116 protein-coding genes, 2 tRNA genes and 1 riboswitch (2 of these 119 running past the window's edge) are annotated in these 111848 nt (G+C 67.7%); of the genes, 57 read left to right on the top strand and 61 right to left on the bottom strand.

Annotated elements, in window-relative coordinates:
• From BMW51_RS12115 to BMW51_RS12100, 4 genes are all read right to left on the bottom strand, one after another.
• Positions 1-457, bottom strand: partial view of a TorF family putative porin gene (locus BMW51_RS12115; RefSeq protein WP_093006701.1) — the 5' portion only. The gene continues 389 nt to the left of window position 1, outside the view; only the first 457 of its 846 coding nucleotides appear in the window; it begins with the start codon at positions 455-457; its stop codon lies off the left edge, out of view.
• 145 nt (positions 458-602) lie between these two features.
• Positions 603-2147, bottom strand: coding sequence for a SulP family inorganic anion transporter (locus tag BMW51_RS12110; RefSeq protein WP_093006699.1), 1545 nt, complete (start codon positions 2145-2147; stop codon positions 603-605).
• A gap of 123 nt (positions 2148-2270) precedes the next feature.
• A complete protein-coding gene (locus BMW51_RS12105) occupies positions 2271-3602 on the bottom strand; it encodes an ATP-binding protein (protein WP_093006697.1) in 1332 nt (443 codons plus the stop codon).
• A gap of 4 nt (positions 3603-3606) precedes the next feature.
• Complete coding sequence (locus tag BMW51_RS12100; RefSeq protein ID WP_019515425.1) at positions 3607-4317, bottom strand: response regulator; 711 nt, start codon at positions 4315-4317, stop codon at positions 3607-3609.
• A gap of 192 nt (positions 4318-4509) precedes the next feature.
• Here BMW51_RS12100 and BMW51_RS12095 point away from each other — a divergent pair.
• Positions 4510-4584: transfer RNA gene (locus BMW51_RS12095), tRNA-Gly, on the top strand.
• A 547-nt stretch (positions 4585-5131) separates the two neighbouring features.
• A complete protein-coding gene (locus BMW51_RS12090; RefSeq protein ID WP_093006694.1) occupies positions 5132-5413 on the top strand; it encodes a DUF3892 domain-containing protein in 282 nt (93 codons plus the stop codon).
• 47 nt (positions 5414-5460) lie between these two features.
• Here the strand turns inward: BMW51_RS12090 and thiC are convergent, their stop codons facing one another.
• The 6 genes from thiC to BMW51_RS12060 form a co-directional block, all read right to left on the bottom strand.
• The gene (thiC, locus tag BMW51_RS12085; RefSeq protein WP_093006692.1) at positions 5461-7305 is read right to left on the bottom strand and encodes a phosphomethylpyrimidine synthase ThiC; all 1845 of its coding nucleotides are present in this window, start codon (positions 7303-7305) and stop codon (positions 5461-5463) included.
• A gap of 39 nt (positions 7306-7344) precedes the next feature.
• Positions 7345-7455: riboswitch (TPP riboswitch) on the bottom strand.
• A 171-nt stretch (positions 7456-7626) separates the two neighbouring features.
• Positions 7627-8721 (bottom strand): ferritin-like domain-containing protein, encoded by a 1095-nt coding sequence (locus tag BMW51_RS12080; RefSeq protein WP_093006897.1) that lies wholly within the window; start codon positions 8719-8721, stop codon positions 7627-7629.
• Between the two features lie 66 nt (positions 8722-8787).
• On the bottom strand, positions 8788-9837 hold the full coding sequence (locus BMW51_RS12075) for a ferritin-like domain-containing protein (RefSeq protein WP_177171644.1): 1050 nt from the start codon (positions 9835-9837) through the stop codon (positions 8788-8790).
• A 143-nt stretch (positions 9838-9980) separates the two neighbouring features.
• On the bottom strand, positions 9981-10868 hold the full coding sequence (locus BMW51_RS12070) for a MipA/OmpV family protein (protein ID WP_245708469.1): 888 nt from the start codon (positions 10866-10868) through the stop codon (positions 9981-9983).
• A 64-nt stretch (positions 10869-10932) separates the two neighbouring features.
• Positions 10933-11343, bottom strand: a complete 411-nt coding sequence (locus BMW51_RS12065; RefSeq protein ID WP_093006893.1) for a DUF2141 domain-containing protein — start codon at positions 11341-11343, stop codon at positions 10933-10935.
• On the bottom strand, positions 11288-12103 hold the full coding sequence (locus tag BMW51_RS12060) for a sterol desaturase family protein (RefSeq protein ID WP_177171660.1): 816 nt from the start codon (positions 12101-12103) through the stop codon (positions 11288-11290). The genes BMW51_RS12065 and BMW51_RS12060 overlap by 56 nt, the downstream gene beginning before the upstream one ends.
• A gap of 73 nt (positions 12104-12176) precedes the next feature.
• Between BMW51_RS12060 and BMW51_RS12055 the strand changes: the two genes are divergently transcribed.
• Positions 12177-12470 carry a hypothetical protein gene (locus BMW51_RS12055; protein WP_143051856.1) on the top strand — a complete coding sequence of 98 codons (294 nt, stop codon included), beginning with the start codon at positions 12177-12179 and terminating at the stop codon, positions 12468-12470.
• A gap of 138 nt (positions 12471-12608) precedes the next feature.
• On the opposite strand, the gene rplT is transcribed toward BMW51_RS12055, so the two are convergent.
• Both rplT and rpmI read right to left on the bottom strand, forming a co-directional pair.
• Positions 12609-12983 carry a 50S ribosomal protein L20 gene (gene rplT, locus BMW51_RS12050; RefSeq protein ID WP_093006686.1) on the bottom strand — a complete coding sequence of 125 codons (375 nt, stop codon included), beginning with the start codon at positions 12981-12983 and terminating at the stop codon, positions 12609-12611.
• A gap of 18 nt (positions 12984-13001) precedes the next feature.
• Positions 13002-13205, bottom strand: a complete 204-nt coding sequence (gene rpmI / locus BMW51_RS12045; protein ID WP_019515415.1) for a 50S ribosomal protein L35 — start codon at positions 13203-13205, stop codon at positions 13002-13004.
• Positions 13206-13375: 170 nt separating this feature from the next.
• Here rpmI and BMW51_RS12040 point away from each other — a divergent pair, with 170 nt between their 5' ends.
• Together BMW51_RS12040 and BMW51_RS12035 are read left to right on the top strand one after the other, a co-directional pair.
• Entirely contained in the window at positions 13376-15466 is a 2091-nt protein-coding gene (locus BMW51_RS12040) for an AsmA family protein (protein ID WP_093006684.1), read from the top strand.
• 27 nt (positions 15467-15493) lie between these two features.
• Positions 15494-16015, top strand: coding sequence for a hypothetical protein (locus BMW51_RS12035; protein WP_093006682.1), 522 nt, complete (start codon positions 15494-15496; stop codon positions 16013-16015).
• Positions 16016-16018: 3 nt separating this feature from the next.
• Here BMW51_RS12035 and BMW51_RS12030 read toward each other — a convergent pair whose 3' ends face one another.
• Positions 16019-16900 (bottom strand): polysaccharide deacetylase family protein, encoded by an 882-nt coding sequence (locus BMW51_RS12030; protein ID WP_093006680.1) that lies wholly within the window; start codon positions 16898-16900, stop codon positions 16019-16021.
• Positions 16901-16942: 42 nt separating this feature from the next.
• A complete protein-coding gene (locus BMW51_RS12025) occupies positions 16943-17767 on the bottom strand; it encodes an inositol monophosphatase family protein (RefSeq protein ID WP_093006679.1) in 825 nt (274 codons plus the stop codon).
• 64 nt (positions 17768-17831) lie between these two features.
• Here BMW51_RS12025 and BMW51_RS12020 point away from each other — a divergent pair, with 64 nt between their 5' ends.
• The 3 genes from BMW51_RS12020 (at position 17832) to BMW51_RS12010 (ending at position 20424) form a co-directional block, all read left to right on the top strand.
• On the top strand, positions 17832-18371 hold the full coding sequence (locus BMW51_RS12020) for a peroxiredoxin (RefSeq protein ID WP_093006889.1): 540 nt from the start codon (positions 17832-17834) through the stop codon (positions 18369-18371).
• Positions 18372-18516: 145 nt separating this feature from the next.
• Positions 18517-19566, top strand: coding sequence for a GGDEF domain-containing protein (locus BMW51_RS12015; protein WP_093006677.1), 1050 nt, complete (start codon positions 18517-18519; stop codon positions 19564-19566).
• Positions 19567-19992: 426 nt separating this feature from the next.
• Positions 19993-20424, top strand: coding sequence for a DUF1810 domain-containing protein (locus tag BMW51_RS12010; RefSeq protein WP_093006675.1), 432 nt, complete (start codon positions 19993-19995; stop codon positions 20422-20424).
• Positions 20425-20453: 29 nt separating this feature from the next.
• Here BMW51_RS12010 and BMW51_RS12005 read toward each other — a convergent pair whose 3' ends face one another.
• The gene (locus BMW51_RS12005) at positions 20454-20804 is read right to left on the bottom strand and encodes a hypothetical protein (RefSeq protein ID WP_093006673.1); all 351 of its coding nucleotides are present in this window, start codon (positions 20802-20804) and stop codon (positions 20454-20456) included.
• Between the two features lie 167 nt (positions 20805-20971).
• Between BMW51_RS12005 and BMW51_RS12000 the strand changes: the two genes are divergently transcribed.
• From BMW51_RS12000 to BMW51_RS11960, 9 genes are all read left to right on the top strand, one after another.
• Positions 20972-22417, top strand: a complete 1446-nt coding sequence (locus BMW51_RS12000) for a S41 family peptidase (RefSeq protein ID WP_177171643.1) — start codon at positions 20972-20974, stop codon at positions 22415-22417.
• Between the two features lie 99 nt (positions 22418-22516).
• Positions 22517-23365 carry a zinc ribbon domain-containing protein gene (locus BMW51_RS11995; protein WP_093006671.1) on the top strand — a complete coding sequence of 283 codons (849 nt, stop codon included), beginning with the start codon at positions 22517-22519 and terminating at the stop codon, positions 23363-23365.
• A 40-nt stretch (positions 23366-23405) separates the two neighbouring features.
• Positions 23406-24755: a glutamate--tRNA ligase gene (locus tag BMW51_RS11990; RefSeq protein ID WP_093006669.1), complete on the top strand. Its 1350-nt coding sequence runs from the start codon at positions 23406-23408 to the stop codon at positions 24753-24755.
• Positions 24746-25141: a hypothetical protein gene (locus BMW51_RS11985; RefSeq protein ID WP_245708468.1), complete on the top strand. Its 396-nt coding sequence runs from the start codon at positions 24746-24748 to the stop codon at positions 25139-25141. The genes BMW51_RS11990 and BMW51_RS11985 overlap by 10 nt, the downstream gene beginning before the upstream one ends.
• Positions 25142-25181: 40 nt before the next feature.
• Positions 25182-26117, top strand: coding sequence for a bifunctional diaminohydroxyphosphoribosylaminopyrimidine deaminase/5-amino-6-(5-phosphoribosylamino)uracil reductase RibD (gene ribD, locus BMW51_RS11980; protein WP_093006885.1), 936 nt, complete (start codon positions 25182-25184; stop codon positions 26115-26117).
• Between the two features lie 2 nt (positions 26118-26119).
• Entirely contained in the window at positions 26120-26737 is a 618-nt protein-coding gene (locus BMW51_RS11975) for a riboflavin synthase (RefSeq protein ID WP_093006665.1), read from the top strand.
• The gene (gene ribB / locus BMW51_RS11970; protein WP_093006663.1) at positions 26727-27857 is read left to right on the top strand and encodes a 3,4-dihydroxy-2-butanone-4-phosphate synthase; all 1131 of its coding nucleotides are present in this window, start codon (positions 26727-26729) and stop codon (positions 27855-27857) included. Before BMW51_RS11975 ends, ribB begins: the two co-directional genes overlap by 11 nt.
• Positions 27858-27873: 16 nt before the next feature.
• The gene (gene ribH / locus BMW51_RS11965; protein WP_093006661.1) at positions 27874-28293 is read left to right on the top strand and encodes a 6,7-dimethyl-8-ribityllumazine synthase; all 420 of its coding nucleotides are present in this window, start codon (positions 27874-27876) and stop codon (positions 28291-28293) included.
• 12 nt (positions 28294-28305) lie between these two features.
• Positions 28306-28809 carry a hypothetical protein gene (locus BMW51_RS11960; RefSeq protein WP_143051855.1) on the top strand — a complete coding sequence of 168 codons (504 nt, stop codon included), beginning with the start codon at positions 28306-28308 and terminating at the stop codon, positions 28807-28809.
• Between the two features lie 34 nt (positions 28810-28843).
• Here BMW51_RS11960 and BMW51_RS11955 read toward each other — a convergent pair whose 3' ends face one another.
• Positions 28844-29926: an alkene reductase gene (locus BMW51_RS11955; protein WP_093006657.1), complete on the bottom strand. Its 1083-nt coding sequence runs from the start codon at positions 29924-29926 to the stop codon at positions 28844-28846.
• Positions 29927-29989: 63 nt separating this feature from the next.
• Here BMW51_RS11955 and BMW51_RS11950 point away from each other — a divergent pair, with 63 nt between their 5' ends.
• The 6 genes from BMW51_RS11950 (at position 29990) to BMW51_RS11925 (ending at position 36088) form a co-directional block, all read left to right on the top strand.
• Positions 29990-31051, top strand: coding sequence for a DMT family transporter (locus tag BMW51_RS11950; RefSeq protein WP_245708466.1), 1062 nt, complete (start codon positions 29990-29992; stop codon positions 31049-31051).
• Positions 31051-31740, top strand: a complete 690-nt coding sequence (locus tag BMW51_RS11945) for a COQ9 family protein (protein ID WP_245708464.1) — start codon at positions 31051-31053, stop codon at positions 31738-31740. Before BMW51_RS11950 ends, BMW51_RS11945 begins: the two co-directional genes overlap by 1 nt.
• A 51-nt stretch (positions 31741-31791) precedes the next feature.
• Positions 31792-32055 (top strand): FeoA family protein, encoded by a 264-nt coding sequence (locus BMW51_RS11940; RefSeq protein WP_093006655.1) that lies wholly within the window; start codon positions 31792-31794, stop codon positions 32053-32055.
• Positions 32056-32085: 30 nt separating this feature from the next.
• On the top strand, positions 32086-33939 hold the full coding sequence (feoB, locus tag BMW51_RS11935; RefSeq protein ID WP_093006653.1) for a ferrous iron transporter B: 1854 nt from the start codon (positions 32086-32088) through the stop codon (positions 33937-33939).
• Positions 33940-33949: 10 nt separating this feature from the next.
• Positions 33950-34504, top strand: coding sequence for a single-stranded DNA-binding protein (ssb, locus tag BMW51_RS11930; protein ID WP_093006651.1), 555 nt, complete (start codon positions 33950-33952; stop codon positions 34502-34504).
• Positions 34505-34606: 102 nt separating this feature from the next.
• A complete protein-coding gene (locus BMW51_RS11925) occupies positions 34607-36088 on the top strand; it encodes a PAS domain-containing protein (RefSeq protein WP_177171659.1) in 1482 nt (493 codons plus the stop codon).
• On the opposite strand, the gene BMW51_RS11920 is transcribed toward BMW51_RS11925, so the two are convergent.
• The 3 genes from BMW51_RS11920 to metX are packed head-to-tail and all read right to left on the bottom strand — an operon-like array spanning position 36066 to position 38235.
• The gene (locus BMW51_RS11920; RefSeq protein ID WP_093006649.1) at positions 36066-36464 is read right to left on the bottom strand and encodes a response regulator; all 399 of its coding nucleotides are present in this window, start codon (positions 36462-36464) and stop codon (positions 36066-36068) included. The genes BMW51_RS11925 and BMW51_RS11920 overlap by 23 nt on opposite strands.
• Before the next feature lie 29 nt (positions 36465-36493).
• Positions 36494-37117, bottom strand: a complete 624-nt coding sequence (gene metW / locus BMW51_RS11915; protein WP_093006647.1) for a methionine biosynthesis protein MetW — start codon at positions 37115-37117, stop codon at positions 36494-36496.
• Complete coding sequence (gene metX / locus BMW51_RS11910; protein ID WP_093006878.1) at positions 37114-38235, bottom strand: homoserine O-acetyltransferase MetX; 1122 nt, start codon at positions 38233-38235, stop codon at positions 37114-37116. Before metX ends, metW begins: the two co-directional genes overlap by 4 nt.
• Before the next feature lie 193 nt (positions 38236-38428).
• On the opposite strand from metX, the gene hisC reads away from it, so the two are divergent.
• Together hisC and BMW51_RS11900 are read left to right on the top strand one after the other, a co-directional pair.
• Positions 38429-39595 carry a histidinol-phosphate transaminase gene (hisC, locus tag BMW51_RS11905; RefSeq protein ID WP_093006645.1) on the top strand — a complete coding sequence of 389 codons (1167 nt, stop codon included), beginning with the start codon at positions 38429-38431 and terminating at the stop codon, positions 39593-39595.
• On the top strand, positions 39595-40503 hold the full coding sequence (locus tag BMW51_RS11900) for a prephenate/arogenate dehydrogenase family protein (protein ID WP_093006643.1): 909 nt from the start codon (positions 39595-39597) through the stop codon (positions 40501-40503). The genes hisC and BMW51_RS11900 overlap by 1 nt, the downstream gene beginning before the upstream one ends.
• 107 nt (positions 40504-40610) lie before the next feature.
• Here the strand turns inward: BMW51_RS11900 and BMW51_RS11895 are convergent, their stop codons facing one another.
• The 4 genes from BMW51_RS11895 to ftsE are packed head-to-tail and all read right to left on the bottom strand — an operon-like array spanning position 40611 to position 43416.
• Positions 40611-41300, bottom strand: coding sequence for a lysophospholipid acyltransferase family protein (locus tag BMW51_RS11895; protein WP_093006641.1), 690 nt, complete (start codon positions 41298-41300; stop codon positions 40611-40613).
• Positions 41293-41829, bottom strand: coding sequence for a YdcF family protein (locus BMW51_RS11890; RefSeq protein WP_093006640.1), 537 nt, complete (start codon positions 41827-41829; stop codon positions 41293-41295). The genes BMW51_RS11895 and BMW51_RS11890 overlap by 8 nt, the downstream gene beginning before the upstream one ends.
• The gene (locus tag BMW51_RS11885; RefSeq protein WP_093006638.1) at positions 41826-42692 is read right to left on the bottom strand and encodes a cell division protein FtsX; all 867 of its coding nucleotides are present in this window, start codon (positions 42690-42692) and stop codon (positions 41826-41828) included. Before BMW51_RS11885 ends, BMW51_RS11890 begins: the two co-directional genes overlap by 4 nt.
• A gap of 19 nt (positions 42693-42711) precedes the next feature.
• Positions 42712-43416, bottom strand: coding sequence for a cell division ATP-binding protein FtsE (ftsE, locus tag BMW51_RS11880; protein WP_093006876.1), 705 nt, complete (start codon positions 43414-43416; stop codon positions 42712-42714).
• A 171-nt stretch (positions 43417-43587) separates the two neighbouring features.
• Between ftsE and BMW51_RS11875 the strand changes: the two genes are divergently transcribed.
• The 7 genes from BMW51_RS11875 (at position 43588) to BMW51_RS11850 (ending at position 50826) form a co-directional block, all read left to right on the top strand.
• Entirely contained in the window at positions 43588-44304 is a 717-nt protein-coding gene (locus BMW51_RS11875) for a zinc-ribbon domain-containing protein (protein WP_093006636.1), read from the top strand.
• A gap of 108 nt (positions 44305-44412) precedes the next feature.
• Positions 44413-44499, top strand: a tRNA-Leu gene (locus tag BMW51_RS11870).
• Positions 44500-45055: 556 nt separating this feature from the next.
• Positions 45056-45514 (top strand): hypothetical protein, encoded by a 459-nt coding sequence (locus BMW51_RS15895; RefSeq protein WP_143051854.1) that lies wholly within the window; start codon positions 45056-45058, stop codon positions 45512-45514.
• 191 nt (positions 45515-45705) lie between these two features.
• Entirely contained in the window at positions 45706-46788 is a 1083-nt protein-coding gene (locus tag BMW51_RS11865; RefSeq protein ID WP_425440991.1) for a type III polyketide synthase, read from the top strand.
• A gap of 35 nt (positions 46789-46823) precedes the next feature.
• Complete coding sequence (locus tag BMW51_RS11860) at positions 46824-47471, top strand: methyltransferase domain-containing protein (RefSeq protein ID WP_093006872.1); 648 nt, start codon at positions 46824-46826, stop codon at positions 47469-47471.
• Positions 47453-48565, top strand: coding sequence for an NAD(P)/FAD-dependent oxidoreductase (locus BMW51_RS11855; protein WP_093006634.1), 1113 nt, complete (start codon positions 47453-47455; stop codon positions 48563-48565). Before BMW51_RS11860 ends, BMW51_RS11855 begins: the two co-directional genes overlap by 19 nt.
• Before the next feature lie 92 nt (positions 48566-48657).
• Positions 48658-50826, top strand: coding sequence for a transglycosylase domain-containing protein (locus tag BMW51_RS11850; RefSeq protein WP_093006632.1), 2169 nt, complete (start codon positions 48658-48660; stop codon positions 50824-50826).
• Here BMW51_RS11850 and BMW51_RS11845 read toward each other — a convergent pair.
• From BMW51_RS11845 to BMW51_RS11835, 3 genes are read right to left on the bottom strand one after another with little or no spacing between them, the layout of a single operon-like run.
• Positions 50796-51476 (bottom strand): M48 family metallopeptidase, encoded by a 681-nt coding sequence (locus BMW51_RS11845; protein WP_093006630.1) that lies wholly within the window; start codon positions 51474-51476, stop codon positions 50796-50798. The two genes, BMW51_RS11850 and BMW51_RS11845, sit on opposite strands and share 31 nt — an antisense overlap.
• 24 nt (positions 51477-51500) lie before the next feature.
• Positions 51501-51944: a YcgN family cysteine cluster protein gene (locus BMW51_RS11840; protein WP_093006628.1), complete on the bottom strand. Its 444-nt coding sequence runs from the start codon at positions 51942-51944 to the stop codon at positions 51501-51503.
• The gene (locus BMW51_RS11835; RefSeq protein ID WP_425440994.1) at positions 51932-52522 is read right to left on the bottom strand and encodes an SCO family protein; all 591 of its coding nucleotides are present in this window, start codon (positions 52520-52522) and stop codon (positions 51932-51934) included. The genes BMW51_RS11840 and BMW51_RS11835 overlap by 13 nt, the downstream gene beginning before the upstream one ends.
• A 100-nt stretch (positions 52523-52622) precedes the next feature.
• Between BMW51_RS11835 and BMW51_RS11830 the strand changes: the two genes are divergently transcribed.
• Positions 52623-53219: an ankyrin repeat domain-containing protein gene (locus BMW51_RS11830; RefSeq protein ID WP_093006870.1), complete on the top strand. Its 597-nt coding sequence runs from the start codon at positions 52623-52625 to the stop codon at positions 53217-53219.
• 1 nt (position 53220) lies between these two features.
• Here BMW51_RS11830 and BMW51_RS11825 read toward each other — a convergent pair whose 3' ends face one another.
• From BMW51_RS11825 to BMW51_RS11775, 11 genes are all read right to left on the bottom strand, one after another.
• Positions 53221-53715, bottom strand: a complete 495-nt coding sequence (locus tag BMW51_RS11825; RefSeq protein WP_093006624.1) for an MmcB family DNA repair protein — start codon at positions 53713-53715, stop codon at positions 53221-53223.
• A 53-nt stretch (positions 53716-53768) separates the two neighbouring features.
• Positions 53769-54422 (bottom strand): cell wall hydrolase, encoded by a 654-nt coding sequence (locus BMW51_RS11820; RefSeq protein WP_093006622.1) that lies wholly within the window; start codon positions 54420-54422, stop codon positions 53769-53771.
• Between the two features lie 165 nt (positions 54423-54587).
• The gene (locus BMW51_RS11815) at positions 54588-54923 is read right to left on the bottom strand and encodes a DUF1491 family protein (RefSeq protein WP_093006620.1); all 336 of its coding nucleotides are present in this window, start codon (positions 54921-54923) and stop codon (positions 54588-54590) included.
• A complete protein-coding gene (locus BMW51_RS11810; protein WP_093006618.1) occupies positions 54920-55378 on the bottom strand; it encodes a PaaI family thioesterase in 459 nt (152 codons plus the stop codon). The genes BMW51_RS11815 and BMW51_RS11810 overlap by 4 nt, the downstream gene beginning before the upstream one ends.
• On the bottom strand, positions 55365-55829 hold the full coding sequence (locus BMW51_RS11805; protein WP_093006616.1) for a PTS sugar transporter subunit IIA: 465 nt from the start codon (positions 55827-55829) through the stop codon (positions 55365-55367). Before BMW51_RS11805 ends, BMW51_RS11810 begins: the two co-directional genes overlap by 14 nt.
• A gap of 15 nt (positions 55830-55844) precedes the next feature.
• Entirely contained in the window at positions 55845-56435 is a 591-nt protein-coding gene (hpf, locus tag BMW51_RS11800; protein ID WP_093006868.1) for a ribosome hibernation-promoting factor, HPF/YfiA family, read from the bottom strand.
• Between the two features lie 70 nt (positions 56436-56505).
• Positions 56506-57198, bottom strand: coding sequence for a DNA polymerase III subunit epsilon (gene dnaQ, locus BMW51_RS11795; protein ID WP_093006614.1), 693 nt, complete (start codon positions 57196-57198; stop codon positions 56506-56508).
• A 10-nt stretch (positions 57199-57208) separates the two neighbouring features.
• On the bottom strand, positions 57209-57811 hold the full coding sequence (coaE, locus tag BMW51_RS11790) for a dephospho-CoA kinase (RefSeq protein ID WP_093006612.1): 603 nt from the start codon (positions 57809-57811) through the stop codon (positions 57209-57211).
• Entirely contained in the window at positions 57808-58617 is an 810-nt protein-coding gene (locus tag BMW51_RS11785) for a shikimate dehydrogenase family protein (RefSeq protein ID WP_093006610.1), read from the bottom strand. The genes coaE and BMW51_RS11785 overlap by 4 nt, the downstream gene beginning before the upstream one ends.
• Before the next feature lie 34 nt (positions 58618-58651).
• The gene (locus tag BMW51_RS11780) at positions 58652-59242 is read right to left on the bottom strand and encodes a Maf family protein (protein WP_093006608.1); all 591 of its coding nucleotides are present in this window, start codon (positions 59240-59242) and stop codon (positions 58652-58654) included.
• A 27-nt stretch (positions 59243-59269) separates the two neighbouring features.
• Positions 59270-60100 (bottom strand): pyruvate, water dikinase regulatory protein, encoded by an 831-nt coding sequence (locus BMW51_RS11775; RefSeq protein WP_093006606.1) that lies wholly within the window; start codon positions 60098-60100, stop codon positions 59270-59272.
• A gap of 307 nt (positions 60101-60407) precedes the next feature.
• Between BMW51_RS11775 and hemE the strand changes: the two genes are divergently transcribed.
• The 8 genes from hemE to BMW51_RS11735 all read left to right on the top strand — a co-directional run bounded on the left by hemE (position 60408) and on the right by BMW51_RS11735 (position 67631).
• The gene (hemE, locus tag BMW51_RS11770) at positions 60408-61430 is read left to right on the top strand and encodes a uroporphyrinogen decarboxylase (RefSeq protein ID WP_093006604.1); all 1023 of its coding nucleotides are present in this window, start codon (positions 60408-60410) and stop codon (positions 61428-61430) included.
• A gap of 3 nt (positions 61431-61433) precedes the next feature.
• A complete protein-coding gene (locus BMW51_RS11765) occupies positions 61434-61892 on the top strand; it encodes a CopD family protein (RefSeq protein ID WP_093006602.1) in 459 nt (152 codons plus the stop codon).
• A gap of 175 nt (positions 61893-62067) precedes the next feature.
• Complete coding sequence (gene rho / locus BMW51_RS11760) at positions 62068-63324, top strand: transcription termination factor Rho (RefSeq protein WP_093006600.1); 1257 nt, start codon at positions 62068-62070, stop codon at positions 63322-63324.
• A 230-nt stretch (positions 63325-63554) separates the two neighbouring features.
• A complete protein-coding gene (locus BMW51_RS11755) occupies positions 63555-64262 on the top strand; it encodes a YjbE family putative metal transport protein (RefSeq protein ID WP_093006598.1) in 708 nt (235 codons plus the stop codon).
• A 106-nt stretch (positions 64263-64368) separates the two neighbouring features.
• Positions 64369-64974 carry a LolA family protein gene (locus BMW51_RS11750; RefSeq protein ID WP_093006596.1) on the top strand — a complete coding sequence of 202 codons (606 nt, stop codon included), beginning with the start codon at positions 64369-64371 and terminating at the stop codon, positions 64972-64974.
• 338 nt (positions 64975-65312) lie between these two features.
• Entirely contained in the window at positions 65313-66095 is a 783-nt protein-coding gene (locus BMW51_RS11745; RefSeq protein WP_093006593.1) for an exodeoxyribonuclease III, read from the top strand.
• The gene (gene ribA, locus BMW51_RS11740; protein WP_093006591.1) at positions 66092-67147 is read left to right on the top strand and encodes a GTP cyclohydrolase II; all 1056 of its coding nucleotides are present in this window, start codon (positions 66092-66094) and stop codon (positions 67145-67147) included. Before BMW51_RS11745 ends, ribA begins: the two co-directional genes overlap by 4 nt.
• The gene (locus tag BMW51_RS11735; RefSeq protein WP_177171642.1) at positions 67122-67631 is read left to right on the top strand and encodes a YdcF family protein; all 510 of its coding nucleotides are present in this window, start codon (positions 67122-67124) and stop codon (positions 67629-67631) included. Before ribA ends, BMW51_RS11735 begins: the two co-directional genes overlap by 26 nt.
• On the opposite strand, the gene BMW51_RS11730 is transcribed toward BMW51_RS11735, so the two are convergent.
• Together BMW51_RS11730 and BMW51_RS11725 are read right to left on the bottom strand one after the other, a co-directional pair.
• Positions 67621-68283, bottom strand: a complete 663-nt coding sequence (locus tag BMW51_RS11730; protein ID WP_093006587.1) for an HAD family hydrolase — start codon at positions 68281-68283, stop codon at positions 67621-67623. The two genes, BMW51_RS11735 and BMW51_RS11730, sit on opposite strands and share 11 nt — an antisense overlap.
• The gene (locus BMW51_RS11725; RefSeq protein WP_093006585.1) at positions 68280-68996 is read right to left on the bottom strand and encodes a YggS family pyridoxal phosphate-dependent enzyme; all 717 of its coding nucleotides are present in this window, start codon (positions 68994-68996) and stop codon (positions 68280-68282) included. The genes BMW51_RS11730 and BMW51_RS11725 overlap by 4 nt, the downstream gene beginning before the upstream one ends.
• Positions 68997-69069: 73 nt before the next feature.
• Between BMW51_RS11725 and BMW51_RS11720 the strand changes: the two genes are divergently transcribed.
• A complete protein-coding gene (locus tag BMW51_RS11720) occupies positions 69070-69567 on the top strand; it encodes a thiamine phosphate synthase (protein WP_342723978.1) in 498 nt (165 codons plus the stop codon).
• Between the two features lie 29 nt (positions 69568-69596).
• Here BMW51_RS11720 and BMW51_RS11715 read toward each other — a convergent pair whose 3' ends face one another.
• Complete coding sequence (locus BMW51_RS11715; RefSeq protein ID WP_342723976.1) at positions 69597-70313, bottom strand: hypothetical protein; 717 nt, start codon at positions 70311-70313, stop codon at positions 69597-69599.
• A gap of 214 nt (positions 70314-70527) precedes the next feature.
• On the opposite strand from BMW51_RS11715, the gene BMW51_RS11710 reads away from it, so the two are divergent.
• Genes BMW51_RS11710 through holA form a run of 4 tightly spaced genes read left to right on the top strand, consistent with a single transcriptional unit; the run spans position 70528 to position 75023 of the window.
• On the top strand, positions 70528-70962 hold the full coding sequence (locus BMW51_RS11710) for a DUF3576 domain-containing protein (RefSeq protein ID WP_093006866.1): 435 nt from the start codon (positions 70528-70530) through the stop codon (positions 70960-70962).
• Positions 70963-70975: 13 nt separating this feature from the next.
• Positions 70976-73519, top strand: a complete 2544-nt coding sequence (leuS, locus tag BMW51_RS11705; protein ID WP_093006579.1) for a leucine--tRNA ligase — start codon at positions 70976-70978, stop codon at positions 73517-73519.
• Positions 73516-74019: an LPS assembly lipoprotein LptE gene (gene lptE, locus BMW51_RS11700; RefSeq protein WP_093006577.1), complete on the top strand. Its 504-nt coding sequence runs from the start codon at positions 73516-73518 to the stop codon at positions 74017-74019. Before leuS ends, lptE begins: the two co-directional genes overlap by 4 nt.
• Entirely contained in the window at positions 74016-75023 is a 1008-nt protein-coding gene (gene holA, locus BMW51_RS11695; protein WP_093006575.1) for a DNA polymerase III subunit delta, read from the top strand. The genes lptE and holA overlap by 4 nt, the downstream gene beginning before the upstream one ends.
• A gap of 15 nt (positions 75024-75038) precedes the next feature.
• On the opposite strand, the gene BMW51_RS11690 is transcribed toward holA, so the two are convergent.
• Genes BMW51_RS11690 through BMW51_RS11665 form a run of 6 tightly spaced genes read right to left on the bottom strand, consistent with a single transcriptional unit; the run spans position 75039 to position 80587 of the window.
• Positions 75039-75953 (bottom strand): ParB/RepB/Spo0J family partition protein, encoded by a 915-nt coding sequence (locus BMW51_RS11690; protein ID WP_093006573.1) that lies wholly within the window; start codon positions 75951-75953, stop codon positions 75039-75041.
• Positions 75950-76735, bottom strand: coding sequence for a ParA family protein (locus BMW51_RS11685; RefSeq protein WP_093006571.1), 786 nt, complete (start codon positions 76733-76735; stop codon positions 75950-75952). The genes BMW51_RS11690 and BMW51_RS11685 overlap by 4 nt, the downstream gene beginning before the upstream one ends.
• Positions 76717-77343, bottom strand: a complete 627-nt coding sequence (gene rsmG / locus BMW51_RS11680) for a 16S rRNA (guanine(527)-N(7))-methyltransferase RsmG (RefSeq protein WP_093006569.1) — start codon at positions 77341-77343, stop codon at positions 76717-76719. Before rsmG ends, BMW51_RS11685 begins: the two co-directional genes overlap by 19 nt.
• Positions 77340-79064: a tRNA uridine-5-carboxymethylaminomethyl(34) synthesis enzyme MnmG gene (mnmG, locus tag BMW51_RS11675; protein WP_093006864.1), complete on the bottom strand. Its 1725-nt coding sequence runs from the start codon at positions 79062-79064 to the stop codon at positions 77340-77342. The genes rsmG and mnmG overlap by 4 nt, the downstream gene beginning before the upstream one ends.
• Before the next feature lie 9 nt (positions 79065-79073).
• Positions 79074-80354, bottom strand: a complete 1281-nt coding sequence (gene mnmE, locus BMW51_RS11670) for a tRNA uridine-5-carboxymethylaminomethyl(34) synthesis GTPase MnmE (RefSeq protein WP_093006567.1) — start codon at positions 80352-80354, stop codon at positions 79074-79076.
• Positions 80351-80587 (bottom strand): DUF6489 family protein, encoded by a 237-nt coding sequence (locus BMW51_RS11665; protein WP_093006565.1) that lies wholly within the window; start codon positions 80585-80587, stop codon positions 80351-80353. The genes mnmE and BMW51_RS11665 overlap by 4 nt, the downstream gene beginning before the upstream one ends.
• A gap of 152 nt (positions 80588-80739) precedes the next feature.
• Between BMW51_RS11665 and BMW51_RS11660 the strand changes: the two genes are divergently transcribed.
• Entirely contained in the window at positions 80740-81435 is a 696-nt protein-coding gene (locus BMW51_RS11660) for a dienelactone hydrolase family protein (protein WP_425440993.1), read from the top strand.
• 35 nt (positions 81436-81470) lie between these two features.
• Here BMW51_RS11660 and BMW51_RS11655 read toward each other — a convergent pair whose 3' ends face one another.
• Positions 81471-83786: an FtsK/SpoIIIE family DNA translocase gene (locus BMW51_RS11655; protein ID WP_093006561.1), complete on the bottom strand. Its 2316-nt coding sequence runs from the start codon at positions 83784-83786 to the stop codon at positions 81471-81473.
• A 108-nt stretch (positions 83787-83894) separates the two neighbouring features.
• Between BMW51_RS11655 and BMW51_RS11650 the strand changes: the two genes are divergently transcribed.
• Positions 83895-85124, top strand: coding sequence for a UbiH/UbiF/VisC/COQ6 family ubiquinone biosynthesis hydroxylase (locus tag BMW51_RS11650; protein WP_093006559.1), 1230 nt, complete (start codon positions 83895-83897; stop codon positions 85122-85124).
• Here BMW51_RS11650 and pdeM read toward each other — a convergent pair.
• From pdeM to BMW51_RS11625, 5 genes are all read right to left on the bottom strand, one after another.
• Positions 85121-85783 carry a ligase-associated DNA damage response endonuclease PdeM gene (pdeM, locus tag BMW51_RS11645; RefSeq protein WP_093006557.1) on the bottom strand — a complete coding sequence of 221 codons (663 nt, stop codon included), beginning with the start codon at positions 85781-85783 and terminating at the stop codon, positions 85121-85123. The two genes, BMW51_RS11650 and pdeM, sit on opposite strands and share 4 nt — an antisense overlap.
• A 55-nt stretch (positions 85784-85838) precedes the next feature.
• Positions 85839-87242 carry a M20/M25/M40 family metallo-hydrolase gene (locus BMW51_RS11640; RefSeq protein ID WP_093006862.1) on the bottom strand — a complete coding sequence of 468 codons (1404 nt, stop codon included), beginning with the start codon at positions 87240-87242 and terminating at the stop codon, positions 85839-85841.
• A 64-nt stretch (positions 87243-87306) separates the two neighbouring features.
• Positions 87307-88236, bottom strand: a complete 930-nt coding sequence (locus tag BMW51_RS11635) for a retroviral-like aspartic protease family protein (protein ID WP_093006555.1) — start codon at positions 88234-88236, stop codon at positions 87307-87309.
• 44 nt (positions 88237-88280) lie between these two features.
• Positions 88281-90701 (bottom strand): ligase-associated DNA damage response DEXH box helicase, encoded by a 2421-nt coding sequence (locus BMW51_RS11630; RefSeq protein ID WP_425440990.1) that lies wholly within the window; start codon positions 90699-90701, stop codon positions 88281-88283.
• Between the two features lie 41 nt (positions 90702-90742).
• A complete protein-coding gene (locus BMW51_RS11625) occupies positions 90743-90922 on the bottom strand; it encodes a hypothetical protein (RefSeq protein ID WP_093006553.1) in 180 nt (59 codons plus the stop codon).
• 90 nt (positions 90923-91012) lie between these two features.
• Here BMW51_RS11625 and BMW51_RS11620 point away from each other — a divergent pair, with 90 nt between their 5' ends.
• Complete coding sequence (locus tag BMW51_RS11620; RefSeq protein ID WP_093006551.1) at positions 91013-92020, top strand: ligase-associated DNA damage response exonuclease; 1008 nt, start codon at positions 91013-91015, stop codon at positions 92018-92020.
• A gap of 4 nt (positions 92021-92024) precedes the next feature.
• Here the strand turns inward: BMW51_RS11620 and BMW51_RS11615 are convergent, their stop codons facing one another.
• The 3 genes from BMW51_RS11615 to BMW51_RS11605 all read right to left on the bottom strand — a co-directional run bounded on the left by BMW51_RS11615 (position 92025) and on the right by BMW51_RS11605 (position 94274).
• Positions 92025-92474, bottom strand: a complete 450-nt coding sequence (locus BMW51_RS11615; protein WP_093006549.1) for a c-type cytochrome — start codon at positions 92472-92474, stop codon at positions 92025-92027.
• Positions 92449-92913 carry a DUF983 domain-containing protein gene (locus BMW51_RS11610; RefSeq protein WP_093006547.1) on the bottom strand — a complete coding sequence of 155 codons (465 nt, stop codon included), beginning with the start codon at positions 92911-92913 and terminating at the stop codon, positions 92449-92451. The genes BMW51_RS11615 and BMW51_RS11610 overlap by 26 nt, the downstream gene beginning before the upstream one ends.
• A gap of 80 nt (positions 92914-92993) precedes the next feature.
• Positions 92994-94274: a Xaa-Pro dipeptidase gene (locus BMW51_RS11605; RefSeq protein WP_093006545.1), complete on the bottom strand. Its 1281-nt coding sequence runs from the start codon at positions 94272-94274 to the stop codon at positions 92994-92996.
• A 123-nt stretch (positions 94275-94397) separates the two neighbouring features.
• Here BMW51_RS11605 and BMW51_RS11600 point away from each other — a divergent pair, with 123 nt between their 5' ends.
• Both BMW51_RS11600 and BMW51_RS11595 read left to right on the top strand, forming a co-directional pair.
• Entirely contained in the window at positions 94398-96056 is a 1659-nt protein-coding gene (locus tag BMW51_RS11600; protein WP_425440989.1) for a S10 family peptidase, read from the top strand.
• A gap of 22 nt (positions 96057-96078) precedes the next feature.
• Entirely contained in the window at positions 96079-97911 is a 1833-nt protein-coding gene (locus BMW51_RS11595; RefSeq protein ID WP_093006543.1) for a DUF885 domain-containing protein, read from the top strand.
• Positions 97912-97988: 77 nt separating this feature from the next.
• Here BMW51_RS11595 and rpoN read toward each other — a convergent pair whose 3' ends face one another.
• A complete protein-coding gene (rpoN, locus tag BMW51_RS11590; protein WP_093006541.1) occupies positions 97989-99461 on the bottom strand; it encodes an RNA polymerase factor sigma-54 in 1473 nt (490 codons plus the stop codon).
• 40 nt (positions 99462-99501) lie between these two features.
• Positions 99502-100284 carry an LPS export ABC transporter ATP-binding protein gene (lptB, locus tag BMW51_RS11585; protein WP_177171641.1) on the bottom strand — a complete coding sequence of 261 codons (783 nt, stop codon included), beginning with the start codon at positions 100282-100284 and terminating at the stop codon, positions 99502-99504.
• A gap of 216 nt (positions 100285-100500) precedes the next feature.
• On the opposite strand from lptB, the gene gntA reads away from it, so the two are divergent.
• Both gntA and BMW51_RS11575 read left to right on the top strand, forming a co-directional pair.
• Complete coding sequence (gntA, locus tag BMW51_RS11580) at positions 100501-101211, top strand: guanitoxin biosynthesis heme-dependent pre-guanitoxin N-hydroxylase GntA (RefSeq protein ID WP_093006539.1); 711 nt, start codon at positions 100501-100503, stop codon at positions 101209-101211.
• A gap of 2 nt (positions 101212-101213) precedes the next feature.
• Positions 101214-101798 (top strand): DUF1989 domain-containing protein, encoded by a 585-nt coding sequence (locus tag BMW51_RS11575; protein ID WP_177171640.1) that lies wholly within the window; start codon positions 101214-101216, stop codon positions 101796-101798.
• Here BMW51_RS11575 and BMW51_RS11570 read toward each other — a convergent pair.
• A complete protein-coding gene (locus BMW51_RS11570; protein WP_093006535.1) occupies positions 101770-101949 on the bottom strand; it encodes a hypothetical protein in 180 nt (59 codons plus the stop codon). The two genes, BMW51_RS11575 and BMW51_RS11570, sit on opposite strands and share 29 nt — an antisense overlap.
• Before the next feature lie 165 nt (positions 101950-102114).
• Here BMW51_RS11570 and fdhD point away from each other — a divergent pair, with 165 nt between their 5' ends.
• The 3 genes from fdhD to BMW51_RS11555 all read left to right on the top strand — a co-directional run bounded on the left by fdhD (position 102115) and on the right by BMW51_RS11555 (position 108209).
• Positions 102115-102912: a formate dehydrogenase accessory sulfurtransferase FdhD gene (gene fdhD, locus BMW51_RS11565; RefSeq protein ID WP_245708458.1), complete on the top strand. Its 798-nt coding sequence runs from the start codon at positions 102115-102117 to the stop codon at positions 102910-102912.
• 12 nt (positions 102913-102924) lie between these two features.
• A complete protein-coding gene (locus BMW51_RS11560; RefSeq protein WP_093006531.1) occupies positions 102925-105201 on the top strand; it encodes an FdhF/YdeP family oxidoreductase in 2277 nt (758 codons plus the stop codon).
• A 155-nt stretch (positions 105202-105356) separates the two neighbouring features.
• Positions 105357-108209: a TonB-dependent receptor gene (locus BMW51_RS11555; protein ID WP_093006529.1), complete on the top strand. Its 2853-nt coding sequence runs from the start codon at positions 105357-105359 to the stop codon at positions 108207-108209.
• Here BMW51_RS11555 and BMW51_RS11550 read toward each other — a convergent pair.
• The gene (locus tag BMW51_RS11550) at positions 108206-109735 is read right to left on the bottom strand and encodes an ABC transporter permease/substrate-binding protein (RefSeq protein WP_093006527.1); all 1530 of its coding nucleotides are present in this window, start codon (positions 109733-109735) and stop codon (positions 108206-108208) included. The genes BMW51_RS11555 and BMW51_RS11550 overlap by 4 nt on opposite strands.
• Positions 109732-110508, bottom strand: coding sequence for an ATP-binding cassette domain-containing protein (locus BMW51_RS11545; RefSeq protein ID WP_093006525.1), 777 nt, complete (start codon positions 110506-110508; stop codon positions 109732-109734). The genes BMW51_RS11550 and BMW51_RS11545 overlap by 4 nt, the downstream gene beginning before the upstream one ends.
• A gap of 50 nt (positions 110509-110558) precedes the next feature.
• On the opposite strand from BMW51_RS11545, the gene BMW51_RS11540 reads away from it, so the two are divergent.
• Entirely contained in the window at positions 110559-111344 is a 786-nt protein-coding gene (locus BMW51_RS11540; RefSeq protein WP_093006523.1) for an SDR family oxidoreductase, read from the top strand.
• On the opposite strand, the gene BMW51_RS11535 is transcribed toward BMW51_RS11540, so the two are convergent.
• Positions 111341-111848, bottom strand: partial view of a hypothetical protein gene (locus BMW51_RS11535; protein ID WP_093006521.1) — the 3' portion only. The gene runs 446 nt beyond the window's last position; only the last 508 of its 954 coding nucleotides appear in the window; the start codon falls outside the window, past its right edge; it ends in the stop codon at positions 111341-111343. The genes BMW51_RS11540 and BMW51_RS11535 overlap by 4 nt on opposite strands.

The raw sequence follows: 111848 nt of genomic DNA, 5'->3' as shown, positions 1-111848 counted from the left end.
CGATCGCTTCCTGCTTGGGCGCGTAGGCGACGCCGACCAGAACCGTCGCCGGGCCGACCGTCCCAGACAATTTGGCGAACGGCTCGGCAAAGTCAGTCTTCGATGCACCGCCGGGATACATGTACCACGTCAGACCGACGTCGAGCGCCGCGCCGCCGCCGATCGGCACCTTATAACCGCCGATCAGGTCGAGCTCCATGTTGGAGCCACCGAACGTGCCCCAACCTGCGAGGTTCGACGCCCAAGCGCCGCCGTACAGTCCGCTCTCGTGCGTGATGGTGATCCCGCCCTGGATCGCGCCTTCCTTGTCGGTCTGCGACACGCCGCGCAGGCGGTAATCGGTCAGCAAGGCGACGCTGCCCGACACGGTGACGGGCTTGGGCGGGGCGGTTTCCTGCGCCAGCGCAGGGGTTGCGACGGCGGAAAGCGCCAGCGCGGATAACAGAACGTACTTCATCGGAACCTCCTTGTTGTAGAGGCTCCTCCTGCTTGCCGGTACGCGTCGCTCTCACCCGTGGATTATCATCGATCGGGCGGGCAGTGCTGCACCTGCGAAGGGGAAGCTATCGGGCGTTCCCCTTCACATCAAGCGGCAATGTGGATCAGTGCGCCGTCGCCGCGGTGAGCGTGGCAATCCGGCCACTCGCACCCGTCACGTCGACGCTGCCGCCCGCCTGACGGCGCCGCTGCAACCAGTCGCGCAGCATCTCCGCGCTGGTGTGGTCGACCGCGCGCAGCCCCGATACGTCGAGTGCGACCGGCGTCCCCGCGGGTGCGCGGTCGAGCGTGTCGGACAGCTTCGGCAGCGTCAGGAACGTCGCGGTGCCATTCAGCGCGATTGCGTGACGATCCGCATCGCCGCCCTCCACCACGCGCAGCCGCAGGCGGCTGAGGTGCGGGACCAGCTCCAGCGTGGTGAGCGCGATGCCGACCAGCACGCCGGTCAACAGGTCGGTGGTGACGACGGTGATCAGCGTCGCCGCCCAGATCAGCACCGGCAGCAGGCCGTGGTCGCGTGCGAGGTGACGCGCGTGGTCGAGGCTGACGAGACGAAAACCGGTGACGACCAGGATCGCGCCCAGTGCCGCCATCGGGATCTCGCGCAGCAGCCACGGCAACAGCGCCACGAAGCCTAGGATCCAGGCGCCGTGCAGGATCGCCGACGCGCGCGTCGCAGCACCTGCCTGCACGTTGGCGGAGGAGCGCACGATCACGCCCGTCATCGGCAGCGATCCGGCAAGGCCGCACAGCATGTTGCCGACGCCCTGCGCGCGCAGCTCCTTGTTATAGTCGGTGCGCACGCCGTCGTGCATCTTGTCGACCGCGGCCGCCGACAGCAGCGTCTCGGCCGAGGCGATGAACGCGATCGCGAGCGCGGCGGTCAGGATCGCGGGGTCGAGCCACTGCGACCAGAAGCCGGCGGCGGGAGGCGCGATCGCGGCGGTGATCGACGCCGGCACCTGCACCCGCGCCACGTCGAGCCCGAGCACGACCGCCAGCAGCGTGCCGGTCAGCACGCCGACAAGCGCGCCGGGCAGCAGCCGCAGCGAGGCGGGACGGAACTTCTCCCACGCCAGCATGGCCGCGATCGTGGCGAGGCCGATGCCGAACGCGATCTCGGTCGCCTGCAGATCGAACGGCGACAGGCCGAACAGCCGCGCGGGCGCGGCCGACAGGTTCTGCAATCCGCTCGGCAACGGCTTGGCATCGAACAGGACGTGGAACTGCCCGGCGACGATCAGCACGCCGATCCCCGCAAGCATGCCGTGCACCACCGCCGGAGAGATCGCGCGGAACCAGCCGCCGAGGCGGAAGATGCCCGCCGCCAGCTGGATCGCGCCGGCGAGCAGCAGGATCGGCCCGAGCGCGCTCAGCCCCTGATCGCGCACCAGTTCGTAGACGATGACCGCGAGGCCCGCGGCGGGGCCGCTGACCTGGAGCGGCGAGCCCGCGAGCATGCCGACGACGATGCCGCCGATGATGCCGGTGATCAGCCCCTTTTCCGGCGACACGCCCGAGGCGACCGCGATCCCCATGCACAGCGGCATCGCGACCAGGAAGACGACGATCGACGCGGTCAGGTCACGCGCGAAGAACTGGCGGGAGGGGACCGACACGCCGGGCCGGGCGATCACTTCGTGTTTCATCGCGCCGCCCCCTGGACGACACCGGCACTGCGAGCACGACCACAAGCCACCAGCGACTCTCCCCATCCTTTTCGAATGTGAACGAGTATCAACCGGGCGTTGCTGCCGCTCGGCGCACCTGTGTTATTGTGTGTCGCTGTGTCGTTGTGTGTCCGGCAGGCTGATGCATGCTTCCAGCCCGCCTTCCGCTCGGTTCGACAGCGTCAGCGTGCCGCCCTCGTCCGCCACTGCCTTTGCGACGATCGAAAGGCCGAGCCCGAAACCGACCGTGTCGCGCCCGCGCGCGGGGTCGAGCCGGACAAAGGGTTCGAGCACCTCGCGCAGCTTGTCCTCGGGGATGCCGGGGCCGTCGTCGACGACGCGGATCACCACGCCCGTCCCCTCGCGCGCGAGCGTCAGCGTGACGCTGTTGCCGTAGTGGAGCGCATTCTCGACCAGGTTGGTCATCGCGCGCTTGATCGACAACCGGCGGACACGAAGCTCGAGGTGGTCCGGCCCTTCGTACACCGCGTCGGCCCCGCGATCGGCGGCGTCGTCGATCACCGTCTCGCACAAGACCGCCAGGTCGACCATCGACGGCGCCTCGGGCTCGGCTCCGCCCAGGAACGCGAGCAGCGAGGTGATCATCGCCTCCATCTCGGCGACGTCGTGGAGGATCGCCTCGCGCGTGTCGTCGCGCGGCAATGCTTCGGTGCGCAGATGAAGCCGTGCGAGCGGCGTGCGCAGGTCGTGGCCGACCGCGGCGAGCGCCTGCGTCCGCCCCGCAATCAGCGCGCGGATGCGTTCCTGCATGTCGTTGAACGCGCTGATGACGCGGCGCACCTCGCCGGGACCGTCGACCTCGACCGGCTCGACCGCGCCGTGCCCGACTCGGTCGGCGGCGGCGGCGAGCATGCGAAGCGGGCGGAAACTGCGCCGGAGTGCGACCCCCGCCAGCACCATCAGCGCAATCGCCGGGATCAGCGCCAGTGCGATCCGTTCGGCGGCGAAGCTGATCCCGCCGATCGGCGCCAGGGTGCGGAAATAGACCCAGCTGCCGTCCGCCAGCTGCATGCCCCCCGTCACCACCGAGCGGCGCCCGGGCGACAGCAGCCGCAATTGCAGATTGGCGTTCTGCAGGCTCGGCTCCCATTCGAGCACCTGGCGCTGCATCTCGTCGAGCGCGGGAGCGATCCGCGGCGTCGGGTGCGGCGTCGGCGACCAGGTAAGCGCGTAGCGGTCGGTGGTCAGCTCGGCCGCCATCGTGCTGCGCCCCTGCGGCGGACGCTCGGCGAGCAGGCGGCGGCTGATCACCAGATGCTCGGCCAGCCGATTGGCCTCGTCGTCGCGCACCGCGAACCCGCTGGCGCGCTCGTACAGGATCGTGCTCGCGCCGAACTCGATCAGCAGCGTGATGAGCAGGATCGCGACGACCTGCCCGAGCAGCCCGAAGGCCGGGCGCCGGAGCAGCCGCAAGCGCTTACTGGCGCTCGACCGCGACGTTCAGCATGTAGCCGACGCCGCGCACGGTGACAATCGGAGCGGGGGTCCCTGCGCTGCCCAGCTTGCGGCGCAGCCGGCTGACCAGCACGTCGATCGAGCGGTCGGAACTGTCGCCCAGCCGTGTGCGCGACAATTCGATCAGCCGCTCGCGCGCGATCACGCGCTGCGCGTGGTCGGCGAGCACCACCAGCAGGTCGAACTCCGCGCCGGTCAGGTCGACGATCGCGCCCGTGGGGCTGGTCAGCTCACGCCTGGGCAGGTTGATGGTCCACCCGTCGAAGGTCAGCACGCCCTGCTCGGCGTTGCCCGCCAGCCGGTCCATCGGCGGGCGGCGCAGCACCGCGCGGACGCGCGCGACGAGCTCGCGCGTGCCGAACGGCTTGGCGATGTAATCGTCCGCGCCCAGCTCCAGCCCGACGACGCGGTCGGTCTCGCTCGCGCGCGCCGACATGAAGATGATCGGCACATCGCTTTTCTGCCTGAGCGTACGGCACAGGTCGATGCCGCTGGTGCCCGGCAGCATGATGTCGAGCAGCACGAGGTCGACGGGGCCGTTTTCCAGCGCGAGCCACATCTCGGGCGCGGCGGAGGCGGGACGGACGAGGAAGCCGTTCTCCTGCAACGCACGCGCGGTCAGCATGCGAAGCGACGGATCGTCCTCGACGAGCAGGATGGTCGGGGCGGTCATGGCTACAGGCGGGTATCGGTCAGGTTGATCGCGGTCAATCGAGGTGAGCCGATCAGTTGCCCGCCGCGGCCCCTTCCCGCGCAAAAAGTGGCGAGCGCGCGAAATTGGCTATTGCCGACCCCCGGGGGCGATGCTAGTGGCGCCGCTCCCCGATCGGAACGGCTTCTCGCCGACCGATCCGAAGACGCCAGAGCGGGCGTAGCTCAGGGGTAGAGCACAACCTTGCCAAGGTTGGGGTCGAGGGTTCGAATCCCTTCGCCCGCTCCAGCGTGTTGCCGCGAAATAGCGGCGCTATTTCGCTACCAGCAACACGCCCGGCCAGCGACGCGAAGCGTCGACTTACCCTTCTCTCAAGCCTGCCTCACTCCTACCAGCCAGAAAGCGTAAGCTGCCGGCTACGCGTTCACGTCGATTTCGGAACAGAAAGGTTCAATCGGGTATTTATCGTAACGTATTAGATATAGTGGTAGAGGGTGGGTTTCTAGGGAGGGTTGCCAAGTAGTCATGCCTGATTTACTAGTTAGGAACCACTCAGACTCGCCCGGTTCCGCCGGGATAGCCCCGTATTCGATAAAGTGGGCGAGGGTGGAAAGGAAACTCCCCCGGCTCAGCGGGGATGGCTGACGCTAGGCGCAGCGATGTGTCTAACGTCAGCCCAAACGAAATTAGGGCCGCTGCTTTGAGCAGCGACCCTAATCGGAGGAGGCAGGTGCCCACCCCCTCAAGTGCTTTGGTCAGCGCTCGGGACTTAGTGGACCTCCGCTCTTGGATCAACCGTCGCAGGCACCTGCGCGCGGATCGTTGGAGTGTGGACATGACGCAAACAGCTCAGATCGAGTGCATCAATAAGACGAACCGATATAGCGCGCACGAGCGCATCTCCCATGTCGGCGGACGATCACCAACACCGTGGACGCTCACGCAACAGCAGGCGATCGACGCGATCGAGCGCGGCACATGGCGTTTCTACGTCTATGCGGGCGGGCAGAGCGTCTGGGTAATCGTCGCGCGCAGCGCGGCCGGCAACAAGTACCTCAAGACCCAGAACGATGGCGAGCAGCCGAACAATCTGCTCAGTCTGCCTGAGTGCCCGTAAGCGTGTAATGCAGCAGCCCCGCGCACCTGCACGGGGCCGCTCACCCTTTACTCCGCCGGCAGGTACACCTCCCCACCCTTCTCGCGGAAACGCTCGCTCATTTCAGCCATGCCGGCTTCCGCGTCGCCCGCCGCGACGAACGTCTCGACAGGCGCGTTCTGCTTCGCCGCGAAGTCGCGCACCTCCTGGGTGATCTTCATCGAACAGAATTTCGGCCCGCACATCGAGCAGAAGTGCGCGGTCTTGGCGCCTTCGGCGGGCAGCGTCTGGTCGTGATATTGCTCGGCCGTCTCCGGGTCCAACGAAAGGTTGAACTGGTCGCGCCAGCGGAACTCGAAGCGGGCGCGGGACAGCGCGTCGTCGCGCATCTTGGCGGCCGGGTGCCCCTTCGCCAGATCGGCGGCGTGGGCGGCGAGCTTGTAGGTGACGACGCCGACCTTGACGTCGTCGCGGTCGGGCAGGCCCAAATGCTCCTTGGGCGTGACGTAGCAGAGCATCGCGGTGCCGTACCAACCGATCATCGCGGCACCGATGCCGCTGGTGATGTGGTCGTAACCGGGCGCGATGTCGGTGGTCAGCGGCCCGAGCGTGTAGAAGGGCGCCTCGCCGCACGCCTCCAGCTGTTTTTCCATGTTCTGCTTGATCTTGTGCATGGGTACGTGACCGGGGCCCTCGATCATCACCTGCACGTCCTGCTCCCAGGCGCGCTTGGTGAGTTCGCCGAGCGTATACAGCTCGGCGAACTGCGCCTCGTCGTTGGCATCGGCGATCGCGCCGGGGCGGAGGCCGTCGCCGAGCGAGTAGGCGATGTCATACGCCTTCATGATCTCGGTGATTTCGTCGAAGCGTTCGTAGAGGAAGCTCTCCTTGTGGTGCGCCAGGCACCATTTCGCCATGATCGAGCCGCCGCGGCTGACGATGCCGGTGACGCGCTTCGCCGTGAGCGGCACGTAGGGCAGGCGGACGCCGGCGTGGATGGTGAAATAGTCAACGCCCTGCTCCGCCTGCTCGATCAGCGTGTCGCGGAAGATTTCCCACGTCAGCTCCTCGGCGATGCCGCCGACCTTTTCCAGTGCCTGATAGATCGGCACGGTGCCGATCGGCACGGGCGAGTTGCGGATGATCCACTCGCGCGTGTCGTGGATGTTGCGGCCTGTCGACAGGTCCATCACCGTGTCCGCGCCCCAGCGGATCGCCCAGACGAGCTTGTCGACTTCGCTCGCCACATTCGACGCAACCGCGGAATTGCCAATGTTGGCGTTGATCTTGACCAGAAAATTGCGGCCGATCGCCATCGGCTCGGTTTCGGGGTGGTTGATGTTGTTGGGGATGATCGCGCGGCCGCGCGCCACCTCGTCGCGGACGAACTCGGGCGTTACGTAATCGGGGATGGCGGCGCCGAAGCTCTCGCCGTCGCGAACGTATTCCTTGAGCATCTCGCGGCCGAGATTCTCGCGGGTGGCGACATATTCCATCTCGGGCGTGATGATGCCGCGGCGCGCATAGTGCATCTGGCTGACGTTCGCGCCCGCTTTCGCGCGCAAGGGTCGCTTGTTGACGTTCGGGAACGGCTGCACCCCGCCCGAGCGGTCGGGACCGAGCTGCCCGTTGTCCTCGGGGCGGATTTCGCGCGCGTCATACGCTTCTACGTCACCGCGAGCCATGATCCAGTCGCGGCGCAGCGCGGGCAGGCCCGCCATGATGTCGATCCGCGCGTTCGGGTCGCTGTACGGCCCGGACGTGTCATAGACGTTGAGCGGCGGCTCGCCGCACGAGGGGTCGAGGTCGATCGCGCGCATCGCCACGCCGAGTGGTCCGACGTGGATCTTGCGGGAACCGCGGATCGCGCCGGTGGTGACGCCGATTTCGCTGCGGGCCTGAATATCTGCCATGCGCTTCACTCTCCTTGGACGGGAGAGGATCGGTGGCCTGACTGGTCGCCGCTCCACTCCCTACGCCGGTGTCAGCCGGATCAGGTTCAGCGGGTCGGGGGCTTTGGCGCCCCCCTCTCAACCGCCTCAGCGGTCCCCCGGGGATGGAGCGAGTATAGGCGCGCGAGGCGAGCGAGGGAAAGGGTTATTCGGCGTTAGGAGTGAGGCCGCGCGATGGTCGAGCGCACCGACAGCCATCACGTCGTCAGACGGTGCCGGGCGGCACCGCTGGCCGCCGCAGCGACTCTTGGTCAATCTACGATCGACCAAGGCGCTCGCGCCTCAGTTGCTCTTGGCGCTGGTCTTCAGATTGCCGTTGACCCCCGCGGGGAAGAAGCCGCCGCTCGTCACCGCCGCATTGTTGAGGAACGCGATGTTGAGCACCTGTCCGACTGTCCGGCTGAACGCGATGCCGTTCGCGTCGGCGGGCACGATGTTCGACACGGTCGACGTGCCGGTGATCCCCTGATCGAGGTCGCGGCTGTCGACGCCGGTCGGCAATCCGGTCGCGGTCGAGGTCGGTGTGGGGCTGGGCGTCGGCGTCGGCGTCGGCGTAGCGGTCGGCGCCTGCACGCCGTCGAGCACGTCGCGCGCGTTGGAGATCGCGTCGGCGCTGGTGCGCAAGCTCGGCGTGGCGAGCCCCTTCTGGTAGAGCGTCGTGCGGATCAGGCCGGCGTGATAGGCCTCCGCTGCGAGCAGCCCGGCGGTCACTTCCTGATAGCCCGCGGTGTAGATCAGCGTCGCCGACGCGCCCTTGTACGCGGTGACGCCCACATCCTCGAAAATGAACGCGCCGAGCAGGAAGTTCTCGTCGCTGGCGTAGGGGTCGAACGCCGCGCCCGCGCCGATCAGCCCGGCGGCGCGCGCGGCGGTGCTGAACGCGCCCGACGCGCTGCCGTCGATGTTGATCGCGGGCATCGCCACTGCCGAACTGCCAAGCACCGAGCGCAGGAACGTCACGTGCGCGACCTCGTCCGCCGCGATCTCGCGCGCGTAGGCGGCAACCACCGGATCGGTGAAGGTGACGCGGCGCCCGCCGGTCACGGCCCCCTGCGTCCCCGTGCCCGACAGCAAATTCGCCGGCAGCCCCGCGCCGGTCGCGGCGTAAGCGTAGAATTGCGCCTCGAGATATTCGAGCTGGAGCGCGAAGTTGAGCACGTCGACCTCGGCCGCGATGCTGCTCGCCGACGGTGTCGGTGAGGGCGTCGGTGTCGGCGACGGTGCGGGATTGCTGTCCCCGCCACCGCAGGCGGCGAGCAGCGTCAGCCCGCCCGCCACCGCAACGCCGCCGCTCGCCAGCTTGATGAAGCGGCGACGCTCGGCCCGGCGCTCGGCCGAAGCGGTGAGGATCGTGTTGGCGACTTCGGGATCGGTCATGAGGTCGGTCATGGGATCGGGACACTTTATGCGAGAAGGATCGGACAGGTGCAGACAGGCGCCGCGTCAGGTCGCGGCGGCGCTGGTCTTGATCGCGCCGTTGACGCCGGCGGGGAAGAACCCGCCCGAGGTCACTGCTGCCCGGTTGAGATACAGGATGTTGAGCACGCGGTCGCTCGTCCGGCTGTAGGCAAGGCCGTTGCTGTTGAGCGGGACGATGTTCGACACCGTCTCGCCCGCCGCGTTGGTCGTCGGCGTGATCCCCTGATCGTCGTCGGGGGCGTAGCCGAGCGTCAGGTTCTCGGTCACGCTGCCGTCGAGCGTGTCGCGCGCGTCCGAGATCTTCTGCGCCGCCTCGATCAGGCCGAGCGACGGCGTCTGGATCCCCTTGCGGTACAAGGTCCCACGGATCATCGCGGCATGATAGGCCTCGGTCGCCAGGATACCCTGCGCCGCCTCGCGCAGCGTTGAGGTGAGCAACGCGGTGGTCGATTTGTAGGCGGTGACGCCGACATCCTCGAACAGGAACGAGGCGAGCAGGAAGTTCTCGTCGCTGGAATACGGGTCGAAGGTCGCGCTCCCGCCCACCAGCCCGGCGGCACGCGCCGCGGTGGTGAAGGCGCCGGCCGGGCTCAGGTCGATCGCGGGCTGCGCAACCGTCAGCGCCCCGATGCTGGAGCGCAGGAACGTCACGTGGGCGAGTTCGTCCGCCGCGATCTCGCGCGCATATTGCGCCACGACGGGATCGGTGAAGTTGACCGCGCGTCCGCCGGTCGCCGCGCCCTGCACGCCCGCGGTGACGACGCCGCCTTGCAGCGTCGAGACGATCGCCGCGCCGGTGGTCGCAAAGGCGTAGAAGTTCGCCTCGAGATATTCGAGGTTGAGCGCGAAGTTCAGGTAATCGGACGGGCCCAGGATCGGCGTCGTGGAGGTCGCGGTCGGCGAGGGCGTGGGGGTCGGCGTCGCGGTCTGCGCGCCCGCGCGGCCGGCGGCCAGCATCGCACCACCCAAAGCGGCGGCACCCAGCGCCTGGCCGAAGAACGCGCGCCGCTCCTCGCGCCGCTTCACCCGTGCGTCGAGCGCCCCGATCAGTTCGCTTTCGCCCATCGCCTGCATCCTTCTACCTACGTCCACGCGTCTCTGCCGCAGCGAAGCTTTCGCGCAGATGACTCGCCGCCGTCGATAGGCGCAGGCGCGCGCGGGTGCAAACGAAGGCTCACGCCTGCCCGATCGGCAACGCGGACGGGCAGGCAGTGATCTTAGAAGGTGTAGCCGATGCCGATCGCGCCCAACCACTGGTTGCGCGATCCCGCGATGCTGACGATCGGGGTGTCGCCGAAGTCGTTGAGCATGCGCTTGTAGGTGCCGCCCGCGATCACCTTGAACCCGTGCAGAAGGTCGCCGGTCAGCGCGTAGGTACCGGCGAAGCCGACGACGTAATTCTTCCACCCGCCGCGCGTGCGGAACGCGGGCAGTCCGCTCGCCGCGACATCCTGCGGGCGCACGTCGAAATAGGTGCGGCCATAGGCGCGCTCGACCTTCTCGGCCGAGGCGAAGATGCCCACCGCCGATTTCAGGCTGAGCGGGGTGTAGTAGCTGACCGAGGGCTGGAGCACGCCGCTGTCGTGGATGCCGGTCACGTCGTAGCGATAGCTGACCGCGACCGACAGCTTGTCGTAATCGCTGGTGATCAGCCCCGTGCGGCCGATGCCGAGATAGCCGCCGAGTTCGAGCGCGGTCGACGTCGTCGGCAACGCCTTGACGCGCGGATCGTCGATGCCCTTGCGGCTGGTGCGGTTGAAGTTGACGAGCCCGACCGGCCCGGCCTGGAAGTCCCAGCGCGACGTCGGCGCGTCGGCGATCAGATCCACCGAGGCGCGGTTGCCGAGCACCTGGAACGAGATGCCACCGACCGTGCCGATCGCAGCCGGGCCGGGGGTCAGCGAATAATCATTCGAGCCTTCGTAATCGGGCAGCCACGCGCCTGCGACCGCGACCGTCACCGTGTCGCCGGTGACCAGCGGCGCGGGTGGCCCGTTCGGGTTGATGTCGTTGGTCTGCGCCACGGCGGGCAGCGCGACCAGGCCGGCGAGCGCCACGCAGGCGGAACGAAAAGCCGCGCGGGCGGCGGGACGGACGACGGACACGATATTTTCCCCTTCTAGTTCCCGCGTGAACGAGCATTTACGGGTTTGTGTCCGTTGCCGCGTACTACAGCATGTAGCGCATGCCGATCTGTTGCCGCTGTGCATCACTTTGCACCGTGAAGCGCGCGGCGGCGAAGCGCGGCGCGCCGAAGCGGATCGGCGGATTGCGCGAGAAACCGAACCCCTCGCGCGGGATGCCGGCGAAGGTATCTAGCTTCGCGTTGCTGTTCTCGTCGTGGATCACCGCCACCGCGTAGGTGCCGTACGGCAGTCCGGTAAAGCGCAGCCCGTGCGTGGCCGCCGGCACGTTGCGCGTCACCGCGTCCTTGTCGTCGACGCAGGAGGGAAAATTCTCCGGATCGGCAGTCAGGCAGACGCGCAGCAGGCCTTTGCCCGAGCGGACGTGATCGATCCCGACATCAAGCGACGCGACCGGCGCCGCCCCGATCAGCAGCAATCCCGCTGCCGCCAGCATCGCTGCGCGCACGCGCCCTGGCATGTGCACGCGCGAAGTCGCCGACGCCGTCGTCGGTGCCGCACAGCCGGTCCCAGAACCGGAAATAAAGTCCATAATTGCACCCGTACCGCTCGTGGTGACGCTGATGATGGCTGGCCGTGATCAGCCAGCGCCCCACTATCCCCCGCCACATGAACCGGGGAAAAACCTCCCATCCCATATGGTTGGTCACACCCATAACGGTCATGATCGTCAGCACCAAGCCGAGCGCTGCGACGTGGATCGGAATCGCGAGCACCAGTAGCGGAATTACCACAGCGCCGGTCAGCGCCTCGATCGGGTGGAACGCCATCGCCGCCCAGGCGGTCGGCGGGCGGCTGGCATGGTGCACCGCGTGGGCCAGCTTGAACGGCTCGGGCCGATGCATCCAGCGGTGCGTCCAGTAGAACCAGGTGTCGTGCAGGAACAGGTAGGCGAGCACCGACACCGGCAGATACCACAGCGGATAATCGTGCACGTCGCGGTAGACGCGCGTCCAGCCGTGTCGCTCCCACCCCCAGGCGAGCACGCCCGCGGGGATGCCGTAGATCGCGGCGGATACGAGGCTCCACCAGATCTCGCGCCGGATCTGCGGGTCAAGCCCGGTGTAAAGGCCGGGATGCCTCAACTTCGTCGCCAGCGCGAATCCCGCCGAGGTAACGAGATAGCGCACCCCGACGATCAGCGTCATCGCGAGCGCGGAGAGCGTAACGGCGGCGATGATCGACAGCGCGGACATGAGCGCGGTGTAGCCGATCGCGGATCGTCCGCCCATCCCGCTCGTTAAGCCGCCTGAAAACAAGGAGATGGTGATGACCGAGCCCAATGCCACACCCGAGACGATCGGCACCGACGCGCGCGACGACACGACCGCGGCGCAGGTGCTGCGCGATCAGGACGGGGCCACTCCGGGCGGTGACGCCGGCGGCGGCGGCGGTCTGGGTGGACAGGATGCGGCCGATGCTGCGGCGGCGTCGGCCGCGGCGAGCGAGGGTGGCGCCAATGCGGCCAATCCGATCGATACTGGCCTCGACACTGGAGCGGCCGACGCCGCCACCGAAGCCCGCGCCCGCGCGGTGGAGGACAGCGGGTCACAGGCGCGCTGAGTCGACCTAGGCACCGCTTGCCCCGGAGAGTTGCCCTACCCCCTGGTCCGACTCTCCCGCGCGACAACAGCACCAAAACGAAGAAGGCGCCGGTGGATCGCTCCACCGACGCCTTTTTTCGTCAGCCGTGATGCCCGATCAGGCGGCCTGCTGCTGCTCCGGCAGCGCGGCCTTCGCCTGCGCGATGATCGCGGAGAAGGCTTCGCCCTCGTGCATCGCGATATCGGCCAGGACCTTGCGGTCCAGTTCGATGCCGGCGAGCTTCAGCCCGTGCATGAACTGGCTGTAGCTCAGCCCCTCGGCGCGGACGCCGGCGTTGATGCGCTGGATCCACAAGCCGCGGAAGGTGCGCTTCTTCACCTTGCGGTCGCGGTACGCGTACTGGCCGGCCTTCTCGACCGCCTGCCGCGCGACGCGGATCGTGTTCTTGCGACGGCCGCGGTAACCCTTGGCCTGTTCCAAAATGTTCTTGTGCTTGGCGCGAGTGGTTACGCCCCGCTTGACGCGTGCCATATGCTAATACCTTCCCGCTTACTTGAGGCCGTACGGCGCCCAGGCCTTCACCGTCGCGGTGTCGGCCTTCGACAGCACCTTGGTGCCGCGGTTCTGGCGGATGTACTTGGCGTTATGGCTGATCAGGCGGTGGCGCTTGCCGGCGACGCCGTGCTTAAGCAGTCCGCTGGCAGTGAGCTTGAAGCGCTTCTTCACGCCGCTCTTGGTCTTGAGCTTGGGCATTTTGGTCCTTTCGGTTGGAACGTGACCAGACAGCCGCGGCAGCCCCAGTTGGCCGGGCAGTCCATAGCGTCACGCTCTCGTGAAGCCGCGCGCCTTAGCCGCGTTGCCGGCGGAACGCAACGCCCGTGCACCATGCAACCAAGCCCGCGCCTGACGGTTGCGCTCCCGTTATGACGACCGCGGCAGCCGCAGGTGACGAGAGCCCAGCCGAGGACGCGCGCGGAGCGCCGCCGCGGCGGCGTCACCTCGTCCGCCGCATCCTCCTCGGCCTCGTCGTCGCGATTGTCGCCGTCTGGCTGGTGCTGTTCATCACCAAGGGGCGCTTCCTCAAGCATCCGTTCGAGCGCGTCGTCGGCGGCATGGTCCACCGCCAGGTGAGCGTCGGCGGCGATTTCCAACTGTATTTCGCGCCGTTCCAGATCAAATTCTTTGCCGAGCGGCTGCGCATCTCCAATCCCGACTGGGCGACGAAGGCCGACCTGTTCACCGCCGAGCGAATCGACACGCGCGTCGCGCCGCTGTCGCTGATCTTCGGCCGCCGTCGCCTCTACTGGCTCGACCTTACCAATGGCGCGCTCGACCTCGAATGGAACGCGGCGCACGACACGAACACCTGGACCTTCAGCGAGAAAAAGGGCGGCAAGCCGTTCGAGCTGCCGCGGATCGACCGCGCGACGATTGCCGGGACGGTGGTACGCTACCGCGACCCGCGGATGCGGTTGCTCGCCGACCTGGACGTCGACACGATCCGATCGACCGAGGCGCGGATCGGGCAGGCGGTGGGCGTGCGCGGCGGGGGCACGATCCGCTCGACCCCGTTCACCGTGTCGGCGCGGCTGCTGTCGCCCGACGCGACGGTGAACCGCGGCAAGAACGAACTGGTCGCGACGATGCGTGCGGCGGGCAACACGCTGGACGTGTCGGGCACGCTCCCCAGCCTCGCCGACATAGAAGGCGTACCGCTGTCGGTGCAGGCGCGCGGGCGCGACCTGTCGACGCTGCTTGGTATCATCGACGTGGCGCTGCCGCGCACGCGGGCGTATCGCCTGCGCGGACAACTGGTGAAGTCGGGCGACGAATACCGCTTCACGCGGATCACCGGCGTTGCCGGCGCGACCGACCTCGCCGGGCGACTGACGATCACCAACGGCGCGCGGCTTCACCTCGATTCGCAGCTGGCGACGCGCAGTCTCGACATCGTCGATGCGGCGCCGTTCATCGGGTTCAACCCCGACATCGTCGCGGACAAGGGCGTGACCGCCGCCGCCGCCGCGACGGGCGCGGCGCCGCAGCGGCTGCTCCCCGACGCGGCGCTCCCGGTCGAGACGATGCGGCGCTTCGACGCCGACCTGAAATGGACGATCCGAACGGTCAAGTCGCGTCGCATACCGATCAGCGACGTCGACGTGACGCTCGACCTGACGAACGGCAAGCTGACGCTGTCGCCGCTGACGTTCGCGATGGCCCGCGGCAATGTGTCCGCCGACGCAGTGTTCGACACAAACCCGCGCCCGAGCGACGTGCGCTACGACATCCGCCTGGCACCGACCCCGCTCGGGCGACTGCTCGCCGGCTGGGGCGTGGCGGAAGCGGGGACGAGCGGCACGGTGCGCGGGCGCATCCGGCTGGCCGGGCGCGGCGACACGATCCACGATTCGCTCGCCACTGCGCGCGGGCGGATTGCCTTCGTCCTTCCCGCCGGCACCTTGTGGACGCGCAACGCCGAACTGGCCGAGCTCGACATCGGCACCTTCGTGCAGAAGATGTTCTCGGGTGAGCTCAAGGAGCCGGTCAGGATCAACTGCGGGCTGATCGGCTTCACCGTGCGCGGCGGCGTCGCGGCAGCGGACCCGATCCTTATCGACACGAGCAAGAACGTCGTGCTGGGACGCGGCGGGTTCAGCTTCCGCACCGAGGCGGTCGACCTCGCCTTTCGCGCCGATTCGAAACGGTTCAGCCTGTTCTCGGGCCAGTCGCCGGTCGGGATCGCGGGCACGTTCGCCGACCCGTCGCTGCGCGTCATCACGCCGCAGCTGCTGACGCGCGCGGGCGCGGGACTCGGCCTCGCCGTGCTGGCGACACCCGTCGCGGGGCTGCTCGCCTTCATCGATCCGGGCGACGCGAAGGCCGCGGCGTGCGGCCCCGTGCTCGCGGGCAAGACGGCGGCAGCGCAGCGCACCATCAAAGGTGATCCGCGCAACGATGTCGGTGACGGGCAAGCAGCACCGAAGAAACGCAAGAAGTTCCTCGGCATTTTTTGACAGGCCGGGCAAGTGAGGAAACGAGCGATGAAACAGCTCCCAGCGATTGGCCTGCTTGCCTTGGCGGCTGCGTGCAGCCCTTCGCCGAACGCCAACAACCAGCAGGGCGCGCCCAAGGTGGCTGCGAGCAGCCGCGCCTCGGTCGACCCCGAGCCTGCAACTGCCCGAGCCGATGTACTGTCAGATGGGGCAACGCAGATCGCAGTGAGCGCCCCCTCTCCACGCCCGAGCGCATCGCCGACCGACACCGCCAACCCGCGCTCCACGACGCGCGACTGTTATTTCAAGGTTGATGGTCGCGTGCTCGTATCGGGCCGCTGCAAGGTGTTTCCGATGGGCGATGACCAGTACACGCTCAACACCTGGGACAGCGGCAAGCCCGCGCAGTCGCATTTCGCCGTCGTGACGAAGGACAACGACGCCGACGCGACCGCCACTGCGACGTGGAACGCCGACCCGGGCGACGATCACGCGATGGACCCGCTCGGCACCGTGCGGCGAGACGGCAATTGTTGGGTGAACGAGCGCACGCGTATCTGCGTGCGTTAGGCGTCACACGCCCAGGTCGTGCTCGATCACGTGGTCGGCAATCGCGCCCGCAGTCGTCCACCATATGCGCTGGTCGTCCGCCTCGCGCAGTTGCTCCAGCACGCGCGCGAGCGGCGGCACACGGTGCGCCTGCCCCATCAGGTAGGGGTGCAGCGCAATTCCCAGCACCAGCGGGCGGCGGTCGCACTCCGACAATAGCTGTGCCACCGCATCCTCGATCATCGCCGCGAACTGCACCGCCTCACCGTTGCGTGCCACGATCGCGGGAATGTCGTTGATCTCCTGCGAGTAGGGCACCGACACAATGCGGCCCGACTCGGTCGACAGCCACGTCGGCTGATCATCGTGCGCCCAGTCGAGCAGGTAGCGATAGCCCGCTTGGTGGAGCAGGTCGGGCGTGTCGTGGCTCTCCGATATCCACGGACCCAGCCACCCGGTCGGCCGCTCGCCCAGGCCGGCGAGCGCATCAGTGGTGCGCGCGATCAGCGCGGCTTCCTCGTCGTGCGACTCCTCGCCTTGCGCCTCTGCGTTGCTCTCGCCGTGTGCCGCGATCTCGTATCCGCGCGCGACGCATGCCTCGGCGAGGCCGGGACAGGTCTCGATAACGTCGGCGTTCATCAGCGCGGTCGCGGGCAGCTCGAGCCGATCGAACAGATCGAACAACCGCCATGCGCCGACGCGGTTGCCATAGTCGCGCCAGGCGTAGTTCATCACGTCGGGCTGGTTCTTCGCCGGGGCGAGCTCCGCGCCCATCCCGCTGCCGAACTCGAATACCTCGTAGTTGATGCCGAACCAGACCGCGAGCCGCTTGCCGCCGGGCCAGTCGTAGTCGGGCCGATCGGTGATCGCGCGAAAGGCGTAGCGGGGCGGGGTCGAGACGGTCATGCGCGGCACAACGCGGCACCCGCGCGATCGGCTCAATCCGGCTTAATGGTCATGCGCATGATCATGGTCGTGCGCGACGTTGCGCAGCGCCTCCAGCACATCGTCAGTACGCGCCGGGTCGCCGATCGCGAGCACGTGGCCTGCACTCTGCGCGGTTAGCGGATCGCCGTTCCAGTCGCACATCCGCCCGCCCGCGCCTTCCACCACCGGCACCAGCGCAGCGAAATCGTACAGCTGGAGCCCCGATTCGCACACCAGGTCGAGGTGGCCGGATGCGAGCAGCCCATAGTTGTAGCAATCGCCACCGTAGACCGGCCCTTGCCGCGGTGCATTGCCGCTCACCGCCGCGACGAGCGACAGGTAGTGCGGCACATCGCCGTCGGCGAACAGGTGCGGGCTGGTCGTCGCGATCGTCGCGCCCTCCAGCGCGGCGCAGGCGCGCGTGCGCGCGGGCGCGCCGTTCAGCTCGGTCGCGCGGCCCGCGACGCCGACCCAGCGTTCGCGCTGTACCGGCTGGTCGATGATGCCGAGCACCGGCCAGCCATCCTCGACCAGCGCGATCAACGTGCCGAAGATCGCGCGCCCGGCGGTGAAGCTGCGCGTACCGTCGATCGGATCGAGCACCCACCGGCGCCCGGTCACGCCCGGCTTCTCGCCATATTCCTCGCCGACGATGCCGTCGCCCGATCGCTCCGCGTCTAAGATACGGCGCATCGCCGCTTCCGCCTCGATATCGGCGAGCGTGACGGGCGATTTGTCGTCCTTCAGCCGCACGCCGGCGGCGCTGCGGAAATAGGGCCGGATCACCGCGCCCGCGGCGTCGGCGAGGCGGTGGGCGAGCTGGATGTCGGCGGGGCGTACGGGCATGCGCCGGTGCCTATCGCGGCGCGCAGGCCGGCGCTAGGATGTGCGCGAACAGGAGACCCGACCGATGCGCATTCTCATAACCGCCCTCGCCGCCGCCGCCGCGCTCACCGCACTCCCCGCCGCCGCCACGCTGGCGGTCGGCGCCAAGGCACCCGCGTTCGCCACGCGCGGTGCGATGGCGGGCAAGGTGATATCGGTCGATCTGGCGAAGGAGCTGCGCCGCGGACCGGTCGTGCTCTACTTCTTTCCCGCCGCGTTCACCGGCGGCTGCAACGCGGAAGCGCGCGCCTTTGCGCAAGCCGTGCCGCAGTTCGAGGCCGCGGGCGCACACGTCATCGGCATGTCCGCGGACGATGTCGCGACCTTGCAGAAATTCTCGTCGAGCGAGTGCGCGGGCAAGTTTGCGGTGGCGAGCGCGGGGCCGCGCGTGATCGCGGGCTACGACGTGGCGCTCGGTCAGGCGGTCAAGGGGCGCAACGTCACCAGCCGGACCAGCTACGTGATCGATCGCACCGGTCGCATCGCCTTCGTTCATTCCGACATGAACCCGGCCGAGCATGTCCAGATGACGCTTGCCGCGGTCAAGCAGCTCGGCAATCGCTGACGGCGCCTCCGCACTTCCTTACGTGATCGCAACAAAACGTAAGGATTGACGGCGAAAGCGACACGAGATGTTAGCTCTTCTGTCCTAACCGGACGATCAGAAACAAACGCAGCTGGGGGGTGGCGTGGCATCAAGGGCAAGGAACGTGCGTACGGGCAGCGAGCCTCAAGGCGTATTCGCGGCCGTAGGCGCCTTCCTCGCCGAGCATCGGTTGGGGCCGGAACCCGCCAATTACGCCTTCGCCTACGACGTCGTCTGCAATCCGTTGGGCGTGCGTGCGCGTGAAATGCAGGCGCTGGCGGCGGACGGCGTCCGCCTGCTCGCCGCCGACGTGGCGCGACTGGCCAACGTGCCGATCAGCACCGCCCTCGCACTCGTGCGCGACGGACCGGTCGAGGCGGCAGCCGACTCGGCAACGCCCAGCGACCTTGGCAGCGACACTGGTCCCGACATTGAACTGGTCGCGCGCACGCTGGCGCAAATCGAGGATTTCAGCGACACGCTGCAATCAATCCACAGCGAGACCAACCATTTCGGCCGCGACCTCGCCGCAACCGCCGAGGTGATCCGCAGCTCAGGCCCGGACGCCGGGGTGGAGCGGATCTCGCACCTGACCGCGGCGATGATCGAGCGGGTGCACCAGGCCGAGTCGCGACTCGAACAGGCGAAGAGCGAGACCGCAGAACTGCGCGCCGCATTGCAGGAGGCGCGCACCAGCGCGCAGACCGATCCGCTGACCGAACTGCTCAACCGTCGCGCCTTCGACGAACATTTCGCCGCGCTTCCCCCCGATACTGCGGTCGCACTCGCGATCTGCGACATCGATCATTTCAAGCGGGTCAACGATGGCTTCGGTCACGCGGTCGGCGACCGTGTGCTGAAACTGGTGGCGCAGATGCTCGAACGCGAAGTCGCGTGCACGGTCGCGCGCTACGGCGGCGAGGAGTTCGCGCTTCTGTTCGAGGCCGAGAACGAGGCCGCGGTGCTCGCCCGGATCGAGGCTGCGCGCGACGCGATCGCGGCACGCCATCTGCGCGACCGCGATACCAACCGCCCGATCGGCGAGATCAACTTCTCCGCCGGCGTCGCGGTGGGATATGCAGGGGACACGCTGACACCGCTGATGGAACGCGCCGACCGCGCGCTCTACGCCGCGAAGCAGGCCGGGCGCGGCCAGACGATCGTCGCGCCATAATCTGGCGCATTTCACGCCCCGATGCGGCGCAAACCGCCACTGGCGATCACGCCACCGCGCTAAGTCACTGTTTAGACGTAAAACGTGCAATTGGCACGCGAGCTGCAAGACCCCCTGCATCGATCGGATCGGCCAATCGACCAGCAGGAGTTACCACCATGATCCGCACCTTCGACGCACTCGGTCGCCAGGCTTTCGCGCTCGTCGCCGCCTTCTCGGTCGCCGCGCTGATGATCGGCGCCGCCGTTCCCGTCTCGCCGATCGCATGACGGAACGGAGGTGATCACCCTTCATCGCCTGTCCGCGCATCCGCTCGTCATCGGATCGTTCGGCTTCGTTACGACAGCACTGCTACTCTGGCACTACGCTGGTGCTGCGGTCGCCTGATCGCGGCACCACTCAGGCGGACTCCGCGTTGATGCCGCCATGCAAGATGCTCGCAAAGCCCCCGCTGATCTCGATCGCTTCATCGCCGCGCAAGCGGACAGCTACGGTCGCGCGCTCGCCGAGCTGACCGCGGGCCACAAGCAGAGCCACTGGATGTGGTTCATCTTCCCGCAGATCGCCGGGCTGGGCCACAGCCCTACGGCGATCCGCTACGCCATCCATGACCTGTCCGAGTCGCAGGCCTATCTTGCGCACCCGCTGCTCGGCCCGCGCTACCTCGCCTGCTGCACCGCGCTGCTGCGACATCGGGGACGCGACGCGCGCGACATTATGGGCGAGATCGACGCGGTGAAGCTGCGTTCATCACTGACGCTGTTCGATGCCGCGGGCGCAGCACCGATCGTCGCGCAGACGCTCGCCGCCTTCTTCCCCGAACCGGACCAGGCAACGCTGCGGCTGATCGGGCGCTGAGCGACGCCGCGCCCGACCAACGCCGACGATCAGTTCTGCGTCGTGACCGGGGTGACCAGCGCCGTGTCGCCATTGCGCAGCACGACGGTATATTGCTGCTGCTTGTCGCACGTGACCAGCCACGCCGGCTTGTTGTCGAGCGACTGGGTCGCGGTCGCGCCGGTGATCTCCTGGCACGCCTCGTTGCCGTCGCGGATCGCGCGGAACAGCACCGCGTTGCGCTGCGCCTCGTTGAGCGAGGCGATTGCGTCGGCGGTGTTGGTCGCGCTGGCATCGCTGTTCGACACCGCGGGGTCGGTCGCGTTGACCGTCGCCGTGGTGGGCTGACCGCACGCGGCGAGCAGGATGGGGGCCACGAAGGCGAAGCGGCGGATCGTCATTGTTTTCGAAAACTCCCTTTCCGGCCACCGAACGATCGTTCCCGGCGCACGGATCCAACCAGAATCGGTGCCGAACCGGCAACTTTCGCGAATGACGGCGTCTTTTGAACGCGTTACACGTGCAAAATAATCTCGGGCGAGCTGGCTCGGGCAGGTGGAGCGGGTTGATGCGGTACGGGCGTTTTTCCGGTTTGCTGGCGGGCACGGCGCTGCTCGCCTCCTGTGGCGGCGGTGGCGGCGGATCGGGCGCGGCGACGGGTGCGGCGCCGACCCCAACGCCCACGCCGACCACCGCCGCGGCGGGCTGCTCGCTTCGCGACCGGCAGAACTGGGCCTTCGCGCAGTTGAACGAATGGTACCTGTTCCCCGACACGCTGCCGGCCTCGCTCGACCCGGCACCCTATTCCAGCGTCGACGCCTATATCGACGCGCTGACCGCGACCGCGCGGGCGCAGCGCAAGGATCGCTATTTCACCTATCTGACCTCGATCGCCGAGGAGAATGCCTATTACAATTCGGGCACCACCAGCGGCGGCTTCGGTGTCCGGCTGGGCTATGACACGACCAATCGCCGCGTCGGCATCATCGAGGCGTTCGAGGGCGCGCCGGCGCTCGCCGCCGGGCTCGACCGCGGTACCGAGATCGTGGCGATCGGCACCAGTGCTGACAATCTGCGCACCACCAGCGACATCATCGCCGCCTCGGGAACGCAGGGCGTGGTCGACGCGCTCGGCCCGGACACCGCGGGCACGACGCGCGTGCTGCGCGTCAACGATGCGGCGGGCACGCGGACCGTCACGCTGACCAAGGCCGATTACACGCTGACGCCGGTATCCTCGCGCTACGGTGCCAAGATCATCACCGACAACGGCCAGCGCGTCGGCTACGTCAACCTGCGCACCTTCATCAACACCGCCGATCCCGGGCTGCGCAGCGCGTTTCAGCAGTTCCGCGACGCGGGCATCACCAACGTCATCGTCGACCTGCGCTACAACGGCGGCGGGCTGATCTCGATCGCGGAATTGTTCACCAACCTGCTCGGCGGCGGGCGCTCGACCAGTGACGTGCAGAGCTACACCACCTTTCGTCCGTCGAAGTCGTCGAACAACGAGGTGGCCTATTTCGCGCAGCAGCCGCAGACGATCACCCCGACCAAGATCGCGTTCATCGGCACCGGCGGCACCGCCTCGGCGAGCGAGTACGTCATCAACGCGATGATCCCGTACCTGCACGCCAATGTCGCGCTGGTCGGCAGCAACACCTACGGCAAGCCGGTGGGGCAGATCGCGCTCGACCGGTCGCAGTGCGACGACCGGCTGCGCGTCATCGCCTTCGCGCTGCAGAATGCGGCGAAGCAGGGCGATTATTACGACGGGCTCGCGACCAAGGTGGAGGCGTCGTGCCAGGCGGTGGACGATTCGACCTATCCGCTCGGCGACCCGCGCGAGGCGTCGACGCGCGCCGCGCTCGACTTCATCGAAGGTCGCGGTTGCACGCGGATCGGCGCCACCGCCTCGCTGGAGCGGACCGCAACGCCGTTCGCGCAATCGCGCGAGCTGCTGAGCCCCGCGCGACCCACGACCGCGCAGCGCGAGACGCCCGGATTGTTCTGAGGCGACCTGGCCTGACGCTGCCGGTTTCGACCCGCCCTGTTCCGTTGCGCGCGGCTGGGCTAGGCGCTGGTTGAACGATCGGCACGGAGGAGGCGAGCGATGGCATTCTGTACCCAGTGCGGCGCGCGCCTGCCCGACGCCGCACGCTTCTGCCCGCGCTGCGGATCGCCCGTCCCTCACGCCGATGAGGGCGCGACGCCCGAGCGCGGTGAGCGCGAGCGGGCGACACCGCGTGCATCGCCCCCCGCGCATGACCTGCCGCCAGAAGGGCTGCACTTCGGCCCCGACCCGCGACAGCCTCAGCGCACGATACCCGTGCCGCCGCCGCAGGGTGATCGCGCCACTGACCGGGACGAAGACGAGGACGACGATCACGGCGGCGGCACCGGTACGCGGCTGCTCGTCATCCTCGCGCTCGTCGCGGTCGCGGTGCTCGGCGTCGTGTTCTGGCAGCAGCGCGAGGGCATCCGGCCCGTTGCCGAAGTCGGGATGAACGCCAGCGAGCCCGCCGACGCGCCGAGCGCCGAGCCGACCGAGGTCGCGGCGATCCCCACGCCCGAACCGACGCCTACCCCCACGCCGTCGCCCACGCTCGAACTCGCGCAGACCGGCGACGAGATCGGCTCACCCGCGTCGCTCGACCCGAACGGGGAGGCCGCGATCCCCGCCGCCGCGATCGATGCCGCCTTCAACGACGATCCCGAGCGCGCCTTTGCCGAGTTTCCCGGCCCCGTCACCGTTCGCGGCACCGTGATCGGGCTCCTGTCCGACTCGCCTCCGGCGATCAGCTTGGAGGGGTATCGCCGCGGCGGCATCGTCGTCGCCGATCTGGCGCGCGGACAGGATGACGCGATCGACCTGCTCGCCAGCGGATCGGTGGTGCGGCTGCGGTGCGCGTCGGTCAGGCGGCAGGCGGCGACGACGGTGCTGCTCGGCTGCCGCATCTGACGCGGTTGAGCCTGTTCCCACGCTCGCCTAGGGCGACGCGATGACCGCTGCCTCAACTGTCGTCACCCGCTTCGCACCCTCGCCCACCGGTCGGCTCCACGTCGGCAACGTGCGCGCGGCACTGCACAATTGGATGTGGGCGAGGAAGCACGGCGGCCGCTTCATCCTGCGCATCGACGACACCGACGCCGCGCGCAGCGAGGAGCGCTTCGTCGACGCGATCCGCGCCGATCTCGCCTGGCTCGGGCTCCATCCCGATCACGAGGAGCGGCAGTCGGCGCGCTTCGACCGCTACGAGGCGGTGTTCGAGGAACTGCGCAGCACCGGTCGCATCTATCCGGCGTACGAGAGTGCTCAGGAACTGGACCTGAAGCGCAAGATCGCGCGCGGGCGCGGGCTGCCGCCGATCTACGACCGTGCGGCGCTCTCGCTCACCGAGGCCGATCACGCGCGCTACGCCGAGGAAGGCACGCGCCCGCACTGGCGTTTCCGTCTCGATCACGCCGCACCGATCAAGTGGGACGATCTGATCCGCGGGGCGCAGTCGTTCGATCCGGCGCAGTTGAGCGATCCCGTCATCCGCCGTGCCGACGGATCATGGCTTTACCTGTTGCCGAGTGCGATCGACGACGTCGACATGGGCGTGACCCACGTCGTGCGCGGCGAGGATCACGTGTCGAACACCGCGCTACAGCTGCAGATGTTCGACGCGATGAGGGCAGCGCGTCCGCGCTTCGCGCACGAGGCGTTGCTGACCGGTGCCGAGGGGAAGCTGTCGAAACGGCTCGGCGCGCTCGGCGTGGACGAACTGCGCGAGAGCGGGATCGAGCCGGCCGCGATCGTCTCGCTGCTCGCCCGGCTCGGCACCAGCGATCCCGTGGAGCCGGTGATCGACCCCGCGCCGCTGATCGAGGCGTTCGACTTCGCGCATTTCGGCCGTGCCCCCGCGCGCTTCGACGAAGTCGAGCTTGCACAGGTCAACGCACGCGTCGTTCACCAGCTTCCGTTCGCGGGCGTAGCCGATCGCCTGCCCGCCGGCATGGACGCAGGCGGCTGGGAAGCGGTGCGCCCCAACCTCCACACGGTGGCAGAGGCGGCCGACTGGTGGCACGTCGTTGAGGGGCCGATCGAGGCGGTGCCCGCGGGCGAGGACGCCGACTATCTCGCACAGGCCGCGGCCGTGGCGCACGAGATCGATTGGTCTGGCGATCCCTGGCACACGCTGACCAACCGATTGAAGGCGGAGGCGGGGCGCAAGGGCAAGGCGCTGTTCCTGCCGCTTCGCCGCGCGCTGACCGGGCGCGATCACGGCCCCGACATGGCGGCGCTGCTGCCGCTGATCGGGCAGGCGCGCGCGGTCGAGCGGCTGGAGGCGGCAGCGTGCGGGTAGGACTCGCAGCCGCCGGGCGCACGTCCTATATCAGGGAGATGCAATTCTTCAGCCGCATGTCCCCGGTGCGCGCGTACCGCGATCTCCGCTTCTTCCTCAATCAGCGGCAGCCGTACGAATTGTGGTTCCTCGTGCTCGCGGTGGTGATCACCAGCACGCTGATCTGGGCCTTCGCGCACGACTCGTACTTTGAGAAGGAGTACAAGCCCAACATCATCTACGTGCAGCAATATCGCCTCGATCGCACGGACGCGCAGATCATCGCGCAGCAAAAGATCGATCAGCCGGCGATCGACGCTGCCAGGGCGAAGCAGGCCGCGCGCGAGGAGAAGTTGCGGCAATCGTTCAAGAAGATGGACGACGCGATGAACCGCCTCGGCCTCTGACCGACACGTGACCCGCCCGTCCGCCGACGACGCGCGCTGGATGGGCGCAAGCCTCGCGCTCGCCGAGCGGACGCGCGGGCTGACCGCGCCCAATCCCAATGTCGGCTGCGTGATTGTCGCAGATAACGTGGTGGTCGCGCGAGGCTGGACGCAGGCGGGCGGACGTCCGCATGCCGAGGCGATGGCGCTGGAACAGGCGGGAGCGCGTGCCGCCGGCGCGACCGCGTACGTCACGCTGGAACCATGCGCGCATGTGTCGTCGCGGGGGCCGGCGTGCAGCGATCTGCTCGTCGCCGCCGGTGTCGCGCGCGTGGTCGTCTCGCACCGCGATCCCGATCCGCGCACCAACGGGCAAGGCATCGACCGCCTCCGCGCCGCCGGGATCGTCGTCGACACCGGCGTGCGCGAACATGACGCAGCGCGCGTGATGGCCGGCTTCACCACCCGCCGTTCCCACGCGCGGCCCTTCGTCACGCTCAAGCTCGCGCTGTCGCTCGACGGCGCCGCGGCGATGGCGGATGGTCGCAGCCAGTGGATCACGGGGGCGGAGGCGCGCGCGCACGCGCATATCGAACGCGCGCGGCACGAGGCGATCCTGGTCGGTCGCGGCACGTGGGAGGCGGACCGTCCGCAGCTCGACGTGCGGCTGCCCGGCCTCGAGCAGCGTTCGCCCGAGCGCGTCGTGCTGTCGTCACAGTCGATCGACGGCGTGCGAACGATCGCGCGGCCGGCCGAGATCGCCGGTCTCACCGGTGACCACCTGCTGATCGAGGGGGGCGCGCGCACCGCCGCGGCGTTCCTCGCCGCCGATCTGGTCGACCGGCTGCTGCTCTACCGCGCGCCCGTGATTGTGGGGGGCGGACGCACGCTCCCCGACATCGGGCTCACCGACCTGATGCACGCGCACGGGCGCTGGCGGCTCACCGACGCGCGTGCGCTTGGCAGCGACCGCCTCGAGGTCTACGAGCGCGGTTGATCATGTTTACCGGCATCATCTCCGACATCGGCACGGTCGAGCGCGTGACGCGCGGCGGCGACACGCGCCTGACCATCACCACCGCCTACGACACCGACACCGTCGACCTGGGTGCGTCGATCGCCTGCTCGGGCGTCTGCCTGACCGTGGTCGACAAGGGACAGGACGCGGGCCGCCACTGGTTCGCGGTCGACGTCTCGGGCGAGACGATCAGCCGCACCGCGCAAGGCCAGTGGATCGAGGGCGCGGCGCTCAACCTCGAGCGCGCGATGAAGCTGGGCGACGAACTGGGCGGGCATATCGTCACCGGTCACGTCGACGGCGTCGCCGAGGTGACCGACGTGACGCCCGACGGCGACTCGCGCCGTATCGCCATCCGCGTGCCGGCCGATCTCGCGCCGTTCCTCGCACCCAAGGGATCGGTGACGGTTGACGGCGTCTCGCTGACCGTCAACACGGTCGAGGACGCGAGCGACGGCTCCACCTTCACGATCAACCTGATCCCGCACACGCAGGCGGTGACGACGCTGGGCAAGCTCGCCGCGGGGCAGTCGGTCAACATCGAGATCGACGTCCTCGCCCGCTATCTCCAACGGATGGAGCATTACCGTGGCCGCTAACCCCGAACTCGCCCGCCTGCGGCACGGTTACCTCTCGAGCCCGGAAGAGATCATCGACGAGGCGCGCAACGGGCGCATGTTCATCCTGGTTGACGACGAGGATCGCGAGAACGAGGGCGATCTTGTCATCCCGGCTCAGATGGCGACGCCCGAGAAGATCAACTTCATGGCGCGCCACGGCCGCGGGCTGATCTGCCTCGCCATGACCAAGTCGCGGGTCGAGACGCTCGGGCTCGAACTGATGAGCCGCAACAATGGCACCCGGCACGAGACTGCCTTCACCGTCTCGATCGAGGCGCGCGAGGGCGTGACGACGGGCATCTCGGCCGCCGACCGCGCCTGCACGATCGCAGTCGCGATCGACGCGACCAAGGACAAGACCGACATCGTGACGCCCGGCCACGTCTTTCCGCTGGTCGCGCGTGACGGCGGCGTGCTGGTGCGTGCCGGGCACACCGAGGCCGCGGTCGACGTGTCGCGGCTGGCCGGATTGAACCCCTCGGGCGTGATCTGCGAGATCATGAACGAGGACGGGACGATGGCGCGGATGGACGACCTCGTGTCGTTCGCGCAACTCCACAATCTCAAGATCGGCACGATCCGCGACCTGATCGCCTACCGCCGCCGCCACGACCATCTGGTCGAACTGGCGAGCGAGGCACCGTTCAAGAGCCGCTGGGGCGGCGACTGGACCGTGCGCGCGTACCGCAACAAGGCGACGGGCACCGAGCAGATCGCGCTGGTGAAAGGCCGCGTCGATCCGAAGAAGCCGACGCTGGTGCGGATGCACGCGCTGTCACCCTTCGCCGACATGTTCGGCGAGGACAGCGACCGCGCGCGGCTGCTGTCGCGCTCGATGGAGCTGATCGCGGAGGAAGGTGCCGGCGTCATCATCGTCATCAACCGCCACCGTGCCGACGCCTTCACCACCGCGGTCAAGATGAAGGTCGGCGAGCCGGTCGAGGTCGAGATGGAGGAGTTGCGCGACTACGGCGTCGGCGCGATGATCCTCGCCGAATTGGGCGTCCACGACATGGTGCTGCTCACCAACACGCACCACACGCTGGTCGGGCTTGATGGCTACGGCTTGTCGATCGTCGGCGAGCGCAAGATCGACTGAGCTGGAGGCTGACGGTATGGCGCATTTCCTCATTGTCGAGGCGCGGTTCTACGATCACCTGAACGACATGCTGGTCGCGGGCGCCGAGGCTGCGCTCAAGCAGGCCGGCCACTCATCCGAGGTCGTGACCGTGCCCGGCGCTCTCGAGGTACCCGGCGCGATTGCGATGGCGGCGGAAACGGGACGCTACGACGGGTTCGTCGCACTGGGCGTCGTGATCCGCGGCGAGACCTATCATTTCGAGATCGTCTCGAACGAGAGCGCGCGCGGGATCATGGCGCTGACGATGGACGGGATACCGATCGGCAACGGTATTCTGACGACCGAAAACGAAGCACAGGCGATTACCCGCGCCGATCCGGCACAGCTCGACAAGGGCGGCGGTGCGGCCAAGGCGGCGCTCGCGATGTTCGACCTCAAGTCGCGGCTCGGCTGACGAGCGATGGACATGCCGCCCACCCGCTTCCGCGTCGTGGAGCGTGGGCGGCGGCTGGAAGTGATCGATACTGCGACCGGGCAGCCGATCGGCGGCAGGCCACGCTCCGGGCGCGCCACGTCGTCCCTCAACGTGACGGGTAAAGACGCGCTGCTGATGCTGGATCAGGTTGTCGGCCGAGTGACCAGCCCACGCACCAGCTCAGCACCGAAAGCCGGCGCGTTGCCGCGTGCTACCCGCTTCGACGGCACCGTCAGCGTCACGACCCGCCCCTTCTACGATAACCGCGCGCCGCGCACGGTGACGCTCGATCCGGCGCGCGCGAAGATCGTCCGCGCGGCGGCCTTTGCCGCGCTGGTGCTTCTCATCGTCACACCGGCATTGCTGCTGATGCTCGCCTGGTCGAGCTTTCCGCTGCTGGTCATGCTCGCCGCGGTCGCGTTCAATCCGAAGGTACGCGAGCGCGTGCGCACCGCCGTCACGTCGCTGATCGATCGCTACACCGATCCGGCGTGACGTGCCCCGCCGCATCGGCGACGGGGCAGTCCGATCACGCGTCCGCGCGCTCCAGCGCGGGATAATCGACGTAGCCTTCGGGTCCGGGCGTGTAGAAGGTCTTCGGGTTGGGCTTGTTGAAGCCTGCGCCAGTGCGGAACCGCTCGACCAAATCGGGATTGGCGATCCACAGCCGCCCCCAGGCGATCGCGTCGGCCACGCCTGTATCGAGGTCGCGCTGCCCCGCTTCCTGCGTGTAATCCTGATTGAGCACCAGCGGGCCGGTAAACGCCTCGCGAATCTTCGGGCTCAGCTTTGGCACGTCGGTGGTGCCGAACGTGCCCTCGGGTCCGACCTCGCGCAGTTCGAGGAAGCCGATGCCGAGGTCGTTCAGCGCCTTTGCGGCGGGCACGAACACGGCTTCCGGGTTGCTGTCGTCCGCGCCCTGCGTCTCGCCGTTGGGCGACAGGCGGATCGAGGTGCGGCCCGCGCCGACCTCGGCGATGACGCGCTCGGTCACTTCGCGCATCAGGCGGATGCGGTTCTCCGGCGAGCCGCCATAGTCATCCTCGCGATCGTTGGTGTTGTCGCGCAGGAATTGGTCGATCAGGTAGCCGTTGGCGCCGTGGATCTGCACGCCATCGAACCCGGCCGCAATCGCGTTGCGCGCCGCGGCGGCGTAATCGTCCAGCGTCGAGCGGATCTCGTCCACGCTCAGCGCGCGCGGTGTGCCGTACGGGTTCTTCGCCGGATCGGGATCGTGATACGGCGCGCGCTTCGTGGAGGACGACACCGGCTCCAGCCCGTTGACGTCGGGGCGCGCGAGCCGGCCCATGTGCCACAATTGCGCGACGATGCGCCCACCCGCCTCGTGCACCGCCGCGGTCACCGGCTTCCACGCCTCGACCTGCTCCTCGCTCCACAAGCCCGGCGTGCTCGGCCAGCCGAGCCCCTGCCGGCTGATCCCGGTCGCTTCCGAGATGATCAGCCCGGCGGATGCGCGCTGGCGATAGTATTCGATCATCAGATCGGTCGGCACGTGATCCTTGGTCGCGCGCGAGCGGGTCAGCGGCGCCATGAGGATGCGGTTTGGCGCTTCGATCGCGCCGAGGGTAATGGGGTCGAACAGGCTGGGCATTTAGAGGCCTTTCCGTTTCATTCAGCTACCTGACGCCGCACACATAGGACGCTAAGGGGCGCCATGCACCAGAGCGCGCACCCAAGAAATGCTTCGCCGCCGCCAAGCGCGCTCGACCGCGGCGAGGTTCCGCACGCCGTCACGGACGCCCGCGACGACGCGGTGCCGATCCCGATCCCAGGTCCGATGCCGCTCGGTAACGGCAAGAGCGGCCACGCGGGCGAAGGCGCGGCGGCGCTGCCGCTGCTCGCGGTTGTTGTCGCCAACGTCGCGCTCGCGTTCGGGCCGTGGTTCGTGCGGCTGGCCGACACCGGGCCGGTCGCCGCCGCCTTCTGGCGGATGGCGCTGGCCTTGCCGCTGATCATCGTGCTCGCGCTGCTGAGCGGCACGCGCGCCTCGGCGCTGCGACTGCCAGGCAAGCTGTGGGTATTGCTCGCGCTCGCGGGCGTCGCCTTCGCGATGGATCTGGGCAGCTGGCACGTCGGCATCCTGCAGACGACGCTCGCCAACGCGACGCTGTTCGGCAATTCAGCTACCTTCATCTTTCCCATCTACGGCTTCGTCGTCGCGCGCGCCTGGCCCTCGCGGACGCAAGGCGTCGCGCTGCTGCTCGCCGCGCTCGGCGCGGGGTTGCTGATGGGGCGATCGTACCAGCTCGATCCGCGGCATCTGGTCGGCGACCTGCTCTGCGTGCTCGCAGGCGTGCTCTACGCGATCTATTTCGTCTTCATGGCAGGCGTGCGCCGCACGATGGCGCCGTGGCCCGCGCTCGCGCTGTCGTCGCTCGCCGCGCTCGTACCGCTGCTCGTCATCGCGCTGGCGATGGGCGAGCGCGTGGTGCCGGGTGACTGGTGGCCACTGATCGGGCTGGCGCTGGTCAGCCAGGTGCTGGGGCAAGGCTGCATGATCTACGCATTGGGCAAGTTGAGCCCGCTGATCATCGGGCTCGCGCTGCTGATCCAGCCGATGGTGGCGGCGACGATCGGCTGGGTCGTCTACGGCGAGGCGCTGGGCGGCCCCGACCTGTTCGGCGCCGCGATGGTCGCGGCGGCGCTGGTGCTGGTGCGTCGCAGCCCCCAAGTAGAGAAAACGGCGGCGGCGCGCACGGGACACGAGGAGCGGTGATGACGGATACGATGGCCGACAATGCAGCAGCGCACGACCCCGCCGACCTGACGCTCGACGAGGTCCGGCAGCAGCTGGCCCCCGCGATCGCCAGCAACGCCGCGTTCGACGGCTGGGGCGACGAGGCACGCGACTACGCCGCCGAAGGTGCCGGCATCGACCGCGACGTGGCTAAACTGGCGTTCGAGGATGGCGCGCCGGCGATGATCGACGCCTGGTTCGACAACGTCGACGCCGAGATGGCGGCGCGCCTGCCCGCCGACGCGCTCGCGGCCATAAAGATTCGCCAGCGCATCACCGCGCTGATCGAGACGCGGCTCGACATCCTGTCGCCCGATCGCGAGTCGCTGCGTCGCGCGATCGCGATCCTCGCGCTGCCGACCAACGTCGCGCGCGCCGCGCGCCTCGGCTGGCGCAGCGCCGATCGGATGTGGCGGCTCGCGGGCGACACCGCGACCGATTACAACCACTATACCAAGCGCGCGATGCTGCTCGCCACCTACGCGGCGACGATCACCGTCTTCCTCGACGACGACAGCGAGGGTCATGCGGAGACGCGCGCGTTCCTGTCGCGCCGGATCGACAACATCATGGCGATCGAGAAGGCGAAGGCGGGCGCCGCACAGCGCACCCGCTACCGCCCCAGCCTGTCGCGCTTCGTCGGACGGTTGCGCTACCCGGTCGCATGATCGGCGACGTGAGTTATTGATAATCACTCGCAGGCGGCTTATACAGATCAGGTGACCGCGCCGCTCAACCTCGAAACCCTCCCGCGCCACCAGGCCGCGACCGTTGATTCGATCGAGTGGACGCGGCTCGCCGTTCCCGAGGCGCGGCGGCTGCGCGAACTGGGGTTCGACGCGGGCGTCGCGATCGAGGTGCTCCACCGTGCGCGTTTCGGCGGCGGGCCGATCGCCTGCCGGATCGGGCGCATGACGGTCGCGCTGCGCCGCGCGGTCGCAGGTGCGGTCCGCGTGTCGGTCGATCCGCTGCCGGCCGAGTGATCATCGCCGTCATCGCACACGCCGGCTGACATGCATGCCTCACCGCTGGTCGCGATGGTCGGCAACCCCAATGCCGGCAAGAGCGCGCTGTTCAACGCGCTGACCGGCGCGCGGCAGAAGGTCGGCAATTACCCCGGCGTCACGGTCGAGCGTCACTCGGGTCGCCTGTCGCTCAACGACGGCCGCCCGGTCGAGCTGGTCGACCTGCCCGGCACCTACAGCCTCGACCCTGCCTCCGCCGACGAGCGCGTGACGGTCGATGTCGTGACCGGGCGCGGCGGGTTCGAGCGCCGGCCCGACGCGATGATCGTGGTGGTCGACGCCTCCAACCTCGACAATCACCTGCGCTTCGCGCTCCAGCTGATCGCGTTGAAGCTGCCCGTCGTGGTCGCGCTCAACATGGTCGATCTGGCCGAGCGTGACGGGCTGACGCTCGACCCGGACGTGCTCGCGCGCGAACTGGGCGTGCCCGTCGTGCCGACCGTCGCGGTGCGGCGCCGCGGGATCGACGTGCTCAAGGCGCAGCTCGGCACCCTACTCGGCCAGCGCGTGCCCGCACGCGCTTCCGTAGACCCGGTGCCCGAGGAGATCGGCGTGCTGCAACGCCGCGCGCGCCAGATCGCGAACGCCGCGACCGTCAGCGAGACGCCGGTCAGGCGCTGGAACCACGCGCTCGACGCGGTCGCGCTCCACCCGGTCATTGGCCCCGTGCTGCTCGTCGCCCTGCTGTTCGTCATGTTCCAGGCGGTGTTCACCTGGTCGGAGGCGCCGGTCGGATGGATCGAGGGCGCGTTCGCGGCCGCGGACAACGCGATCAAGACTATGATGCCCGACGGCTTCCTGCGCTCGCTCCTCACCGACGGCGTGATCGCAGGCGTTGGCGCGGTGGTCGTGTTCCTGCCGCAAATCCTGATACTCTTCGCCTTCATCCTGGTGCTGGAGGCGTCGGGCTACATGGTGCGCGCGGCGTTCCTGATGGACCGGATGATGAGCCGCGTCGGCCTGTCGGGGCGCGCGTTCATCCCGCTCCTCTCCTCCTTCGCCTGCGCGGTGCCGGGCATCATGGCGACGCGCACGATCGATGATGAAAAGGACCGACTGACCACGATCCTGATCGCGCCGCTGATGACCTGTTCCGCGCGATTGCCGGTCTACACGATCATCATCGGCGCGTTCATCCCCAACACGCGGGTGGCGGGGTTCGTCGGGTTGCAGGGGCTGGTGCTGCTGGTGCTCTACCTGCTCGGCATTTTGGGCGCGTTTATCGCCGCTTTGGTGCTGCGGCGCACGGTCACGCAGGGTGCATCGTCGGGCTTCATGATGGAGATGCCCAAGTATCAGATGCCGCGTTTTCGCGACGTCGCGATCGGGCTGTGGCAGCGCGCCTACATCTTCCTCAAGCGCGCGGGCACCACCATCGCGCTCACGACCGTGATCCTGTGGGCGCTCTTGTCCTTCCCCAAGGCACCCGAGGGGCAGAGCCAGGTCAATTACTCGGTCGCGGGCCGCATCGCTAACGGGATCGAGGTTGCGGTGCGCCCGATTGGGTTCAACCGCGACATCGCGCTGGCGCTGATCCCGGCGATGGCGGCGCGCGAGGTCGCGGTGGCGGCGATCGGCACCGTCTACGCGGTCGACGATCCCGAGGATGCCAGGGGCGAGCGTACCATCGTCGAGAATCTGCGCCATCGCTGGACCCTGCCGACCGCGCTCGCGTTCCTGATGTGGTTCGTGTTCGCACCGCAGTGCATCTCGACGATCGCGGTGACGCGGCGCGAGACGAATGGATGGAAGTGGCCGCTGTTCATGGTAGGCTATCTGTTCGCCGCCGCGTACGTGATGGCGGGTATCACCTATTGGCTGGCGGTCGCCGTCGGCCTTTGAAGAGGCAGGAATGGCAGGCAGCGTCAACAAGGTCATCATCGTCGGCAACCTCGGGCGCGATCCCGAATCGCGCTCGTTCCAGAACGGCGGCAAGGTGGTGAACCTGCGCATCGCCACGTCCGAATCGTGGAAGGATCGCAGCACCGGCGAGAAGAAGGAACGCACCGAGTGGCATTCGGTCGCGATCTTCGGCGAAGGGCTGGCCGGCGTGGCCGAGCGCTATCTGCGCAAGGGTTCGAAGGTTTATATCGAGGGTCAGTTGCAGACCCGCAAATGGCAGGATCAGCAGGGTCAGGACCGCTACTCGACCGAGATCGTGCTGCAGGGTCCCGGTGCCACGCTGACGATGCTCGACGGTCCGGGCGGCAATAGCAGCGGCGGCGGGGGTCGCGACGACTTCGGCGGCGGCGACGATTTCGGCGGCGGCAGCCGTGGTGGCGGGTCGCGCGGCGGCGGCGGCTTCGGTGGCGGCTCAGGTGGCACGCGCGGCGGCTCGTCGGGTGGCAGCTCGGGCAATTTCGGCGGCGGATACGCGGACGACCTCGACGACGACGTCCCGTTCTAAGTGACCGACCCGATCGTATCAGATGGTGCGGGCACGCCCGATGCGCCGGGCGTTCCCGCGGCGGCCGGCTGGCACGTCGACGAGGCACGGCGCGCGGCCGCGCTGGAGGCGTACGAACTCGATCTGCTGCGCAACTCGCCCGCGCTGAAGCAGATCACCGACTTCGCCGCGCGGTTGTGCGAGGCGCCGGTCGCGCTGGTCAGCCTGGTGGAGGAAACGCGGCAGTCGTTTTTGTCGTCGACCGGGACCAACATGACCGGCACGCCGCGCGATCAGTCGTTCTGTGCGCACGCGATGTGGGGCAGCGACGTGATGGTTGTGCCCGACCTGACGCTCGACCCGCGGTTCGTGCGCAATCCCCTGCTGATCGATCCGGGCGCACGCTTCTACGCCGGCGCACCGCTGGTCAGCGACGACGGTATCCCGCTCGGCGCGCTCTGCGTGCTCGATATGGCACCACGTCCCGGCGGACTCACCCCGCTCCAGCACGAAGGGCTGGTGGTGCTCGCCGCCAACGTGCTCGCACGGCTGCGCGACTCGCGTGAGGGTGCGGCTTGGCGCGCGGCGGAGAATGATGCCCGGCGTGCCGCACTCGACAGCGAGACGCGCTTCCGCACGCTCGCCGACACCATGCCGCAGATGGTCTGGTCGACCCTGCCCGATGGTTATCATGATTATTACAATGCACGCTGGTACGAGTTCACCGGCATGCCCGATGGGTCGACCGACGGCGACGAGTGGAACGGGATGTTCCACCCCGACGATCAGGAGCGTGCCTGGGCGGTGTGGCAGCACTCGCTCGACACGGGCGAGCCGTACCAGATCGAGTACCGCCTGCGTCACGTCGGCGGCGACTACCGCTGGGTGCTGGGCCGTGCGCTGCCGATCCGTGACGGTGCCGGCCGCATCACGCGCTGGTTCGGCACCTGCACCGACATCCACGAGCAGAAGCTGGCACTCGAACAGCGCGAGATCATCAGCCAGGAATTGTCGCACCGGATCAAGAACATCTTCTCGGTCATCTCCGGGTTGATCCAGTTCGCCGCGCGCAGTCATCCCGGCTTCGCGCCGGTCGCGACCGACCTGCGCCAGCGGATCACCGCGCTGGGGCGCGCGCACGATTTCGTTCGCCCGCACAGCCCGCAGTCGCGCCCGCACATGGCGCAGGACAGTTTGCACGGGCTGCTCGACCAGCTGTTCCTGCCCTACCAGTCCGCCGACGGTGCGCGGATCAGCGTGACGGGCAGCGACCTGGTGGTCGACGACCGCGCCGCGACGCCGCTCGCGCTGCTTTTTCACGAACTCGCCACCAACGCGACCAAGTACGGCGCGCTGGCGAACGGATCGGGCCGGGTCACGCTGGCGGTCGAGGTGGCGGACGATGACGTGAGGATGAGGTGGGTGGAAACCGGCGGACCGACGCTCGATGGCGCGAGCGACCACGTCGGTTTCGGTACGCAGCTGATCGAGATGTCGGCGGTACGTCAGCTCGGCGGCGCGATCGAGCGTAACTGGCGCCCCGAAGGATTGACGGTGACGATCAACGCCCCGCGCGCGTCGTTCAGCCGATCGGGTCCAGTCTGACGAAGTCGGCGTCAACCGGATTGTCGCCGCCACCCGCCGCCGCGATCGCTGCCGCGGTCAGGATCGCCTGATCGCTGAACGGCTTGCGCACGTAGCCGAGCGCGTCGGGCACCGCCCCGATCTGTCCCGGGTTGGCGGTGACGAACACCACCTTGACGCCGTAGTCGCGCGCGATCCGCTCCGCGATTACAGGACCGGTAGGGCCGTCGCGCAGATTGACGTCGACGAAAGCGAAGGAGCACGCGGGCGCAGCGGCCAGCGCCTGCGCGCTGTCGGCGGCGATCGCACCCACCTCATAGCCCGCGTCGACCAGGATCCGTTCCAGGTCGAGGGCCACGAAGATTTCATCTTCGACGATGAGCGCGGTCTTTGGCATCGGCGTTGGGCGCGGGACTCGCGTAGGTTTCAGACTGGTTGACTTAACCTTGAGCAATCTTCTTGGTTCCGGGCAAGCAGGAACACCGCGTGCTCGGCGAGGAAATTGGCGGCCGATCCGCCGATCTCCTGATCGCCCGACAGGAACCACGCGCGCTCCACCGCGATGCCGCGGGCCTTCAGAAAGGCGCGGAAATCGTCGATCGTCACATGATGGATGTTGGGCGTGTCGTACCAGCGTTCCGGCAGCAGCCGCGTGACCGGCATCCGCCCACCCCACAGCAGCGACAGCCGCACGCGCCAGTGCGCGAAATTGGGAAAGCTGACGAACGCGCGCCGCCCGATTCGCAGCAGATGGTCGAGCACCAGATGCGGCGCGCGCGTGGTCTGCAACGTCTGGCTGAGGATCGCGAAGTCGAAGCTCGCGTCCGGGTAGCCCGCCAGATCGACGTCGGCGTCGCCCTGGATCACGCTCAACCCGCGCGCGACCGCGTCGGCGACCTTGACCGCGTCGATCTCCAGCCCGCGCGCGTCGACGCCCGACCGGTCGCGCAACGCGGCCATCAGGTCGCCCGTCCCGCACCCGACATCGAGCACCCGCGCGCCTGATGCAACGTTGGCAGCGATGATCAAAAGATCGGGCCGCAGGCTCACGCGCGCAGGAACCCGGCGACGATGCGGTCGAGTTCGGGCGATTCGAGCAGGAACGCGTCGTGACCGTACGGGCTCGACAGTTCGACGAAGCTGACCGGCGCGCCCGCGGCGTTCAGCGCCTGCACGATCGCGCGCGACTCGGCCGTCGGGTACAGCCAGTCGGTGTCGAAGCTGACGAGGCAAAAACGCGTCGCGGCGTTGAACGCATTCGCCAGCCGCCCGCCATGCTCCTCCGCCAGATCGTAATAATCCATCGCGCGGGTAATATAGAGGTAGGAGTTCGCATCGAACCGGTCGGTAAAGCTCAATCCCTGATGGCGCAGGTAGCTCTCGACCTGGAAATCGGCGTCGAAGCCGAACGTCTTCGCCTCCCTCGCCTGCAACCGGCGCCCGAACTTCTCGGTCAGTCCGGCCTCTGACAGATAGGTGATGTGCGCCGCCATCCGCGCCACCGCCAGCCCGCGCGCGGGCGCCTCGCCGCCGTAATAATCGCCGCCGTGCCAATTCGGATCGGCCATCACCGCCTGCCGCCCGACCTCGTGAAAGGCGATGTTCTGCGCGGTATGGCGCGCGGTTGACGCAATCACCACCGCCGACGCCACCCGTTCAGGGTAGGTCGCCGCCCAGCTTAGCGCCTGCATCCCCCCCATCGATCCACCGACCACCGCCGCCAGCCGCCCGATCCCGAGGTAATCGAGCAGCAAGCCTTGCGCGCGCACCATGTCGCGGATCGTGATGACGGGGAACGTCATCCCCCATGCGCGCGCCGTCCTGGGGTCGATCGAGGCCGGCCCGGACGATCCCATGCAACTGCCGAGCACGTTCGCGCAGACGACGAAGAAGCGGTCGGTGTCGATCGGCTTGCCTGGCCCAACCATGCGCTGCCACCAGCCCGGCTTGCCGGTGCGCGGATGGGCGCTGGCGACGTGATGGTCGCCGGTCAGCGCGTGGCAGACGAGGATCGCGTTGCCGGCGTCCGCGTCGAGCGTTCCATAGGTCTCATACGCGATTTCTAGCGGCGACAGCGTCGCGCTACCGTCGAGCGCGAGCGGCCCCGGCAGCACCGCCACGCGCGACAGGCCGAAGCGTTGATCGTGGGAAGAAGCGGCGAGCGACATCGAAGGTCCGCGATAATCGGCGCCAAGCGCGCTCGCAAGCAATCGCACCCGCCTTTCCGAGCTTGAGCGGGGGTTCGTTTCTCCCCGCGACGGAACTCCGGATCGAACCCGCAGCGGTATAAAAACCTACGCTCGCACCCGGGGCGAACGACACGCTTTCCCCGACCCGCGCCACGCACTAAGCCCCCGCACCATGACCGACACCGTAGCCAGCCCGACCGCACCCGTCCCGAACCAGTGGGTAATGGACATCGCGCCGTACATTCCCGGCCGCTCGACCACCGATGATGGCCGCACCGTCGCCAAGCTGTCGTCGAACGAGAACCCGCTCGGCACCTCGCCCGTCGCGCGCGCGGCCTACGCCTCCGCCGCCGATACGCTGGAGCGTTATCCCGACGCCAGCGCGGCGCCCGTTCGAGAGGCGATCGCGGCCGCATTTGACCTTGATCCGCAGCGCATCATCTACGGCAACGGCTCGGACGAGATCCTCCATCTCGCGGCAGGTGCCTTCGCCGGTCCGGGCGACGAGGTGATCTTCGTCCGCTACGGCTTCGCGGTGTACGAGATCGCGGCGCGGCGCGTCGGCGCGACGCCGGTGATCGCGCCGGATCGCGATTACGCGACCGACGTCGATGCGGTGCTCGCGTGCGTCACCGATCGGACACGCCTCGTCTACATCGCCAATCCCAACAACCCGACCGGCACCTTCGCGCCCCGTGCGGAGATTGCGCGGCTTCACGCGGGCCTGCCGAGCCACGTGCTGCTCGTACTCGATCAGGCTTACGCCGAGTATCTCGACGCGACCGACGACGACGGCGGGCTCGACCTCGCGCGCACCGCGTCGAACGTCCTCGTCACGCGCACCTTCTCCAAGATCCACGGCCTCGCGTCCGAACGGATCGGCTGGGGCTACGCGCATGCCGACATTGTCCAGGCGCTGCACCGCATCCGCCTGCCGTTCAACATCACCATCGGTGGTCAGCGCGCCGCGGTCGCGGCGATCGAGGATCGTGGCTTCGTCGAGGCGACGCGCACCCACAATGCCGAGTGGCGCCGCTGGTTCGCCGACGAGATCGCGGCTCTGGGCAACGCTGGCCTTCGCGCGATCCCGAGTGAGGCGAACTTCGTCCTCGTCGTGTTCGAGGGCGAGCTGACCGCGGAGACCGCCTACAAGGGGCTGATGGACGCGGGGTTCATCGTCCGCTGGCTACCCGGACAGGGCCTCGCGCAAGGGCTGCGCATCACGATCGGCACCGAGGAGGAGACGCGCGGCGTCGCGGCGGCGCTCCGCACGCTCGTTGATCGGCACGCCGCCTCTGCGCACGCCACACCGGTCGATCAAGGTATCGAGCGCGGCTGATGCTCCCGTTCGCGCGCGTCACGATCATCGGGCTGGGCCTGATCGGCTCCTCGATCGCGCGCGCGGTGCGGGAGTATATGCCAAGCGTTCGAATAACCGGCCATGACGTCAGCGCCGAGGTGCGCGAGGCGGCACGCGCGCTCAAGCTCGCTGACGACGTGACCGACACCGCGGGGGCAGCGGTGACCGACGCTGATCTCGTGATCATGTGCGTGCCGGTCGGCGCGATGGCGGCAGTCGCCTCCGAGATCGCGGCCGACCTGCCCGGCGACGCGATCGTCAGCGATGTCGGCAGCTGCAAGGCATCGGTTGCCGCCGCACTCACCGCGCATCTGCCGGCCTCGCAAGTCGTCCCCGCACACCCAGTCGCGGGTACCGAGCAAAGCGGGCCGGAGGCGGGCTTCGCGACGCTGTTCCGCGGCCGCTGGTGCATCGTCACGCCACTTACCGAGAACGATGAGGTGTCGGTCGAGCGCGTGGCAGAGTTCTGGCGCCGGCTGGGCGCCGACGTCGAGCAGATGGCGCCCGACCATCACGATCTCGTCCTCGCGGTCACCAGCCACCTGCCGCACCTGATCGCCTACACGATCGTCGGGACCGCCGACGATCTGCAACAGGTGACGCAGAGCGAGGTGATCAAATTCTCCGCCGGCGGGTTCCGCGACTTCACCCGTATCGCCGCGTCCGATCCCGTCATGTGGCGCGACGTGTTTCTGTCGAACAAGGACGCGGTGCTCGACATGCTGCAGCGCTTCTCCGAAGACCTGTCCCAGCTGCAGCGCGCGATTCGCTGGGGTGACGGTGACGCATTGTACGACCGCTTCGCGCGCACCCGCGCGATCCGCCGCTCGATCGTCGATCAGGGGCAGGACGACGCCGCCGCCGATTTCGGCCGCAAGCACGATTGAGCGCTGTCCTACAGATCGCCGATGCGCTTACACCGGCGACGCTGTTTGACCTATCATCCGGGCGCGCGCGCACGCGCAATCGGTGCGACCTTTCGGACCTTCCGCGCTCAGTCGTTGAGCGCGTTGATCGCGGCGTGGACGCGCTCCTCGATCTCGCGGCGCGGCAGTCCGGGCGGGATCGCCTCGCCGATCAGCACGCGTACCGGTCCCGCATGCGCGTGTCCCTTGCGCGGCCAGCGCCGTCCGCTGTCGAGCGCGATCGGCACCACCGGATAGCCGAGTGCGCGGTACAGCCCGGCGAAGCCCGAGCGCAGCGGCGGGCGCTCGCCGTGCGCCATGCGCGATCCTTCGGGAAACACGATCACCGACCGCCCCTGATCCTTGAACACCGCCGCATCGCTCATCAGCTGCCGCAGCGCCTTTGCAGAGGCCTCGCGGTCGACCGGCAGCGCCCCGTAGATGCGCGCCGCCCAGCCCCATAACGGGATCTGCGCCAATTCGCGCTTGATGACGACCGCGGGCCCACCCAGCCGGTACGGCAGCTCCAGCGTCTCGTACATCGCCTCGTGCTTGGCCGCGTAGAGGACCGGGCCGTGGGGTAACGCCGCGCCGCTCACCTGCGTGCGCACCCCCATGATCCAGCGCGCGATCGCGCCGTGAAACCGCGCCCAGGCGTGTGAGTAAGCGATCATCGCACGCTGTCCGAACAGCGCGACGATCGGGATGACGAGCACGACCAGCAGCGATCCAATCGCGAACAGAATGCGAAACACCCAGGTCCGCACCACATCAGCCACGCCAATTCTCCCACCACAGCACTGCGCGGCGCAGCAGCAGCTTGTGATATTCGTTCAAGAGCTGCGCAAGGCTCGGCTGGCTCGGGACGCCGTCGATCACCACCCTAACCGCCGGATCGAGCGATTGCGCCAGCTCCATGCCTGCGCGCCGCGCGTGCCAGTTGGAAGTGACGAGCCGGACCGAGCGATAACGGTGCGTCTTGACCCAGCCCGCGATCTCCTCCGCATTCGATCGCGTATCGACCGCCTCCTGCCCCAGATCGACGCAGCAGGCGAACACCGGAGCGTAGCCGTAGGTCCGCACCAAATCGCGCTGCCTCACACCCGGCGCGGTGCCCGTCACCAGCATGCGCCGCGCCTGGCCCGCTTTCAGTAATTCCAGTCCACGATCGATCCGGCCCGCAGCCCCCGTCGGCACGACGATGCCGTCGGTGCGCACGTCGTTGGCCGGCTGCGGCAGAGTCACCGCGAACAGCGCGAAGCCGAGCGCCCACACGATCAGCGCCAGTCCGACCAGACGACGGATCATCGCATCTGCCCCAGGCTGCGCACCACCGTGCGGCGCGCCACCGCCGCCGCGAGCGCGACGAACGCGAAGGGCAGCACGACCAGCGCGGCCCATCCGCCAGTACCGAGTGTCACCGTGCCGAGCAGTTCGGAGCCGAGCATCCCCGCCTGCGCACCCAGCAGCGCGACCGTCACGAGCCCGATCACTCCACCCACTGCCGAGCCCATCGCGGCATCGAGCGACAGCCGCCGCTGGAACAGCCGCGCGACCTGCACGTCGGTCGCGCCCAGCATGTGCATGACTTCGATCGTGCCGCGATGCGCCTCCAGTCCGGCGCGCGCCGCCAGCACGACGACGAACGCGGTCGCGCCCAGCATCATCGCGACCAGCAGGGTGGCAAGCATGCTCATCGTGCCCAGAAACGCGCGAACCGGCGCGAGTGCCTGGCTGTGCAGGTCGAGCCGTGCGCCCGGCACGCCGGCCAGTGCGCCGCGCACCCGCCCGGCCGTGCCCGCATCGCTCAACGTCAGGTCGACCAGCACCGGGATCGGCAGATCGACGTCGTCGGCGTCGCCGCCGAGCCAGGGTCCGAGCAGTTTCGCGATCTCGGCACGCGGCACGACGCGCACGCCGCCGACACCCGGAATCCCTGCGAGCAGCGAGGCCACCTCCCCTGCCGCAGCCTCGCGCGTCGCCGGGTCGGCCGCCGCGATCTGCACGGTGGCGCGACCGCCTAGCTGCACGCCGACCGCTTGCGTCGCGCGCGCGGTGCCGATCCCGGCCGCGGTCGCCAGCACGGTCAGGAACAGCATGACCGCGATGACCCACACCATCCCGCGCCCGGTCCGCGCGGTGTCGAGCACGCGCGTGCTCGCCTTGCTCACGCCACCCTCCCCGCGCGGCTCATGCCTGCCGCCCGGGCGGGTGACGCAGCATGCCGGTGGGGTCGAGCAGCCGTCCGCCGTCGATCCGCATCATCTGCGCCGATCGCACGCGCGCGATCAGCTGCAGGTCGTGCGTCGCGATGACCAGCGTCGTGCCGAGGCCGTTGAGCGACGCGAACAATTGCAGCAGCCGGTCCGCCATCGCCTCGTCGACGTTGCCGGTCGGCTCGTCCGCGACCAGGATTTCCGGGCGCCCGATCACCGCACGCGCGATCGCCACGCGCTGCTGCTCGCCGCCCGACAGCGTCGGCGGGCGCGCGTCGGCACGGTTGGTCAGTCCTACCCACGCCAGCATCTCCGAGACCGCATCGCGCACCTCGTCCTCCAGCACGCCCGCGATCCTGAGCGGCAGTGCGATATTGTCCGCCGCCGACAGGTGCGGAACGAGCCGGAAGTCCTGGAACACCACGCCGATGCGGCGGCGGAAGCCGGGTATGCGCGCGCGCGGCAGGGTGACCACGTCGGTGCCGAACAGATGGATCGCGCCGCGCGTCGGTCGCTGTGCCAGGTACAGCATCTTCAGCAGCGAGGTCTTGCCCGCCCCGCTCGCCCCCGTCACGAAGTAGAACTCGCCCGAGGTCAGCGAGAAGGAAAGGTCCGACAAGACCTCCTCGCCCTGGCCGTAGCGCAGCCCCACATTCTCGAACTGCACGATCGTGGCCACCGGCCGGCGACATCCCTTCGCTTGAGCGCGCCCGCCATCGCATGGCGCATGCCCTTTCATCAAGTCGCGGGCAACGATCCGCCGGTCCGCGGGCGTCGTTTCGCTGCCGATACTTGCCAGCACGCGAAGTGAGGTGTTTACGTCGCTAACGATAACCGTAAGCGTGGCGTCATGATCCTCGAGTGTCCCGAATGCCGCACCCGCTATCTCGTCCCCGACTCCGCGGTCGGTGTGGGCGGGCGCACCGTGCGCTGCGCCAATTGCCGGCACAGCTGGTTTCAGGACGGTCCGGCACCCGCTCCCATGCCCGCGACCGACGTGCCTGCGACCGCGGCGCCCTCTCTCGCCGCCTCCGGCTTCGCGCCGGTCGGCTACGCGCCCTCTCCCATAACCGAGCCGATCACGGGCACGCCGGACGCCGGCTTCGACGCGTTCGCGCACCGCGCGCCGTTTCGCCCGCGGCGCAACATGGCGCGCGTTCGCACGATCGCGTCGATCGCCGCCGGGCTGATCATGCTGGCGCTCGTCGGCGTGATCCTGTGGACGACCGCACCCGGCCTCGCGCAGCAGGCGGGCTTCAACATCGGGCCGGCGCAATCGCCCTTGCGCATCGTCGACAATCCCATCGAGCGGCGCCAGATGACCAACGGATCGGAGCTGTTCGCGGTCAGTGGGCGGATCACCAACCCGTCGTCGGCCGCGCAGCGCGTGCCCGACCTGCGTGCCGACCTGCGCGACGAGAACGGCCGCGTCGTGTTCAGCTGGACGATCACGCCGCAGCAGCGGACGCTGCCCGCCAATGGCGCGATCGATTTCAACTCCGCGCAGGTCGACGTGCCAGCCTCGTCGAAGCGGCTGGACCTCAGCTTTGTCGGTGAGGCGAGCTGACGCGTACGAAAGGTGTGTGCGCCCGCACAATCGCCGTTGCCAGCCACGAACGGCTTTGCTAGAGGCCCGCTCCTGCCAGTCGCCGGGCCTGCCCGGTGAACATTGTGTGCGGTCGTGGCGGAACTGGTAGACGCGCAACGTTGAGGTCGTTGTGGCCGAAAGGCCGTGGAAGTTCGAGTCTTCTCGACCGCACCATTTTCTCATCTCTAATGTGATGAGAATGCTAGGAAAACGGACTATCCGAGTTCTATTTTCCCCTTTTTATCCCCACACTTCAGCTTGGCTGGCGTGTGGCTTGACGTACGGCTTGAGCTAAGCTGAACTCTCTTGCCTACAGTCTGCGTCCATCGCTAAAGGCCGGCTCGCCGAGTCTAAAGGTTTCGCTCGTGCGGTCGTTCTGGAAATGGGATAGATCGTCCTTATCTAGTATTGGACTGTGGTCGATTTGCAACATTGCCGCCTGCTCCGCGTTATGCGACCTGATGCTCTCGAAGCGAAATTTGGCTGTTCATGGCAGCTCAATTGTGAGGGGAGCATCGATCGGTGACGACGACAGCGCTTCGGCAGAAAGGAGCTACAATGCGTAACCCGTCTAGGCAGGCCATACCTGCTTCAACGCGGGCTGCACGGCCTACGCCGACGTATAACGATGAAGTCTCTTCGGATTTTATCGCACGTCAGCAGGCTCACATCGAAGGTTCGCAGCCCGCGGGCTTTCAACTGACTCCGGTGTCGGGAGACGCCTGGTAAGTTGGTCTGGACCTTCTTCCCTTTCTCCACTCTGCCGGCACCGACGAGCATCGTCTGGTGCCGGTTTCCGTATGTGGAGGATGTTGACAAGCCAGGGCCAAAGCCCCGTCCCGCAATTGTAAAGCGCGCCAGCGCAGATCAAGACGGCAATCCTTGGGTCCATGTGGCCTATGGAACAACTCAAAAGCTGTTCCTGACGGGGCTGACGAATTTTACTGTGTCGAACGTGGCCGATATGGATGCTTGTGGCCTGTGGTGTGCCACTCGTTTCCGCCTCGATCGCGTGGCCCTTGTGCCTTGGGCGGATGAGTTCTTTTCCGACGCACCTGGTAGAGCCTCACCCGTCATGGGGCGGCTAAGTGAACATCAGGTCCAGCTACTGCGCTACCAATCTGCCCTGCTCCAGCGGCAGGAACAGGAGCGACAGCAGCGACTGCCATTGGAACCCGGCAAAGACTGAGTTCACCACGCGAGCGCAAGGCGCGGTTCAACACAGACTTAGATGCATCTCGACCGCACCATTTTCTGCTCTCCCTCGAGCAGCGCTGAGTACTCGCCCGGCGCGGGCGCAGCCGGGCCGGCAGTGTCGCTGGCGTCCACATCTCCGTTGCAGCGGATCGCTTGGGTCCAAATCGCGCGGCTCGGCGTTTGATGACGATGGCGTCGCCCGATCATTCTCCCGTCTACCTGAACGCGATCGGCACCGCTGTTCCCGATCATGATATCCACGCGGCTTTCATCGGCTGGGCGCGCGAGCGATTGCCCGAGCGTGAGCGCAAGCTGTTCGACCGCATGGCCGCGCGCGCCGCGATCCATCATCGCTGGTCGGTCCTGCCGGCATCCGCGGGGTCGCCGGTCGGCGAGGGTGGCTTTTACGCCGGCGCGATCCATCCCGGCACCGCCGCGCGCATGTCGCTCTATGCCGAGGCGGCACCGTCACTCGCGCTGGCGGCGGTGGAGCGGCTGGCCGAACAGGTCGCGACGACCGGCGTGACGCATCTGGTCGTCGCCAGTTGCACCGGCTTCGTCGCACCCGGGATCGACCAGATCATCGCGCGTCGCCTGAACCTGTCCCCTTCGGTCGAACGCACCTTGATCGGGTTCATGGGCTGCTACGCCGCGGTTGCCGCGCTGCGCACCGCGCGCCACATCGTGCGCTCGCAGCCCGAGGCGCGCGTGCTGGTCATCACCGTGGAATTGTCGACGCTCCACCTGCAGGCGGTCGACGAGATCGAGCCGCTGCTCGCAATGTTGCAGTTTGGCGATGGTGCCGCCGCCGCGCTCGTCTCGGCCGAGCCGCGTGGGCTGGCGCTCGGGCAACCATTCGCGACCACGCTCGCCGCCTCGGACCAGCTGATCCGCTGGGACATCACCGACACGGGCTTCGCGATGCATCTGTCAGGCGAGGTTCCGGGCCGCATCGCGGGCGCGCTCGCCGATCCGACGCTCGTTGCACAGATCACCGACGGTCGCGCCGCAGGTGAGATCGATGCCTGGGCGGTGCACGCCGGTGGGCGATCGATCCTCGATGCGGTCGAGCACGCGCTGGCGCTCGGCCCCACCGCTCTGAGCGAGTCGCGTGCCGTACTGGTCGACAACGGCAACATGTCGTCGGCGACTCTGATGTTCGTGCTGGCACGCATCCTCGCCCGCGAGTCGGTCGAGCACGGTGTCGCACTCGCCTTCGGACCCGGGCTCGCCGCCGAGGGGTTCGCGTTCGGGCCGAGCGCGTGAGCGCGCTCGCCACGCGTGCCGTCGGTCAGGAGCTGATGGACGCCGACGATCTGCCCGCCGATACCTATGCCGCGGTCGTGCGCGATCTGGCGCAGGTGAACACGGTCACGCTGGCGGCGCGTCCGACGCTCTCGTTCCTCGCCGCGCATGTACGTCGCGGTAAACGCTACCGCCTGCTCGACGTCGGTTTCGGCGACGGCGACATGCTGCGGCGGATCGCGCGCTGGGGCAACAGGCGTGGCGTGGAGTTTGAACTCGTCGGGATCGACCTCAACCCGCGTAGCGAGGCGGCCGCGCGCGCCGATACGCCGGCCGGCTACAATATCGACTATCGCACCGGCGACTACGCCGACCTCGCCGGCGAGCGTTGGGACTTCATCGTCTCCAGCCTGGTCGCGCACCACATGACGACCGATCAGCTCGTCGCCTTTCTCGCCTTCATGGACGCGCACGTGCACACCGGCTGGCTGGTCAACGACCTGCATCGCCACCGCTTCGCGTACACCGGCTGGCCGTTGCTCGCTGCATTGTTCCGCTGGCACGACATCGTGCGCCACGACGGCCATCTCTCGATTGCTCGCAGCTACCGTCCCGCGGAGTGGCAGTCATTGCTGGCGCGTGCCGGGGTCGACGCGCGCGTGTTCACCGCCTTTCCGTTCCGGTTATGCGTCAGCAGCCGCTGATCGTCGGCGCCGGACCCGCGGGGACCGCCGCGGCGATCACGCTCGCGCACGGCGGCGCGCCGCCGGTTGTACTCGAACGCGCGCGCGAGACGGGCGACGCGATTTGCGGCGGATTTGTCAGCTGGCGAACGATCCGGACGCTGGAACAGCTCGGCATCGAGGCGGACGCACTCAATCCCGCGCGGATCACCCGTGTGCGCGTGTTCGCGGGCGGGCGGCGGAGCGAGGCGCCGCTCCCGCATGCCGCACTCGCCGTTTCGCGTCACCGACTCGACACGGTCATGCAGCGCCGGGCGGAAGCGCTCGGCGCGACGATCGAGCGCGGCGTTGCCGTCCGCGCGATCGATCGACGAAGGGTCACCACCGCCGATGGCGCGAGCATCGAGCCAGACGCGCTGCTGCTCGCCAGCGGCAAGCACGACGTGCGAGGGTCAGCGCGACCAGCCGACGCGCGTGGGCACGATCCCGCACTCGGCTTGCGCGTACGCCTGCCCGCTTGCGCGCACCTCCACGCGCTGGTCGGCGACGCGATCGAGCTGCACCTGTTCGATCGCGGTTACTGCGGCATCGTGCTGCAGGAAGACGGCAGCGCCAACGCCTGCATGGCGGTGCACCGATCGCGCTTGCACGAGGCGGGGAGTCCCGACGCACTGCTGCACGCGATCGCGGCCGAGGCGCCCGCGCTCGCCGATCGGCTCGGCTTCGTCGGAAGCGGGGGCTGGGGCGCGATCGATGCGATCGCCAACGTGCCCTACGGGTGGCGCACGGCAGAGACGACCGCGGGCGTGTTCCGGCTGGGCGACCAGGCAGCGGTGATCCCGTCATTGGCGGGCGAAGGGATCGGCATCGCGGTTGCCAGCGGGCTTTCGAGCGCGCGCGCGCTGCTTACCGGTGGGCCCGAGGAATCGATCGCCTGGCAGCGCGGGTTCGCCTGCACCGTTGCTGCCCCGGTCCGCAACGCCGGTCTCGTCTGGTCGCTCGCCGAGCAGCGCTGGAGCGCGCCGCTGCTGCCGCTGCTGGCGCGAATACCGGGTGCGCTCGGCTTGGTCGCGGCGGCGACGCGCGTCCCCGTGTTTGAGCGTTCCGCCGCCTAAGGGCGGCCACGCGCGACTTTTTTCACCGCCAGCATGCCGGGTGATCGGCTTGTTAAGCATCGCTCAAGCCTCTATTCGCCACGGCCGACGTTATGGCCCGTGCCCGTCCCTCATCCTCGCGCGCTCGCTCGAAGACCCGCTCGCCGTGGCGCCGCCGCTGGTCGATCGCGTGGAAGTCGCTCCTGGTGCTCGCGCTCGTCGCGGTCGGTGCGCTCGTCACCGCGGTCTATGTCGCCCGCGCGCAGCTGCCGAGCTTCGAGGATCTGAAGTCGTCGCCCAACGGGCAGATGATCCGCGTCCACGCCGCCGACGGATCGGTGATCGTCTCACTGGGGCCGAGCTACGGCGAGTGGCTGTCGATCGACCGCATCCCGGCGGTCATGCAGCGCGCAATGATCTCGGTCGAGGACCGCCGCTTCTACAACCACCTGGGCGTCGATCCGATCGGTGTCGCGCGCTCGGTCGACGTGCGCGTGCGGCGCGGTCGCTGGACGCAGGGCGGCTCGACGATCACGCAGCAGCTCGCGCGCAACATCTTCCTCACCTCCGCCAAGAAGTTCGGGCGCAAGTTCCGCGAGGCGATCCTGGCGCTCGCGATCGAGCGGAAGTTCTCCAAGGATCAGATCCTCGAACTCTACCTGAATAAGGTCTATTTCGGCGGCGGCGCGTACGGCATCGACGCGGCGTCGCGGCGCTTCTTCGGGCACGGCGCCAACCACCTGACACTCTCGGAGGCCGCGATCATCGCCGGGCTGGTCAAGGCGCCGTCGAACTACTCGCCCACCGCCGACGCCGAGGCCGCAGTCGGGCGCGCGGGCGTCGTGATCGAGACGATGCGCGAGACGGGCGCGATCACGCCGGCACAGGCCGCTGCCGCCGATCCGCAAGGCGTCAAGCTCGCGCCCGCGCCGCGGCAGAACAGCGTGCGCTACTTCACCGACTGGGCGCTGCCGCAGCTCGAACTGCTGATCGACGAGACGGTCAAGCCGCTGGAGGTATGGACCACGCTCGACACTGGCATGCAGCGTGACGCCGATGCCGCGATCCAGCAGAACGTGCCCAAGGGTGCGCAGGGCGCGCTCGTCGCACTCGACCGCGACGGCGCGGTGCGCGCGATGGTCGGCGGCACCGACTATGTCAGCTCGATCTACAACCGCGCGACGCAGGCGGTGCGTCAACCGGGTTCGGCGTTCAAGCTGTTCGTCTATCTCGCCGCGATCGAGGCGGGGAAGACGCCCGACGACAAGGAACTGGACGCGCCGGTCACGATCGACGGCTGGAGCCCGCGCAACGACTCGCGCCGCAACTCGGGCGAGGTGACGCTTCGCACCGCCTTCGCCTACTCGCTCAACACCGTCGCGGCGAAGCTCGGGCAGATGGTCGGGTTCCAGACGGTCGCCGACATGGCGCGTCGCTTCGGCATCACCACCCCCGTCAACACGCATCCCTCGATGGTGCTCGGCACGTCGGAGGTGCGGCTGATCGACATGACGCGTGCCTTCGCCAGCGTCGCCAACAAGGGCGTGGCCGTCACCCCCTACGCGATCACCAAGGTGACCACTGACGGTGAGACGATCTACACGCACGAGGTCGATCGCAGCCACGTGCTGGTCGCCCCCGATGTCGCGGCGCGGATGACCGACCTGCTGCAGACCGCGGTCAACACGGGCACTGGTCGCGCGGCGCAGATCGGGCGGCCGGTCGCTGGCAAGACGGGCACGACCACCTCGTCGAAGGACGGCTGGTTCCTGGGTTTCTCGTCCGGGCTGACCACCGGCGTGTGGATGGGGCGCGACGATGCGAAGCCGATCGCCGGGCTGCACGGTGGCACCGCACCGGCAAAGGCGTTCGCCGCCTTCATGCGCCAGGCAGTCGCCAAGCGCCCGATCGAGGAGTTCGACACCAAGGTGACGCTACCCGAGTGGCAGCTGGAGCCCGACGACGAGGCCTATTACGGTTCACCCGACAACAGCACGTTCGTCGACGGCGATGGTTATCCGATCGGCGGCGGAGCCGAGGCCGCACCCGAGGCTCAACGCGTGCCGAGCGACGAGCCGCCGGCCACTGGTGAAGGCGACGAGCAGCGGCTCGATCAGGATTGGATCGACCGGGTGACCAATCGCCGTCGCGACACGCCTCGTCCCGCGCCAGCGCCCACCGCTGGCGTGCCGGCGCGCGAGGTTCCGGTTGCGCCGCCCGCCGAGCGGCGCCCGCCGACGCGGGTCGATACCTACTCGACCGCCGACCGACCGTACCAGTGAAGGCTGGCGCCGTGCTGGCGCAGCCACTGCCGCTCGGGCGTCGGATCGCGGCCGAACAGTTTCTCGACCAGCGCGTGGAACGCCGGCCCGTGGTTCATGTGGACGCGGTGCGCGACCTCGTGCGCGGCGGTGGCGCGGCGGACCTCGGGCGGCGACAGCGCCAAGCGCCAGCTGTAGCGGATCGCGCCGTGCGACGCGCAACTGCCCCAGCGCGCGCGTGGGTCACCGATCGTCACCTGCGTGACCGCGACGCCCGCCCGTGCGGCATAATGATCGGTATCGGCTGTCAGCAGCGCGAGCGCCTGCTGCTTCACCCAGGCGGCAACGCGCGACTCTACCCGCTCGACCGGACCGCCGATCAGCAGCCGATCACCCTGACGTTCGACGCGACGCGACGCGTCGGCAGCCCACACGATCTCCAGCATGACACCGTCGAACGGCAACAGCGCGCCGGGCACGAACGGGCGCGGCTGCGGCAGCGCATCGCGCTGCTGTGCAATCCATTCTTCGTGCGAGTGCGCCCAGGCGAGCAACGGCGCGAGTGCCGCGCGCTTCGGGATCGTCAGCCGTGTGCGACCGGTCACCGGATCGAACGACAGCCTGGCGCGCCGCGCGCGGGCATGACGCACGACATCGATCGCCGGGTTCATTGCCGCATGATCAGCCGATGACGCTCACAGCCGACGATCAACCATGTGGTTCTCCAGATCGCCGGCGTCATCTTCGCTGACGGTCCAGCCGCGCACCGACTCGCCCGCGCGGTGCACCGCCTCGCGGTCACCGCTGACGAGATAATGCCAGTCGGGCAGCGGCTCTTCGTTGGCGCGCAGGCGATAGGCGCAGGTCGAGGGCAGCCAGTCGATCTGATCGACGTTGCCGTTGGTCAGCCGCACGCACTCGCTGACATAGGCGCGGCGGTTGCGGTAGTTGGAGCATTGCCCGCTACGCCGATCGAGCAGCCGGCACGCGACGTTGGTGGCGTAGAGTTCGCCCGTCTCGTCATCCTCCAGCTTGTGGAGGCAGCATTTGCCGCAGCCGTCGCACAATGCCTCCCACTGCGCGCGGTCGAGCTTGGACAGCGGCGTGTCTTCCCAGAAGCGCGTGCTCACTTGGCCCATTTCACGATTTCGTCCGCCATCGCTTGCGGCGGCGTCTCGGGCAGCAGCGCGAGCGGTTTGCCGGCCGGGTCCATCAGGTAGATTTGCCGGCTGTGCTCCATCAGATAGCCGTCCTTGTTGCCCTTTCCACGCGCGAAGAAAATGCCGTACTCCTTGGCGACGCGCGCGATCTCCTCGGGCGTGCCGGTCAGACCGACCATGCGCCGGTGAAAGGCCGAGACGAATTGCTTGAGCACCTTGGGCGTATCACGCGCAGGGTCGACACTGACTAAGATCGGCACCACGCGGCTCGCGAGCGACGGGTTCGACTTCTCCAACAGCCGCATGGCAGCGCCGACGTTCTGCATGTCGGTCGGGCAGACGTCGGGGCAGAAGGTGTAGCCGAAGTACATGATCCGGTATCGCCCAGCGAAGTCGCGCTCGGTGACGGTGCGGCCATTCTGGTCGACCAGCGTGAACGGCCCGCCGATCCGCGCGCCGGCGAGCGGCGGCGCTGCGGGCGGCTGTTGGGGCTGCGACGAGCAGGACGACAGCGCCACCGCGAACAGCGCAGGCAGGGCGAGCATCAGACGGGGCATGTACATGGTGCATCCAGCATTGATGGGTTATACGATGGGGAGCAAGTGCATGTTCGCCAAGGCGTTTGCATCCGACCGTCACCCTGACCTCGTGAGGCCCATGTTCCGTTTCGCCCCCCTCGCCGCCGCCGCGATCACGCTGGCCGCTCCGGCCGCCGCGCAACAACAGTCCGCCAGCTACAAGTTCCTGCAGGCGGTGCGCAGCGGCGACGGCAATGCGGTGACGCAGCTGGTCGAGCAGCCCGGGCAGCGGATCATCAACACGCGTGACGTGTCGACCGGAGAGACCGCGCTCCACATCGTGGTGAAGCGCGGCGACGCGACCTACCTGCGCTACCTGCTGGCGAAGGGGGCCGATCCCAACATCCGCGACAATGCAGGCAATACGCCGATGATGCTGGCGGTGCAGGAGGGGGAGCCCGCGCTGATCGACATCCTGGCGCTGGTGAAGGCCAATGCCAATCTCGGCAATTCGGGCGGCGAGACCCCGCTGATCCGCGCGGTGCAGCGCCGCGACCTGGCGCTGGTGCGATCGCTCCTCGCCGCTGGTGCCAACCCGGACCAGACCGACAACGTCGCGGGCATGTCGGCGCGCGACTATGCCAAGGCCGATCCGCGCGCCGCGCCGGTGCTGAAGGTCTTGTCGGCTACGCCGGCCACGAAGCCGCGTGCCGTATCGGGGCCGACATTGCGCTAGCTCAACCGCCGAGCTGCATCGCTTCAGGATCGTGGTGCGCGATCAACCGTCGCGCGGCACGCCGGGCGAACGCGAGCGTGCAGCGCTTGCGCACGTGCGCGGGAAGCGGATCGGTCCGCGCCTCGCGCACGATCTCCGCGTCGTAGCGGTCTGCGATGATGAGGCCGGTGCGCTCGGGTAGGAACGCAGGGCCATCGATCGGCGAGGCGTCGAACCCGGCGGGTACCGCCCAGTAGAAGCGGTCGCAGTGCGGCAGATAGTCCTGCCACTTGCCATCGCCGAGCAGGTCGGCGCGCGACACCTTGATCTCGACGATCACGAGCTGCCCGCGCGCGTCGACCGCCATCAGGTCGGCGCGGCGTCCGCCCTCCAACGGCACTTCGTGGATCGTCACCAGATCGTGACGCAGGAACATGCGCGTCACGCCGCGCGCGACATCGGCGGCGCAGAGCGCGTCGTTGGTGGTATCCTGACAGGTGGCGGGCGGCTGAAGCATGACCGAATGCTTAGAACATTCGGGGAACGCAGGCTAGTCGCCCGCGGATCGGATCAGCGATAGAAGGTGTGGTTGCCGATCGCAGCAACGCGGACGAGGCCACGGTTGGGCGAGCGACCCGCGTTGAAGTATAGCGCCTTGGCGGCGTCGCTGTCCCACGCGTCCTTCATCGCGACCTTCGCAACCGCGACCGCAGTGCGCCAGCGCGCATTCTCGGCGACATCGGGGATGCGACCGCCGCGCACGAAGGAGAACTGACCCGGCTGCGTCACGACGCCGCAGGCACTCTTGGCGAAGCGGCCCGAGTTCGCACGATTGAGGATGACTTCGGCGACCGCGAGCTGGCCGCTCAGCGGCTCACCGCGTGCCTCGAAATAGATTGCGCCGGCGAGGCAGCGGAGCTGTTCGTCGTTGGTCGCGGCGTCCTGCGCGGCGACGGCGGCGGCGAGGGTCGGATAGGCGACCACGTCGTCCGCATCGGCCTCGGGCGCGAAGGCCGGGTCCTGCGCGACTGCTGGCTGGGTCGGAAGCTGTTGAACGAAATAGGAAACCGGGGGAACCGATACGGCAGTGATCGGTTTGGAAGTCTGATCCTTCGCGACGAGCGCCGGAGCCTCGGCGGCGAAGCTGGCGGTGCTGTGAAGTGCGAGACCGGCCAGGGAGATCAGGGTCGCTGCAACCGTTGCAGCGCGCTTCCGAAACGTCATTCATCGTCTACATCATGCGGTTGGTACACGAACGGTGCGTGTTGCTCGCAAGCGAGAGCACCACCGCCGGGATCCACCCGACTGCGTAACCGTCCGGCATCGCACACCGGCGCAGCACAACGCGTTTAGTTGATGGACCGCTCTTTGCCCGCCCTCACCGGCGGGTCAACAAACCAGGATCGTTTCAGCGGCGAACCGTTCGGCTTGCGCGATCATCAGTTCGACGACCCACAGATCGGGGTCCGACGCGCGGCGTTTTCGCCAGTAATCGTCCATCGCGACTCCGTCGGCGTCGACCGGCCCGGCGGGTACGAGAGACTCGCGATCGTCCAGATCGCGAAAGCGTTCCAACCCGCGCACGACACGCCCCTCGTCGATCAGCAGCAGGATCGCGCCGGTCTGCGCCTCACCGCGCGCGCGCACGACCGCGAAGCCGCCCGCATCGTTGACGCGCCGAACGAGCGCGCCGACCGCCAGATGCGTCGGAAGCCGCGCGCTCACGTCGTCGTGCCGTAACCCGGCAGCCCGGCGAGCGCGATGCGCGAACGCATAAAGGTACCGGTGCCGCGCGCCACCTCCTCGCCGTCCGAGGCGATCAACCGCGCTTCGGCGATGAAGACGCGGCGCTGCCCGCTGATCCAGCGGCCCTCCGCGACGACCGGGCCCTCACCTAGCGGACGCGTCAGGTTGAGGCTGAACTGAGTGGTCAGCAGGAAACGATCGGTGACGAGGCTGTTGGCGGCGTAGAAGGCCGCGTCGTCGAGCATCTTGAAGTAAGCGGTGCCGTGCGCCGCGCCGGCGGCGTGGAAGTGGCGACGATCGACCGCGAAATGGATTCGCGACACGCCTGCCTCGGGCACCTCCAGCCGCGACTCGAACAGCCGGTTGACCGGCGCCGCGGCGTAGAGCGACTCGAGCGCGCGGAAATGGGCGTCCGCACCCTCAGGCAGCGTCACGCGTCTCGTCCGAGGTCAGCAGCGCCCAGATCGCGTCGCGCGACCCTGCTCCGCGCAGCTTCGCCAGCAGCCCGCGATTGCGCACCAGCCGCGCGACCCGCGCCAGTGCCTTCAGGTGATCGCCCCCGGCATTGGGCGGCGAGAGCAGCACGAACAGCAGATCGACCGGCGCATCGTCGACCGCACCGAAGTCGATCGGCTGCGCGAGCCGGATCGTGCCCGCGACGATCCGGTCGAGCCCGGGCAATCGCGCGTGCGGGATGGCGACGCCGCCGCCGAACGCGGTCGAGCCGAGCTTTTCGCGCGCGCCGAGCGCGTCGGCGATGACACGCGCCTCCTGTCCCAGCACCGGCGCGGCGAGCGCACCGATCTGGGTGAAGGCGGCCTTGCGGGTGACGGCGGACACATTCACCGCCACCAGCTCGGGCAGCAACAGGTCGCTTAGATCCATCGAACGTGCGTCGGATCAGCCGCCGCGCTGCGGCTCGACCCAGCCGATCGTGCCGTCGCCGCGGCGATAGACCATGTTGTACGCACCCGTTCCCGCATTCTTGAACAACAGCGCCTGCGTGTTGCGCAGGTCGAGCATCATGACCGCGTCCGACACGCTGGCATCGGGCACGTCGACGCGCGTTTCGGCGATCACCAGCGGGGCGTCCTGCTCCTCCTCGTCGGCGATCGACTCGGCGAACAGCGTGTAGCCGGCATTGTCGTAGCCCGAGCGATCCTGCTCCGCCTCCGCCTCGACGTGCAGCGCGTGGCGATCCTTCAACCGGCGCATGTAGCGGCGAAGTTGCTTCTCGATCTTCTCCGCCGCGCCGTCGAAGGCGAGGTGTGCGTCATGTGCCTCATGCGCGCCTTTCAGCACCAGCCCGCGCATCACGTGCGAGACGATGTCGCAGCGGAACCCGACGTCGTGCGGCCCCTTGCCAAAGGTTACCTCGGCCGAGATGGCGCGCGCGAAATATTTGTCGGCGATACCCTGGAGGCGGTCCTCGACATGGCTCTTCAGCGCGTCGCCGATCGAAACCTGGTGACCATTGGTCCGGATATCCATTGTCTTCTCCTGCTCGACACGGGGCCAGGACGACCCCGCCATCCGCGCCAACCGGGCGCGACGGCCCCCTTCACGAAGAGCTCTCGGCCGCTCCCCACAAAGGCTCTTTTATACCGTTCACAAACGCTGCGTGCGCCGCCAGTTCCGCCGCACTGGCACGAAATAGCCGAGGTGCGCGTGCCTTTCGCGGCGCGGTGGCGACGACCTCGACCGCTTCCACCGGCACGTCGCTGACCAGCCCCAGGCCGATCTGCCGCCCACCGAGCAGTTCGACGTACACCTGCGCGAGCAGCTGCGCGTCGAGCAGCGCGCCGTGGAGCACGCGGTGCGAGCGATCGACACCGTAGCGGCTGCACAGCGCGTCGAGCGTGTGCTTGGCGCCGGGATGGCGGCTGCGCGCGATCTGCAGCGTGTCGACCATGCGCGTGCGGCACACGGGTGCGCGACCGCAGCGCTCCAGCTCGCCGTTCAGGAAGGAGAAGTCGAACCCGGCATTGTGCGCGATCAGCGGGCTGTCGCCGATGAACTCCAGCAGCGCGTCGACGCCCGCGGTGAACACCGGAAACTTCGACAGGAAGTCGATTCGCAGTCCGTGCACCCGCGCCGCCTCTTCGGGCATGTCGCGTTCGGGGTGGTAATAAGCGTGGAACGTCTGCCCGGTCTCAACCCGGTTGAACAATTCGACGCAGCCGATCTCCACCATCCGGTCGCCGCCGACGAAGCTCAGGCCCGTGGTTTCGGTATCGAAGACGATCTCGCGCATGGGGGATCGGTTATCGTGCTTCGCCGCGCGCTAGGCAAGCGATGACGCGGGCGACGGCGGCGCGGGTCTCCTCGATCGGGGTGTCGGTCGCGACCACGAAATCGGCGCGCGCGCGCTTTTCGGCGTCGGGCGTCTGGCGCGCGAGGATGGCGTCGAACTTCGCCTCGGTCATGCCGGGCCGCTGGAGCGTGCGCGCGCGCTGCACCTCGGGCGCGGCGGAGACGACGACGATCCGGTCGACTTTGCCGTCGCCACCGGTCTCGAACAGCAGCGGCACATCGAACACGACCAGATCAACGTCGGCGTTGGCATGAAGGAACGCCGCGCGTTCGACACCGACCGCGGGATGGACGATCGCCTCCAGCGCCTTCATCGCGACGTCGTCGCCGAGCACCGCGGCGGCGAGCTTCGCGCGGTCGACGCCCCGTGCCCCGGTCGTGCCGGGAAAGCGCGCCTCGATCGCAGCGACGACCTTGCCATTTGGTCCCTGCAAGCGGTGCACCTCCGCATCGGCGTCGAACACGGGTACGCCGCAGTCGCGGAACATCTGCGCGACGGTCGACTTGCCCATCCCGATCGATCCGGTGAGTCCGACGATCAACGGCGGCTTCACCCGAGCAACGCCTCGCGCAGTTCTTCGTCGTGCTCGCGCGGCGCGGGCTGACCGAAGAACAGCTCGAACGCGAGCGCGGCCTGGCCGACCAGCATGTCGAGCCCGTCGATCGTATCAAGCCCGCGCTCGTGCGCCTGCGTGAGCAGCCCGGTCTCGAGCGGCGAATAGACGATGTCGTAGACGATCGCGTCGGCGGGCAGCGGAAGCAGGTCGAGCTCGAGTGGCGGCTGGCCGGTCATGCCGAGCGTCGAGGTGTTGACGAGCAGTGCCGCGGACGGGAGCCTGGCGGAAAGCGGCAGCGCCTGCCCCTTCAATCCAAAGGTTGAGAGCAGCGCCGCACCTTTCAGCGGGGTACGGTTGAGCAGCGTGACCGGCCCGACGCCGACCTTTGACAGCGCGAACAGGACCGCGCGCGCCGCGCCCCCCGCCCCGACGACGACGACCGGCTTGCCGGTGAGGTCGAGTTCGGCGATCGGCGACAGGAAACCGGCCGCGTCGGTGTTGGTCGCGGCCAGTCCGTCGGCGGTGCGGAACACCGTGTTGGCAGCACCGATCGAGCCGCGCACGTTGCCGGGATCGGGCACGTGGTCGAGCGCGTCGACCTTGTGCGGCACGGTCACGTTGCACCCGCGCCAGGCGGGATCGGCGGCGCGGTCGGCGAAGTAGGCCGCGAGCGCATCGGGCGCGACGCGCGTGGCGCGATAATCGGCGTCGATGCCGAGCCGGTCGAGCCAGAAACGATGGATCAGCGGCGACTTCGACTGCGCGATCGGGTCGCCGATCACCTCGGCATAGGGCTTGGTCATGGAAGCTTGTTCCGGTCGGGTGAGGACGGAGGAATCACGCGAGCAAAACGCCGCGTTCGCGTAAGTAGCCGAGGACCGGCAGCAGCGGCATGCCGAGCACGGTGAACTGGCTGCCCTCGATCCGGCTGAACAACTGTGCGCCCGGCCCCTCGATGCGGTAGCAGCCGACGCAAGCCGAGATCGCGGGCCACTCGGCGTCGAGATAAGCCTCGATGAACGCGTCGGACAGCGGACGCACGAACATCCGCGCGGCCTCGACGTGGCGCCACACCGGGCGGCCGTTTTCCGCGATCACCGCGGCGCTGACGAGGTCGTGGCGCTTGCCCGACATGCGGATCAGGTGATCGCGCGCGTCGTCGCGGTCGCGCGGCTTGTCGAGGATCGTGCCGTCGCCCAGCACCGCGAGCGAGTCCGAGCCGAGCACGAGGCGGCCGGGATGGCGCGCGGACACCTTGAGCGCCTTCAATTCGGCGAGTGCGTCGGCGACGTCGCGCGGGGGGTCGCCCGCCATCGCGGCTTTCAGCGCCGCCTCGTCGGCGTGCGCGGGTTCGGCGGTGAAGGGCACACCCGCCGCCGACAGCAAGGCGGTGCGTGACGCGGATTGCGAGGCGAGGATGATGCTCATGGGTATGATAAGGTCGCTTGACTCAGGTCAGTCGCGTGGATGCGCGGCGCCGCCGCGTCGTTCGTTGCATAGCGAGATGATTGCGGCGGCGGTTTCCTCGATCGAACGGCGGGTCACGTCGATCACCGGCCAGCCGTTGTCGGCGAACATTCGCCGCGCGAACGCAATCTCCCGCGCGACCGCCTCGCCGTTGACGTAATCGGTCTCGGGCGTCTGGTTAAGTGACAGTAGCCGGTTGCGGCGAATCTGGATCAGCCGGTCGGCGCTGGTGGTCAGCCCCACGACGAGCGGATGCTTGAGCTGGTACAGCAAGGGCGGCGGCGGGCTTTCCACCACCACGGGAATGTTGGCGGTCTTGTAGCCGCGATTGGCGAGATAGATCGAAGTGGGCGTCTTCGACGAACGGCTGACGCCCGCCAGCACGATGTCGGCCTCTTCCCACTCCTCCCACGCGATCCCGTCGTCGTGCGCGATGGTGAACTGGATCGCGTCGACGCGCGCGAAATAAGCCGCGTCGAGCACGTGCTGTCGCCCGGGGCGCGCCTTTGCCTGTTGCCCCAGCAGCCCCGACAAGGCGTCGTTCACCGGATCTAACGGCGCGACCATCGGCAGGCCGAGCGCGTGGCAGCGTGCCTCCAGCGCGCGGCGCGTCTGCGGATTGACTAGCGTGAAGATGACGAGGCCGGGGTTCTGCGCGATCTCCTGGCAGATGCGGTCGAGATGCGCCTCGGTGCGGACCATCGGCCAGAAATGCCGCACCGTTTCCACGTCGTCATATTGCGCCAGCGCCGCCTTGGCGATGTTCTCCAGCGTCTCGCCGGTCGAATCCGACAGCAGGTGCAGGTGCAGGCGGACCATGCCAGTGCTCAGGATCGATCTGTGGACAACATGGGGACGGGGGCTAGCGTAACTCGGCCGACCCGCCAAGCGCGCTTCCCGCCTGTGGATGGGCGATCACTTGTCCACAATCCCGCCAACGCCCGCCCGTTTTATCCACAGCCTGTGAGTCGTGGTGGCGGTTGAATCGAATCCCGGGAGAATCGCGGGTCGGGCGGAGTCAATCTGTTGGCATTAGGTGTGCGAACGCATAATCCCCGGCGCCCACACGCCTACAACATCAACAACCCTCATTTTTAGATTCTTCTATTGAAGAAGGGAGTGCCGATTGACCGGCTCCAAGCCTCTGCTCGCGGTTCTGAAGGGTGAGATGCGCGCGCGTCCACCGGTGTGGCTGATGCGTCAGGCCGGGCGCTACCTGCCCGAGTATCGCGCACTCCGGGCGGAGAAGGGCGGGTTCCTCGCGCTCGCGACCGATCCGGAAGCGGCAGCGGAAGTCACGGTGCAGCCGATCCGACGCTTCGGGTTCGACGGTGCGATCCTCTTCTCCGACATCCTGATGGTGCCGTGGGCGCTGGGGCAGGAGCTGACCTTCGGAGTGGGTGAAGGACCGCGGCTGGCGCCGGCGCTGGTCGAGGCAGACCTGAGCGCGCTCACGCCCGATCTGTCGCGGCTCGATCCGGTGTACGAGACGGTCAGGCGGGTGGCGGCGATGCTGCCGGCGGAAACGACGTTTCTCGGGTTTGCGGGCTCGCCGTGGACCGTTGCGACCTACATGGTGGCGGGCGCGGGGTCGAAGGATCAGGGCGCGACGCGGTTGCTCGCCTACCGCGACCCGGCACGTTTCGGCGCAATCATCGACCGCGTGGTCGACCTGACGGTCGAGTATCTGTCGCGGCAGATCGAGGCGGGGGTCGAAGCGGTGCAACTGTTCGACAGCTGGGCGGGGTCGCTCAGCCCGGCGCAGTTCGAGGCTCACGTGATCCAGCCCAATCGCGCGATCGTCGATCGCCTGCGCGCGCGCCATCCCGGGGTGCCGATCATCGGCTTTCCGAAGGGCGCAGGCGCGAAGCTGGTCGATTATGCCGCGGGCGTCGCACCCGACGCGATCGGCCTCGACGAGACAGTCGACCCGGCGTGGGCGAATGCGGTGCTGCCCGTGGGCATGCCGGTGCAGGGCAATCTTGACCCGCTGCTGCTGGAGGCGGGCGGCGACGCGCTCGACGCGGGCGTCAGGCGGATCATCGATGCGCTGGCAGGGCGTCCGCACGTCTTCAATCTGGGGCACGGCATCGGGCAGCACACGCCGATCGCCCATGTCGAACGGCTGCTCGCCGTGTTAAGGGGCTAGGTCATGGAACCGGGTTTTCTGGGCGCGACGTACCTGTGGGTCAAAGCCGCGCATCTGATCTTCGTCATCTTCTGGATGGCGGGGCTGTTCATGCTGCCGCGCTACCTCGTGTACCATCAGGAAGGGCTCGGCGACCCCGCGGAGGCCGCGCGCTGGACCGATCGCGAGAACAAGCTGCGCCGGATCATCCTGACGCCGGCGATGGTGATCGTGTGGGTGCTGGGCATCCTGCTGTCGATCAACGCGGGGTTGCTCGCGGGCGTGCCGGGCCTGGGCTGGCTCCACGCCAAGCTCCTGATCGTCGTAGCACTTTCGGGCTATCACGGCTGGGCGGTCGGCTACGCGAAGAAGCTGGCACGCGGGCGCACAGGCGTGTCGAACAAGGCGCTCAGGATGATGAACGAGATACCCGCGCTCGCCGTCACGCTGATCGTCATCCTGGTGATCGTGAAGCCGTTCTGATCGGAGCAAGCACGCCGGCAGCGCGTGCTTGACTCGGGTGGCAGCCGATCTTAGGTCGATCGCACGGTTGAGGCACGCCCGTGCCTTGCCGCCTCCCCCAGCGTTTCCGCCAGCGACTTCCTTTTCCGCCGGATCCAGCTTCTCCCTGCTACCCGATCACATCGGACCGACGACCATGCATCTGAAAGATCTGAAGAAGAAGGCTCCGGCCGAACTCGTCCAGCTGGCCGAGGAACTGGGCGTCGAGGGCGCCTCGACGCTGCGCAAGCAGGACCTGATGTTCGCGATCCTGAAGGTTCAGGCGGAGAACGGCGAGCAGATCATGGGAGAGGGCACGATCGAGGTGCTCACCGATGGGTTCGGTTTCCTGCGCTCGGCGCAGGCGAACTACCTCGCCGGCCCCGACGACATCTACGTCAGCCCGAACCAGGTGCGCAAACACGGCCTGCGTACCGGCGACACGGTCGAGGGCGAGATCCGCGGGCCGAAGGACGGCGAGCGCTATTTCGCGCTGGTGAAGATCACGCAGGTCAATTTCGAGGACCCGGAGCGCGTGCGCCAGCGCGTGAACTTCGACAACCTCACCCCGCTTTACCCTGAGGAGCGGTTGAAGCTTGAGATCGAGGACCCGACGATCAAGGACAAGTCGGGCCGCGTGCTCGACGTCGTCACCCCGCTGGGCAAGGGGCAGCGCTGCCTGATCGTGGCGCCCCCGCGCGTCGGCAAGACGATCATGATGCAGAACATCGCGCGCGCGATCTCGATCAACCATCCCGAGGTGTTCCTGCTCGTCCTTTTGATCGACGAGCGGCCCGAGGAAGTCACCGACATGCAGCGTACGGTGAACGGCGAGGTGGTGAGTTCCACCTTCGACGAGCCGGCGACGCGCCACGTCCAGGTCGCCGAGATGGTGATCGAAAAGGCCAAGCGGCTGGTCGAGCACAAGAAGGATGTCGTCATCCTGCTCGACAACATCACGCGTCTGGGCCGCGCCTACAACACCGTGGTGCCGAGCTCGGGCAAGGTGCTGACCGGCGGTGTCGACGCGAACGCGCTGCAGCGGCCGAAGCGCTTCTTCGGTGCGGCGCGCAACATTGAGGAGGGCGGCAGCCTCACCATCATCTCGACCTCGCTGATCGACACCGGCAGCCGCATGGACGAGGTGATCTTCGAGGAGTTCAAGGGCACCGGCAACGCTGAGATCGTGCTGGACCGCAAGGTGGCGGACAAGCGCATCTTCCCGGCGATCGACGTCGGCAAGTCGGGCACGCGCAAGGAAGAGTTGCTGGTCGACAAGGGGCAGCTGTCGAAGATGTGGGTACTGCGCCGCATCCTGATGCAGATGGGCACCGTCGATGCGATGGAGTTCCTGCTCGGCAAGATGAAGGATTCGAAGACCAACGCCGATTTCTTCGACAGCATGAATCAATAGCCGAGTGCGGCCCGCGCCATGCTGGCGCGGAACTCGCACCGGCTCGGCCGGCGGGGGCGTCGCAGCACGCACCCGACCGACGACGCGGGCTTCGCCCGCGGCGCGCCACTGCCCGCCCACCATTGTATCAAACCATGTCGAGCGGATCACGCCGCCGACTAGTGCGTCTGACCCGCTTGGCGCAGCGCATGGTTCCGCTATGACGCAGCGATGAACCGGGAGCAGCCAGCGTGATCCTCGCCCACATTCTCTCCGCCGCGGCCGCTGCCGGGCCGGGATCGCTGTCCGACATCTGGCAACACGTCGTCGCCGATTTCTCCAACCTGTCCGATCCCGCCGCGCTGGCGGCATTCGGGCAGGTGTTGCTGATCGATCTGGTGCTGGCGGGCGACAATGCGATCGTCGTCGGCGCGCTGGCGGCGGGATTGCCTGCGGCCGACCGGCGCAAGGTTATCCTGATCGGCATCGGCGCGGCGCTGGTGCTGCGCATCTTCTTCGCGCTGATCGTCACGTGGTTGATGGGGATCGTCGGGCTGATCTTCGCCGGCGGATTGCTGCTGCTTTGGGTCAGCTGGAAGTTCTGGCGCGAAATTCGTGAGGGCGGCGCACATGAGGCGGAGGAGCAGGCCGGGATCAGGCCCGCCAAGAGCTTCGCCGCCGCCGCCTGGGCGGTCGCGGTCGCCGACGTGTCGATGAGCCTCGACAACGTGCTCGCGGTCGCGGGTGCGGCGCGCGAGCATCCGGGCATCCTCGTCATCGGCCTGCTGCTGTCGGTCGCGCTGATGGGGCTGGCGGCCAACCTGATCGCCAGGATCATCAACAAGCATCGCTGGATCGCGTATATCGGCCTCGCCGTGATCGTGTTCGTCGCGGGCAAGATGATCTACGAGGGTTGGACCGGAACGGCGGAGACCGCGGGGATCGTGTCGCTGTTCTGATCAATCGCGGGGTATCCAACGGCGGCGGGGATCGCTCCGGGTTCACGGCGCGTTCAATGCCGCCGTGCCACTTGCTGGCTTCCCGCAATCATCGGAGCGTTCGATCGTGAAAGCCTTTCTGCCACTCGCCGTGCTTGTCGCAACGTCGGTTCCCGCCGCGGCGCAGAGCGGTGATCTGGCGGCGGTCCAGCGGCACCTGCAGTCGGTCAACACCATGACCGCCGCGTTCAGCCAGACCGATCGCAACGGACAGGTGCTGACCGGCACGCTGACGCTGAAGAAGCCGGGCAAGATCCGCTTCCAGTACCAGAAGGGCGTGCCGATCCTGATCGTCGGCGATGGAAAGGCGCTGACCTTCATCGATCACTCGGTGCGGCAGGTGCAGCGCTGGCCGATCGGCAACTCGCCGCTGGGCGTGCTGCTCGACCCCAACAAGGACATCTCGCGCTTCGCCAAGGTGGTGCCGAGCGGTGACCCGCGCGTCGTCTCGGTCGAGGGATACGATGCCAAGCACCCCGAGTACGGCCGCATCAACCTGGTGTTCGCGCGCGACGCGAGTGCGCCGGCGGGACTGATGCTGCAGGGCTGGGTGCAGCTCGACGCGCAGGGCAATCGCACGACGATTCGATTGTCGAATCAGAAGTTCAACCAGCCGGTGAGCGACGGAACGTTCCGCTGGAACGATCCCCGGAGGCAGGGACGCGCCGGCTGAACGGAACCGGACGGGTTCGTTCATCTGCGCGACAGGCTGGTAGCCCTAGAAGCTGACCTGCGGACGTGGGGCGTATCGGGGATTTTTCCCCCTGTTGCCCCGAACCTCCACGATCCCGCCTGCGTGACGAACGCCAGGTCGGCCCTCGCTCCTTGCCCCCGGAGCGGGGGCCATTCTGTGCAGGGCGCAGGCACTCTGTGCCAGACGCCCAAGCACGGTCGGCGAGCCAAAGGCTCGTCCGACGACGCAGGCCCTGCCGGTGGCGTGCTCCCGATCAGCCAAAGCAAGCCGCTCCCTCCCCTTGGCAGCCCCCTCCCCGCCCCGCTACACGCGCGGCCGTGAAGATCGTGTCCTGGAACATCAACTCGGTGCGGTTTCGCATCGACATCGTCGAGCAATTCCTGCGCGAGGCGCAGCCCGACGTGTTGTGCCTGCAGGAAACCAAAGTGATCGATGCCGATTTTCCGGTCGAGACGTTCCGTGCGCTCGGCTACGAGCACGTGCTGCTCCACGGTCAGCGGATGCACCACGGCGTCGCGATCGTGTCGCGCGTACCGGTAGTCGAGGATGACCGGCTCGACTGGCAGGCGAACAAGGAAGCGCGGCACCTGGGCGTGCGGCTGCCCAACGGCGTTCGGTTGGAGAACGTCTACGTGCCCGCGGGCGGCGACGTGCCCGATCGGGAGGTGAACCCGAAATTTGGACAGAAGCTCGATTTCGTCGAGCGGATGACGCGCTGGTCCGAAAAGCTGGACTGCCCGACGATCCTAACCGGTGACTTCAACATCGCTCCGCTGCCTGCCGACGTGTGGAGCCACAAGGCGCTCCTGAAGGTCGTCAGCCACACCCCCGTCGAGGTCGAGGCGCTCGACGCCTTCAAGGCCTCGAACACCTGGGTCGATCTCGGACGACACTTCCATCCCGCCCCTGCCCGTCTGCACACCTGGTGGAGCTATCGCTCGCCCGACTGGACGAAGAACGATCGAGGGCGCCGCCTCGATCACATGTGGGCGACCGCCGATGTTGCTGCACAGGCGCGCGCGCACACGGTGTTTGAGGATTGCCGCAGCTGGCTCAAGCCCAGCGATCACGTGCCGATCATGACCGAGTTCGACTGGTGAGCGCGCGCGCCGCAGCCAAGGCGATCGACGCGCTGCGCCGCGGCTGGCCGATCGAGCTGCGGGCGCCGGGTGAGGAACCGCTGACGCTGCTGGCGATCGAGACGGCGGATGAGGGGCGATTGCGCGCCTTCGCACCCGGCGATTACGGCGTGCTGATCTCGAGCGGTCGCGCCGAGACGCTCAAGCTCCTCAACCAGCGTGCCTCGGGTGATCCCGACCAGCCGGTGGTGATCGAGCGTGCGCCGTGGTTCGACATGGCGCTGGCGACCGCGATCGCCGATCCGCAGCGCGATCTGTCGACCCCGTTGAAGGGGCCGTTCCGCACGCTGGAGAACCAGCGACCGGTCGCGACCGCGGCGGCGCTGCAGCTGGCGCGGATCGCGGGGTTGCTGCCGGCCTTCTTCACCGACGGCATTGATCCCGAGGTGACGATCACGCCCGACGACATCGCGGCGCACGAGGATGCAGCGCGACTCTCGATCGCGGTGCGCGCCAGGCTACCCGTTGACGGTGCGGAGGACGCGGAAATCATTGCGTTCCGCTCGCCCGAGAGCGCGGACGAGCACGTCGCCCTGATCGTCGGTAAGCCGAACGGGCGTGCGCCGGTGGTGCGGCTCCACAGCGAATGCCTGACGGGCGACGTGCTCGGCAGCTTGAAATGCGACTGTGGACCGCAGTTGCACGCCGCAATCCACGCGATCGAGGAGAGTCGCTGGGGCATCCTGCTGTACCTGCGGCAGGAGGGACGCGGTATCGGACTGATCAACAAGCTGCGCGCCTATGCCTTGCAGGATCAGGGATTCGACACGGTCGATGCGAACACGCGGCTGGGCTTCGCGATCGATGCGCGCGATTTCGGCGTGGCGGCGCGGATGCTGACGCTGCTGGGGCAAGGCGAGGTGCGACTGCTGACCAACAATCCTGCGAAGGTGGCGGGACTTGAAGCAGCGGGCGTGCGCGTGATTGAGCGCGTACCGCACTTTTTGCCGACAAACCCGCATAACGAACGCTACCTCGCCACCAAGCGTGACCGGACCGGCCATCAGCTCTGATCCACTGGTCGTCGTGTTCGGCGCGGCGGTGCGCGCGGACGGGCGCGCCAGCGGCGCGCTCGCGGGGCGGATTGAACTGGCGCGGCATCTGGCGGCGCGCTCGCCCGAGGCGATCGTGTTCTGCTCGGGTGCGATCGGTGACGAGGGTTCATCGGAGGCGTCGGTGATCGCGCGGGGTCTGCGCGACACGGTCGCCGCTGATCGCCTGGTGCTCGACGAGGAAAGTCGCGACACGTTGCAAACCGCGCGTGCTGCGGCCGATTACGCACGGTCGAATGGCATCGCACGCTGCGTCGCCTGCACCGACAATTGGCATCAACCACGCGCGCGCATGCTGTTGCGGCTGTTCGGCGTGAGGACGATGGGCGCCCGGCTCGATCACGGTCACCGCCCCGCCAGGCGCAGGGCTCGCGCCTACGTACGCGAGGCGCTCGCCCTTCCCTACGACGCCGTTGCAGGCGCGTGGGCGCTGATCAGGCGATAAGCGCGCTCACCTCGTCGAAGTCGCGCGCGATCGCGTCGACACCGATCGCGCTTAGCCGTTCGGCGTGACCGGGCGCGCAATGCGTGCCCGCGACCAGGCCGATGACGTAACCTCCGCTCGCCACCGCTCCGGTCGCACCGACGGGTGAGTCTTCCAGTATCGCGCAGCGCTCGATCGGCACGCCGAGCCGCTCGGCACCATAGAGGTACAGATCAGGAGCGGGTTTGCCGCGCGTGACATGCTCCGCGCCCGAGTAAACGTGGTCGCCGAATGCGTCGCTCAGGCCCAGATGCGCGAGATGGGCGTGGAGCCAGCGCGTGTTGCTCGACGACACGACCGCCTTGGGTAAATCGGCGGGCAGCCTGCGCACGAACGCAACCGCTCCCGCGACCTCCTCGATCCCCTCAGCGATGCAGCGCGCATCCTCTTCGGCGCGCGCGGTGTGGAAGCTGTCGGGTAGCGGCCCATCGATCCAGCGCTCGACCGCGCCGCGGAAGTCGATCCCCGACAGTCCCATGAAGTTCGCCATCGACTGCTCGGGCGTGGTCGGATGGCCGATATCGGTCAGGAATGCGGCAATCTGACGATTACCCGCCGCCTCGCTCTCGATCAGGACGCCGTCGAAATCGAACAGGAGGCCTGCGAACCTCATGCGCGATGGCCGAACAGGGCAGAGCCGACCCGGACATGGGTGGAGCCGAGCGTTACCGCGGTGTCGTAATCGTCCGACATGCCCATGCTGAGCCCGGCCAGCCCGTGATCGCGCGCGAGCTTTGCTAGTAAGGCGAAATAGGGTGCCGCCTCCAAGCTGGCAGGCGGCAGGCACATTAGCCCGGCGACCGGTAGAGCGGCATCGCGTGCTTGCGTGAGCAATTCAGGCAGGTCTGCGATCGCACAGCCGCCCTTCTGCGGTTCGTCGCCGATGTTGACCTGAATGAAGCAGTCGGGCCGTCGGTCCTCCTGCTCCATCGCGCGCGCGAGCGCGGTGACGAGCGACGGGCGATCGACGACGTGGATCGCATCAGCGAGGCGTACCGCGTCACGCGCCTTGTTCGATTGAAGCTGTCCGATCAGATGAAGCCGCGTGTTGGGATAACGCTCGCGCAGGACGGGCCATTTCGCCTCGGCTTCCTGGACGCGATTTTCGCCGAAGTCGCGCTGACCGGCGGCGAGCAGCGGCTCGATCGCGTCTGCCGGGTGGGTCTTCGATACCGCGATCAGCGTGACGTCGGCGCAATCGCGGCGCGCGCTGGTGGCGGCCTTGTCGATCCGTACGCGCAGGTCGACGAGCCGCTCGGCCGGAGAACGATCATCCCGGACGCGCGGCTTGGGGCGCGGGGCAAGCGAGGGTTCGTCGAAGGGCATCGCGCGGGCTATAAGCGTGGCGATGCGCACTCGCCACCCTTGCCGACCGCCACGAGCGGGGAAGCGCCTGCTCGTGTTGCCGACACGTTGGCTGATGACGGACGAGCGCATGGGTGACGAACTATGGCGCGCGTTGGCCAGACTGCCGCGCGGGGGCGGCGTGATATTCCGCCATTATTCGCTGGCACCCCTAGAACGACGACGCTTGTTCGCGCGCGTGCGACGGGTGGCGCGATCACGCGGGCTGGTACTGATCCGGGCGGGCATGAAGCGGATGGCGGGAGAGCAGGGCACGCACGGTCAGAACGGTGGCAGCATCGTGTCCTGGCCGGTGCACTCGGTCGCGCAGGCGCGACGCGCGCGGCAGGCGAGTGCTGCGGCGGTGTTCGTCTCGCCCGTATTCGCCACGCGCTCTCATCCGGGTGACAAGCATCTGGGTGAGCGACGCGCGCGCGTGATCGGACGTGTCGCAGGTGTACCGCTGATCGCGCTCGGCGGCATGGACGAGCGGCGCTTTCGAAAACTAAGCGGCTTTCACGGCTATGCGGCGATCGATGCCTGGCTGAGGTAACCGGTATGCGACCTTACCGGGCCGATCGATCAGAAGCGGAAGGCAGTCCCGACATAGACCGCTTGGCTGTCGTGGCGATCGTCCTCACGCCGCGTCAGCCGCTCACGCTCGCTCTTGTAGCGCATGCCCGCGGTCAGATCGATGTTACGCGTCAGCGAGTAGGAACCACCCAGATCGAGCGAGTAGCTGGGCCGCTCGGCAATCAAGCTGGGAGTGCCCGCGAGCGCGCGGTCGGCGGTCGCGCGAAGCTGTCCCGAGATCGCGTTACCCACGTAGCTGAGCGACACGTCGGATGACTGGCGTCCACCCGGCGTCGCGGCGAGATCGACCTTCGCCGTGTCGGCAGCAACCGCGAAGCGCTTCCAGCCGACCGAGACGCCCAGATTGTACGCGATCGGCGCCAGGCCGACCGTCGGGCTGGGCACGACCGCGGCGAGGCGGCTGTTGTCGCGCGTCGGCGCCAACGTCGAGCGTGCGCGCACCGCGACGGTTACCGAGCGGTTGCCGCTACGCGACTCGGACGGCGTGAAGCTGAACCCGCTCGCGTCGAGGCCGCTGCGCGCGAACAACGCCGCGAGCTTCGGGTCGGCGGCGGCGGGGGTAAAGGTGCCCGCTACGCGCGGCGCGACGAAGCGTTTGACGCTGCGCGGAGCCGTTTCCGCCGCACCAAACGCGGGCGCGACGGCAAAGGCACCCGCGACGAGCGCGATCCCCATGCTGCCAGCGATAACCCGACGTGCGCTCACGACTCAAACACCCCTCTGCGGCGATCTCATGCCGCTCCCGAGAAGCGGCCTAGCAGTTTTAGGTTCCAAGTCCATCATGGACGATATCGAATACCAACCAACTGTTGCGCCAACAGCACAATCGACGCGTGCTTGCCGCGCCCAGATGGGGAGGATAGAGGTGGAAAAGCGATGCGCCTGCCTCGTGGCGCGTGTTTTTGCCAAGGATCCTGCCATGTTTCGCCGTTCGCGTGTCGCATTGGGCCTCTGTGCCGCCATCGCTGTTGCTGGTTGCAGCCACGGGGGCAAGCGCCCGACCGCCGACCTTGCTGCTTCGCGGGTGACGACGATCGGCGTCAACAGCTATCTGTGGCGCGCGACGCTGGATGCCTTGAGCTTCATGCCGCTGCTGCAGACCGACTCGAATGGCGGCGTCGTCGTGACCGACTGGTACGTCAATCCGCAGCTACCGACCGAGCGGATGAAGGTCACTGTATCGATCCTCGACCAGGACCTGCGCGCCGATGCAGTGCGCGTGGCGGCGCTGCGCGAGGTGAACCGCGGCGGGCAGTGGGTGTCCGCGCCCGTTGCGGCGGCGACGACGCAGAAGCTGGAGGACATCATCCTGACCAAGGCGCGCGACCTGCGCCGTGGCTCGGTAACCGGCTGAGCGACCGACACGCATGGCCAACCGGTTCAATGCCCTGAAGGCGGACGCGCACTGGCAGGGGGTGTGGGACGAACGTCGCACCTTCGCCGCCGACGATCACAGCGCCAAGCCCAAGAGCTACGTGCTCGAGATGTTCCCCTATCCGTCGGGGAAGATCCATATGGGCCACGTGCGCAACTACACGATGGGTGACGTGCTCGCGCGCTATCGCCGCATGACCGGGCACGAGGTGCTCCACCCGATGGGGTGGGACGCGTTCGGAATGCCGGCTGAGAACGCCGCGATGGAGAAGGGCGTTCACCCGGGCAACTGGACGCGCGCCAATATCGCCACGATGAAGGCGCAGCTGAAACGGCTCGGCTTCGCGCTCGACTGGTCGCGCGAACTAGCGACGTGCGAGCCCGATTATTACGGGCACGAGCAGGCGCTGTTTCTCGAATTCTACAAGGCCGGGCTCGTCTATCGCAAGGAATCGGCCGTCAACTGGGACCCGGTCGACATGACCGTGCTCGCCAACGAACAGGTGATCGACGGGCGCGGCTGGCGCTCGGGCGCGTTGGTCGAGAAGCGCAAGCTGTCGCAGTGGTTCCTGAAGATCACGCAATTCGCCGACGAACTGCTCGACGGGCTCGGCAGCCTGGAACATTGGCCCGCCAAGGTCCGGCTGATGCAGGAGAACTGGATCGGGCGCAGCCGCGGCCTCCAATTCCGGTTCGCGCTGTCGAACGACGGCAGCGTCGAGGTGTTCACGACACGGCCCGACACGATCTACGGCGCGAGCTTCGTCGCGGTCGCGGCCGATCACCCGATCGCGCAGGCGCTCGCGGCGGAAAACCCCGACGCTGCGGCGTTCGTCGAGCGCTGCAAGCAGGGCGGTACGACCGCAGCCGAACTGGAGACGCAGGAGAAGCTCGGCTTCGACACCGGGCTGACCGCAGCGCATCCGCTCGGCGCGGTTGATCTGCCGGTCTACATCGCGAACTTTGTGCTGATGGAGTACGGCACCGGCGCGGTATTCGGCGTGCCCGCGCACGACCAGCGCGACTTCGAGTTCGCGACCAAGTACCGCCTGCCGATCCGCCGTGTCGTGGCCGACGGCGACCGCACCGATCCGACCTTCGACGATGACGCGGCCTATATCGGCGCCGGCGTGCTGGTGAACTCGCGCGAGCTCGACGGCATGAGCGTCGAGGACGCGAAGCGCGCGGTGATCGCGCGTGCCGAGGAAGCGGGATGGGGCGAGGGGACGACGGTCTATCGCCTGCGCGACTGGGGCGTCAGCCGTCAGCGTTACTGGGGCACGCCGATCCCGATCATTCACTGCGCCGCGTGCGGCGAAGTACCAGTCCCGCGCGAGCAGCTGCCCGTCGTTCTGCCGGAGGATGTAAGCTTCGACGTACCGGGCAACCCGCTCGATCGGCATCCGACGTGGAAACATGTTGCCTGCCCGTCATGCGGTGCCGACGCGCTGCGCGATACCGATACGCTCGACACCTTTGCCGATTCGTCGTGGTATTTCATCCGCTTCGCCAGCGCGCCCGAGGACAAGCCCTTCGACAAGGCGGTAGCCGCATCGTGGCTGCCAGTCGGGCAATATATCGGCGGAGTCGAGCACGCGATCCTGCACCTACTCTACGCGCGCTTCTGGACCCGCGCGCTGCGCCACGTCGGCATGCTTGACGTGGCGGAGCCGTTCACCGGTTTGTTCACGCAAGGGATGGTGACGCACGAGACCTATCGGCTCGACATACCCGATCACGACGGCCCGCCCGCCGCGCTCTGGGTCTCCCCGAGCGACCTGACGGTAGGAGAGGGCGGGGTGCTCTCGTTCGAGACACCGGAAGGGGCATCGATCCCGATCATCCGTGGTCGCGTCGAGAAGATGTCCAAATCGAAAAAGAACACCGTCGATCCCGAGCCGATCGTCGACCAGTACGGTGCGGACGCGGTCAGGTGGTTCATGCTGTCCGACTCGCCGCCCGAGCGCGACCTGGAATGGAGCGAGAACGGCATCGAGGGGTCGTGGCGCTTCGTTCAGCGAATGTGGCGGCTGGTCGATGCCGAGGCTCAGCCCGGTGACGGTGCCGACGTGGCGCTCGATCGCAAGCTGCATCAAGCGATCGCGGGCATCGCGGCTGATATCGAGGCGCTGTCGTTCAACAAGGCGGTGGCGAAGCTGTACGAGCTGACCAGCGCGATCGAGAAGGCTGCGCCCTCCACGTCGCGCGCTCAGGCGGTCGACACGTTGTTGCGCCTCGTCGCGCCGATGGTGCCGCATTTGGCGGAAGAGGCCTGGGCGGCGCGCGGCAAGGCCGGGCTGATCTCCGATGCAGCCTGGCCCGACGTCGATCCGGCGCTGCTCGTGGACGACGAGGTCACGATTGCGGTGCAGGTCAACGGCAAGCTGCGTGACACGCTGGTGATGGTCAAGGGTGCCACGAAGGACATGATCGAGGCGGCCGCGCTCGCGAGCGAGAAGGTCGTGCGCGCGCTCGAGGGCAAGACCCCGCGCAAGGTGATCGTGGTGCCCGACCGCCTCGTGAACATCGTCGCGTGACGCGGCTGCTTACACTCGCCGCGGTCGCGTCGCTGCTCTGCGGATGCGGGCTGCAGCCGCTCTATTCAGGCGGCAGCGCCGGACCGGTCGCGCGCGCGATCGGGCAGGTCGAGATCGACCCGATTGAGGGCAAGGCCGGCTGGCTGGTCACCAACGCGCTCAAGGATCGGCTGGGCGCAGTGTCGAGCGGCGGTGCGCCGTACCGACTGGTTGTCAAGCTGGACGACCAGATCAGGGGTCTGGGCGTCCGCCGCGACAACAGTGTGACGCGCGAGCGGCGGACGCTGCGCGCGCGCTATCAATTGGTCGACGCGAGCCAGGGCACGGTGGTGCTCGATCAGACCGCGGGCTCCGATGTCGGCGTCGACGTGGTGCAGAGCGACTATGCCGTCGTCGCGGCGGAGAATACCGCATTGGAGCGGTTGTCGGTCATCATCGCCGACCAGATCGTCGCGCGTCTGGCGCTATACGCGAGGCGCCGCGCGCAGCCGCAGCCGTGAAGGCGAGCCAGGCGCAACTGACCGCCGCACTCGATCGCGCGGGCGGCGACATGCGGCTGTTCCTGTTTCACGGTCCCGATGAATCCGGCGCTCTGGCGTTCGCCGCGCGGCTCGCGCGCGCGATGGGCGAGGGGGTCGAGCGTGTCGATCTCGAGCCCGGCAGCCTGCGTAGCGACCCCGCCAAACTGGCCGACGAGGCGGCATCGATGTCGCTGTTCGGTGACCGTCGCTTCATCCGCGTCGCCGGCGCGGGTGAGGAGAGTGCCGACGCGGCGGAAGCCTTGCTTGAGGCGGCCAGCGCCGGAAACCCCGTCGTGATGATCGCTCCGGGCGTCAAGGCAACCGGGCGCCTGGTCAAACTGGCCCTCGCGGCCGATCGCGCGATGAGTTTCGCCTGTTACCCTCCGGAGGGCAACAATGCCGAGGGGCTGGTGACCACGATGGCACGTGAGCAAGGCCTGGGGTTGGGCGCGGGTGTTGCCGCCCGCATCGTGCGTGCCAGCGACGGCGACCGCGCGATCATGGCGTCAGAGGTTGAGAAGCTCGCACTCTACCTCGACGCAGGTCCCGATCACCCGCGCGATGCCAGCGCCGACGATCTGGCGGAGATCGGTGCCGACCTGGAAGAGGGTGAGATCACGCCGATCGTCGAGGCGGTGATCGCCGGCGACGCGTCCGCACTGATTGCGGCACTACGTCCCATGCAGAGCAGCGATGCATCGCCGATCCCGTGGTTGCGTGCGCTCGCACGGCGGCTCGCGGCGCTCGCCGAAATGCGTGCTGCGGTCGATGCGGGTGAGGGCGCGGGGCAGGTGGTGAAGCGGTTCCGCGTCTTCTGGCGTGAGGAAGCCGCGACGATCGCGGCCCTGCAACGCTGGAACGTGCAACGTCTTACCCGCGCGCTCGACATCGTTCGTGCCACGGAGCGCGAGGTCATGGCCAAGGGCGGGGCGGGACGAACGATCGCCGACCAGCAGCTGCTGACGCTTACCCGCAGGCGCTGAGCCGCAAGCGCCGCGTCAAATCCCTTCGCCGCTCAGCCGCTGGCACACCATGTCGAGCTGATCGAGCGTGCTGTAATCGAGGGCGATCGTACCACTACCGGCTGGCGTGAAGCTGATCCTGACCTTCAAACCCAGCAGATCGGCGAGCTGATTCTCCAGCGCGGCTATGTCCGCGCTGCTAGTGTCACCGATTGCCGGCTTGGCGGGTGAAGGCGCCGCTGCTTTCGTCCGCTTCTTGCCGTTGCTGGCAAGCCTCTCGGTCTGACGGACCGACAGACCTTTGGTGACGACCTGGCTGGCGAGCGCAGCGGGATCGGGGGCGGTGATGATCGCGCGCGCGTGTCCCATCGACAGCGATCCGTCGACCACCTGCGACTGGATCGTCTGCGGCAGATCGAGCAGGCGCAGCAGATTGGCCACGTGGCTGCGCGATTTATGGACGACCTTGGCGAGCGCCTCCTGCGTGTGGCCGAACTCGCCGAGCAGCCGCTTGTACGCCTCCGCCTCCTCGATCGCGTTCAGCTCCTGGCGCTGGATGTTCTCGACCAGCGCGATCTGGAGCGTATCGCTGTCGGAATAGTCGCGGACGACGACCGGAACCTCGTGCAATCGTGCACGCTGTGCCGCGCGCCAGCGACGTTCACCGGCGACGATCTGATATCCGTGGCCGTGCGGGCGCACGACGATCGGCTGAATGATGCCGCGCTCGGCGATCGAGGCAGCGAGTTCCTCCAGCTTGGTCTCGTCGAAGTGGCGGCGTGGCTGCTCGGGGTGCGGAGAGATAGCGCCGACCGAGATCATGCGAACCGAGGCACGCGCCTCACCCCCCGCGGTCGCCTCGCGTTCGTCACGCGCGACGTCGCCGAGCAGGGCACCCAGACCGCGCCCCAAACCGCCACGATTGCGTCGCGTCGCTGCTGCCTCGCTCACGCTGCCACCTCCGCTTCGACCTTGGGCAGCCGCACGATCAGTTCGCGCGCGAGCGCCATATAGGCCTCCGATCCGCTGCAACGATGATCGTAGATGAGCGCGGGGAGGCCGTGGCTCGGCGCCTCGGAGAGGCGCACGTTGCGGGGGATCACCGTCTCGAACACGACCTTGCCGAGCACCGCGCGCACGTCGCTCGACACCTGTTCGGTCAGGCGATTGCGACGGTCGTACATGGTCAGCGCGACGCCCAAGATCGAGAGCGCGGGATTGAAGCGCGCGCGGATACGCTCGACGGTGCTCAACAATTGGCTGAGGCCTTCAAGCGCGAAGAATTCGCATTGCAGCGGCACGAGCAGCGCGTCGGCCGCGACCATCGCATTGATCGTCAACAACCCCAAAGACGGGGGACAATCAATCAGCACGATGTCCCACTCACCGCGGCTCTGTTCAAGCGCCATGTGGAGGCGGTGGGTACGCTGGTCGAGTTCGACCAGTTCGATCTCCGCGCCGGACAAGTCCACTGTGGCGGGAACGATGTCGAGCTTGGGCACGGCTGTGTGAACCACTGCCTGGTCGAGTCCGCCGGCGTCGATCAGCACGTCATAGCTCGACCGGGTCCGCAAGGCGTGACCGATGCCGAGACCCGTCGACGCGTTGCCTTGCGGGTCGACATCGATCAGCAGCACTCGGTGACCGGAGGCGGCGAGCGCCGTGCCCAGGTTGATCGCGCTGGTGGTCTTGCCGACACCGCCCTTCTGATTGGCTATCGCGATGCAGAACATCGGGCGCGTACTCCTGTCGCGATCAAGATGATGGAGGTCGGGTCGGTGACGCTCTGTTCCACGTGAAACGTTCCGTGCCATTCCCCACGTGCTTTGACAATCTCGTCCTGTCCAGTCCGACCTCGCGGAAGCAGGTAAGTCGTTTCGGGTGAACGATATTGCGCAGTCATGCCGAACAAGGCGTCGACGGTCGCCACTGCGCGCGCCGAGATGATGTTCGCCTGCTTGACCGGCGCTGTCTCGGCGCGAGCCTGATGAACGATCGCGCTGACGCCAAGCGCTTCCGCGGTCTTACGCAGGAAGATGGCGCGTTTCGCACGAGGCTCGATCATGGTTACCTGACCATCGAACAGGATCGCCGCCACGATGCCGGGAAAGCCGGCTCCGGTACCGATGTCGACCCAGTGTTGCGCGGTAGCGGGCGCAAACGAGAGAAGCTGCGCTGAGTCGACGATGTGCCGCGACCAGATTAGCGGGATGGTCGACGGCGAGATAAGGTTCTGCCGCTCAGTTTCCTGCGTGACGATCTCTGCGAAGTGAGCGAGACGCGATACCGCGGCGGCAGGGAAGCGCTCGGCGAGCCAGGCGCGGGCTTCATCCTCCTTCACGACGCGTGCCGCTGCAACTTGCGGGCGTGCAGCCACAGCGTTGATAGCGCCGCTGGGGTGACGCCGCGAACGCGCGATGCCTCGGCCAACGTCGCTGGGGCGGCGCGAGTCAGTCGCTCGATCATCTCGTTCGACAATCCGGGTATATCCTGCCAGGTTGCGGGTGGCGGAAGCGCGACGCCTTCGTCCTTCCGCATCCGCTCAATCTCCTGTGCTTGCCTAAGCAGATACGGGGCGTAGCGACGATCTTCCTCAATCTCACGTATTAGGTCAGCCGGGGCGCCATCTTCGCGGCCATCACGGACGCGTTCGCGAAGCTCCTGTCGCTTGAAGATGTGCTCGCGGCGTTCGAATGTCACGCAGCCGAGATCGAGCGCGAGCGATGACAGCCGCGTTTCGGCATTGTCCGCCCGCAGCGACAGGCGAAACTCCGCGCGCGCGGTCAGCATGCGATAGGGTTCACTGACGCCCTGCAGCACCAAGTCGTCGATCATCACGCCGATGTAACTCGTCGCGCGGTCTAGCCGGGCGGGTGCGAGATCGCGAGCATGCGCCGCGGCGTTCAACCCTGCGACCAGGCCCTGCGCCGCCGCCTCTTCATAACCCGTCGTGCCGTTGATCTGCCCCGCGCAGAACACACCCTGAATCGCGGAAAGGTGAAGGCGGTGATCTAGCGCGCGCGGATCGATGTAATCGTACTCGACCGCGTAGCCCGGCGTTGTGATCCGCGCCTGTTCGAGCCCCGGTATGGAAGCGATCAAAGCCTTCTGCGTTGCGGTGGAAAGCGACGTCGAGATGCCGTTGGGGTAGACGGTCGCGTCGTCCAGCGCCTCGGGTTCGAGGAAGATCTGGTGTCCGTCGCGGTCACCGAAGCGGTGCACCTTGTCTTCGATCGAGGGGCAATAGCGCGGGCCTTGACCCTCGATCGCGCCGCCGAACAGCGGCGACTGAGACAATCCGGCACGGATGACGTCATGCGTCTCGTTCGTCGTTCGCGTGATCGCGCAGGCGACCTGTGGCAGCCTACGCGACGCTGTCATCGGTGACATCGTCCAGCCGTCCACATCGGAGGATTGCGGCTCCAGCCGTGCCCAGTCGATCGTGCGCCCGTCCAGTCGCGGTGGCGTACCGGTCTTCAGCCGGCCAATCGGCAGAGCGAGCGCGCGAAGCTGCTGCCCGAGCCTATTCGCGGGTGCCTCGTCTACGCGACCACCCTCGTTGCGATCATCGCCGCGAAAAAGTCGCCCGCCCAGGAAGGTACCTGTCGCCAGCACCACTGACCGTGCGTGGATCCTTTTCCCTTCGGCAGTAGCGACGCCTACGGCGCGACCACCCTCGATCAGAAGCTCCGATGCTTCCCCGCGTAGGATCGTCAGGCCTTCTTGTCGGGCGAGCAGATGCTGTATCGCGGTGAGATAGCGGCCGCGGTCGGCCTGAACGCGCGGGCCCTGTACGGCGAGGCCCTTGCTGCGATTGAGCATACGATGGTGGATCGCCGCAGCGTCGCTCGCCCGCGCCATCAATCCATCGAGCGCGTCAATCTCACGAACGAGATGCCCCTTGCCCAGGCCGCCGATCGACGGGTTGCACGACATGGCGCCGACGCGATCGGGCCGCTGCGTCAGCAGGGCGACACGCGTGCCGCGGCGAGCGGCGGCGGCTGCCGCCTCGGTTCCGGCGTGGCCACCGCCGACGACGATCACATCGTAATCTTGTTTCACGTGGAACACTCATTTCCCAACGCAGAAGCGCGCGAACAAGGCATCGAGCATCGCCTCGGTGGCGTCGACGCCCAGCAGCGAAGCGAGATCGACGCGCGCGGTGCGAAGCTGCTCTGCCATCAATAGCAGGTCGGTTTCAACCGTTGCCTGCGTCAGTGAGACGTGAGCGCGGATCACGCGCTCGCGCTGCTCACGGTGGAGAAGCGCACCTGATGGCGCCGGGATGATCTCGGCAGCGCGCTGTTGCAGGTGGGTCCACAACGCGGCGATCGAGGCGGGATCGTTGACCGCGGTTGCGAGTGCATTGGTCGGCGCTGGTGCGCGATCGGGCGCATCTGCGCGCGCGTGAACGAGCACCGCTCCGTCGGGCGCTTTGCCTGGATCACCGAGCCAGAGTACCAAATCGGCGCGTCCGATCGCCCGGTCCGCCCGCTCCATGCCGATCCGCTCGATTGCGTCGTCGGTATGCTGACGCAGGCCGGCGGTGTCGATCAATACAAACGCAGTGCCGCCGCGCTGCACCACCGCTTCCAGCGTGTCGCGCGTCGTTCCCGCCTGCGACGTGACGATCGCCGCGTCACGCGCAAGCAGCGCGTTGAACAGCGACGATTTGCCAGCGTTGGGTGGTCCGGCGAGAACGATCGTCACGCCTTCTCGCAGGCGCTCAACCGTGGGACGATCGAGGACGCTCGCGATCTCGGACGCAAGGTCCGCCACCTCGGCAGTGATGTGGCTGAGGTCACTCGAGGCGACATCGTCCTCGTCGCTGTAGTCGAGCGCTGCCTCGATCTGCGCCGACGCCTGGCTGATTCGGGAAAGCCAGCCGGCGACCGCACGGCTAATCTCGCCCTCGGCCGCGGCGAACGCCGACTTGCGCTCTGCCTCGGTTTCGGCGGCGAGCAGGTCGGCGAGCCCTTGCACCTGTGCGAGGTCAAGCCGACCATTCTCCAGCGCGCGGCGGGTGAACTCTCCGGCAACAGCAGGGCGAAGTCCCGGAAGGGCGCCAAGCGCCGTTTCAACGGCCGCTACGACCGCACGTCCACCGTGCAGGTGGAACTCGACCAGATCTTCGCCGGTCGCGGTGGTCGGTCCTGGGAAGGCGAGGACCAGCGCGCGGTCGAGCGGCGCGCCGGCGGGATCGCGTATCGTGCGCAGTGTCGCTTTGCGCGGCGTTATGGAGGCGCCCGCTAGCCGGTACATCGCCGTAAACGCCGCCGGTCCGCTGACGCGCAGCACCGCGATGGCTGCTGGAGGACGCCCACTGGAGACGGCGAAGATCGTGTCGTTCACGCCGCCGGCTTCGTCGCCGCGCTGAACATCGTGCGCCAGAAATCGACGCTGGCATCGCCCATCGGTGCCCAGCTCTTCATCATCGTGCTGATCGCCTCTGGTGAGACACCGCCGCTCTCCATCGCTTCCTGCATCTTTGCCAGATAGCGATCGTGCAGCGGCGACAGATCGGGCAGCCCCATCGCGCGCCGCGCTTCCTCCGGCGTGCATTCGACCTCGATCGTTACCTTCATGCGAGACCCTTTCCTCAGGTGCCAACCGGCACCGCATCGTCATGCCCGATCGCGTGACCGGGCGGCAACGTTCCTACATTGCGACCGTTCGGGCAGGTGACTAGGCGCTAGGTGGTGGGTGCGAACCGCCACGGCAATCGACGGAGATGACCATGACTTGTAACGTCACCTTGGATACGCTCGACGGACAGAAGATGCCTGCTTACCGGGCTGAGCCGGCGGGCACGCCTAAAGCCGCAATTATCGTCATTCAGGAGATTTTTGGGGTCAACGCCGGTATTCGGCGCAAGTGCGACACGCTTGCGGAGGCAGGCTACCTCGCGATCGCACCGGACCTGTTCTGGCGCATTGAACCGGGGATCGAACTCGACCCGGACATCGAGCCGCAGATGGAGCGGGCGCTGTCGTTGATGGGGAAGTTCGATCAAGACGCGGGCGTGCGCGATATTGAGGCGGCGATCCGCTACGCGCGCGATGCGAGCGGCGGGCACAAGGTCGGTGCGGTCGGTTATTGCCTGGGCGGGCGACTGGCGTACATGACCGCGGCGCGCACCGACGTCGACGCGAGCGTCGGCTATTACGCGGTCGGCGTCGACGCGCTGCTGGGGGAAAAGCACGCGATCGCCAATCCGCTGATGCTCCACATCGCGGGCGAGGACGGCTTCGTCGACAAGGAAACGCAGGCGAAGATGCATGAAGGGCTGGACGATCACGCCAAAGTGACGCTGCACGACTATCCAGGCGAGGACCACGGCTTCGCTACCGAGTTCGGCGAGCGGCGCTCGGATGCGTCGGCGAAGACGGCGGATGAGCGCACAATGGCGTTCTTCGCCGAGCATCTCGGCTGAGGTATGAGGGCGGGGTGCCATACCCCGCCCGTCGATCACACCGGCTGGCCGTCGGTGTCGCGCAACACTTCGCGTCGGCCAACGTGATCGGGACGGCTGACGACGCCGTCCTTTTCCATCCGCTCGATCAGGCGCGCGGCGGAATTGTAGCCGATGCGCAGCTGACGCTGGATCCACGAGGTCGACGCCTTCTGGCTCGAACAGACCAGCGCCACCGCGGCGCGGTATTGCTGATCCTCTGCTGAATCCTCACCGGTTGGCGCGCCGTCGAGCGCGAAGCTCTGTTCCGGCTCCTCGGTGACCGAGGTGATGTAATCGGGTGCGCCCTGCGCACGCCAGTGATCGGTCACTGCCTGCACCTCGTCGTCGCTGACGAATGGGCCGTGAACGCGGACGATCCCCTTGCCGCCGGGCATGTAGAGCATGTCGCCCTTGCCGAGCAGCTGCTCCGCGCCCTGCTCGCCAAGGATGGTGCGCGAGTCGATCTTCGAGGTGACGTGGAAGGAAATGCGCGTCGGCAGATTGGCCTTGATGACGCCGGTGATGACGTCGACCGAGGGGCGCTGCGTCGCCATGATGAGGTGGATGCCCGCCGCACGCGCCTTCTGCGCCAGCCGCTGGATCAGGAATTCGACTTCCTTGCCGGCGGTCATCATCAAGTCGGCGAGCTCATCGACCACGACGACGATTTGCGGCAGCACATCGTAGTCGAGCTGCTCTTCCTCGTGCACCGGGCGACCGTGCTCGTCCCAGCCGGTCTGGACGCGGCGACCGAGCGGCGAGCCCTTCGCCTTGGCCGCACGCACCTTCTCGTTAAAGCTGGCGAGGCTACGCACGCCGACCGACGACATCTGGCGGTAGCGATCCTCCATCGTCTCCACCGCCCATTTGAGTGCGCGCACCGCCTTGGCAGGGTCGGTGACGACGGGGGAGAGCAGGTGCGGAATGTCGTCGTACATGCTCAGTTCGAGCATCTTGGGATCGATCATGATCATACGGCACTGCTCGGGCGTCAGCCGGTAGAGCAGTGACAGGATCATGCAGTTCAGCCCCACCGATTTGCCCGAGCCGGTCGTGCCCGCGACGAGCAGGTGCGGCATCGGCGCCAGATCGGCGATGACGGGATCGCCGGCGATGTTCTTGCCCAGTATCACGGGCAACTGTGCGGTCAGGTCGTCGAACGTCTGCGAGCCGACGAGCTCGTGCAGCGATACCGACTCGCGTTTCTGATTGGGCAGTTCGATGCCGATCACGTTGCGCCCAGGAATCACCGCAACGCGCGCCGAGATCGCCGACATGTTGCGCGCGATGTCGTCGGCGAGCTGGATCACGCGGCTCGCCTTAATGCCGGGCGCGGGTTCGAGCTCGTACATCGTGACGACCGGGCCGGGACGCACCTCGACGATGTCGCCCTTGACGTTGAAGTCGTCGAGCACGGTTTCGAGTAGCCGGGCGTTACGCTCGAGCCCGGCCTTGTCGACCGGGCCGGACGTGGAAACCGGTGCGGGGTTGAGCATGTCGAGCGTCGGCAGCACGTAGTCGCCGCGTGCCTCTCCCGTCGGGGCCGATGCTGCCTTCGGTTTGGCCGCGGTTGGCGCGAGCTTGCGCTCGCCGATGACGGGGGCGGGACGATCGTTGGTGTCGACCGGCGCCTCGATGCGCGCTTCGCGTCGTGTCGGCGGGGAGGAGAGCGCCTGGCTTTCCTCGAGCTGTTCCTCGTCTTCGTCGTCGTAGAAGTAATCGTCGTCACGGCGTGTCCGCACGCGGCGGCGTGCCAGCCGACCGAAGTCGATCTCGAGGCTTCGTCCCCACACGATCACGCCCGCGATGCCGGTCAACAGACCAAGCGCTACCAACGCCCACCAGCTGATCGCGGCATTATTGGCGAACGCCAGCGCCCAGCGCACCGCGGCAACGACGGCGAGCCCGATCGCGCCACCCCAGCCGAACGGCAGTGCGGGAACGGCACCCGGTGCAACGCAGCCGAGCGCGATCGCCGTCAGCACGACGCCGACCAGCGCGGTGCGCAGCATCCGCCCCCACGCACCCGCCGGCTCGTCACGCCACAAGCGCGTCGCGACGATCGGCCCTACCGGCAGCAGCAGCGCGCCTGCGGGGCCGAACAGCATCAATGCGATGTCGGCGAACCACGCGCCGAGCGGCCCCAACAGGTTGTCGACCCCGCCACCCGCGGTGTTGAGCGAGCTGTCGCCGGGATGATAGCTCGCCAGCGCCAGCGCCATCGCGGCGGTCGCCACGAACAGCGCGATCGCGACCGCGAGCGACCAGCTGCGCAGCGCCCCCGCCTTCACCGTCTCGCGCCACAAAGGTGCGGTTGCACGGGTCGCCATCATCAATCCCCAGCGATGTATTGAAACGCGTAAACCATCTGCCGCCCTCGGGTTTTCGTCAAGTCGGCGGCGTTGGCAGGCGCGGCGATGAGGCGTAGAGCGTGACGCATGAACAACGCTTCCGCGCACGCAGATGTATTGATCCTGGGTGGGGGCCTCGTCGGCAGCACGCTGGCGATCGCGCTGGCGCAGGCAGGGCTCAGCGGGATCGTGGTCGACCCTGCCGATCCGGACGTGATCCTGTCCGCCGGCTTCGACGGGCGCGCCTCCGCGGTGGCGAGCGCGAGCCATCGTCTGCTCGACGTGATCGGCGTCGGCGAGCGGCTACGCGGGCAGGGCTGCGCGATCCGCCACATTCGCGTCAGCGATGGGCTCGCACCGGGCAAGCTAGACTTCATTCCGGGCGAACAGGACGAGCCGCTCGGCACGATGTACGAGAACCGGCTGCTGCGTACGACTTTGTTCGAGGCGGCGTCGGCAGCGGGCGGTGTCGACCTGAAGATGCGGACGCGCGCGACCGCAATCGAGCGCGATCTGGACGGCGTCACCGCGACCCTGTCCGACGGGAGCATTGTTACCGCGGACCTGCTCGTGGCGGCGGAGGGGCGCAACTCGCCGACACGCGAGACGAGCGGGATCAAGGTGGCGCGGTGGCAGTACGATCATGCCGCGATCATCGGCGCATTCCATCACGAACGTTCGCACGAGAACATCGCGTTCGAGATCTTCTATCCCTCGGGTCCTTTCGCGCTGCTGCCGCTGCCTGACGATGCGGTCGGGCACCGCTCGGCGATCGTGTGGACGGTGGCCAAGGATCATGCCCCGGGAATGCTCAAGCTCGGTGACCGCGGCTTCCTTGCCGAGGCGGAAAAGAGAATGGGCGGGTTTCTGGGTTCGCTTTCGGCACCGAGCCCGCGGGCGTCCTACCCGCTCGGATTCCATCACACGACGCGGGTTACCGACACGCGGCTGGCGCTGGTTGGCGACGCGGGGCACGGCATCCATCCGATCGCGGGGCAAGGCTTGAACCTCGGCTTCCGCGACGTCGCCGCGCTGGTAGAGGTGCTGGTCGAGGGGCGGCGGCTCGGGCTGGAGGCAGGCGATGCGCAGCTGCTCGCGCGCTACGAACAATGGCGCAGCGTCGATACCTTCGCGGTGTCGTTCGCGACTGACACGCTGACGCGGCTGTTCGGCGTGCCCGGCAAGACGGCGAGCGCGGTGCGGCGCTTCGGGATCAGCGCGGTCGACGCGATCACGCCATTGAAGGACCGCTTCATGGCCGAGGCACGAGGCGAGAGCGGGCAACTGCCGCGGCTGCTGATGGGCATGCCCGCCTAGGCGGCGAGCGGAAAGCGCAGCAGGCGATCGTCGAGCGCGACCAGCGCCTCGGCCCGCCTGCCGGTTGCGCGCACGATCTCCGGGTGGGTGGCGTCGAGCCCGCCGGTTAGCGAACCGAAGGCGGGGAAGATCAGCTTGCGTTCGGTCGCGACGAAGCAGCGTCGCGCGACGAGCTTGCCACGCACGCGCACGCGCAGTTTGGGATGAAAGTGACCCGACAGCTCGGGTCGTGCCTCGTCGGCGCGCGCCTCGTGACGCAGGATGATGCCGTCGACCTCAGTCTCATCGCACACCGCGCCGCCGCAACGGTCGACGAGCACGCGATCATGATTGCCGGTGATCCAGGTCCAGCGTGTGCGGCCAGTCAGTGCGGTCAGCATCTCGCGTGCCTGCGAGGGCAGACGATCGCAGCCCTCGATGTCGTGGAAGCTGTCGCCCAGGCACCAGACTTCCTCGGCCGCCGTCGCCGTGACGAGCGCGGTCAGGTCGGCGAGCGTGCGGATCGAATCGTACGGCGGCAGCATCTGCCCCGCGCGCGCGAACCAGCTCGCTTTCTCCAGATGCAGATCGGCGACGAGCAGGGCACGGCGCGTAGGCCAGAACAACGCCCCTTGCGCCAGCGCGCGCCAGTCATGTCCGCCGAACGAAAGGGGAACCATGCGCCGCCCCTTACCCGCCGACGCCCGATCCGATCAAGCGGCAACGCCGGAAAGTTCAGCCCGCATAAGCCTTTACCAGGTCGAAGAGATAATCACGCGAGGCGTAGAGCGACGACACGCGGATGCGCTCGTTCAACCCGTGCGTGCCATTGTTGTCGGGCTCCAGGAAGGTGCCGGGGGCACCGTACACCGGAATGCCGATCGCCTCGTAGAAGATGCCGTCGGTCGCGCCCGTCGACATCAGCGGCAGAAGCGGCACGCCGGGGAAGTGCTTGGTGGCGACGCGACGCATCGGCTCGATCACCTTCGGGTCGAGCGTCGGCGGGATCGCGGTCGGGCGGATCGGCTGGTTGGCGGTGACCGTCACCTTCGGGCCGGCGAGCGTTTTCAACGTCACGAGCGTGCCGTCGACGCTCTCGCCCGGGAAGATGCGGCAGTTGATGTTGGCGGTTGCGCGCTGCGGCAACGCGTTCTCGGCGTGCCCGGCGTTCAGCAGCGTGGCGACGCAGGTCGTGCGCAGCGTGGAGTGAAGCGTCTTGTCGCGGCTGACGATCGCGTCGGCGGCCTTGTCGTTCGGATCGGCGAGCAATCGCGTGATCGCCGCGCCGGTCTCGCCGCCCATCCGCTTGGCGGTAGCCGTGAAGAAGGCGCGCGTCGTGTCGGTAAACTTCACCGGAAATTCGTAACCCTGCACGGCTTTCAACGCGTCGGCGAGCTGGTAGATCGCATTGTCCGGCGGCGGCGCGGAGCTGTGGCCGCCCGCATTGGTGACAAGGAACGTGTAATTCTGCGCCGCCTTCTCGCCGACCTGTACCGCGAGCAGCTGGCGTTTGCCTTCGGCGTCGAGCCGACCGCCGCCGCCTTCGTTCAGCGCGAACTCGGCCGCGATCAGCTCAGGACGGTTCTTCGCCAGCCACTCGGCACCGTTGAAGGCGTAGGTCGTCTCCTCGCCGCAGGTGAGCGCCAGCTTGATCGTGCGTTTGGGTTTGTAGCCCTGTTGCCGAAAGCGGATCATCGCGTCGGCCCAGATCGCCGCCTGCGCCTTGTCGTCGACGGTGCCGCGTCCGTAGTAGAAGCCGTTCTCCTCGACCAGTTTGAACGGGTCGCGCTGCCAGTCGGCGCGCTTCGCCTCGACCACGTCGAGGTGGCCCATCAGCAGGATCGGCTTGGCCGCCGGATCGCTGCCTTTCAGCACCGCGACGATGCCGCCGTCGTTGGGGTGATCGGGGACCGAGAACAACGTGATGTCCTGATCGGTGTAGCCCGCTGCCTTCAACCGCGTCGCGATCTGCGATGACGCCTTGGTGCAGCTGCCCACGCCGACCACGGTGTTAGTCTCGACCAGCTCCTTGTAGAGGTCAAAGAACGGCTTCTCATCGGCGCGGGTCTGCGCGGGGGTAGGAGTAATGCCGAGCATCATGCCCGCCGTCGCCAGCAACGTGTTGAGCAGCCCGCGCATCATCTTTCCCCTCCAACTCGCCTGGCCCCAGCGTTGCAGCGAAAGCGCGCGCGCGCAACGCCGATCAACGCGCCGCGATCGCGCGCGGCATCAGCAGGCCTAGTTCGTGATTGGCGAAGTCGACCTCGACGCGGCGGAACAGCTTCAACGCGTCCATGCCGAGGAACAGCGCGGGCTTGTTGTCGAGCGCAAAGGCGCGGAACGGTGCCGCGTCGGCGAACGCGATCGGCAACCCCGAGATGGTGGCGCTGCCGAGCTTCAGCTCGCGCGTGGCGGCGTAGTCGGCGGTGAGCTTGTCGCCCAATACGCTGATCATCTCGGTCTGCGCCTGCTTGCCGCGCCGCATCAGCATGCGCTGCAGCGCGCGATTGCCGAGGCTGATCGAGGTGCCGGTGTCGAGCACAACGCGAACACGCCGGCCGTTGATTGTCGCGTTGGTGACGACCAGCTGGCCGAATATGCTACGCGCCTGGATCACGATCTCGCCCGGAGCGGCGCGCACCGCACGATCGCGACGGGTCGACGCCGCGACGCTCATGCGCGCGGCGTCGAAGTCGATCACCAGCCGGTGGCGCTGCAACGTGTCGATGCCGAGCAGCCCCAGTGCGCCGAGATCGACACCGTCGAGTGCAGGCGCCTCGATCTGCTCGCCACCCAGCGTGCTGACCGACAACGAGGGGATGATGGCGGTGTCGACAATGCTTGAGCCGGTCATCGCGGTCAGCCGCACGCGACGACCGGCGGGCAGGCCGAGCCGCCGCGCGAGCTGGCGTGAGATGACGCTGCGCTGCGCGCCGGTGTCGATGATGAAGCGATAGGTTCCGGCTCCCGCGATCTCGACTGGTACGGTCATGCGGCGGTCGACCTCGGCGAAGCTCAGATCGTCGGCGGGTTGGCTGGTCGCGCTTGGGGCGAGCGCCGGCGCAGGGTCGGGCACCTGCGCGTGCACGGCACACGCGACAAGCCCGAGCAGCAGGGCAGCCAACCTCTCCATGTTGCGATGCTACGCCTGTCGCGGCGCAGGTCAACGCGGGCGCGTCACTCGATCGTCATCGCTTCCTGCGCCAGCGCCTCCGCCTCGATCAGTAATGCGTCGTCGGCGCTGTTGGTCGACACGCGCTCGCGCCCGATCAGCACCAGCACTGGCACCGCGAGCGGTGAGACGCGGGGAAGGTCGACGTGGACCATCGTGTCGGCCGCGCGCTCGAGCAGGCTGGCGAGGCGCCCGACATCGGTCATCCGCGCGCGTGCGTCGTTCCACGCCGCCTGCAACAGCACGTGCCCAGGCTCGTACTGGCGCAGCACGTCGTAGATCAGGTCGGTCGAGAAGGTGACCTGCTTGCCGGTCTTGCGTTTGCCGGGATGCTGGCGTTCGACCAGCCCGCCGATCACCGCGACCTCGCGGAACGCGCGCTTCAACAGGTGCGAGCGTTCGACCCAGTCGACGAACTCGTCTTCCAGGATATCGGCGGAGAAGAGCGCGGCGGGGTCGGTGATCTTTTCCAGCCCGAAGCATGCCAACGCGTAATCGTTGGCGACGAAGCCGAGCGGTTTCAGCCCCATCGTCTCCATTCGCTTGGTAACGAGCATGCCGAGCGACTGGTGCGCGTTCCAGCCCTCGAAACTGTACGCGACCATGTAGTGGCGTCCCTCGCGTACGAAGGTTTCGACCAGCAACTGATCGGGGCGCGGCAGCGTCGAGCGTCGTTCCTGTATCTCCAGCCATTCGCGAACGTCGGGCGGGAAGCGGTGCCACTCCGACGGGCTTGCCAGAAAGCCGCGGACGCGGTCGGCGAGGCTGGTCGACAGCGGCATCCGGCTGCCGCCGTAGGTTGGGATGCGCGCGGGACGGCTGGTCGCGCGGACGATCAGATCCTCGGTGTCGATCTTCTCGACCTCCAGGCTCAGCCCAGCGAAGAAGAAAGTGTCGCCGTGGGAGAGCGTCGAGGCGAACCCTTCCTCGACCTTGCCGAGCGCGCGTCCGTTGCGGAAGCGGACCTTGAGCATCGTCGCCTCGACGATGATCCCGGCGTTGAGGCGGTGCTGCGCGACGAAGCGCGGATGGCTGACGCGCCACTCGCCGTTCGCGTCCTGCGCCAGCCGCTTAAAGCGATCGTAGGCGCGCAGCGAATAGCCACCGTCGCGGATGAAGCCGAGCACGCGGTCAAACAGATCGTCGGAAAGCGCCGAATAGGGGAGGGCAGAGCGCACTTCGGCAAGCATCTCCGCCTGGTTGAACGGTGCCGCGCAGGCGCACGCCATCAGGTGTTGCGCGAGTACGTCGAGCGCGCCCATGCGGAAGATGTCTGGATCGAGCTCGCCCGCCTCCACCGCGTCGAGCGCGGCACGTGCCTCGAGATATTCGAAGCGATTGCCCGGCACGACCAGCGCGCGCGATGACTCATCGAGTCGGTGATTCGACCGCCCGATCCGTTGCAGCAAGCGCGACGATCCCTTGGGCGCACCCATCTGGATCACGCAATCGACGTCGCCCCAATCGACGCCGAGATCGAGGCTCGAAGTCGCGACGAGCGCGCGCAGCCGCCCCGATGCCATCGCCGCCTCGACCTTGCGACGGGCTTCCTTTTCCAGACTACCGTGATGGATGCCGATCGGCAGCTGGTCGGTGTTCGACTTCCACAGATCCTGGAAGATCAGCTCGGCGAGGCTGCGCGTGTTGCAGAAGATGATGCTGGTGCGATTGCGCGCGATTTCCGCCATCACCTGCGCGGCGGCGTAGCGGCCGGAGTGCCCTGCCCAAGGCACGCGGTCCTCGGGCAGCAGGATGGCGATGTTGGGATCGGCGCCGCCTTCGCCCTGCACCAGACTGACCATGTCGATGTCGCCATCGGGTGCGAGCCAGGCGCGATAGCCGTCTGGGTCGGCGACCGTGGCGGACAAGGCGACGCGGCGCATGTCCGGCGCGATCCGCTGCAATCGCGCCATGCACAGCGACAGCAGGTCGCCGCGCTTGCCGGTGGCGAAAGCGTGGACCTCGTCAACGACAATCGTGCGCAGGTTCGCGAACATTGTGAAACTGTCGGGATAACTCAGCAGCAGCGACAGCGACTCGGGTGTCGTCAGCAGGATCTGCGGCGGCCGGGCGCGCTGTCGCGCCTTGCGGTCGGACGGCGTGTCGCCGGTGCGCGTCTCGACGCGGATGTCGAGCCCCATTTCGTCGATCGGCGTGACGAGATTGCGCTGGATGTCGACCGCGAGTGCCTTGAGCGGGGAGACGTAGAGCGTGTGCAGCCCGTCGCTCGGGCGTTCGATCAGCTCGGCAAGGGTCGGGAGGAAGCCGGCGAGCGTCTTCCCCGCGCCCGTTGTCGCGACCAGCAGCCCCGATCGCCCGCGCCGCGCCTCGGCCAGCATGTCGAGCTGGTGTCGACGCGGCTGCCACCCGCGCGCGTCGAACCAGCGCGCGAGCGGTGCAGGTAGTGTATCGATGGGTTCGCTCACGCGGTCACTCGACCGCAACGGGCTGCGTCAGGCAAGCGCGATCACGGCGTGCGCGCGCGGTCCTCAGCCGATTGCTCGTGATAGTTGCGCCGCGTGGCTTCCTCGGTGCGGCGGATTTCCTCCGGCGTCTGCTTGTTGCGCGTCTTCGCGAATAGGATCGCGCCGCCGAGCACCACGAAGCCGAGGATGACGACGATCGCCATCAGACTGTCACCGAACATCCGCCTGTCTCCCATCTCGTTATACGATCAACGTGCGCGCCGATTGATTCGATCCCGGAACGCACCCGACCACCCGCCGGTTGTCGTCACATGGCGCGCGCACCCGTTCTCGGCGACTGGATCGAACCGCATCCGCACGGCATCTACGTGCGCCCGGCTGATGCGTGGATCGATCCCTCGACGCCGCAACCACGCGCACTGGTGACGCACGGCCATGCCGACCACGCGCGCGGCGGGCACGGCGCGGTGTGGGCGACGCCCGAGACGCTGGCGATCATGGACGTGCGCTACGGCCAGCAGTGCGCCAACCCGGTGCAATACGGTGAGACGATCCGCATGGGCGAGGTCGAGGTCGGTTACGTCCCCGCGGGCCACGTGCTCGGATCGGCGCAGATCGTGCTCGATTACCGCGGCGAGCGCGTGGTGGTGTCGGGTGATTACAAGCGGCGCAGCGATCCGACGTGCACACCCTTCGAGCCGGTGAAATGCGATGTGTTCGTGACCGAGGCGACGTTCGGGCTGCCGGTGTTTCGCCATCCCGACACGGGCGACGAGATCGACAAGCTGATCGCCGCGCTCCACGCCAATCCGACGCGCTGCGTGCTGGTCGGTGCCTATGCGCTGGGCAAGGCGCAGCGCGTGATCGCGGAATTGCGCGAGCGCGGGCACGAGGCGCCGATCTACTTGCACGGCGCATTGCAGCGGTTGTGCGACCTCTACGTCGAACAGGGCGTGCGGCTGGGCGAACTGCGCCCCGTCGCCGACACGGCGAAGGCGGAGATGGCGGGGCACGTCGTCATGTGCCCGCCCGGTGCGCTCAACGATCGATGGTCGAGGCGACTGCCCGACCCGATCACCGCGATGGCGAGCGGGTGGATGCGCGTGCGCCAGCGTGCGCGACAGAAGAACGTCGAGCTGCCGCTGATCCTCTCCGATCACGCCGACTGGGACGAGCTGACGACGACACTGCTGGAGATCAGCCCCAAGGAAGTGTGGGTGACGCACGGGCGCGAGGATGCGCTGGTCCATTGGTGCATGACGCGACAAATCAGGGCACGCGCGCTGGCGCTCGCCGGGTTCGAGGACGAGGACGACTAAAGGTTCAGCGGCAATCGGGTTTGTCGCCGCCGCCCGCGTAAAGATAGGCGATCACATCGGCGCGATCGAGCCCGTTATGCAGGCCGGGAAAGCGCATCGACGTGCCCGGCGCAAAGGTGGCGGGGTTAGTCAGCCAGCGGTCGAGTCGCGCACAGCTCCACGTGCCGCCAACGGATTGCAGCGCGGCGGTGTAGCCGAACCGCGCGCTGTTGTGCCCGACCTGCGCGCGCGTCACGCCGTGAAGATTGGGACCGTCGCGGTCGCCCGTGCCCGCGTCGATCGTGTGGCAGGCGGCACACTGGCGGAACACCGCGCGGCCCATTCGCGCGTCCGCCACCTTCATGCGTGCGGCGAGCGGAGCATCAGGCGACACGCCGCGGTCGCGCTCGGCCGGCGCACAGGCAGCGACGAACGCGGCGAGCGCGAGGCTAGTCGAACGAACTTCCGCCCGCATCGCTCTCACGCCCTTCCAGCTTCGCCCACAAGCCGCCGGTACCCGCCTCCTGCGCGCGGTTGACGTATTGTGACGCGACCAGACAGCCCTTGATCGGGCGCAGCGGCAACAGGCAGCCGAGCACCATGATCGGCACCGAGGTGACGAGATGCACCCAGGCGGGTGGATCGTACGCCACCTGTATCCACACCACGACGAAGGTCAGCGGCAGCGCGATGATGCACAGCGAGAAGAACGCCGGCCCGTCGTCGGCGGCGGCGAAGCGATAGTCGAGCCCGCAACGGTCGCACGCCGGCGCGATCTTCAACCACGACGAGAATAGGCGTCCTTCGCCGCAGCGCGGGCAACGCCCCTTCAACCCACAGCGCAAAATCCACTGGAGTTTGGACGGACGCTCGGCGTCGGGCTGGTCGGCGGGGATGGCGTTCGGGTCGTCCATGTCGGGTAAGATGGTGTTGCGGGCGCGAAAGGCGAGGGCGTTGCGGCTGATCCATGTTGCTTCACACGCCCTGATGTCCATCAGCGAGGATCGCGATCGACTTCGCCGCCCTTCATCACGAAGCTGACACGCTCGAGCGTTCGCACGTCGGCGAGCGGATCGCCGTCGACCGCGATCAGATCGCCGTAGCGGCCGGGCGCGATCGCGCCGACGTCGCTGCGGTTGAGCGCCTCGGCGGCGTTCTTCGTCGCGGCCTGGATCGCCTCGATCGGGGTCATGCCCCATTCGACCATCTTGGCGAACTGCCGCGCATTGTCGCCGTTGGGATAGACGCCGCCGTCGGTGCCGAACACCATCTTCACGCCGGCTGCGTGCGCGGCGCGGAACGTCTCGCGCTGCTTGCGCCCGATCAGCCGTTCCTTCTCCAGGCTTTCGGGAAAGGCGCCGTTCTTCGCGCCCTCGGCCAGGATGTAATCGTCGTTGTAGATGTCCATGCTGAACCACCCGCCGTGCTCACGCGCGAGCTTGAACGACTCGGCGTCGGCGAGGCTGGCGTGCTCGATCGTGTCGACGCCGGCGCGCAGCGCGTCGTTGATGCCGGCGGTGCCGTGCGCGTGCGCGGCAACGCGCATGCCGAGCATGTGCGCCTCTGCGGTCACCGCCTGCATTTCGGGCAGGCTCATCTGCTGCGCGCCGGGCGAGTCGCGCTTGGATAGTACGCCGCCGGTGGCGCAGATCTTGATCACCTCGGCACCGTATTTGCGCATCGTCCGCACCAGCTTGCGATAGCCATCGGGCGTGTCCGCGACGCTGGGATTGGGGACAGCCGCGAAGGACGGCGGCAGTGCCTCGGTCGCGTCGCAGTGCCCGCCGGTCGCGCCGAGTGCGTAGCCCGCGGGAACGATGCGCGGACCGGGCACGTAGCCGCCTTCGATCCCCTGTTTCAGCGCCACATCGTCGTAATTGCCCGACCCAACGTTGCGCACGGTCGTGAAGCCCGCATCGAGCGTCTTCTTGGCGTTGGCGACACCGACGACGGTCGCGAAATTATCGGTGAACTCGAGCCCGCGATAGCCCGACAGCCGCGGGTCGCTGGTCAAGTGGACGTGCATGTCGATCAGACCGGGCAGCAAGGTGCGCTCGCCCAGGTCGATGCGTTCCGCACCCGCGGGGACGGCATCGCCGCGTCTGCCGACCGCCGTGATCTTGCCGTCGGTGATCACTACCTGCGCATTGTCGACGCGGCGGCCGGCCAATACGTCGATCATGTGCGCGGCAGTCACGACGACGGTGCGTGCCTCCGCGACAATCGGCGAGAGCGCGAGCGTGGCGGCGCCGAGAAGCGCGGGCAAACGGTGCATCGGTGTTCCTTCCCCCTGTTGTGCGTACCTTGCCGCGCCGGGGGAGGCGCACAAGTGCTTTCGCTTGAACCGGTGAAGGATGCTGGCCTAGGTTCGCGCAAAGACAATGATTTTCCAGGGGGTTTGCGCGTGTTCCGATTGGCCTCGTTGCTGCTGTTGACCGTCAGCGCCGCCGGCGTGGCGCAGGATCGCGGAGGCGGTGCCGAGAAGATGCCGCCCAAGGAAAAGGCGGGGCTCACCAACGCGGAGATCCAGCGCGATCTGGTCGAGGCCGATTACGCCGCCGCGCCGGTCGCCGAGCGCGCCGAGGTTTCGCGCGGTAACGTTTCCGTTGCGGGCAGGCGGCTGGGCTATACCGCGACCGCGGGTACGCTGACGCTGCGCGATACCGAGGGGAAGCCGACCGCGTCGATGTTCTACACCGCCTACACGCTCGACGGCGTGAAGCCGGGGACGAAGCGGCCGATTACCTATTTCTACAACGGCGGACCCGGCAGCCCGACCTTCTGGCTCCATATGGGCTCGTTCGCGCCCGTACGGCTGAAGACCGGCAATCCGGAGACGATCCGCCCCGCGCCGTACGACTTCGGCCCCAACCCTGACACGTTGCTCGACAAGACCGACATGGTGTTCCTCGACGCGATTGGTGCTGGCTATTCGCGGCCGCTCGGCGACGTGAAGCCCGCTGCCTTCTACGGCACCGACGAGGACGCCGACGCCTTTGCCAAGGCGATCATCCGCTACTCGACCAAGTACGGCCGCTGGAACTCGCCGAAATTCATCTTCGGCGAAAGCTACGGCACGTTGCGCTCGGGCGCGCTGGCGTATCAGTTGCAGGACCGCGGCATGGCGCTGAACGGCGTGGTGCTGCTGTCCTCGATCATGAACTACGGCTATCGCCAGCCCGGGCTCGACCAGTTGTACCTGAATTATCTGCCGAGCTACGCCGCCACCGCCTGGTACCACAATCGTATTCAGAACCGTCCATCCGACGTCGCCACGATCGTGCAACAGGCGCGCGACTTCGCGACCGGCCCCTATATGTCCGCGCTCGCCAAGGGGCAGAACATATCGGTGCAGGAGCGCGACGCGGTGGCGCGGCGGATGAGCGAGCTGACCGGCCTCAGCCCGGAGTTCATCATCCGCTCGAACCTGCGCGTCGACCTGCCGCGGTTCCAGAAGGAGCTGCTGCGCGGCACCCGCCAGACGATCGGACGGTTCGACTCGCGCTACACCGGGCTCGATGCGGATGCGGCGGGCGAGCGACCGGAGACGGACGCCTCGTCCGACGCGATCTCGGGCGCATTCATCGCGACCTTCAACGATTATGTGACGCACACCTTGGGCTACAAGACCGACATGCCGTACCGCCTGTCGGCACGTGATGCGGCGGGTTGGGACTGGAACTGGAAGCATCGTGCGCCCGGCGGCGGCTACGGCGCGATGCAGAATAACCCCAACACCGCAGTCGATCTGGCGGCGGCGATGCGCGCCAACCCGTACCTCCACGTGCTGTCGATGAATGGCTGGTACGACATGGCGACGCCGTTCTTCGGCACCGAGAACGATCTCGGCCACATGATGCTGGAACCCGCGCAGCAGCGGAACCTGCGCTTCACCTACTATCCCGCCGGGCACATGACCTACCTCAATCCTGAGGCGCTGCACGCGATGAAGCGCGATCTGTCGGCGTGGTACGATCAGGCGGTTAGCGACGCACGCGACGGCACGCCCGCGCAGCCCGCGAGCATGTCGGCGGCGCAGGCGACGCCGCCGAACTGATAAAGAAACAAGGGGAGAAGGTATGTTGATCCGTCACCTGTCGCTAGCGCTGCTCGCCGGCGTCGCCGCGCCGGCCATCATCGGCGCGACGCAAGCTCCGTCTGCCGCAGCACCTGTCGCCAACGATACCGCCGCCGAGGACGCGCGGCTGGTCGCATTCCTCGACCGCGCTTTCGACGAGCAGGTCGCGCTCAGCCCGGAGGCGCAGACGAGCCTGGGGTTGAAGACCAATTACGACCGCCTCGACGATTATACCGACGCTGCGGCGGTGAAGAGCCGCGTGCTGGGTGAGCGCCAGCTCGCGCAGATGCACGCGCAGTTCAGCCCCGCGCGGCTGGGGACAAGCGCACGGCTCAGCTACCGCCTGTTCGAGCAGCAGGCCGAGCAGGCGCGCGAGGCGTTCCGCTTCCGCGATCACGGCTACATCATCTCGACCAACGGCAGTCCGATGGGCGAGGTGCCGGTGTTTCTGATCAACAACCACCGCGTCGACAATGCCGACGACGCGCGCGCGTACATCGCGCGGCTGCGCGATACCGAACGCGTGATGCGCGAGAGCGCGGCCGAGCTGCGCGAGCGCGCCGCCAAGGGCATCGTGCCGCCCAAGCTCAACTTCGCCCCCGTCCGCGCCGATGCGACAAAGGTGGTGACGGGTGCGCCGTTCACCGCCGGGCCGGACACTGCCGTCCTCGCCGATTTCAAGAAAAAGGTCGCGGCGCTCACCATTCCGCAGGGAGAGAAGGACAAGCTCGTCGCCGACGCAGTCGCGGCGATGACCGGTCCGTTCAAGCGCGGCTACGACGTGATGTTCGCCGCCCTCGACGCGGTCGAGCCGTTGGCGAAGGGTGACAATGGCGCGTGGAGCCTGCCCGACGGCGCGGCTTATTATCAGCAGCGGCTGCGCGCGACGACGACGACCGACCTGACCGCCGACCAGATCCACCGGATCGGGTTGAGTCAGGTCGCCTCGATCGGCCGCGAGATGGAGGCGATCAAGCGCCGGGTCGGCTTCACCGGCACGCTGCCGCAATTCTTCGATTACATTCGCACCGACCCGAAGTTCAAATATCCCAATACCGAGGCGGGTCGCGAGCAGTATCTGTCCGACGCGCGCGCGGTGATTGCGGACATGATGGCGGCGGCGCCGCGCTGGTTCAGCCGCCTGCCCAAGGCCAAGCTGGAGGTGCGCGCGGTCGAGAAATGGCGCGAGGCCACCGCGCCGACCGCCTTCTACAACCAGCCCGCGCCCGACGGGTCGCGCCCCGGCATCGTCTACGTCAATCTGGTCGACATGAACCAGACGCAGAAGGTGCAGATGGCGGGCATCTCGGTCCACGAGGGCGCGCCCGGTCACCATTTCCAGATCGCGCGCGCGATGGAGCTGGAGGGATTGCCGAAGTTCCGCCGCTTCGGCGGCTACGGCGCCTATGCCGAGGGGTGGGGGCTCTACACCGAGCGGCTGGCGAAGGAGATGGGGGCGTACAAGGACCCGTATTCGGAGTTCGGGATGCTCTCGCTCCAGATGTGGCGCGCGATCCGGCTGGTGCTCGACACCGGCATCCATTCAAAGCGCTGGACCCGCGCGCAGGCGATCGCGTACTTCAAGGCCAACAGCTCGGTCAGCGACACCGACATCGCGCGCGAGGTCGATCGCTACATCAACTGGCCGGGGCAGGCGACCGCGTACAAGATCGGTCAGCTCAAGATCACCGAACTGCGCACCAAGGCGGAAAAGGCGCTGGGACCGAAGTTCGACATCCGCGACTTCCACGAGGCGGTGCTGGCGCAGGGCGCGCTACCGCTCGACGTGCTGGAGGAGCAGGTCGACCGCTACATTGCGGCGAGGAAGGGGTGAGGATCAGCGCAGGGTGAGGTGGCCTCACCCTGCCGGTCTGTTGGTAATCTTGTGGATAAGTCGCGGGTAGCGGCTGATCAGCCCGCCAGCGCGCGAGCGCGGCGGCGCTGGACCGAGCTGCCGATGCCCATCGCCTCGCGGTATTTGGCCACGGTGCGCCGCGCGATGTCGAAGCCCTTGGCGTTGAGCAGTTCGACCAGCGTGTCGTCGGACAGGATCTTCGCGCCCTCGCCCGCGATCAGCGCGCGGATCGCGCTCTTCACCGCTTCCGCCGACACGGCGTCGCCGCCGTCGGCCGACTGGATCGCCGAGGTGAAGAAGTATTTGAGCTCGAACAGCCCGCGCGCGCACGACAGATACTTATTCGACGTGACGCGGCTGACGGTCGATTCGTGCATGTCGATCGCCTCCGCGATCCGCGCGAGCGTCAGCGGGCGCAGCTGCGATACGCCGTGGACGAAGAACGCTTCCTGCTGGCGCACGATCTCGGTCGCGACGCGAATGATGGTGCGCTGACGCTGGTCGAGCGCCTTGACCAGCCAGTTCGCACTGGCGAGCTGATCGCCGAGCCACGCCTTCGATGCCTTGTCCTGCGCGCCCGAGGCGAGTTCGGCGTGATAGCGGCGGTTGACCAGCACGCGCGGCAGCGTCGCGCCGTTGATCTCTACGTTCCAGCCCTTCGCCCCGCGCGTCACGTAGACATCGGGGACGACCGCGGGCGCGACCTCGCCGCCGAAACGGCAACCGGGTTTGGGATCATAGCCGCGCAGTTCCCGGATCATGTCGGCCATGTCCTCGTCGTCGACGTGGCACAGCCGCTTGAGGCGCGACAGGTCACCGCGCGCGAGCAGGTCGAGATTGTCGAGCAGCCGCGCCATGCACGGATCGTAACGGTCGACCTCGCGCGCCTGGATCGCGAGGCATTCGGCGAGATCGCGCGCGCCGACCCCGGTCGGGTCGAACGTCTGGATCGTGGCGAGCACCGCCTCGACCTGCGTCAGCGGAACGCCCAGCCGTTGCGCGACCTCCAGCAACCGGACCTGCAAATAGCCAGCCTCGTCGATGTGATCGATCAAATGCTGCGCGACGAACAGGTCCGCGGCAGAGAAGGCGGTGCCCGCCTGCGCGAGCAAATGGTCGGCGAGGCTCTCGGCGCGAGTGTCGGCGAAGGCATCGAGGTCGGGCATCTCGCCCCCCGACACGCTGCCACCTGACGGACTCAACGATGCGCCGCCGTCGGAGGGAGCGTCGTCGAACCGTTCCGCCGCAATGTCGACGTCGAGCGACTCGCCCGCGGCCTCGCCCGACATCACCAGTTCGTCGGCGCCCGCGGGTTCGTCGCGCACCGGCTCGGGCGCGTCGGGCGCGATCACCGGCGCGTCGTCGGCGGCGGGCGCGGTCTCGAGCAGCGGGTTCTTCTCGACTTCCTCGGCGATCACGCCTTCGATCTCGAGGTTGGACAGCGCCAGCAGCTTGATCGCCTGCTGCAACTGCGGCGTCATCACCAGCGATTGCGACTGGCGCAGGTCTAGGCGCGGCGCGAGGCTCATGACTAGGTGTCGCCGGTGTCGTGCAGGCGCGCCGTCATCGCTACAGCGTGAAGCCCTCGCCGAGATAGAGCCGGCGAACGTTGGCGTCGGCGACCAGCTCTTCCGGGCTTCCGGTGAACAGCACGCGACCGTCGTAGATGATGTAGGCGCGGTCGACGATGTCGAGCGTCTCGCGCACATTGTGGTCGGTGATCAGCACGCCGATGTCGCGGCTCTTCAGATCCTTCACCAGGTCGCGTATATCGGCGATCGAAATCGGGTCGATGCCCGCGAACGGCTCGTCGAGCAGCATGATCGACGGATCGGCCGCGAGCGCACGCGCGATTTCGGCACGCCGCCGCTCGCCACCCGACAGCGCCATCGCGGGTGCGTCGCGCAGCCGCGTCAGGCCGAACTCGTCGAGCAGTTTTTCCAGCTTGGTGCCACGCGCGTCCACGTCGGGCTCGGACAATTCGAGCACGGTCATGATATTCTTCTCGACCGACAGTCCACGGAAGATCGAGGTTTCCTGCGGCAGGTAGCCGAGCCCCAGGATCGCGCGGCGGTACATCGGCAACCCGGTAATGTCGTCGCCGTCGAGCATGATGCGGCCAGCATCAGGCATCACCAGCCCCATCACCGAGTAGAAGCACGTCGTCTTGCCCGCGCCATTGGGGCCCAGCAACCCGATCACCTCGCCGCGCCCAACCGAAACCGACACGTCGGTCAGGACCGTGCGCTTGTCGTACGACTTGGCGATCGAGACGACCTGCAGCCCATGCGCGACGGGCGCCTCGTGGATCGCCTCGACGTCGTCCAGCGTGTGATCGATCGTGGTGGCCATGCGCGCGGGCACTCTCGTTATAGTCCGTCCGGAGCGCTCGGGATGCTCCGTCATGCACGCTTTACGCCAAAGCGCCGTATGCGCAAAGCGGGCGTGAATGGTGGCCGGCGACTCGCCCGAATGTAAATTTTGGCGAGCATCTTCAATCCACTACGTTGATCGATGTTAGCACGTTCTGTCGGAACCGCGCGCGCGGGTCGCCCGTATGGCCCGTCCATGCCTATGCCTGAGACACCGATGTTCCCGTGGCGCCATTCGGCGCAGGCTGAACTCGAAGCGATGATGCACGCCCATGTCGACGACCGGGCGTTTCCGTGCGTGGGTGCGAAAGCGGCTCTCGCCAAGGGCACGTTGCACGTCCTCGCCTGCAACCGAATCGACAGCTCGTGGGACGATCTGCGCATCCATGACGGGCTGATGCGTTTCGCCGAGGCGTACCGCGACGATCCGGGCCTGTTCCGCAGCTTCGCGGTGGTGTTCGAAGGCCCCGACGATCTCGGCGAACCCGCGTTCGAGCAGGCGTTGTGGAAGCGTATCCAGTCGCTGTCCGACAAGGACGTGTGGCGCGGGCAGGATTACGACGCGCGCGTCAGTGCCGACCCCGACGACCCGCATTTCTCGCTGAGCTTCGGGGGCGAGGCGTTCTTCGTCGTCGGGCTTCACCCGCACGCCTCGCGCCCGGCAAGGCGGTTCGCGCGCCCGACAATGGTGTTCAACCTGCACGACCAGTTCGAGACGCTGCGCGCGCAGGGGCGCTACGAAACGATGCGCGAGAAGATCATGGTCCGCGACGAGGCAGTGGCGGGATCGCGCAACCCGATGCTCGCGCGCCACGGTACGTCGAGCGAGGCGCGCCAGTATAGCGGGCGCGTGGTCGATGATGCGTGGCGCTGCCCGTTTCATTATTCGGGCAGCGCCGAGCAGTGAGCGTGACCGCGACCGAGATTCCGCCGCGCTCGGGCACGGCGTTCACGCTCGATGCCGGACAGACGCTGACCGTCATCGATCCGCGCGGGGTGCAGGTCGCCGATCTGCTAGCCTACAATCGCGACGACATCCGCGAGGTGATCTCGTCCGGGCGCACGTTCGACTATGCCGAGACAATCCGGCTCACCACCGGGCATCTGCTGTATTCAAATCGCTCCACGCCAATGCTGGAAATCGTCGCGGATGACGTCGGCGTGCACGATTTCCTGCTGACGCCGTGCTCCTATGATACATTTCACCATTTCTACCCCGACGAGCCGCCGCATCGCGGCTGCTTCGGCAACCTCGCCGCCGCGCTCGAGCCTTACGGCGTCACCGAGGACATGATCCCGGTCGCGTTCAACTGCTTCATGAACGTACCGATCGATGGCGCCACGGGCAGGCTGCAGGTGCTGCCGCCGGTCAGCAAGGCCGGCGACCGTATCGTCTTTCGCGCGCTGATGGATCTCGTCATCGGCCTGACCGCCTGCTCGGCGGGCGCGTCGAACGGCGGCAGCTTCAAACCGATCGAATATAGGATCGATTGATCAGCCGCTCGCTGTCGCGCACGTGCGCGGCGTAGAGGTCGGCACGCGCGAGATGGATTTGACGGATTGCGGGCGTGATCGCACGATCGGCCATCGCACGCGCCTGTTCGGCGCGGTTGCGCCAAAAGCTGATGTCGTCTGTTGTACCCATGTTCCGGCTCCGGAATGGAGAACGCCTGGTCACGCGGCAACTGGGCAGCAAGGTGCACGCCGCGATTTGGGTCCGCAATAATATGTATCAATGCAAACCATTGTTTTTGCGCCTCCGTCGGCAAGCTCCTTTGATGAAACGAATGCCAGCGAAAGGCTTGAGACGTTGAGCGGGAAACAGCCGTTCACCCAGATCGCGAATGATGGAACGTCGCGCACCATCACGCGCGCGATCGTGCCGGAGCATCCGGTCGCGATCGAGGTGAACGGCCTTGGCTACGCGGTTATGATGGCGACGCCAGCCGACCTGGCGGATTTCGTCACCGGCTTCGCTCTGTCGGAGCGGATCGTTGCGGATGCAGCGCAGATCGCCGACCTCGACCTGTTCGAGGCGCCGCTCGGCTGGATCGCGCGCCTGACGGTGCCGCCGGCGAACGCCGCCGCGCTCGCCGCTCGCGTCCGCACGCGTGCGAGTGACAGTTCGTGCGGGCTGTGCGGGATGGACAATCTGGAGGCAGTGCACCGCACACTTCCACTTGTTCCCGCCAGCACGATCGACCCGGCCGCGATCTTTGCCGCGCTGGCGCAGATGCGCGCGCACCAGCCGCTCAACGCTGCCACCGGTGCCGCGCACGCGGCGATGCTATGCGCGAGTGACGGCACGATCTGCCTGGCGCGCGAGGATGTCGGCCGTCACAATGCGTTCGACAAGCTGATCGGCGCGATGGCGCATGGGCGGCTCGGCTGGGATAACGGCTTCGCGCTGCTGTCGTCGCGCTGCTCCTACGAACTGGTCGAGAAAGCCGCGCTGTCGGGCTGTTCGACCTTGGTCACCGTGTCGGCCGCGACCGATCTGGCGCTCGCGCGCGCGGCGCAGGCCGGGTTGACGCTCGTCAGCCTCGCACGGTCGGACGCGATATTGTTTCCGCCCTCGCCCGAAATGGTACTTTTGGCGCGCTCATGAGTTGGATGGCCTATGGCCAAGCAACATGACGATCGCCCCGACTTCACGCCCTACACCGGTCCGTCGGGCGGCTGGGGATCGATGCGATCGCTCGCCGATATCGTCCCGCGCGAGAAGAACCCGGTCGAGACCTCGGCCGAGCTGCTCCGGCAGAACAAGCACGACGGGTTCATGTGCGTCAGCTGCGCCTGGTCGAAGCCTTATCCGCCCAACCCGGCGGAATTCTGCGAGAACGGTGCCAAGGCGACCGCGTGGGAGATCACCAGCCAGCGCGTCACGCCCGAGTTCTTCCGCGCCAACACACTGACGGCACTGCGCGAATGGAGTGACTACCGGCTGGAGGAAGCCGGTCGCCTGACACACCCGATGAAGTACGATGCGGCGAGCGACAAATATATCGTCGTGCCGTGGGAAATGGCGTTCAAGGAGATCGGCGCGAAACTGAAGAGCCTCGCGCCCAAGTCGGTCGTCTTCTACGCCTCGGGCCGCGCCAGCCTCGAAACGTCGTACATGTACCAGTTGCTGGCACGTATGTACGGCAATCAGAACCTGCCCGACTCGTCCAACATGTGCCACGAATCGACTTCGGTGGGCCTAAAGGCCGCAATCGGCGTGCCCGTCGGCACGACGCGGCTGGAAGATTTCGACACCACCGATTGCATCCTGCATTTCGGGCAGAACGTCGCGACCAACAGCCCGCGGATGCTCCACCAGCTGCGTAGTGCGCGGAAACGCGGCGTGCCGATCATCGTCTTCAATCCGCTGCGCGAGCGCGGGCTCGAACGCTTCACCGATCCGCAGAACCCAATCGAGATGGCGACCGGCGGCGAGACGCGGATCGCGACGCAATATCATCAGGTGCGCGCCGGCGGCGATCTGGCCGCGATGATGGGCATGGCGAAATGGCTGATCGAGCATGACCGGATCGATCACGATTTCATCGCCGAACACACGCACGACTTCGACACCTTTGCCGCGAAGGCGCGCGCGACCGGCTGGGACGAGATCGAGCGCGAATCGGGGCTGACGCGCGATGCGCTGTCGATGGCGGCGGAAGTGTACGGCCGCGCCAACGCGACGATCGCGATCTACGGCATGGGGCTGACGCAGCACGTCAAGGGCGTCGACAACGTCCGCATGCTGGTCAACCTGCTGCTGATGCGCGGCAATATCGGCAAGCCCGGCGCGGGCCCGACGCCGGTGCGCGGCCATTCCAACGTGCAAGGCCAACGCACCGTCGGCATCACCGAGAAGCCCGAGCTCGCCCCGCTCGACAAGTTCAAGCAAATGTACGGGTTTGAGCCGCCGCGGGAGAAGGGGCTCGACACGGTCGAGGCATGCCGCGGCGTGATCGATGGCAGCGTGCGCGGGTTCGTGTCGCTGGGCGGCAATTTCGTTCGCGCGACGCCCGAGACGCGGTTGATGGAGGAAGGCTGGCGCCAGCTGGACCTGTCGGTACAGATCGCGACCAAGCTGAACCGCAGCCACCTGATCCCGGCGCAGGGCGACACCTGGCTGCTGCCGTGCCTCGGCCGGATCGAGCGTGACCTGCAGGAAACGGGGCCGCAGAACGTGACGATGGAGGATTCCACCAGCGTCATCCACCCGTCATTCGGCAAGGTCGATCCCGCCAGCCCGCACCTGCTGTCCGAACCCGCGATCGTCGCCGGGATCGCGAAGGAAACGCTCGCACCCAACCCTAACGTGCCGTGGGACAAGTGGGTCGGCGACTATGCGCTGGTGCGCGACCAGATCGCCGAGGCATTCCCCAACTTCTTCGAACGCTTCAACGAGCGATTGAAGGAGCCGGGGGGGTTCTGGAAGGGCAACAAGGCGACCGGGCGCGAATGGGACACGCCGTCAAAGAAGGCCGAGTTCATCGTCCCCGACGTACTGAACGCCACCGGCTTCACCGACACCGACGGACGCTACCGCATGCTGACGGTGCGATCGAATGACCAGTTCAACACCACCATCTACGGCTATTCCGACCGTTTCCGCGGCATCAACGGTACGCGGCAGGTCGTGATGATGAGCCCCGCCGACATCGCCGAGCGTGGCCTGACCGAAGGGCAGAAGGTGACGCTGGTCGGCGACGCGGAGGATAATGTCTCGCGCCGCGTCGAAGGACTGATGGTCGTCGCGCGCGACGTGCCCAAGGGGTGCATCGCGACTTACTACCCCGAGTGCAATCCGCTGATCGCGCTCGAGCACCATGCCGAGGAGAGCCACGTTCCCGCCGCCAAGTCGGTGCCGGTGCGGATCGAGGTTGAGGCAGTCGTCGACTGACGATCGTGGTGGCGGCGCACCTGCGCGCCGCCGCCCAAGGCTCGATCGGATAGCGACGACCAAGTTAGCGACGATGACGCGTGCTCGCGGGCACAATCGTGCGACAAATCGCCGCTAGCCGCATTGTCGCCCGCTAGGGGTCTGGAGAGCGATACGTGCGGTTGTTCCTGTTGCTGGCGAGTAGCGCCGCGGTGCCGGCCTGGGCGCAGACGCCGCCCGCGTCACCCGTAAGTTCCACACCTCCGCCTTCGACGGGCACCGCTGCACCGGCCGCTCCAACGGCGCAGCTACCGGCCGTCCCCGCCGCCGTCCCGCCCGCCGGCTCGCCGAGCGAGGCTGCCGCTGCCACGCCAGAGGCGCAGGGGGAGGACGGCGAGGGTGAGGACATCGTCGTCACCGGACGCAAGCCGGTCGGCAGCGTCATCGGCGACATTCCGCCCGAACAGACGCTGTCGCCCGCCGACATCCGCAGCTACGGCGTCAGCTCGGTCGCCGACCTGCTGACCGAACTCGGCCCGCAAACGCAGTCGGGTCGCGGATCGGGCGGGGCGCCGGTGGTGCTGCTCAACGGACGCCGAATCGGCGGCTTTTCCGAGATCCGCGACCTGCCGACCGAGGCGATCCTGCGCGTCGAGATCCTGCCCGAGGAAGTCGCGCTCAAATACGGCTATCGCGCCGACCAGCGCGTCGTGAACTTCGTGCTGCGCCCGCGTTTCCGCGCCTACACCGGCGAGGTGATCGACACGCTCGCGACCGATGGCGGGCGCAATCAACCGGGCGCGCGGGCAGACTGGCTGCGCATCCAGCGCACCGGCCGCACCAGCCTCCACCTGCAATACGATCAGGCGAGCGCGCTCACCGAGGCGGAGCGGAACATCATCCAGTCGCCCGGCGGCGCATCAGCCGCCGGCAACGTGACGCTCGCGGACGGCACGATCCTCGGCGCGCCCGCCGGTGCCGCGGCCGGCGCGGTCGCCGCTGGCGACTTCCTCGCAACCGCCAACCCGAGCGATCAGGCGCGCTTTCGCACGCTGTTGCCCGCGACGAAGAGCTTCCAGGCGAACGGCGTCTACGCGACCAGCCTATCCGACCGCGTCGGCGCAACCTTCAACGCGCGGGTCGAGCATGACGTGAGCGACGCCGACCGCGGGCTGGTGGCGGGCAACTTCCTGCTGCCCGCGGGCAATCCCTTCTCGCCCTTCGCCGACGACGCGCGCGTGTCGCGCGCCTTTCCCGAACTCGGCCCCCTTGCCCAGCATGTCGAGAGCACCGACGCGCATCTGGGCGCGAGTGCGAACGGCGACGAGGGGCGCTGGCGCTGGACCGTCAACGCCAATGCCGATTACAGCGCCAGCGACACGCGCAGCCAGACCGGTCTCGAGACCGATGCGTTCCAGTCGCTGCTCACTGCACGTGATCCAACGGCCAATCCGTTCGGGCCGTTCGACCTCGTGCGTACGCCCGACAACTTAGGACGGTCGCGATCGACCAACCTCGCGCTCGACACGCTCGTTACCGGACCATTGTTCAGCCTGCCCGCGGGCGACGCCAACACGAGCATCCGCATCGGAGCGTCGAGTAACGATTTCACCAGCCGCTCGATGCGGTTGGGGGAGACGCAACCCGCCGACATCTCGCGCGACATCGGCAATGCACAGGTCAACCTCGACCTGCCGATCGCCAGCCGCTCGCGCGGTGTGCTGAGTGCAATCGGCGATTTCTCGCTCAATGCCAACGTCGCGGCGGATCACCTGTCGGATTTCGGCACCTTGTGGACGCTCGGCTACGGCGCGAACTGGTCGCCCTTACGCGGCGTGCGGCTGATCTATTCGGTGACGAACGAGGATGAGGCGCCGAGTGCGCAACAGCTCGGCAACCCGCAGGTGCCGACCGCAGGCGTGCGCGTGTTCGATTACGTCCGCGGCACCACCGCCACGGTCACCACGGTAACGGGCGGCAATCCGTTCCTGCGCGCCGACGAGCGCCACGTGACCAAGCTGGGCGCTACGGTTCAGCCTTGGTCGGACCGCGACATCAACTTTGTCGCCAACTACACCTGCCAGCAGGTCGACGAACCGATCGCGAGCTTCCCCGCCGCCAGCGCTGCGATCGAGAAGGCCTTCGGTGACCGCTTCACCCGCGTCGACGGCACGCTGGTGCGGCTCGACACGCGGCCGGTCAATTTCGCGAGCAGCGAGGAATCGCAGCTCCGTTACGGCTTCAACGTGTCGTTCAAGCTCAAGTCGAAGATTCAGAAGGAGCTGGAGGCATTCCGCGCCGGAACCGGACCCAACCCCTTCGCGGGCCTGCGACCACCCGGAGGTCGGCGACGCGATAGCGGGGATGGCGCACAGCCGGACGGCAGTGGCGCGCGGGCGGCCGCGAATGGCGGCGAGCAGCCGCGTGGCGCAACCGGCGACACGCCCGGCGGCGGTAACCGCGGCGCGGGCGGCGGCTTCCGCGGTGGTGGCGGCGGGCGTGGCTTCGGTGGCGGGCGCTTTGGCGGCGGCGGTGCGGCTGGCGGACGCGTACAGTTCGCGCTCTACCATACGTGGCATTTCACCGACCGCGTGACGATCGCCAACGGTGGTCCGGTGCTCGACCTGCTGAACGGCGACGCGATCGGCGGCTCGGGCGGGCAATCGCGCCACGAGCTGGAAGGGCAGGCCGGCTATTCCAACAACGGGATTGGCGCGCGCGCTTCGCTCGATTTTCAGAGCGCAACGCGCGTCAACGGCGGCACGCCGACCAGCCCCGAAACGCTCAACTTCGGCAGCCTGACGACGCTCAACCTGCGCTTGTTCGCCGATCTGGGGCAGCGGATCGACCTGATCCGCGCGCATCCTTGGCTTCGTGGCACGCGCGTCACCCTGTCGCTCAACAACGCGTTTAACCAGCGCCAGCGCGTCACCGACCAGACCGGCGCGGTGCCGATCGGGTTTCAGCCGGGTTACCTAGACCCGCTGGGGCGCACCGTGCGGCTGTCGATCAGGAAGCTGTTCTTCTAGAGCCCGATCTTCGTCGCGAGCCAGCGTGCGGCGGCCTCCGGCGTCGCCTTGTTCGTGTCGCGATCGACCATGTAGTTCGCCTCGCGCATCGCGGACACGGGGATGCGGCCGATCAGCGGACGTATCGCGGTGAGGAAGCGCGCGTCCTTGGTGCGCGCGGGTGCGACGAGCAGGATTGCGTCGTAGCCGGGAATGGCACGTTCGGGATCGCTCAACGTCACCAGCCGGTCGGCGGCGATCCGCCCATCGGACGAGAACGCGCTGATGACGTCAGCGCGTCCGCTCTCCAGCGCCCGATACATGAAGGTCGGGCTATACGGCGTCGCGCTCGCGAACCGCATCGGATAGGCGCGCCGGATCGTCGCCCATTCGGTACGGTCGAGGAACTCGAGATCGGCGCCGAGCTTCAGCTGCGGCGACTGGCGCGCGACGTCGGCGAGCGATGCGATGCCGCGCGCGCGCGCATCGTCGCCGCGCATCGCGAAGGCGTAGGCGTTCTCGAATCCCAGCGCGCCGACCATACCAACGCCTCGCGTCGCGCGCGCCCATTCGGCGATCGCGCGGACCTGCTCAGCGCGGGGCGGCACATCGTTACGCTTCATCTCGCCGGCCCAAATCGTGCCCGCATAATCGACGTAGGCGTCAACGTCGCCGCTCGCGACCGCACCGAACGCGACGGTGGAGCCGAGCCCGTCGCGGTACTGGACGGTGTAGCCTGCGCGCGCCAGCCGGTCGCCGATCAGCCGCGCGAGTATATATTGCTCGGAAAAGTTTTTGGCGCCAATCACCACGGTGCGGTCACCACCGCCTCGTGCCCACAACGGCGCGCTGGCCGCCAGCGTCGCCGCGCCGAGCAGCGCGACCGCGCCCCAGATCAGCCAGGCGCGCCTGTTCCTCGCGCCATATTCGGCCAGCCCCAGCAATGCGTCGACCCCCAGCGCCAAGGCGGCCGCGGACACGCAGCCCGCAATCACCAGCGGCCACGCCTGCGTCTGCAAGCCGGCAAAGATCAGGTCGCCCAGACTCGGCTGCCCGACCGTCGTCGACAGCGTCGCCGCGCCGATCGTCCACACCGCGGCGGTACGAATCCCCGCCATTGCGACCGGCAGCACCAGCGGCAGCTCGATCAGCCGCAGCTTCTGCGCCGCCGTCATGCCGACCCCGTCCGCCGCCTCCAGCACGGCGGGATCAATCCCGGTCAGCCCGGTAACCAGATTGCGGATAATCGGCAGCAACGCGTAGAGCGTCAGCGCGAGCAGTGCCGGCAGGAAGCCGAGCGCGGGCACGCCGCCGCCGACCACACCCGACAGCCACAGCAGCGCCGGATAGAACAGCGCCAGCAAGGCGAGGCTGGGGATCGTCTGCACCAGGCTCGCGAAGCCCAGCGTCACGCGCGCGACGCGGGGACGCCTCGCCGACAACCAGCCGAGCGGCAGCGCGAGGGCGAGCGCGAGCACCAGCGCGCTGATGCCGAGCAACAGGTGCTGCGCGGCGAGCGCGGGAACGCGGGCGAAGGCGTCGCTCACGTCTGTCCCCGCGCCAGGGCGGCGATCCGTTCCGCCTGCGCGCGCGGCACCGCGACCAATGCCTGCGCGGTGTCACCGCCTTCGCCCGCGATCAGCGCGGCGGGCGTCGTGTCGGCGACGACGCGGCCGCGCTCCATCACCAGCACGCGCGCCGCGTCGAGCAGCGCCTCCGCCATGTCGTGCGTGACCATCAATACGGTCAGTCTGCGCTCGCGCTGCAACCGCACGATCGCCTGTCCCAGCGACTCCCGCGTGACCGGATCGAGCGCGCCGAACGGCTCGTCCATCAGCAGCAGCCCCGGATCGGTCGCGAGCGCGCGCGCGACGCCGACGCGCTGGCGCTGCCCGCCCGACAGCTCGGCCGGCGTCCGGCTGGCTAGGCTGTCCGGCAGTTCAACCGTGTCGAGCAGCGCGTCCACACGCGCGCGATCGTTGCGGCCGTCGAGCCGCAATGGCAGCGCGATGTTCTGTGCGACTGTCAGATGCGGAAATAGTCCGATGTTCTGGAACACGTAACCGATCCGCCGCCGCAGCTGCCACGCAGCACCCTCGCTCACGTCGACGCCGTCGATCAGCACGCGGCCCTCGCTCGGCACAACCAGCCGGTTGACCGTCTTGAGCAGCGTGGACTTGCCCGATCCCGATGCACCCACCAGCGCAACGAAGCTGCCGGGCTCGACCGCGAGCGACACAGCGTCGACCGCGATCGTGCCGTCGGCGTAGCGCTTGGTCACGCGCTCGAACGCGATCGCCGGGCCGGAATTATCTGGCATCGCGCACGGTGATGCGGGAAGGATGTGGCCACCACAAGAGGGGAGCGGGCATGAAGGCGATCCTGATCACCGGCGGCGGTTCAGGGATAGGGCGCGCGGTGGCGCAACTGTTTTCGGGCAAGGGTTGGCGCGTCGGGCTCGCCGACGTCGATCGCGGCGGCCTGCGCGACACTGCCGCGCTGCTGCCCGTCGAGCGCACCAGCACGCACCAGATGGACGTGCGCGACCCGAGCGAGTGGGAGCATGTGCTCGATGAGTTCGCGTCGTTGAGCGGCGGACAGCTCGACGTCATGTTCAACAATGCTGGGATCGCGCTCGGCGGACCGTTCGGCGAGCTGTCGCTCGAGGCGCTCGACCGCGTGATCGACATCAACTTTCGCGGTGTCGCCTATGGCGCGCGGATGGCGTACCCGTATCTCAAGGCGACGCCGGGTTCGTGCCTGCTCAACACCGCATCGGCGAGCGCGATCTACGGCTCGGCCGGGCTCGCGGCCTATTCGGCGACCAAGTTCGCGGTGCGCGGGCTGACCGAGGCGCTCGATGCCGAATGGGCCGCGGACGGCGTCAAGGTGCGCGACCTGATGCCCGGCTTCGTCGACACCGCACTGCTGAGTGCGGGGCTACCCGGCACCAACCGCAGCGTACGCGAGGCGGTGGTCGCGGCGAAACTCGAGTTCACGCCGGTTGAGGTAGTAGCGCAGGCGGCGTGGGATGCGGTGCACGGCGACCAGGTTCACGCGGTAATCGGTAAGACCGCGCGGCGGCTGAGCTTCGGCGCGCGCTGGATGCCGGGGCGCGTGCGGCGGATGATGACCGCCCGCTCGCTCGGGCGCTAGTAGCAGGCGAGCTCGCCGCTGCCGTCCGCGACACAGCGGCGCGCGCGCGGCGATCCTGCGGGGCGGGGAGCGGTCGGCACGCGAACGCGCGGGCGCGTGCCCGGTGCAGGCGGATCGATCCGTTGCAGCTCGATTCGCGGGACCGGTGACGGTGCCGGTGCTGGTGCCGGCGGGATTGGCGAGGGGGGCGGCGGCGCGACTGCGGCGCTGGTCGGGGCGGCGGGTGCCACCGGACGCGGCTCCGCAGTCGCGGGCCCGACATCGGCGAACCACGACGGCGTGCCTGTCTCGATCGAGAGGTCGAACGTCTGCACATAGCCCACGTCCGCGCCCACTCGATCGGGATCGATTGACAGCAGCACGACATCGACACCGCCGGGGCCGCGACGCAGCATGAACTGTCCGCGATAACGGATCGGCGAGCGCAGCTTCAGCGCCGGCTCCAGCCGCCGCGCCTCAGCGAACTGCGCCGCCAGTTGCGTGAAATCGAGAATGGTGCGCGAC

This window comes from Sphingomonas palmae (assembly GCF_900109565.1).
Classification (GTDB): Bacteria; Pseudomonadota; Alphaproteobacteria; order Sphingomonadales; family Sphingomonadaceae; genus Sphingomonas; species Sphingomonas palmae.
Note: the sequence above shows the minus strand (reverse complement) of the source record. Positions and strands in the feature narration are given on the sequence as shown.

Bases quoted from the DNA above. Each gene is read 5' to 3' on its own strand.
- BMW51_RS12055 (WP_143051856.1), top strand. From the start codon at position 12,177: ATGACCGAGCCCAATGCCACACCCGAGACGATCGGCACCGACGCGCGC.
- BMW51_RS11615 (WP_093006549.1), bottom strand. From the start codon at position 92,474: ATGCGGGCGGAAGTTCGTTCGACTAGCCTCGCGCTCGCCGCGTTCGTC.
- BMW51_RS11595 (WP_093006543.1), top strand. From the start codon at position 96,079: ATGTTGATCCGTCACCTGTCGCTAGCGCTGCTCGCCGGCGTCGCCGCG.
- BMW51_RS12100 (WP_019515425.1), bottom strand. From the start codon at position 4,317: ATGACCGCCCCGACCATCCTGCTCGTCGAGGACGATCCGTCGCTTCGC.
- BMW51_RS11820 (WP_093006622.1), bottom strand. From the start codon at position 54,422: ATGACGTTTCGGAAGCGCGCTGCAACGGTTGCAGCGACCCTGATCTCC.
- thiC (WP_093006692.1), bottom strand. From the start codon at position 7,305: ATGGCAGATATTCAGGCCCGCAGCGAAATCGGCGTCACCACCGGCGCG.
- BMW51_RS12080 (WP_093006897.1), bottom strand. From the start codon at position 8,721: ATGACCGATCCCGAAGTCGCCAACACGATCCTCACCGCTTCGGCCGAG.
- BMW51_RS11975 (WP_093006665.1), top strand. From the start codon at position 26,120: ATGTTTACCGGCATCATCTCCGACATCGGCACGGTCGAGCGCGTGACG.
- BMW51_RS11710 (WP_093006866.1), top strand. From the start codon at position 70,528: ATGTTTCGCCGTTCGCGTGTCGCATTGGGCCTCTGTGCCGCCATCGCT.
- BMW51_RS11825 (WP_093006624.1), bottom strand. From the start codon at position 53,715: ATGCTTCAGCCGCCCGCCACCTGTCAGGATACCACCAACGACGCGCTC.
- BMW51_RS11655 (WP_093006561.1), bottom strand. From the start codon at position 83,786: ATGGCGACCCGTGCAACCGCACCTTTGTGGCGCGAGACGGTGAAGGCG.
- BMW51_RS11890 (WP_093006640.1), bottom strand. From the start codon at position 41,829: ATGATCCGTCGTCTGGTCGGACTGGCGCTGATCGTGTGGGCGCTCGGC.
- BMW51_RS12040 (WP_093006684.1), top strand. From the start codon at position 13,376: ATGACGACCGCGGCAGCCGCAGGTGACGAGAGCCCAGCCGAGGACGCG.
- BMW51_RS12030 (WP_093006680.1), bottom strand. From the start codon at position 16,900: ATGACCGTCTCGACCCCGCCCCGCTACGCCTTTCGCGCGATCACCGAT.
- BMW51_RS11855 (WP_093006634.1), top strand. From the start codon at position 47,453: ATGCGTCAGCAGCCGCTGATCGTCGGCGCCGGACCCGCGGGGACCGCC.
- BMW51_RS11570 (WP_093006535.1), bottom strand. From the start codon at position 101,949: ATGGGTACAACAGACGACATCAGCTTTTGGCGCAACCGCGCCGAACAG.
- BMW51_RS11775 (WP_093006606.1), bottom strand. From the start codon at position 60,100: ATGGTCCGCCTGCACCTGCACCTGCTGTCGGATTCGACCGGCGAGACG.
- BMW51_RS11765 (WP_093006602.1), top strand. From the start codon at position 61,434: ATGGAACCGGGTTTTCTGGGCGCGACGTACCTGTGGGTCAAAGCCGCG.
- BMW51_RS11780 (WP_093006608.1), bottom strand. From the start codon at position 59,242: ATGAGCATCATCCTCGCCTCGCAATCCGCGTCACGCACCGCCTTGCTG.
- BMW51_RS11840 (WP_093006628.1), bottom strand. From the start codon at position 51,944: ATGGGCCAAGTGAGCACGCGCTTCTGGGAAGACACGCCGCTGTCCAAG.
- BMW51_RS11875 (WP_093006636.1), top strand. From the start codon at position 43,588: ATGATCCTCGAGTGTCCCGAATGCCGCACCCGCTATCTCGTCCCCGAC.
- BMW51_RS11620 (WP_093006551.1), top strand. From the start codon at position 91,013: ATGGCGCGCGCACCCGTTCTCGGCGACTGGATCGAACCGCATCCGCAC.
- BMW51_RS11850 (WP_093006632.1), top strand. From the start codon at position 48,658: ATGGCCCGTGCCCGTCCCTCATCCTCGCGCGCTCGCTCGAAGACCCGC.
- BMW51_RS12035 (WP_093006682.1), top strand. From the start codon at position 15,494: ATGAAACAGCTCCCAGCGATTGGCCTGCTTGCCTTGGCGGCTGCGTGC.
- BMW51_RS12000 (WP_177171643.1), top strand. From the start codon at position 20,972: ATGCGGTACGGGCGTTTTTCCGGTTTGCTGGCGGGCACGGCGCTGCTC.
- BMW51_RS11955 (WP_093006657.1), bottom strand. From the start codon at position 29,926: ATGCCCAGCCTGTTCGACCCCATTACCCTCGGCGCGATCGAAGCGCCA.
- BMW51_RS11945 (WP_245708464.1), top strand. From the start codon at position 31,051: ATGACGGATACGATGGCCGACAATGCAGCAGCGCACGACCCCGCCGAC.
- ribD (WP_093006885.1), top strand. From the start codon at position 25,182: ATGGGCGCAAGCCTCGCGCTCGCCGAGCGGACGCGCGGGCTGACCGCG.
- BMW51_RS11990 (WP_093006669.1), top strand. From the start codon at position 23,406: ATGACCGCTGCCTCAACTGTCGTCACCCGCTTCGCACCCTCGCCCACC.
- rho (WP_093006600.1), top strand. From the start codon at position 62,068: ATGCATCTGAAAGATCTGAAGAAGAAGGCTCCGGCCGAACTCGTCCAG.
- BMW51_RS11785 (WP_093006610.1), bottom strand. From the start codon at position 58,617: ATGACCAAGCCCTATGCCGAGGTGATCGGCGACCCGATCGCGCAGTCG.
- BMW51_RS12025 (WP_093006679.1), bottom strand. From the start codon at position 17,767: ATGCCCGTACGCCCCGCCGACATCCAGCTCGCCCACCGCCTCGCCGAC.
- BMW51_RS11545 (WP_093006525.1), bottom strand. From the start codon at position 110,508: ATGCCAGATAATTCCGGCCCGGCGATCGCGTTCGAGCGCGTGACCAAG.
- pdeM (WP_093006557.1), bottom strand. From the start codon at position 85,783: ATGGTTCCCCTTTCGTTCGGCGGACATGACTGGCGCGCGCTGGCGCAA.
- hisC (WP_093006645.1), top strand. From the start codon at position 38,429: ATGACCGACACCGTAGCCAGCCCGACCGCACCCGTCCCGAACCAGTGG.
- BMW51_RS11835 (WP_425440994.1), bottom strand. From the start codon at position 52,522: ATGCCCCGTCTGATGCTCGCCCTGCCTGCGCTGTTCGCGGTGGCGCTG.
- BMW51_RS12090 (WP_093006694.1), top strand. From the start codon at position 5,132: ATGACGCAAACAGCTCAGATCGAGTGCATCAATAAGACGAACCGATAT.
- BMW51_RS11665 (WP_093006565.1), bottom strand. From the start codon at position 80,587: ATGAAGGTAACGATCGAGGTCGAATGCACGCCGGAGGAAGCGCGGCGC.
- ssb (WP_093006651.1), top strand. From the start codon at position 33,950: ATGGCAGGCAGCGTCAACAAGGTCATCATCGTCGGCAACCTCGGGCGC.
- rpmI (WP_019515415.1), bottom strand. From the start codon at position 13,205: ATGCCCAAGCTCAAGACCAAGAGCGGCGTGAAGAAGCGCTTCAAGCTC.
- BMW51_RS12010 (WP_093006675.1), top strand. From the start codon at position 19,993: ATGCAAGATGCTCGCAAAGCCCCCGCTGATCTCGATCGCTTCATCGCC.
- BMW51_RS11540 (WP_093006523.1), top strand. From the start codon at position 110,559: ATGAAGGCGATCCTGATCACCGGCGGCGGTTCAGGGATAGGGCGCGCG.
- dnaQ (WP_093006614.1), bottom strand. From the start codon at position 57,198: ATGCGCGAGATCGTCTTCGATACCGAAACCACGGGCCTGAGCTTCGTC.
- BMW51_RS12005 (WP_093006673.1), bottom strand. From the start codon at position 20,804: ATGACGATCCGCCGCTTCGCCTTCGTGGCCCCCATCCTGCTCGCCGCG.
- gntA (WP_093006539.1), top strand. From the start codon at position 100,501: ATGCCTATGCCTGAGACACCGATGTTCCCGTGGCGCCATTCGGCGCAG.
- BMW51_RS11860 (WP_093006872.1), top strand. From the start codon at position 46,824: ATGGACGCCGACGATCTGCCCGCCGATACCTATGCCGCGGTCGTGCGC.
- BMW51_RS11560 (WP_093006531.1), top strand. From the start codon at position 102,925: ATGGCCAAGCAACATGACGATCGCCCCGACTTCACGCCCTACACCGGT.
- rpoN (WP_093006541.1), bottom strand. From the start codon at position 99,461: ATGAGCCTCGCGCCGCGCCTAGACCTGCGCCAGTCGCAATCGCTGGTG.
- BMW51_RS11950 (WP_245708466.1), top strand. From the start codon at position 29,990: ATGCACCAGAGCGCGCACCCAAGAAATGCTTCGCCGCCGCCAAGCGCG.
- BMW51_RS12075 (WP_177171644.1), bottom strand. From the start codon at position 9,837: ATGCAGGCGATGGGCGAAAGCGAACTGATCGGGGCGCTCGACGCACGG.
- BMW51_RS11650 (WP_093006559.1), top strand. From the start codon at position 83,895: ATGAACAACGCTTCCGCGCACGCAGATGTATTGATCCTGGGTGGGGGC.
- BMW51_RS11830 (WP_093006870.1), top strand. From the start codon at position 52,623: ATGTTCCGTTTCGCCCCCCTCGCCGCCGCCGCGATCACGCTGGCCGCT.
- BMW51_RS11900 (WP_093006643.1), top strand. From the start codon at position 39,595: ATGCTCCCGTTCGCGCGCGTCACGATCATCGGGCTGGGCCTGATCGGC.
- BMW51_RS12020 (WP_093006889.1), top strand. From the start codon at position 17,832: ATGCGCATTCTCATAACCGCCCTCGCCGCCGCCGCCGCGCTCACCGCA.
- BMW51_RS11605 (WP_093006545.1), bottom strand. From the start codon at position 94,274: ATGCACCGTTTGCCCGCGCTTCTCGGCGCCGCCACGCTCGCGCTCTCG.
- BMW51_RS11805 (WP_093006616.1), bottom strand. From the start codon at position 55,829: ATGGATCTAAGCGACCTGTTGCTGCCCGAGCTGGTGGCGGTGAATGTG.
- BMW51_RS11845 (WP_093006630.1), bottom strand. From the start codon at position 51,476: ATGAACCCGGCGATCGATGTCGTGCGTCATGCCCGCGCGCGGCGCGCC.
- BMW51_RS12060 (WP_177171660.1), bottom strand. From the start codon at position 12,103: ATGTCCGCGCTGTCGATCATCGCCGCCGTTACGCTCTCCGCGCTCGCG.
- BMW51_RS11660 (WP_425440993.1), top strand. From the start codon at position 80,740: ATGACTTGTAACGTCACCTTGGATACGCTCGACGGACAGAAGATGCCT.
- BMW51_RS11960 (WP_143051855.1), top strand. From the start codon at position 28,306: ATGCCGCCCACCCGCTTCCGCGTCGTGGAGCGTGGGCGGCGGCTGGAA.
- BMW51_RS11610 (WP_093006547.1), bottom strand. From the start codon at position 92,913: ATGGACGACCCGAACGCCATCCCCGCCGACCAGCCCGACGCCGAGCGT.
- BMW51_RS11730 (WP_093006587.1), bottom strand. From the start codon at position 68,283: ATGAGGTTCGCAGGCCTCCTGTTCGATTTCGACGGCGTCCTGATCGAG.
- BMW51_RS11640 (WP_093006862.1), bottom strand. From the start codon at position 87,242: ATGCGCGGGCTGCTCAACACGTTGCTGGCGACGGCGGGCATGATGCTC.
- hpf (WP_093006868.1), bottom strand. From the start codon at position 56,435: ATGGATATCCGGACCAATGGTCACCAGGTTTCGATCGGCGACGCGCTG.
- BMW51_RS11920 (WP_093006649.1), bottom strand. From the start codon at position 36,464: ATGCCAAAGACCGCGCTCATCGTCGAAGATGAAATCTTCGTGGCCCTC.
- BMW51_RS11625 (WP_093006553.1), bottom strand. From the start codon at position 90,922: ATGTTCGGTGACAGTCTGATGGCGATCGTCGTCATCCTCGGCTTCGTG.
- BMW51_RS11725 (WP_093006585.1), bottom strand. From the start codon at position 68,996: ATGCCCTTCGACGAACCCTCGCTTGCCCCGCGCCCCAAGCCGCGCGTC.
- ribH (WP_093006661.1), top strand. From the start codon at position 27,874: ATGGCGCATTTCCTCATTGTCGAGGCGCGGTTCTACGATCACCTGAAC.
- BMW51_RS12110 (WP_093006699.1), bottom strand. From the start codon at position 2,147: ATGAAACACGAAGTGATCGCCCGGCCCGGCGTGTCGGTCCCCTCCCGC.
- metX (WP_093006878.1), bottom strand. From the start codon at position 38,235: ATGTCGCTCGCCGCTTCTTCCCACGATCAACGCTTCGGCCTGTCGCGC.
- BMW51_RS11995 (WP_093006671.1), top strand. From the start codon at position 22,517: ATGGCATTCTGTACCCAGTGCGGCGCGCGCCTGCCCGACGCCGCACGC.
- BMW51_RS11635 (WP_093006555.1), bottom strand. From the start codon at position 88,236: ATGGAGAGGTTGGCTGCCCTGCTGCTCGGGCTTGTCGCGTGTGCCGTG.
- leuS (WP_093006579.1), top strand. From the start codon at position 70,976: ATGGCCAACCGGTTCAATGCCCTGAAGGCGGACGCGCACTGGCAGGGG.
- BMW51_RS11865 (WP_425440991.1), top strand. From the start codon at position 45,706: ATGACGATGGCGTCGCCCGATCATTCTCCCGTCTACCTGAACGCGATC.
- BMW51_RS11685 (WP_093006571.1), bottom strand. From the start codon at position 76,735: ATGTTCTGCATCGCGATAGCCAATCAGAAGGGCGGTGTCGGCAAGACC.
- rplT (WP_093006686.1), bottom strand. From the start codon at position 12,983: ATGGCACGCGTCAAGCGGGGCGTAACCACTCGCGCCAAGCACAAGAAC.
- BMW51_RS12065 (WP_093006893.1), bottom strand. From the start codon at position 11,343: ATGCTGGCGGCAGCGGGATTGCTGCTGATCGGGGCGGCGCCGGTCGCG.
- lptB (WP_177171641.1), bottom strand. From the start codon at position 100,284: ATGGCCACCACGATCGATCACACGCTGGACGACGTCGAGGCGATCCAC.
- feoB (WP_093006653.1), top strand. From the start codon at position 32,086: ATGCATGCCTCACCGCTGGTCGCGATGGTCGGCAACCCCAATGCCGGC.